84 protein-coding genes, 1 tRNA gene, 1 pseudogene and 1 riboswitch (1 of these 87 running past the window's edge) are annotated in these 115,343 nt (G+C 68.4%); of the genes and pseudogenes, 30 read left to right on the top strand and 56 right to left on the bottom strand.

Translation table 11 applies throughout. The annotated features are described in order from the left end of the window. Nucleotides 1-966, bottom strand: the 5' portion of a protein-coding gene (gene ettA / locus RIV12_RS04110; protein WP_075418693.1) for an energy-dependent translational throttle protein EttA. The gene continues 717 nt to the left of window position 1, outside the view; only the first 966 of its 1,683 coding nucleotides appear in the window; it begins with the start codon at nt 964-966; its stop codon lies off the left edge, out of view. 318 nt (nt 967-1,284) lie between these two features. On the opposite strand from ettA, the gene RIV12_RS04105 reads away from it, so the two are divergent. Beyond that, nucleotides 1,285-2,793, top strand: a complete 1,509-nt coding sequence (locus RIV12_RS04105) for an AlkA N-terminal domain-containing protein (RefSeq protein WP_309322324.1) — start codon at nt 1,285-1,287, stop codon at nt 2,791-2,793. Nucleotides 2,794-2,805: 12 nt separating this feature from the next. After that, nucleotides 2,806-3,357: a methylated-DNA--[protein]-cysteine S-methyltransferase gene (locus tag RIV12_RS04100; protein ID WP_309322322.1), complete on the top strand. Its 552-nt coding sequence runs from the start codon at nt 2,806-2,808 to the stop codon at nt 3,355-3,357. On the opposite strand, the gene RIV12_RS04095 is transcribed toward RIV12_RS04100, so the two are convergent. From RIV12_RS04095 to RIV12_RS04085, 3 genes are all read right to left on the bottom strand, one after another. After that, nucleotides 3,296-4,135 (bottom strand): CPBP family intramembrane glutamic endopeptidase, encoded by an 840-nt coding sequence (locus RIV12_RS04095; RefSeq protein ID WP_075418695.1) that lies wholly within the window; start codon nt 4,133-4,135, stop codon nt 3,296-3,298. The two genes, RIV12_RS04100 and RIV12_RS04095, sit on opposite strands and share 62 nt — an antisense overlap. A 243-nt stretch (nt 4,136-4,378) precedes the next feature. Further along, entirely contained in the window at nt 4,379-5,500 is a 1,122-nt protein-coding gene (gene prfB / locus RIV12_RS04090) for a peptide chain release factor 2 (RefSeq protein ID WP_075418696.1), read from the bottom strand. 88 nt (nt 5,501-5,588) lie between these two features. After that, nucleotides 5,589-6,500: a LysR family transcriptional regulator gene (locus tag RIV12_RS04085; RefSeq protein ID WP_075418697.1), complete on the bottom strand. Its 912-nt coding sequence runs from the start codon at nt 6,498-6,500 to the stop codon at nt 5,589-5,591. A 72-nt stretch (nt 6,501-6,572) separates the two neighbouring features. Here RIV12_RS04085 and RIV12_RS04080 point away from each other — a divergent pair, with 72 nt between their 5' ends. Continuing rightward, entirely contained in the window at nt 6,573-6,926 is a 354-nt protein-coding gene (locus RIV12_RS04080) for a CBU_0592 family membrane protein (RefSeq protein ID WP_428978910.1), read from the top strand. Between the two features lie 66 nt (nt 6,927-6,992). Here RIV12_RS04080 and RIV12_RS04075 read toward each other — a convergent pair whose 3' ends face one another. The 7 genes from RIV12_RS04075 to RIV12_RS04045 all read right to left on the bottom strand — a co-directional run bounded on the left by RIV12_RS04075 (nt 6,993) and on the right by RIV12_RS04045 (nt 11,894). After that, complete coding sequence (locus tag RIV12_RS04075) at nt 6,993-7,499, bottom strand: glycosyltransferase (RefSeq protein ID WP_309322318.1); 507 nt, start codon at nt 7,497-7,499, stop codon at nt 6,993-6,995. Then, a complete protein-coding gene (locus RIV12_RS04070; protein ID WP_309322316.1) occupies nt 7,496-7,909 on the bottom strand; it encodes a hypothetical protein in 414 nt (137 codons plus the stop codon). The genes RIV12_RS04075 and RIV12_RS04070 overlap by 4 nt, the downstream gene beginning before the upstream one ends. Before the next feature lie 153 nt (nt 7,910-8,062). Continuing rightward, nucleotides 8,063-8,536 (bottom strand): TadE/TadG family type IV pilus assembly protein, encoded by a 474-nt coding sequence (locus tag RIV12_RS04065; protein WP_075418701.1) that lies wholly within the window; start codon nt 8,534-8,536, stop codon nt 8,063-8,065. Continuing rightward, entirely contained in the window at nt 8,526-8,756 is a 231-nt protein-coding gene (locus RIV12_RS04060) for a hypothetical protein (protein WP_075418702.1), read from the bottom strand. The genes RIV12_RS04065 and RIV12_RS04060 overlap by 11 nt, the downstream gene beginning before the upstream one ends. 86 nt (nt 8,757-8,842) lie before the next feature. Beyond that, on the bottom strand, nt 8,843-9,796 hold the full coding sequence (locus tag RIV12_RS04055) for a type II secretion system F family protein (protein WP_309322314.1): 954 nt from the start codon (nt 9,794-9,796) through the stop codon (nt 8,843-8,845). Then, nucleotides 9,793-10,644 (bottom strand): type II secretion system F family protein, encoded by an 852-nt coding sequence (locus tag RIV12_RS04050; RefSeq protein WP_309322312.1) that lies wholly within the window; start codon nt 10,642-10,644, stop codon nt 9,793-9,795. Before RIV12_RS04050 ends, RIV12_RS04055 begins: the two co-directional genes overlap by 4 nt. Then, complete coding sequence (locus RIV12_RS04045) at nt 10,644-11,894, bottom strand: TadA family conjugal transfer-associated ATPase (RefSeq protein WP_309322310.1); 1,251 nt, start codon at nt 11,892-11,894, stop codon at nt 10,644-10,646. Before RIV12_RS04045 ends, RIV12_RS04050 begins: the two co-directional genes overlap by 1 nt. A 286-nt stretch (nt 11,895-12,180) precedes the next feature. Between RIV12_RS04045 and RIV12_RS04040 the strand changes: the two genes are divergently transcribed. Continuing rightward, a complete protein-coding gene (locus RIV12_RS04040; protein WP_309322308.1) occupies nt 12,181-13,491 on the top strand; it encodes a phosphotransferase in 1,311 nt (436 codons plus the stop codon). Between the two features lie 25 nt (nt 13,492-13,516). On the opposite strand, the gene RIV12_RS04035 is transcribed toward RIV12_RS04040, so the two are convergent. The 3 genes from RIV12_RS04035 to RIV12_RS04025 all read right to left on the bottom strand — a co-directional run bounded on the left by RIV12_RS04035 (nt 13,517) and on the right by RIV12_RS04025 (nt 21,419). Then, nucleotides 13,517-14,248, bottom strand: coding sequence for a hypothetical protein (locus RIV12_RS04035; RefSeq protein WP_309322306.1), 732 nt, complete (start codon nt 14,246-14,248; stop codon nt 13,517-13,519). Between the two features lie 104 nt (nt 14,249-14,352). After that, nucleotides 14,353-17,823 carry an ATP-dependent helicase gene (locus RIV12_RS04030; RefSeq protein ID WP_309322304.1) on the bottom strand — a complete coding sequence of 1,157 codons (3,471 nt, stop codon included), beginning with the start codon at nt 17,821-17,823 and terminating at the stop codon, nt 14,353-14,355. Continuing rightward, nucleotides 17,820-21,419 carry a PD-(D/E)XK nuclease family protein gene (locus RIV12_RS04025; RefSeq protein ID WP_309322302.1) on the bottom strand — a complete coding sequence of 1,200 codons (3,600 nt, stop codon included), beginning with the start codon at nt 21,417-21,419 and terminating at the stop codon, nt 17,820-17,822. The genes RIV12_RS04030 and RIV12_RS04025 overlap by 4 nt, the downstream gene beginning before the upstream one ends. A 245-nt stretch (nt 21,420-21,664) precedes the next feature. On the opposite strand from RIV12_RS04025, the gene RIV12_RS04020 reads away from it, so the two are divergent. Then, the gene (locus RIV12_RS04020; protein WP_075248588.1) at nt 21,665-21,880 is read left to right on the top strand and encodes a DUF3107 domain-containing protein; all 216 of its coding nucleotides are present in this window, start codon (nt 21,665-21,667) and stop codon (nt 21,878-21,880) included. Between the two features lie 143 nt (nt 21,881-22,023). Beyond that, complete coding sequence (locus RIV12_RS04015) at nt 22,024-22,779, top strand: NAD-dependent protein deacylase (RefSeq protein WP_309322300.1); 756 nt, start codon at nt 22,024-22,026, stop codon at nt 22,777-22,779. On the opposite strand, the gene ppk2 is transcribed toward RIV12_RS04015, so the two are convergent. Beyond that, nucleotides 22,776-23,615: a polyphosphate kinase 2 gene (gene ppk2 / locus RIV12_RS04010; protein WP_309322298.1), complete on the bottom strand. Its 840-nt coding sequence runs from the start codon at nt 23,613-23,615 to the stop codon at nt 22,776-22,778. The two genes, RIV12_RS04015 and ppk2, sit on opposite strands and share 4 nt — an antisense overlap. Before the next feature lie 1,099 nt (nt 23,616-24,714). On the opposite strand from ppk2, the gene RIV12_RS04005 reads away from it, so the two are divergent. Then, nucleotides 24,715-25,509 carry a TrmH family RNA methyltransferase gene (locus RIV12_RS04005; RefSeq protein WP_309322296.1) on the top strand — a complete coding sequence of 265 codons (795 nt, stop codon included), beginning with the start codon at nt 24,715-24,717 and terminating at the stop codon, nt 25,507-25,509. A 234-nt stretch (nt 25,510-25,743) separates the two neighbouring features. Here the strand turns inward: RIV12_RS04005 and RIV12_RS04000 are convergent, their stop codons facing one another. The 14 genes from RIV12_RS04000 to RIV12_RS03935 all read right to left on the bottom strand — a co-directional run bounded on the left by RIV12_RS04000 (nt 25,744) and on the right by RIV12_RS03935 (nt 44,758). Next, the gene (locus RIV12_RS04000; protein ID WP_309322294.1) at nt 25,744-26,664 is read right to left on the bottom strand and encodes a lantibiotic dehydratase C-terminal domain-containing protein; all 921 of its coding nucleotides are present in this window, start codon (nt 26,662-26,664) and stop codon (nt 25,744-25,746) included. Next, complete coding sequence (locus RIV12_RS03995; protein WP_309322292.1) at nt 26,657-29,284, bottom strand: lantibiotic dehydratase; 2,628 nt, start codon at nt 29,282-29,284, stop codon at nt 26,657-26,659. Before RIV12_RS03995 ends, RIV12_RS04000 begins: the two co-directional genes overlap by 8 nt. A 49-nt stretch (nt 29,285-29,333) precedes the next feature. Next, nucleotides 29,334-31,133: a YcaO-like family protein gene (locus RIV12_RS03990; RefSeq protein ID WP_309322290.1), complete on the bottom strand. Its 1,800-nt coding sequence runs from the start codon at nt 31,131-31,133 to the stop codon at nt 29,334-29,336. Beyond that, entirely contained in the window at nt 31,130-32,818 is a 1,689-nt protein-coding gene (locus RIV12_RS03985; protein WP_252862716.1) for a hypothetical protein, read from the bottom strand. Before RIV12_RS03985 ends, RIV12_RS03990 begins: the two co-directional genes overlap by 4 nt. Next, nucleotides 32,815-34,935, bottom strand: coding sequence for a nitroreductase family protein (locus RIV12_RS03980; protein ID WP_309322288.1), 2,121 nt, complete (start codon nt 34,933-34,935; stop codon nt 32,815-32,817). The genes RIV12_RS03985 and RIV12_RS03980 overlap by 4 nt, the downstream gene beginning before the upstream one ends. Continuing rightward, complete coding sequence (locus RIV12_RS03975; protein WP_151306504.1) at nt 34,935-35,525, bottom strand: hypothetical protein; 591 nt, start codon at nt 35,523-35,525, stop codon at nt 34,935-34,937. The genes RIV12_RS03980 and RIV12_RS03975 overlap by 1 nt, the downstream gene beginning before the upstream one ends. Nucleotides 35,526-35,542: 17 nt before the next feature. Continuing rightward, nucleotides 35,543-36,856 (bottom strand): YcaO-like family protein, encoded by a 1,314-nt coding sequence (locus tag RIV12_RS03970; RefSeq protein ID WP_252862715.1) that lies wholly within the window; start codon nt 36,854-36,856, stop codon nt 35,543-35,545. Beyond that, on the bottom strand, nt 36,856-37,554 hold the full coding sequence (locus RIV12_RS03965) for a nitroreductase family protein (protein ID WP_252862713.1): 699 nt from the start codon (nt 37,552-37,554) through the stop codon (nt 36,856-36,858). Before RIV12_RS03965 ends, RIV12_RS03970 begins: the two co-directional genes overlap by 1 nt. After that, on the bottom strand, nt 37,551-39,182 hold the full coding sequence (locus RIV12_RS03960) for a nitroreductase family protein (RefSeq protein ID WP_309322285.1): 1,632 nt from the start codon (nt 39,180-39,182) through the stop codon (nt 37,551-37,553). Before RIV12_RS03960 ends, RIV12_RS03965 begins: the two co-directional genes overlap by 4 nt. Then, nucleotides 39,182-39,694 carry a hypothetical protein gene (locus RIV12_RS03955; protein WP_151306501.1) on the bottom strand — a complete coding sequence of 171 codons (513 nt, stop codon included), beginning with the start codon at nt 39,692-39,694 and terminating at the stop codon, nt 39,182-39,184. The genes RIV12_RS03960 and RIV12_RS03955 overlap by 1 nt, the downstream gene beginning before the upstream one ends. A 116-nt stretch (nt 39,695-39,810) precedes the next feature. Continuing rightward, nucleotides 39,811-40,890 carry a hypothetical protein gene (locus RIV12_RS03950; protein WP_309322283.1) on the bottom strand — a complete coding sequence of 360 codons (1,080 nt, stop codon included), beginning with the start codon at nt 40,888-40,890 and terminating at the stop codon, nt 39,811-39,813. Between the two features lie 74 nt (nt 40,891-40,964). Beyond that, the gene (locus RIV12_RS03945; RefSeq protein WP_309322281.1) at nt 40,965-41,114 is read right to left on the bottom strand and encodes a thiocillin/thiostrepton family thiazolyl peptide; all 150 of its coding nucleotides are present in this window, start codon (nt 41,112-41,114) and stop codon (nt 40,965-40,967) included. 266 nt (nt 41,115-41,380) lie between these two features. Beyond that, nucleotides 41,381-41,457: transfer RNA gene (locus RIV12_RS03940), tRNA-Met, on the bottom strand. A 118-nt stretch (nt 41,458-41,575) separates the two neighbouring features. After that, a complete protein-coding gene (locus tag RIV12_RS03935; protein WP_309322279.1) occupies nt 41,576-44,758 on the bottom strand; it encodes a UPF0182 family membrane protein in 3,183 nt (1,060 codons plus the stop codon). Between the two features lie 235 nt (nt 44,759-44,993). Here RIV12_RS03935 and RIV12_RS03930 point away from each other — a divergent pair, with 235 nt between their 5' ends. Next, nucleotides 44,994-45,575: a PPA1309 family protein gene (locus RIV12_RS03930; RefSeq protein ID WP_309322471.1), complete on the top strand. Its 582-nt coding sequence runs from the start codon at nt 44,994-44,996 to the stop codon at nt 45,573-45,575. 59 nt (nt 45,576-45,634) lie between these two features. On the opposite strand, the gene RIV12_RS03925 is transcribed toward RIV12_RS03930, so the two are convergent. After that, nucleotides 45,635-47,200 (bottom strand): zinc-dependent metalloprotease, encoded by a 1,566-nt coding sequence (locus RIV12_RS03925; RefSeq protein ID WP_309322277.1) that lies wholly within the window; start codon nt 47,198-47,200, stop codon nt 45,635-45,637. A gap of 219 nt (nt 47,201-47,419) precedes the next feature. Here RIV12_RS03925 and RIV12_RS03920 point away from each other — a divergent pair, with 219 nt between their 5' ends. Continuing rightward, on the top strand, nt 47,420-48,667 hold the full coding sequence (locus RIV12_RS03920) for a YlbL family protein (protein WP_309322275.1): 1,248 nt from the start codon (nt 47,420-47,422) through the stop codon (nt 48,665-48,667). A 168-nt stretch (nt 48,668-48,835) separates the two neighbouring features. Then, nucleotides 48,836-49,816: a hypothetical protein gene (locus RIV12_RS03915; RefSeq protein ID WP_309322273.1), complete on the top strand. Its 981-nt coding sequence runs from the start codon at nt 48,836-48,838 to the stop codon at nt 49,814-49,816. A gap of 30 nt (nt 49,817-49,846) precedes the next feature. On the opposite strand, the gene RIV12_RS03910 is transcribed toward RIV12_RS03915, so the two are convergent. Then, on the bottom strand, nt 49,847-51,976 hold the full coding sequence (locus RIV12_RS03910) for an ATP-dependent helicase (protein WP_309322271.1): 2,130 nt from the start codon (nt 51,974-51,976) through the stop codon (nt 49,847-49,849). Nucleotides 51,977-52,039: 63 nt separating this feature from the next. Next, complete coding sequence (gene nudC, locus RIV12_RS03905; protein WP_309322268.1) at nt 52,040-53,155, bottom strand: NAD(+) diphosphatase; 1,116 nt, start codon at nt 53,153-53,155, stop codon at nt 52,040-52,042. 309 nt (nt 53,156-53,464) lie between these two features. Between nudC and RIV12_RS03900 the strand changes: the two genes are divergently transcribed. Together RIV12_RS03900 and RIV12_RS03895 are read left to right on the top strand one after the other, a co-directional pair. Next, nucleotides 53,465-54,697, top strand: coding sequence for a cysteine desulfurase family protein (locus RIV12_RS03900; protein ID WP_309322266.1), 1,233 nt, complete (start codon nt 53,465-53,467; stop codon nt 54,695-54,697). 35 nt (nt 54,698-54,732) lie between these two features. Continuing rightward, a complete protein-coding gene (locus tag RIV12_RS03895) occupies nt 54,733-55,098 on the top strand; it encodes a DUF5655 domain-containing protein (protein WP_309322264.1) in 366 nt (121 codons plus the stop codon). 62 nt (nt 55,099-55,160) lie between these two features. Here the strand turns inward: RIV12_RS03895 and RIV12_RS03890 are convergent, their stop codons facing one another. Next, complete coding sequence (locus RIV12_RS03890; RefSeq protein ID WP_309322262.1) at nt 55,161-55,457, bottom strand: hypothetical protein; 297 nt, start codon at nt 55,455-55,457, stop codon at nt 55,161-55,163. Between the two features lie 402 nt (nt 55,458-55,859). Between RIV12_RS03890 and mnmA the strand changes: the two genes are divergently transcribed. Beyond that, nucleotides 55,860-56,981 (top strand): tRNA 2-thiouridine(34) synthase MnmA, encoded by a 1,122-nt coding sequence (gene mnmA, locus RIV12_RS03885; RefSeq protein WP_309322260.1) that lies wholly within the window; start codon nt 55,860-55,862, stop codon nt 56,979-56,981. A 140-nt stretch (nt 56,982-57,121) separates the two neighbouring features. Here mnmA and RIV12_RS03880 read toward each other — a convergent pair whose 3' ends face one another. The 4 genes from RIV12_RS03880 to RIV12_RS03865 form a co-directional block, all read right to left on the bottom strand. Then, nucleotides 57,122-57,943, bottom strand: coding sequence for a hypothetical protein (locus RIV12_RS03880; RefSeq protein WP_309322258.1), 822 nt, complete (start codon nt 57,941-57,943; stop codon nt 57,122-57,124). Further along, a complete protein-coding gene (locus tag RIV12_RS03875) occupies nt 57,943-58,719 on the bottom strand; it encodes an ABC transporter ATP-binding protein (protein WP_009397884.1) in 777 nt (258 codons plus the stop codon). Before RIV12_RS03875 ends, RIV12_RS03880 begins: the two co-directional genes overlap by 1 nt. Continuing rightward, nucleotides 58,716-59,102 (bottom strand): GntR family transcriptional regulator, encoded by a 387-nt coding sequence (locus RIV12_RS03870; protein WP_009397883.1) that lies wholly within the window; start codon nt 59,100-59,102, stop codon nt 58,716-58,718. Before RIV12_RS03870 ends, RIV12_RS03875 begins: the two co-directional genes overlap by 4 nt. A 196-nt stretch (nt 59,103-59,298) precedes the next feature. Then, a complete protein-coding gene (locus tag RIV12_RS03865; RefSeq protein WP_309322255.1) occupies nt 59,299-61,440 on the bottom strand; it encodes a DUF4132 domain-containing protein in 2,142 nt (713 codons plus the stop codon). 268 nt (nt 61,441-61,708) lie between these two features. Between RIV12_RS03865 and RIV12_RS03860 the strand changes: the two genes are divergently transcribed. After that, complete coding sequence (locus RIV12_RS03860) at nt 61,709-64,015, top strand: PQQ-binding-like beta-propeller repeat protein (RefSeq protein ID WP_309322252.1); 2,307 nt, start codon at nt 61,709-61,711, stop codon at nt 64,013-64,015. A 72-nt stretch (nt 64,016-64,087) separates the two neighbouring features. Here RIV12_RS03860 and RIV12_RS03855 read toward each other — a convergent pair whose 3' ends face one another. Then, a complete protein-coding gene (locus tag RIV12_RS03855; RefSeq protein ID WP_309322250.1) occupies nt 64,088-65,068 on the bottom strand; it encodes an electron transfer flavoprotein subunit alpha/FixB family protein in 981 nt (326 codons plus the stop codon). 97 nt (nt 65,069-65,165) lie between these two features. Next, nucleotides 65,166-65,924 (bottom strand): electron transfer flavoprotein subunit beta/FixA family protein, encoded by a 759-nt coding sequence (locus RIV12_RS03850; protein WP_309322248.1) that lies wholly within the window; start codon nt 65,922-65,924, stop codon nt 65,166-65,168. 202 nt (nt 65,925-66,126) lie between these two features. Between RIV12_RS03850 and glgX the strand changes: the two genes are divergently transcribed. Continuing rightward, nucleotides 66,127-68,520: a glycogen debranching protein GlgX gene (gene glgX / locus RIV12_RS03845; protein WP_309322246.1), complete on the top strand. Its 2,394-nt coding sequence runs from the start codon at nt 66,127-66,129 to the stop codon at nt 68,518-68,520. Between the two features lie 190 nt (nt 68,521-68,710). On the opposite strand, the gene RIV12_RS03840 is transcribed toward glgX, so the two are convergent. The 3 genes from RIV12_RS03840 to RIV12_RS03830 all read right to left on the bottom strand — a co-directional run bounded on the left by RIV12_RS03840 (nt 68,711) and on the right by RIV12_RS03830 (nt 72,334). Further along, the gene (locus RIV12_RS03840) at nt 68,711-69,235 is read right to left on the bottom strand and encodes a DUF6301 family protein (RefSeq protein ID WP_309322244.1); all 525 of its coding nucleotides are present in this window, start codon (nt 69,233-69,235) and stop codon (nt 68,711-68,713) included. Between the two features lie 65 nt (nt 69,236-69,300). Further along, entirely contained in the window at nt 69,301-69,909 is a 609-nt protein-coding gene (locus RIV12_RS03835; protein ID WP_309322242.1) for an Imm5 family immunity protein, read from the bottom strand. 34 nt (nt 69,910-69,943) lie between these two features. Beyond that, a complete protein-coding gene (locus RIV12_RS03830) occupies nt 69,944-72,334 on the bottom strand; it encodes a hypothetical protein (protein ID WP_309322240.1) in 2,391 nt (796 codons plus the stop codon). A 252-nt stretch (nt 72,335-72,586) separates the two neighbouring features. Between RIV12_RS03830 and trpS the strand changes: the two genes are divergently transcribed. The 6 genes from trpS (at nt 72,587) to RIV12_RS03800 (ending at nt 84,472) form a co-directional block, all read left to right on the top strand. Continuing rightward, entirely contained in the window at nt 72,587-73,699 is a 1,113-nt protein-coding gene (trpS, locus tag RIV12_RS03825) for a tryptophan--tRNA ligase (RefSeq protein ID WP_075418525.1), read from the top strand. A gap of 130 nt (nt 73,700-73,829) precedes the next feature. After that, nucleotides 73,830-75,989, top strand: coding sequence for an alpha-1,4-glucan--maltose-1-phosphate maltosyltransferase (locus RIV12_RS03820; protein WP_309322238.1), 2,160 nt, complete (start codon nt 73,830-73,832; stop codon nt 75,987-75,989). A gap of 11 nt (nt 75,990-76,000) precedes the next feature. Then, nucleotides 76,001-77,923 (top strand): maltose alpha-D-glucosyltransferase, encoded by a 1,923-nt coding sequence (treS, locus tag RIV12_RS03815; RefSeq protein ID WP_428978911.1) that lies wholly within the window; start codon nt 76,001-76,003, stop codon nt 77,921-77,923. Further along, nucleotides 77,923-79,530: a phosphotransferase gene (locus RIV12_RS03810; RefSeq protein ID WP_309322236.1), complete on the top strand. Its 1,608-nt coding sequence runs from the start codon at nt 77,923-77,925 to the stop codon at nt 79,528-79,530. The genes treS and RIV12_RS03810 overlap by 1 nt, the downstream gene beginning before the upstream one ends. A gap of 88 nt (nt 79,531-79,618) precedes the next feature. Further along, nucleotides 79,619-81,829 (top strand): 1,4-alpha-glucan branching protein GlgB, encoded by a 2,211-nt coding sequence (gene glgB, locus RIV12_RS03805; protein WP_309322234.1) that lies wholly within the window; start codon nt 79,619-79,621, stop codon nt 81,827-81,829. Between the two features lie 276 nt (nt 81,830-82,105). Continuing rightward, complete coding sequence (locus RIV12_RS03800; protein ID WP_309322232.1) at nt 82,106-84,472, top strand: glycogen/starch/alpha-glucan phosphorylase; 2,367 nt, start codon at nt 82,106-82,108, stop codon at nt 84,470-84,472. A gap of 96 nt (nt 84,473-84,568) precedes the next feature. Here the strand turns inward: RIV12_RS03800 and RIV12_RS03795 are convergent, their stop codons facing one another. From RIV12_RS03795 to RIV12_RS03785, 3 genes are all read right to left on the bottom strand, one after another. Next, nucleotides 84,569-85,510: a tetratricopeptide repeat protein gene (locus tag RIV12_RS03795; RefSeq protein WP_309322230.1), complete on the bottom strand. Its 942-nt coding sequence runs from the start codon at nt 85,508-85,510 to the stop codon at nt 84,569-84,571. Between the two features lie 167 nt (nt 85,511-85,677). Then, complete coding sequence (locus tag RIV12_RS03790) at nt 85,678-86,721, bottom strand: DUF8094 domain-containing protein (protein WP_309322228.1); 1,044 nt, start codon at nt 86,719-86,721, stop codon at nt 85,678-85,680. Beyond that, nucleotides 86,718-88,514: a hypothetical protein gene (locus RIV12_RS03785; RefSeq protein WP_309322226.1), complete on the bottom strand. Its 1,797-nt coding sequence runs from the start codon at nt 88,512-88,514 to the stop codon at nt 86,718-86,720. The genes RIV12_RS03790 and RIV12_RS03785 overlap by 4 nt, the downstream gene beginning before the upstream one ends. Nucleotides 88,515-88,980: 466 nt before the next feature. On the opposite strand from RIV12_RS03785, the gene RIV12_RS03780 reads away from it, so the two are divergent. Together RIV12_RS03780 and RIV12_RS03775 are read left to right on the top strand one after the other, a co-directional pair. Beyond that, a complete protein-coding gene (locus RIV12_RS03780) occupies nt 88,981-90,597 on the top strand; it encodes a DivIVA domain-containing protein (RefSeq protein ID WP_309322224.1) in 1,617 nt (538 codons plus the stop codon). A gap of 9 nt (nt 90,598-90,606) precedes the next feature. Continuing rightward, nucleotides 90,607-91,107 carry a hypothetical protein gene (locus RIV12_RS03775; protein WP_309322222.1) on the top strand — a complete coding sequence of 167 codons (501 nt, stop codon included), beginning with the start codon at nt 90,607-90,609 and terminating at the stop codon, nt 91,105-91,107. Nucleotides 91,108-91,134: 27 nt separating this feature from the next. Here the strand turns inward: RIV12_RS03775 and RIV12_RS03770 are convergent, their stop codons facing one another. The 5 genes from RIV12_RS03770 to RIV12_RS03750 all read right to left on the bottom strand — a co-directional run bounded on the left by RIV12_RS03770 (nt 91,135) and on the right by RIV12_RS03750 (nt 96,152). After that, nucleotides 91,135-91,425 carry a hypothetical protein gene (locus tag RIV12_RS03770; protein ID WP_070659509.1) on the bottom strand — a complete coding sequence of 97 codons (291 nt, stop codon included), beginning with the start codon at nt 91,423-91,425 and terminating at the stop codon, nt 91,135-91,137. Nucleotides 91,426-91,537: 112 nt separating this feature from the next. Next, on the bottom strand, nt 91,538-92,392 hold the full coding sequence (locus tag RIV12_RS03765) for a carbohydrate ABC transporter permease (RefSeq protein ID WP_309322218.1): 855 nt from the start codon (nt 92,390-92,392) through the stop codon (nt 91,538-91,540). A gap of 6 nt (nt 92,393-92,398) precedes the next feature. Next, nucleotides 92,399-93,328 (bottom strand): carbohydrate ABC transporter permease, encoded by a 930-nt coding sequence (locus RIV12_RS03760; RefSeq protein WP_309322216.1) that lies wholly within the window; start codon nt 93,326-93,328, stop codon nt 92,399-92,401. Between the two features lie 137 nt (nt 93,329-93,465). After that, nucleotides 93,466-94,785 carry an ABC transporter substrate-binding protein gene (locus RIV12_RS03755; protein ID WP_309322214.1) on the bottom strand — a complete coding sequence of 440 codons (1,320 nt, stop codon included), beginning with the start codon at nt 94,783-94,785 and terminating at the stop codon, nt 93,466-93,468. 380 nt (nt 94,786-95,165) lie between these two features. Continuing rightward, nucleotides 95,166-96,152, bottom strand: coding sequence for a malate dehydrogenase (locus tag RIV12_RS03750; protein ID WP_075418539.1), 987 nt, complete (start codon nt 96,150-96,152; stop codon nt 95,166-95,168). 253 nt (nt 96,153-96,405) lie between these two features. Between RIV12_RS03750 and RIV12_RS03745 the strand changes: the two genes are divergently transcribed. Together RIV12_RS03745 and RIV12_RS03740 are read left to right on the top strand one after the other, a co-directional pair. Further along, on the top strand, nt 96,406-98,232 hold the full coding sequence (locus RIV12_RS03745) for an ABC transporter ATP-binding protein/permease (RefSeq protein WP_309322212.1): 1,827 nt from the start codon (nt 96,406-96,408) through the stop codon (nt 98,230-98,232). Further along, nucleotides 98,229-100,082 (top strand): amino acid ABC transporter ATP-binding/permease protein, encoded by a 1,854-nt coding sequence (locus RIV12_RS03740; protein ID WP_309322210.1) that lies wholly within the window; start codon nt 98,229-98,231, stop codon nt 100,080-100,082. Before RIV12_RS03745 ends, RIV12_RS03740 begins: the two co-directional genes overlap by 4 nt. Before the next feature lie 115 nt (nt 100,083-100,197). On the opposite strand, the gene RIV12_RS03735 is transcribed toward RIV12_RS03740, so the two are convergent. The 3 genes from RIV12_RS03735 to purH form a co-directional block, all read right to left on the bottom strand. Then, complete coding sequence (locus tag RIV12_RS03735) at nt 100,198-101,550, bottom strand: dicarboxylate/amino acid:cation symporter (protein WP_075418542.1); 1,353 nt, start codon at nt 101,548-101,550, stop codon at nt 100,198-100,200. Nucleotides 101,551-101,729: 179 nt separating this feature from the next. After that, nucleotides 101,730-102,029 carry a DUF3017 domain-containing protein gene (locus tag RIV12_RS03730; protein ID WP_309322467.1) on the bottom strand — a complete coding sequence of 100 codons (300 nt, stop codon included), beginning with the start codon at nt 102,027-102,029 and terminating at the stop codon, nt 101,730-101,732. A 108-nt stretch (nt 102,030-102,137) separates the two neighbouring features. Beyond that, a complete protein-coding gene (purH, locus tag RIV12_RS03725) occupies nt 102,138-103,937 on the bottom strand; it encodes a bifunctional phosphoribosylaminoimidazolecarboxamide formyltransferase/IMP cyclohydrolase (RefSeq protein WP_309322208.1) in 1,800 nt (599 codons plus the stop codon). 25 nt (nt 103,938-103,962) lie between these two features. After that, nucleotides 103,963-104,052, bottom strand: a riboswitch (ZMP/ZTP riboswitch). Nucleotides 104,053-104,199: 147 nt separating this feature from the next. Between purH and RIV12_RS03720 the strand changes: the two genes are divergently transcribed. Then, the gene (locus RIV12_RS03720; protein WP_309322206.1) at nt 104,200-106,695 is read left to right on the top strand and encodes a hypothetical protein; all 2,496 of its coding nucleotides are present in this window, start codon (nt 104,200-104,202) and stop codon (nt 106,693-106,695) included. Nucleotides 106,696-106,710: 15 nt separating this feature from the next. On the opposite strand, the gene RIV12_RS03715 is transcribed toward RIV12_RS03720, so the two are convergent. The 3 genes from RIV12_RS03715 to sucC are packed head-to-tail and all read right to left on the bottom strand — an operon-like array spanning nt 106,711 to nt 110,111. Beyond that, nucleotides 106,711-107,964: a cell division protein PerM gene (locus tag RIV12_RS03715; protein WP_309322204.1), complete on the bottom strand. Its 1,254-nt coding sequence runs from the start codon at nt 107,962-107,964 to the stop codon at nt 106,711-106,713. Then, complete coding sequence (gene sucD / locus RIV12_RS03710; protein ID WP_075418547.1) at nt 107,961-108,902, bottom strand: succinate--CoA ligase subunit alpha; 942 nt, start codon at nt 108,900-108,902, stop codon at nt 107,961-107,963. Before sucD ends, RIV12_RS03715 begins: the two co-directional genes overlap by 4 nt. Before the next feature lie 3 nt (nt 108,903-108,905). After that, nucleotides 108,906-110,111, bottom strand: coding sequence for an ADP-forming succinate--CoA ligase subunit beta (sucC, locus tag RIV12_RS03705; protein WP_075418548.1), 1,206 nt, complete (start codon nt 110,109-110,111; stop codon nt 108,906-108,908). Between the two features lie 305 nt (nt 110,112-110,416). On the opposite strand from sucC, the gene RIV12_RS03700 reads away from it, so the two are divergent. From RIV12_RS03700 to RIV12_RS03685, 4 genes and pseudogenes are all read left to right on the top strand, one after another. Then, nucleotides 110,417-111,187: a phosphotransferase gene (locus RIV12_RS03700; RefSeq protein WP_309322202.1), complete on the top strand. Its 771-nt coding sequence runs from the start codon at nt 110,417-110,419 to the stop codon at nt 111,185-111,187. A 596-nt stretch (nt 111,188-111,783) separates the two neighbouring features. Beyond that, nucleotides 111,784-114,159, top strand: a complete 2,376-nt coding sequence (locus RIV12_RS03695) for a 6-phosphofructokinase (protein ID WP_309322200.1) — start codon at nt 111,784-111,786, stop codon at nt 114,157-114,159. Between the two features lie 6 nt (nt 114,160-114,165). Further along, nucleotides 114,166-114,969: a CPBP family intramembrane glutamic endopeptidase gene (locus RIV12_RS03690; RefSeq protein ID WP_309322198.1), complete on the top strand. Its 804-nt coding sequence runs from the start codon at nt 114,166-114,168 to the stop codon at nt 114,967-114,969. 168 nt (nt 114,970-115,137) lie between these two features. Beyond that, nucleotides 115,138-115,343: pseudogene (locus RIV12_RS03685) on the top strand (chloride channel protein); the annotation flags it as partial.

The raw sequence follows: 115,343 nt of genomic DNA, 5'->3' as shown, positions 1-115,343 counted from the left end.
CTGGTTGCCCAGGCGGGGCCCCGGCGGGATCTGGATCTCCTCGAAGTCGAGCTTGCGGGTGCGCTCGGCCTCGGCAGCCATCTCCTCGTAGCGGGCCAGACGGGCCTTGGACTTGGCCTGGCGTCCCTTGGCCGAGGAGCGCACCCACTCGAGCTCCTCCTTGAGGCGCTTGGCGAGCTTGGCGTCCTTCTTGCCCTGGACCTCGAGGCGCTTCTCCTTGGTCTCCAGGTAGGTGGAGTAGTTGCCCTCGTAGGGGTAGAGGTGGCCGCGGTCGACCTCGGCGATCCACTGGGCGACGTGGTCGAGGAAGTAGCGGTCGTGGGTGACGGCGATGACGGCACCCTGGTAGCTGGCCAGGTGCTGCTCGAGCCAGAGGACGGACTCGGCGTCGAGGTGGTTGGTGGGCTCGTCCAGGAGGAGGAGGTCCGGGGCCTCGAGGAGCAGCTTGCACAGGGCGACGCGGCGGCGCTCACCACCGGAGAGGTTCTTGACCTCGGCGTCCGGCGGGGGGCAGCGCAGGGCGTCCATGGCCTGCTCCAGCTGGGAGTCGAGGTCCCAGGCGTTGGCGGCGTCCAGGGCGTCCTGGAGAGTGCCCATCTCCGCCATGAGGGCGTCGAAGTCGGCGTCCGGGTCCGCCATGGCGGCGCTGATCTCGTTGTAGCGGTCCAGCTTGGACTTGATCTCGGCAACGCCCTCCTCGACGTTGCCCAGAACGGTCTTGTCCTCGTTGAGCGGGGGCTCCTGAAGGAGGATGCCGACGCTGTAGCCGGGAGTCAGGCGGGCCTCGCCGTTGGAGGGCTGGTCGATGCCGGCCATGATCTTGAGGATGGAGGACTTGCCGGCACCGTTGGGGCCGACCATGCCGATCTTGGCTCCGGGGAGGAAGGCCATGGTGACGTCGTCGAGGATGACCTTGTCCCCGTGGGCCTTGCGCGCCTTGATCATCTGGTAGATGTACTCAGCCACTGCTCGTATGCGCCTTTCGTCAGGGTGTGAGCGGAGGTTCTGCGCGACGACGGCGACCGACCGGTCCCCTCCGTGCGCACCGTGGCCAAGCCTAAGGGAGCCCTGGAGCAATGGCGACGACGGCGGAGGTGAGACGGTGCACGCGGATCCACGGCTCCCCGCTGAGGACGCTCATGTTCTCGGACCACTCGCCGGCGAACCGGGAGGAGACAGTGCCGCCTAAACCAGAAGCGCGTCAACGGCTGGACATCAATGTCCGAAAACGGCCGGACTCCTTCAGACCCCGATGCCATGCTTGGAACGTTTCTGAGGAGGATCATGCCGGATTTGGACAACGAATCGCTGTATAAGGCCCTGTTGGCCAAGGACACCCGATTCGACGGACGGTTCTTCGTTGGGGTCGCAACGACCGGTGTCTATTGCCGCCCAGTGTGCCGGGCGCGGAAACCGCTTGCGGTCAACTGCTCCTTCTACGCCACGGCAGCCGAGGCCGAACAGGCGGGTTTCCGCCCCTGCCTGCTGTGCCGGCCCGAGCTGGCACCCGGGTACGCCCCCGTGGACTCCTCAGCGTCACTAGCTCGCGCCGCAGCACGGTACATCGAGAGGAACTGTGGTGTTCAGGGAAGCCTGACGGACATCGCCCGTCATCTGGGCTGCTCCAACCGCCACCTGCGCCGTGTCTTCGAGGACGCTTATCACGTGCGTCCCGTGGAGTACCGCCAGACCTGCAGACTTCTGCTGGCCAAGAGTCTTCTGACCGACACGGACCTATCTGTGGTGGACGTGGCCTACTCCGCGGGGTTCGGCAGCCTGCGCCGCTTCAACGAGGTGTTCCGACGTCGCTACCGGCTGACGCCCACCGCTTTGCGCAGCCAAGCACGGCTCAACAGGGCCGACGGTGACACCGTCCAGCTCAGTCTGGGGTACCGTCCCCCATACCGTTGGGACCTCATGCTGAAGTTCCTGGCACGCAGAGCCATCCCCGGCGTCGAGAAGGTCGAAGACGATCGTTACGCCAGGACGATCCGCCTGCGCTCCTCAGGACGTGATCTCACCGGCTGGGTGGCCGTGGGCAACGACTCTGAGCACAATCGGCTGGCGGTAACCGTCTCCGCCTCACTGCTGTCCGCATTACCGGTGGTGCTGGACGGGATCAAGAATCTGTTCGATCTCCACTGCGAGCCCGATACCGTGGCTCGCGCACTCACAAGCATGGACGACTCCACGCTCGGACCATTCATCCCGGGCACACGTGTGCCGGGCTGCTTCGACGCCTTCGAAACCGCTGTCCTCGCGGTCCTGGGTCAGCAGGTCACGGTCCAGGCGGCCAGGACACTGGCCGGTCGGCTCGTCCAGGCCCTTGGCTCGCCCGTGGACACCGGAATCGACGGACTGACCACGACCTTCCCCATGGTTCAGGAGCTCCTCAACCTCGACGGTGCGATCGAGCAGCATCTAGGACCGCTCGGCATCATTGCTGCCCGGGCACGGGCTATTCACGGCCTGGCCGCGATGATGAGTTCTGGCATCATCGACGCCTCCTGCTGCCCCGACCCTGAAGCCGCAGTTACTCGGTTCATGGAGATCCCGGGCATTGGAGCCTGGACCGCCAATTATATCGCCATGCGCTGCCTGGCCTGGCCCGATGCATTCCTCGCCACCGACCTGGAGGTCAGAAAGGCGCTGGGAACCCCGCCCCCGGGGAAGATCCTCACCCTGGCTGAATGTTGGAAACCGTGGCGGGCCTACGCCGTCATGCACCTGTGGAACCGGGCAGAGGCAGAATCAGCGTCCGAACACGCCACCAAGAGCAAGAAGCGGAACTAGAAGAAGGAAGAGATGCACTACCTCAGCCATTACGAGTCACCCCTTGGCGCCATGACCATGGCCAGCGATGGCGAGCACCTCACGGGCCTGTGGTTCGACGGTCAGAAGTACGACCGCTCGACGATCGACGACGACGCGGTACTCCAGCCCCGTCTACCTGTTTTCACACAGACGGCCCAGTGGCTCGACGCATACTTCGGGGGTGCTGACCCGGGTTTCACTCCGCCGATCAGCATCGAGGGCTCCGACTTCAAAAAGACGGTCACCTCCATCATGCTGTCCATCCCCTTCGGCGCCACCAGCACCTATGCCGGCATCGCCGCCGACGTTGCGCGCCGCACCGGCCGGAAGCAGATGTCCGCCCAGGCCGTGGGTGGCGCGGTCGGGCGCAATCCGATCGTTCTCATCGTGCCGTGCCACCGTGTGCTCGCCTCCGACGGGAGCCTGCGCGGTTACGCGGGAGGGGTTGACCGCAAGGAACGGCTCCTGGAGATGGAGGGGGTCAACGTGTCCGGTCTGTTAACGCCGCCAGCCGCTGACGACGGCGGTGGAACACGAGAATGAGGAGACCGACCGCGACCCAGATCAAACCTTGGAGCACCCAGGTGATCGACCCAACGGGGAGATGCAACCGATCCGACAACAAGTCGTTCGCCACATGAAATCCCCCGTGCACGCCGATGGCCGCCCAGGTCGACCCGGAGATCGTTCGAACAATCAATGCTGTCACCGCAAATCCGCACGGTGGAGCGAGATACGTGAGGTGCTCGAGAAGATTCTGCTGACCTCCTTGGGACAAGAGATGAAGAACGGTGAATCCGAGAACGCTGGACACTGCTGCGAAACGCGCCTCACCCAATGAGGAGAAGAGCCAGCCTCTCCAAATCACCTCCTCAGGAATTCCCTGAAGAAGGAAGGCTATGGAGAAGGACTCGACGATCGCGAGCCACAGTGGACTCTGGGGTACCGACTGGTCGCCACCGGCAAACCCGAACACTTGAAGCATGCTGGCCACCACAAGGTCTACGACGAGCGCAGCCAGAATCATCCCTGCCAGCCAAAGCATCGCACGTCTGTCGATGCGCAGGCCCATACTGACATGCCGGCCTCGGTCAAGCGTGCGACCCAAGACATAACACAGGGTAAGAGCGACCACCACCGCCGCCCCATAGATCAGCAACACACACGCCCCCACCGCGAATGACTCCACGAGATCATCGGGATTCTCATGTGCGAGAGCAAAAGAGTGGATGACAGGAATCTGCTTCAGTAAAGGCGGAGCGAGCGCGCAGGCGAACATCATCACAAAGGCAATCACGATGCGCAGAACCTTGCCGCCCACAGTGAGGTGATGACCTTGATCCGATCGATCCCCACTGAGATCCGAGGACTCGAGAGACGAGAATGTTGATGATACTTCCACCGACCGAGGTTTTTCATGTGATGCGCTCATAAAATTCACGGTACGCCTCATATTTTGTGCCCTCAATCGAACCTTGAAGGAATCAGGGGCGCGTGGAAAAGAAATCAGGGATCCCTCCGGGGGATCCCTGACTCCGGTGACGCTTCTAATGAAGCGAGCCGCTCAGTCCTCTGCGGTCTCCTGCTGCTTGCGCCAGCGGATGCCGGCGTCGATGAAGCCGTCGATGTCGCCGTCGAACACCGAGTCGGGGTTACCGACCTCGAAGTTGGTCCGCAGGTCCTTGACCATCTGGTAGGGGTTGAGGACGTAGGAGCGCATCTGGTCCCCCCAGGAGGCCTTGACGTCCCCGGCGAGCTCCTTCTTCTTGGCGTCCTCCTCCTGCTGCTTGAGCAGAAGCAGGCGCGACTGGAGAACGCGCATGGCGGCGGCGCGGTTCTGGATCTGGGACTTCTCATCCTGCATGGAAACCACCAGCCCCGTGGGCAGGTGGGTGATGCGCACGGCGGAGTCGGTGGTGTTGACGCTCTGCCCGCCGGGTCCCGAGGAGCGGAAGACGTCGATGCGGATGTCGGTCTCGGGGATGTCGATGTGGTCGGTGGACTCGATGAGAGGGATGACCTCGACGGCGGCGAAGGAGGTCTGGCGGCGGCCCTGGTTGTCGAAGGGGCTGATGCGCACCAGGCGGTGCGTCCCGCCCTCGACACTCAGGGTCCCGTAGGCGTACGGGGCGTGAACCTCGAAGGTGACCGACTTCAGGCCCGCCTCCTCGGCGTAGGAGGTGTTGAGGACCTTGACGGAGTACTCGTGCCGCTCGGCCCAGCGGGTGTACATGCGCAGGAGCATCTCTGCGAAATCAGCTGCATCCACACCGCCGGCGCCCGAGCGGATGGTGACGACGGCGTCGCGCGGGTCGTACTCGCCGCTCAGCAGCGTGCGGATCTCCAGGTCGGAAAGGTCCTTGCTGATAGCTGACAGGTCGGCTTCGGCCTCGGCGAGGATCTCGGCGGCGTCCTCCCCCTCCTCTTCACCGGCGAGCTCGACCATCGCCTCGAGGTCCTCGATGCGCTCCCCCAGGCTCTCGACCCGCTTGAGGTCGGCCTGGGCGTGGGACAGCGCGGATGTGACCACCTGGGCGGAGTCGGGGTCGTCCCACAGGTCCGGGGCGGACGCCTGCTCGGAGAGCTCGGCAATGCGGGAGCGCAGGGCCTCGGGGTCGGTCACCGCGGCAATGGAGGCGTAGGTGTGTCGGAGTCGTTCGATCTCGGAGGAGAAGTCAGTGGCCACGGAGGGAAGTCTACGGCAGAACGTGCGAGGGGCGCCGTCAGGGCGGGCTCGGCCCGCTCAGACGGATCGACGACACCACCGTTGACCGTCACCCCAGCTCAATGCCCTGGGCCTGGGCGAGCAGAGCCTCGAGCACAGCGCGTGTCGCGGGACCCGGCTCGGTGCGGGTCGAACGGTGGCGCACCACCAGCTGACGCACGCCCAGCCCGGGGAGGCGCACCACGCTGACCTCATCGGGGACGAGTCCGGAGTAGACGGCCAGCTCGGGCAGGAGCGCGCACCCCAGGCCCTGACCGACCATGGCCAGGACGACGTCGTAGTCGTAGGCGACATGCCGCATGGTCAACGGCACCCCCAGCTGACGCTCCAGACGGTCCAGGGCGAAGGCGCCGGCGGTCTCCGGAGCCAGATCGATCCAGGTTGCGCGCGCCAGGTCCGCCAAGGTCGAGGGGGCCGCCTGCTCAGCCGGCACGACGACGAGCCAGGACTCGTCCAGTAATGGAATGTCAGTCATGCCCCGAGGCGCCGCGGGAAGCGTGTGCTCGTCGCGCTCGATGAGGACCATGTCGAGCTCGCCCCGACGCAGCCGGGACAAGGCGTTGCGCTCCTCGACCTCCTCGACGATCACCTCCAGCTCCGGGCTGGTGGTCGCCAGGGAGCTCAGGAGCGGCAGGAGCAGCGCGCGGACGGCGGAGGCGAAGCCCCCGACACGCACCACGCCGGAGGGGATGGAGTCGTCCAGGTCCGCCAGCTCACGGCGCACGGTGGTCAGCTCGTCCTCGATGCGCTCGGCAGCGTCCGCCAGAACCTTCCCGGCCGCCGTGAGCACGGCTCCGGCGGGTGTGCGGTCCAGGACCCGGGCGCCGCACTCGCGTTCCAGAAGGCGAATCTGCTGGGAGACGGCCGACGGCGTTATATGAAGGAAATCTGCCGCTGCGACGACCCCTCCGGCTCGGTGGACGGCCAATAGAACCGAGAGTCTCTGAGGCAATACCTGCATGAAGTAAATCTACATCCCTTATGCAGATAGATGCGATTGACCTTCATCCGGGGGTGTCTAAGAATCGTCCTCGTGAACGACGTGCTCTCCTCCCTCATCTCTATCGGCGGCTGGATCGGTGCCGCTGAGCTCCTCGTGGCCTACTTCTTGGTCTCCAAGGGCACGATCGCAGGCGATTCACTCAAGTACCAGGCCCTCAACATCACCGGCTCCGTGCTGCTGACGATCAACTGTGCAAGCTCCGGGGCCTGGCCCAGCGTCATCGCCAACGCCTTCTACCTCCTGGTGGGTCTCAACATCCTGTTCACGGTGAAGCGGGCCTACATCGCCCAGTTCTCGCGCCGGCAGAAGGAGGAGCTGTGGTCCCGGATGCACCCGCGCCGACGCTCCTCCGTGGTCTCAGCAGGCTTCGTCGAGCAGGCCTGAGGGCACAGGCCTCCTTCCCCACTTCACCTTCCACCTACCCTTTTCGACGCAGTCAGCCCTGTGGGCTCACTGCGTCGTCGTCATCCGGGCCGAGCCAGTGGCGGTGATGGTGAAACCCTCTGCCGGAAGGATCCCCCAGGGCAGGAAGGGCGGCCGGGAACGAGCCTGCAGCGTCACCACAGCGGTCCGGCTGTCGGCGGCTCCGGCACTGATCATCGTGATCCCCTCCAACCTGGCGGCTGCCGGCTGGGCGGACAGGTCCTCGGCCGCCTTGCCTCTCACCCCCATGTCGGTAAGGGCTCCCGGTACGGTATCCGTGGCGCCGCCCCCGTAGTAGGGGTGTGCATCCATGCTGTCTGCTCCCGCGGCCGCGGCCGAGTCCGCCAGCGATGTGAGGGTTTTGAGGTCGAGGTAGACGGCGGTCGCCGAGGCAGCGACGAACAGCAGCGCGAGGACGACGCAGATGAGTCCGACTCCCAGAAGAAGCGTCTGCCCGTCCTCCTCGCGGCGTAACCGATGCACCAAGGCGCGGGCCCGCCGCTGAGCGGTTCTGGGGCCGGTCGCCCTGTTCACTGCTCCTCCTTGCCCGGCAGGGTGATGGAGCGCTCAGTGTCCACGACGACGACGTCGCGACCGATCCCCAGCGAGGCGAAGCCCGGAAGGTCCACACCGGCTGAGACCTTGACCGTCGCCGGCTGCCCCCGGGCGCAGCCGTGAGCACAGTTCACCGACAGGGAGCCGGAGGGATCGGCGTCGACGCCCTGATCGGACAGGGACAACTGCATCGCCACCTGCGCGTTATCCATCGCGGAGGGCGAGTCATCGACCTCCAGGACCCGACTGGCGGCGTCAGCCGCCGAGGCGACGGCGAAGGTCGTGGCCTGGATCTGAGCAAGCGTGACCACCAGGTAGAGCACAGGCACCACCAGGACGGCACTCCACCCGATGAACTCGACGATCGCGTTGCCCTCCTCCCGGATCACGAGCCGCCGGAAGCTCCGGCCACCTGCCCTCAGGGCCTCTCGGCGCCGGCTGACAGGCTGCCCGGCTGTCACGAGGTCCGGGATCACCCTGGGTAATCGCGACACGGCACCGCGCCCGCGACGCCGTGAACCGGTCATGGACATCACCCGCACTCACTTCTCCCGAATCAAGGAGGACTCATCGACAGCGTGCCCGGTGGCCCTTAGCGTCCCTCCGGGTCCGAAAAGCCCCAGGACCGGAAAGGGAGCGGTCACCGTCACCTCGACGATCATCAGCTCACCCGAGGGGACCCGCGAGACGGTGACGGTGTCCACGTAGCCGCGCCTCAGGGCGGCGTCGGACAGAACCTGTACCCGCTGGCGCGCCTCGGCCTCCGTGCCCCCGACCAGAGCGGCTCGACGGGCGCCGTCGCCTGCGGCATCGGTGAGGACGTTGCGGGCGTAGACCCCCAGGACGACCTGGATGAGCGCCACGAAAACGGTGATGACGAGCGCACCGACCATGACGAAATCAACGACGGCCGAGCCCGAGTCGTTCTGCGCGCTGAGGCGGTTGGGGACCAGCCGACGCGGTGCGCAACCGCCCCGCGGGAACGCGCCTCGGCGAGGGGCTCGTTCAGATCGCACCGGTCACCTTCGCAATGGCGTTGAGGAAGACCTCGGTCAACGCGCTGCCGGCCACCGTCCACAGTGCCACCACGAGACCGGCGGTCATGAGGGTCACCAGGACCCAGCCGGGGACGTCACCACGCTCATCGCGCAGATCGATCCGGGCCGCGCCGGCGGCACGCCATGACCGGGAACCGTGTTGAGAAGGGCGAAACGAGGGAGGGATGAGGCGCTTCATGACTGCTCCTTGCTGTCGGGGGGGGATCTGAGCGAGAGGATGATGGATGGTCAGGTTCTGGAGGCGCAGGAGGGCGACAGTGACACTCACACCCCCAGCCTGAGGACGAACAGCCCCGGGAAGAGGGCGAAGACAACGGTGATGGGCAGGACGAGGAAGACCACGGGGACCATCTGGGCGATCTCACGTCTGCCGCCCTCCTCCATGAGGTCCTGGCGCGCCGCCTCACGCACATCGGTGGCCTGGGAACGCAGGACGTCCGCCAGTGGTGTACCGCGTTCAAGGGCCACGACGATCGCCTCGCACAGCCGGGTGACGTGGACAGAGCCGACTCGCCGCTCCATACGGTCCAGGGCGGTGGACAGGACCGTGCCGGACCGAATGTCGGTCAGAGTGGTGCCCAGCTCGTCGACGAGGTCTCCGTGGCCAAGAGCGACGATGCGCTCGATGGCCGGGACCGGGCCCTGGCCGGCCCCCACCGCCAGGGCGAGGAGCTCGACGACGTCGGGCAGCTGCGCCTCGATCCGTGACAGCCGCTTCGCCACTGCCCGGCCGAGCCACCAGTCACGCGCAGCGGCCCCGGCCACCGTCGCCATGAGGCACAGGAGGACGAGCCCGGGCACGTTGACGGCCCGGACCAGGGCCACCAGGCCTCCGGAGGCCAGGACGAGCAGGAGCGCCGTCGTCGACCACAGGACCTGCTGAAGCCGGAACTGGTCGACCCCCAGTGGTGAGCCCGACCGCGTCAGGCGCCGCCGGACCGAGTCGGCCGACGACCCCAGGGAGTCCATCAGCCTGCCGAGACTGAGAGCACCTGCCGTGGAGGCCATGAGCAGACCAACGACGGTGCTGCCATCCGAGGCCGGCCCCGCCGGAGCGGTCAGGAGGCCGGAGGTCGTGGGCCGGCGATGGACGTAGGGCTCCAGGCGGGCCATGAGTGTGGGCCGGCGCCGGCGGAGGGCTGAGATGACACTCAGGACGCCCACGGCCCCCACCAGCCCGGCGAGTCCTCCGGTGAGCATTGCGTTCATGGGGCTCATCGCAGTGTCCTCTCCTCCTCGGGGAGCCGTCCCAGGCGCAGCATGAGCCGGTAGGCGATGACCGATACGACGGCGCCGACCAGGAGAATGATGGCTCCAGCGGTAGTGGCATAGGCGTCCGCCGCTTGGGGCCGGGTGGACAGCAGCGCCAGGACCAGCCACGGGGCGGCGACCGCGACCTTGGCACCGTTGACGGTCCAGGACTGGCGCGCCTCGAGCTCCCCTCGGGTGCGCATGTCCTCACGCAGCATCTGCGACAGGGAGCGCAGCAGCGTCCCCAGGTCGGTGCCACCGACCTCATGAGCCAGGCGCAGAGCCTCAACGATCCGGTCGGCGACAGGGTCGGCGAAACGGGCCTTGAGCCGGTCCAGGGAGCTGTCGAAGCGAGCGGAGGCGGCGTAGTCGGCGGCGAAGGCCCGGAACTGGGGGCGGACGGCCTCCGGTCCGCGCTCGCCGAGGTTGGTCAGCGCCTCCGGCAGGCTCATGCCCGCGCGAACGCCGGAGACGAGGGTGTCGACGGCCTCGGGCCACACCTCGCGCAGTCGGGTACGGCGGTTGCGCGCTCGGGAGGAGATGATGAGGAAGGGGATGGACGTGAAGATGGCGGCGAAGGCGAGGGCCACCGGCCAGGCCCGAGACATTCCCAGAAAGACCAGGCCGATGAGCAGCCCAAGACCGATCGAGCCCAGGACGAACATCGTGGGGCTGGTGCGGCCGGCGCCGGCCTGGACCAGGATGTCGGCCAGGAGACGGGAGCGCCTCGACCGCCACTGGGGCGGGTCGGAGGTGCAGGCCATCCAGATGAGGAGCATCCCGACTCCGGCCAGGAGCCCGGCGACGGCGCCCATCAGTAGGCCTCCTGGGCATTGGCGGGGCGGGCGTTGAGCAGGGCGGTCAGGTCGTGACCGGCCCGGTTGAAGCGTTCGGCGGCGTCGGGCGCTCCGGCTCCCCGTACGAGGTTGCCGGCGGGGTCGCGGTGGAAGACGTTGGAGAGCTCAATGATGCCGTTCTCGACCCGACCGGACAGGGCCGCGACCTCTCGGACGGTGCGGCGCCCGCTGCGATCCAGGTCGAGGTGGACGACCAGGTCGATGGCGCTGGCGACGGTGGGGACCACGAAGTCGCTCGAGACGTTCTCCCCCGCTAGCAGCGGGAGCGTACAGATCTTGATGACGGCCTCCCGAGCAGAGTTGGCGTGGATGGTGCACATCGAAGGAAGACCGGAGTTCATGGCGATGAGCAGATCAAGAGCCTCGGCCTCACGGACCTCTCCGATGAGGAGTCGGTCGGGACGCATGCGCAGGGCCTCCTTGACCAGGCGCCGCAGACTGATCTCTCCGACGCCCTCGAGGTTGGGCGGCCGGGTCTGCATCGCCACGCAGTCCCGGTTGCGCAGAGCGAGCTCGAAGACCTCCTCGCAGGAGATGACCCGCTGCGCGCCCGGGATCGCTCCGGCCAGCGCCCTCACCATCGTGGTCTTGCCGGCCTGGGTGGCACCCGAGACCAGGATGTTGAGGCCGGCCTGTACGGAGGCGTCCAGGAAGGCGGCGACCTGGCTGGTCAGAGACCCCATGCGTACGAGGTCGCTGGTGCGTGAGGCACGGGAGGTGTGCTTGCGAATGTTGACCGCCCAGTGCTGGGAGGTGATGGGCGGGATGACGACGTGCAGCCGCTGTCCCCCGGCGAGCTGGGCGTCGACGAAGGGGCTGGACAGGTCCAGGCGGCGCCCGGAGGCCCGCAGCATCCGCTCGACCAGAACGGTGAGGTCCTCGCTCTCCAGGATTGTGGTGGTCAGCTCGGGGCGTCCGGAGCGGGCGACGAAGACGCGGCCGGGGGCATTGACCCAGATCTCCTCAATGGACTCGTCATCGAGGTAGCTCTGGAGCGGTCCCAGCCCCGCCATGGAGTCCAGCACGTGGGAGCGCGCCCCCGGAGGATCGATGAGCGGCGGGACGAGTCCGGCGTCGGAACGGCGCAGATAGTCCTCCTCGGCCTCGGTGATGAGCTGCTCGAGGCCGGAGGCGTCCTTGAGGGGGTCGATGCCGCGAGCGCGCACCAGCTCGCGAATCTCCGTCAGGAGAAGATCGGCAGCGTCCATGATGCCTCTCAGCGTGGATGTTGGGTGAAGGGATGAGTCAGGATGAGCGAGGACCGACCAGGGGTTCTGCGTTGAACCGTGACACACCGGCCGGTCGGTGACCAGTGTCACGGATAAACTTTAGGGCACCTGGTCGCTCCATAGCCACCACCTCCGCAGAACCTGTGGATAACTTCGACCTCATGGCGTATTCCTCAAGCCGCCTCCCACGGCTGCGGACGTTTGCCGCCAGCGGACGGGCGCGGCTGTCCTGCGAGATATAGGACCTGTCGCCTACGGTTGGACCATGTCACAGCCTCCGCAGTCCCCGGACGCCCCCGGCACCACTGATGTCGACGGCGGTGTCGACAGCCTCACCGACGAGGCGACCTCCGACGTCGAGCGTGCTGCGGCTCAAGCTGCCGACGACCGCAGTGAGCACAGCGGTCCCCCCGATGACCAGGACGCCGGCTATGACGACGACTATCGCGCCCCCGTCGTCGTCGCTCCGCTGCCCGGGGCGTCATCCGGCCCTGCGCGGGGCGGCCAGCGGGCCTCGGCGCCCCAGGTCGCCGAGGCTCCCCGCCCCCATCACTCCGCGCTGTCCCTGGCCGCGATGGCGAGCGTCGCCGTCGGCGGCCTCAACCCGACTCGGCTGGCGCTTCCGCAGTCCGAGACTCCCGAGCGGCACATCATCGGCGTCATCGACACCCAGGGCCGGCACTGGGAGGTCCATGAGGCCCGTACCGATGCCGTAGGCGCCTCCTTGGAGGCCGAGGCCGAGGTGCTGCGCCGCATCGGCCGGGTCGTCGACGACGGACGGCTCTCCTTCGATGTTCCTCGCGTCGCCGGGTCCCTGCGGCAGAAGGACGCCCATATCCAGGTCCGCTCCCATGTGGAGGGCAAGCCGATCCCGGTGGAGACGCTTCGACCGGGGCCGGGGATGTCGGCGGGCCTGGGCAAGGCGCTCGGTGAGATCCACGAGCTGGCCATGACGGTGATCTCCGAGGCGGGCATGCCGGTCTACGACGCCGAGGAGGTGCGTCGGCGCTGGCTGAGCCTGCTGGACGACACCGCCGCAACGGGCAGGACCCCGCCGGCGCTGCTGGGGCGCTGGGAGCAGGCGCTGGAGGACACCGCCCTGTGGCGCTTCCGCCCCACCGTGGTCCACGGCGACCTCGCCGAGGAGAACGTCCTGGTGGCCGGCGGCACGGTGGTCGCCGTGCGGGGCTGGTCCCAGGCGCATGTGGGTGACCCGGCCGAGGACCTGGCCTGGGTGTACTCCTCGGCACCGGTGGACTGCCTGGACTCCATTGAGGACGCCTACGACATCGCCCGCTCCGAGGGCGTCGACCGGCACCTGCGTGAGCGGGCCGAGCTGGTCAGCGAGCTCAGTCTGGCGCGCTGGCTGCTGCACGGGGTGAGGACCGGGGACAAGCCGGTCATCAATGACGCGGTCGCGATGTTGGAGGACCTGGCCGCCCAGGTGGGTGACGCCCCGCTGGTGGAGCCGGCCACACCCCGACTGGCGCCGGTCCCCGGGGTTCGTGAACCGGCTGAGCCCGACGCCGTCACCAACCCGGTGGCCATGGTGCGCGTCGACGACGAGGACGACTGACGCCGCGTCGGCGCCTCGCCCGGGATCAGGTCAGCGGGTTGTGGCTCATGAGTGCCAGGAAGGCGATGGCCCACACCAGGTTGACGATGTTGAACAGGGCCCCGTCCAGCAGTGGCTTGCCGGGATAGGGCAGGCGGGTGAGGGCATACCACGGGAGGGCCTGCACCGGTGGGGTCAGGAGCAGCGACCATCGAGGGAAGGCGGTGGCTCCTGAGCCCAGAGCAATGCAGACGAGGAGCCAGCCCAGCGCCGTCAGCCCGATGGCGGGGCACCAGGCTTGCATGAGGAAGCGGTAGAGCCTGCGCGCGTGCTCCAGGGCGGCGGGGTCGGGCCCTTCGCTGTCCTCCTTCCCGCTGCTCGCCGCCCTGGCGGCTACGTACGCCTGATGGGCGGTGTGGGCGCGCTCCGAGGCCAGAGCGAGCGGGTAGAAGGAGGCGTGGGCCAGGGGCGAGAGGCTGAACCCGACGCCGAGCAGCACCGCGCCCGCCACCCCCACCGGCGATCCGCGCAACAGCGCCCAGTGCGCATAGAGACCGGCGAGCATGAGCGGGATGGAGTAGTTGGCGACCAGCGCGCCCCATCGCAGGCGAGGCTCGTTGACGCGCGTGTAGAAGGCGTAGGCGTCGTCTCCCATGAGGTCGATGAACTCGCCGTGCTCGTGCCGGTCAGGCCGACGGAATCCGACGATGAGCGCGTCGCCGAGGATCCAGCACAGGGCGCTGATGAGGAAGGCGACAATCGACCAGGTCACCAGCATGTGGGTTCTCCTTGCGGCGTCGGGTGCGAAGAGTCGGTGCGCCGGGCCAGGACCGGCCGTGCCTCTGGTCGAGCGGCCGAGCCCGGGCGGCCCTGAGGCTGACGTTAGCCTTGCTGCTCGGGTGCGGGAAGAGGTGTCATCTCGTCGGGTGGGGAGCCCGGTGTCAGAGCTGACTCGATCTGGTCGAGGTCGAGCAGGCCCGCGGCGGTGAGCTCATCGACGCGCCCTCCGGGATAGTCGACGTACACGTAGGCGGCGCGTACCGAGCCGGTGGGCACGCCCTGGGAGGCCGCCCAGGCATGGACGTAGACGCTGAGCTGGTCCACTGGCACCTGGCGTCGCCCGGTCTTCCAGTCGACGATGAGCCACCCGGCCCCGTCCGAGCGGCGGAAGACGGCGTCCATGCGGCAGCGCAGGGTGGTGGCGCCGATGGTGATCTCCCGGTCGGTCTCGGTCTCGGCCAGAATGTAGTCCTCCAGGAGCGGCAGGTTCTCAGCGGTGTCCAGCCAGCGCTCGATGCGGTCCCGGTCCTTGGGCCCGAGGCTGTCGGGGACACCAGCCTGCCCCAGGCCGAATAGAGTGCCGCGTGCGCTCAGGCGCTGGGCGACGGCGTCGTGGAAGACGGTTCCGAGCCGTCCGGCGGCGCGGGGCTCAGGTGGAAGCGGACGACGTAGGTCGAGCGCGAACTGCCGGCGGTCGGCGCGCAGGTCGTCCAGGCGGGTGGCGGCCAGGTGCTCGGGCAGGCGGACAGCAGGTCCGCTGCTCAGGGCCCGTGAGTGCTCAGCCAGGAGGAGTCCCGCCTCGAGTCGCCACCGCCGCACGGTCTCGTCGTCGGGCTCCGCCTGCACAGGGACCTCCTCGGCGGGGCCGGTTCCGCTCATGGCCGCGGCGACCTGGGCGGCGGCCGCGTGCCGGGCCCGGCGCGCAGCGGCGACCCGGTCGGCGATCGGTGCGTCCTCCCCCGTGGTCTCCGGGGTCTGGCTGCTCTGTGTCTCCATCCCGCCCGCGTCGAGGGGCCAGGTGCCCACCTGGGTCAGTGCGGTCAGTGGGTTGGGGCGGGACTCATCGAAGTCGACCCAGCCGTCCGCGTAGGGAAGGAGGAGGTCGCGTCGCTGGAGCTCGGTGAGGAAGCGTGAGGGCCGGCGGGGCTTGGAGGCGGTCTTGGACAGGTGGGAGCCGGTCAGGAGGAGCTCGTGGCGGGCCCGGGTGAAGGCGACATAGGCAAGGCGGCGCTCCTCGCGCAGGCTCTGGCGCCCGAGGGCCTCCTTGTAGGCGGTCATCGTCTCGGTCAGGAGGGGCTTGTCCGTGACAGCCGGGTCGAGGTCCCCGACGGTGAAAGGGGGCAGGTCGCCGGCGTCGGCCCGCAGTGGGAAGGGGAAGGTTGAGGTGCTGCCCATCCAGCCGGTCTCCGCGACACGAAGATCGTCCTTGACGGCGCTGGTGTAGGAGGGGAAGACCTGCTCGTCCATGCCGGGGACGGCGATGACGTCCCACTCCAGGCCCTTGGCGGCGTGGACGGTGAGGATCTGGACCGCCCCGGGCGAGGGCTCGACCTCGGGGGCGCTCATGGCGTCCTCGTGCTCCTCGGCGGCGTCGAGCCAGTCCAGGAAGCCGGTGAGTGTGGGGGCGTCGGTGTCCGTGGCGAAGGCGCGGGCCGTCTCGTGGAAGGAGTCGAGGGCTCGGTGGCCCATCGGGTGGCCGACCCGGGCGGCGATCTCGATGTCGAGGTCGAGTGCCTGCTCGGCCAGGGCCACGAGGTCTGGCAGAGGCAGGGAGACGGCCTCCCGGATGCGTCGGATCGCCCGGGCGGTGCGCAACGCGACGGCCCGCCCGGCCTCGGTCAGGTCCCGGGTCGCCGCAGCCTCTTCCTGCGCACCTTCCTCATCCCATCGCAGCAGGGTGTCCAGGGCCTCGCTGAGCAGCGGGGAGTCGGCCTCGACCTGGTCGCCGTGAGCCCCCGGTCCCTCCTGGCCGCCTTCGGGCGCGGGACGGGTGAGCTCACGGGCCAGCGTTGCCAGGGCGCGCAGGTCGCTGGCGCCGATACCGAAACCGGTCAGCAGCCTGACCGCCCGGTCCCCGCGCTCCGGGTCCGAGGCCACGGTCAGCAGGGCGCGGACGTCGGCGACCTCGGGGACGTAGAGCATCCCCCCCAGGCCGACGATCGTGTAGGGCAGGCCTGCCTCCTCCAGCTCGGCGGCGATGGGATCCATCTGCGCCCGGGTGCGGCACAGGACGGCCATCTCGGCACTGGGAGACCAGCGCTCGGAGAGGAAGGCGACGACCGTGCGGGCCTCCTCGGCGGGGTCCTGGAGGAATGCCCCGTGCACCGCCCCGGGCTCCAGGCCGAAGGCTGCGGGGCGGGCCCGCAAGGGGGCCACGGTGATGTGCTCGCCCACCGGGTCCCCGTCCTCGACGACGCCGGAGCGCAGGGGCCCGGAGACGACGTTGGCGACGTCCAGGATGGTGGAGTCGTTGCGCCAGGAGGTCGACAGCTCCAGGACGGGGGTGGCGTCGGCCGGTGACGCCCCAGAGTCGAGGCGCGCGGTGCCGGTGGGGTTGAAGCGCTGGTGGAAGGTGTCCAGCGCTCCGGCACTCGCTCCTCGCCACCCGTAGATGGCCTGGTGGGGGTCGCCGACGGCGGTCACCCCGGAGTCGGCGAAGAGGGCGGACAGGAGCCGGACCTGGGCCACCGAGGTGTCCTGGAACTCGTCGAGCAGGACCGCGGGGTACTGGGCCCGCACCTGGGCGGCGGCTTCGGGGACGGACTCGGCGATGGTGCAGGCCAGGGCGATCTGGTCACCGAAGTCGAGCAGGCCGTGGCGACGTTTGTGCTCATGCAGCTCGGCGACGACGTCGAGCAGGGCCTCCCACTCGGCCATGACGGCGGGAGCCTTGCCGATCAGGGTCTTGCAGCCCTTGATGGCGGCCAGGGCGGTGAACTGCTCGGTCAGGTCGGCCAGGTCCTTGGCGGCGTCCTCAATGGTCAGCAGGTTCTGGCTCAGGGCGTCGCCCAGGACCAGGGTGGCGCTCGCGTTGTGGCTGAGGCTCTCGTTGGGCAGCGGGAGTGTGCGCGCCTCGAGCAGGGAGGCGACGATCTGCCAGGAGCGGGCCTGGGTGATGAGGGTCGAGTCGGGGTCCACGCCGATGCGCAGACCGTGGTCGCGCACCAGGGTGCCGGCGAAGGAGTTGTAGGTGGCGATCATCGGCTCGCCGACGTCGGTGGCGTCAGCGGCGCCGCCCGCTCCGCTGTCATCATCCGGCGCGGTGGACGGGAGCAGGCCGGCCGCGCTGAGCCCGGCCAGGCGGGAGGCGACGCGCTGGTCGAGCTCGGCAGTGGCCTTGCGGGTGAAGGTCAGTCCGAGGATCTGGTCGGGGCGGACCTGCCCGGTGGCGACCAGGTGGACGACCCGCTGGGCCATGGTGGCGGTCTTGCCCGAGCCGGCTCCGGCGACCACCAGGAGGGGGCTGAGCCGGTGGGCGATGACGCGCGCCTGCTCCTGGGTGGGCGTGTGGATGCCGAGCGCTGCCGCCAAGGCCTGCGGGGTGAGCTCGCGCGAGCCGGTGGTGGGGGTCATGAGACGACTCTCCTTCCCTCGACCTGGACGGGGCAGGAGTCCTTGACCCTGCAGGTACGGCAGTGCTCGCCGGTGCGGGCCTCGATCACGGGGCCCACTCCGGCCACGGCTGCTGAGGCCACGAGGTCCTCGGCCCAGTACTCCTCACGGCTCCGGGCAGCACCGTTCGCTTCACTATCCCCCACCTTCTCCGTGGGCTCGTCCGTGGCTTCGGTGGTTGCGGGGCTGGGGTCGAGGGCGGCGCCCGGCGGAGCCAGGACGTAGCCGTCTCCTGAACGTTTGGAGGGCTCCTTGCCCAGGAGCACGAGGGCTCCGCCGACGACGTCGAGGCCTTGCGCGCTCAGGGCCAACCGGTAGGTGGCCAGCTGGGGGTGGCGCTGGACGTCCTTGGGGACGCGCTGCCCGGTCTTGAGGTCGATGACGCGCACTGTGCCGTTCCGGCCGATACCGGCGGGGTCGTCCGGGTCGTCTCCCGTGCGGCCGCCGGGGCGCTCGAGACGGTCGATACGCCCGGAGATCCTGACCGGGACGGCGTCAGCCCCTTCCACCGGCATGCGGAGGCCGGCCCGCTCGCGGACCTCCGGGCTGAGGACGCGCAGGGGGATGTCCACGTCGGCACGGACGGGCTGCTCGACGTCGGCACGCACGCCCAGGGCGTCGCAGTCACTCAGGTAGGCGTCGAGGCGCTCGATCATGGCACGAGCACGGTCTGTGGCCAGACCCCCCTGCCACGTGGCGGGGTAGCCCAGGTCGGTCAGGCGTTCCTCGAAGGCCTCTCGCAGAGCGGGACCGCGCAGGTGCTCGCTCTCCGCCCGTTCGGCGATCTCGTGGACGAGGCTGCCCAGGGCCTGGGCGTCGCTGGCGGGCGCCGATCCGCCGTTGCGGGTCAGGAACCACTTGAGCGGGCAGGCGGCCAGACCCTCGACGTCGGAGGGGCTGACCCGTATCCGTTCCCCCTGGGCGACGAGGGGGGTGTGGGAGGTGGGGCCGGCCGCGCCGATCCAGGTGGCGGGATCGGCACCGGATACGCCTTGGCGGGCGAGGTCGGCCAGCAGGTCGACAGCGACCCGGCCGCGCCGGCGTTCGGTGTCGGTGGCCCCCTCGAGGTTCCCGCAGATGGCGGCGTGGCGCAGCTCCCCCACCAGGCCGCGCAGGGTGAGGTCCCCGGTGTCGGGGCTCAGGAGGGGGGCTCCGTCGGCGTCGGTCAGGGAGATCCCGGCACTGTGGGCGATCTCGGTCAGGAAGGGCGAGGGGGCGTGCTCGGCGTCGGCGGTGGCCGTCAGTAGGAGGCGCCTTGTGGCGCGGGACAGGGCCATGATGAGCATGCGGCGCTCGTCGGCGCGCACCTGTGCCCGGGCGGCGGCGATGGCGCCGCTGCCGCCGGTCCCGTCCCCCGGGGCTGTGGTGCCTGCTGTCAGGCGTCCGGTGACGGCGTCGACGAGGAGGCCGGTGCGGGTCAGGGAGTCCCTCAGGCGCAGGTCGGGCCAGCGGTCCCGTTCCAGCCCGGCGACCACGACGAGCTCCCACTCCTGGCCCGCGCAACGCGCCGGGGTCAGGACGGCGACGCCCTCCGGGCGCCGGCCCTGGGGGGCGACGGAGTCCGAGGGCAGGACCTCGGCGTCGAGCTCGGCCAGGAAGCTGGAGGCGTCCTGGCCCGGATGGCGCTCGGCCCAGACCTCGGCCCGTTTGAACAGGGCCGTCACGACGTCGAGGTCGTGCTCGGCGGCCTCGGACAGGAGTGATCGCACGGAGCTTGCGGAGGGCAGCAGGGCGGTGGCCCGCCAGGCCTCGGCCCGGTCAGAGGCGTTCCAGGCGGCCCAGAGCAGGGCCTCGACATCGCGAGGGGCGTCTGCAGGCGTTTCCCCGGTGGCAGTGCGCAGAGCCGCAATGATCCGGGCCGCGGTGAGGAGCCGGTCCGCCTGGGTGCTCAGCGGCTCCCCGTCGAGGGACCGGGCGAAGGCGGATGCCTGCTCGGTGTCGGCCAGCAGGGTCAGGAGGGCGGCGTCGGCACCGGTTCGAGTCCCGGTCCCGGCGGTGGGCTCGGCACGGGCGCTGAGCTCGCCGGTCTCGGTCCCACTGACGCGGGTGGCTGTGGCCTCCGGGTCCTGGCGCAGTCTGCGGCGCAGTCGGCGCAGGTCCATGGTGGTCAGCCCCACCAGGGGGCTGGCGAGGAGGTTGTGGGCGGCGTCACGCTGAGGCGGTTCACCGTGCCCACCCAGCTGGTCGCGGATGGCGGCACGCACGATGTCCAGAAGCGCAGCCGCGGCCGGTTCCGCGCGCAGCAGTACCGCGGGCGTACGGGAGGCCAGGGGCACGCCTCGTCTGCGCAGGTCCCTGGCGAATGTCTCGGCGTCGGCGGCGCTGCGAACGATGACCGCCATCTGAGACCAGGCGATGCCGTGGTGGACGTGCTCGAGCCTGAGTGCCCGGGCGACGTGGGCATGTTCCTGCCAGGTGGAGGAGGCCAGGATCACCTCGACGCCGGCTGCTGCCGCCGGGCGCTCGTCACCGGTCGCATCGGAGGAAGGCCTCGCCGCGGATCGGGAGGCCGGAGTCGTCTGCCGGTGGGCCGTCGTGCCGGTCACCGGGACCCGGGCGCTCTGGTCGGCGACCACCGCCGTGATGGCCGGGTTGCCTCGGTAGCAGGTGGTCAGCCGCAGGCGGGTGGCTCCGAGCCCTGAGCGGTCCTCGGCCTCAATGAGCAGGCTGGGGGTGCCGCCGCGGAAGGTCTCCACCGCGACGTCGGGGTCTCCCAGCACCACGATCTGCGCCCGATGCCCATCGGGATCCGGGGTGGCCAGGGCCGTCAGGAGCCTGGCGGTGGCGGCCGTGCAGTCCTGATAGTCGTCCACGAGGACGAGGTCCGGGACGGGGCGAGGGGCCGTGACGGCGTCGGAGTCCCAGGAGCTCAGGGCTTCCACGACTCGGTCCTGGAGACGAGCCGTGTCCATCTTGCGGGTCTGGGCCCTGCGCTCAGCGCTGGCCCGACCCTGCGCGTCCCAGGTGCGCAGGAGCTGGGACGCGGGCCCCCAGATGGGGACATCGAGCCGGCGTCCCAGGTCGGCCAGCTCGTCGGCATTGACGCCGAGCTCTCCGGCGCGCGCCAGGAGGTTGCGCAGCTCGGAGCGGAATGCACGCGACCCGGTTGCCTCGGTGGGCAGCCCCGGCCAGGTGACGGTACTGATCATCGAGGCCAGGGCGGAGTCCTCCTCCGCCCCGGCCAGAAGAACCGGGGGCGGCAGCGGGTCTGGCCGCATGGTCAAGGAGGTGGTCAGGATCGTCAGGGCGAGGGCCGCGGGAGTGCGCACTCGTACGACGCCGTCGCCATGACCCTCACGCAGCAGGTGGGCTGCTCGGCCACGCAGCCAGTCGGCCCGCGCACGGGTGGGGGCGAGCAGGACGGCGTCCCGGCCGCCGGCGACCGCCTCAGCCAACAGCCGGAGGGCCAGAGAGGTCTTACCCGTCCCAGGAGCCCCCAGGACGACGACGTTGGAGCCCTCGGCCACGCGATCCAGGACCCGTTGCCCATCGGCGTCGGCGGCGGGCAGCTCGGCCACCTCGGTGGGCGGAAGGAGACGGACGGGATCCTGGGGCATGGGACCATCTCACCACGGGCCGCTGACAGGAACGCGCACCGTTAACGGATCGTCACCGGTTGCGGACCCAGAACTCAGGAGAACCGACGACTCATGTTCCGCGTGGCGCGAAACGGCGCGGCTCCTGGGGCGCTCAAAGGGCTGGTGCGGCCGGGGCCCCTCTAGGATCATGGCAGGTTCACGCCCCTCTCCCCCGATGGGCGCTATGCCGCTCAAACGGCACACAGACGATGCGAAGGAGCCCCATGCAGGTCACGATCGGAATCAAGCACGCCAGCCGCGAGCTCTCCCTGGAGACCTCCGACTCTCAGGAGAAGGTGCTGGCCGCCGTGGCCGATGCCGAGACCAAGGCCGTCACCCTCACTGATGACAAGGGTCGTAAGGTCTTCGTCCCGGCCGGGTCCCTGGCGTACGTGGAGCTCGGCGAGACCGAGCCCCGCCGGGTCGGCTTCGGCATTTGAGCCTCGAGCTCTCCACATCGGCGCCGCCTCCCAGAACGGGAGGCGGCGCCGTTTGACGTGAGTCGGGAGCAAGCAAACCGATGCCCCTCGAGGCCGCCCGGTGCCCGGCAGGCCCGGTCGCCACCATTAGTAGGCTGGGGTGCATGGACCACCAGGACGGCCAGTGGGGCCTGCTCAGTCAGTGGATCACGCAGTCGCAGCGCATCGTCTTCTTCGGCGGCGCCGGGGTCTCGACCGAGTCGGGAATCCCAGACTTCCGAGGCGCCAAGGGCTTCTACCACCAGGACCGGGAGATTCCCCTGGAGCAGGTCCTCTCCATCGACTTCTTCACCGTGCACCCGCAGGCCTACTGGGAATGGTTCGCCCAGGAGAACGCCCGCGAGGGCGTGGCCCCCAACGCGGCGCACAGGTTCGTGGCCGGCCTCGAGAGGGCCGGGAAACTGTCTGCCGTGGTCACGCAGAACATCGACGGCCTCCACCAGCGGGCCGGCTCCGAGCGGGTCCTCGAGCTGCACGGCAACTGGTCGCGTCTGACCTGCACCGGCTGCGGTGAGCACTTCACCCTGGACGACGTCGACGAAGCCCGCTCCGGCGAGGTTCCCCGCTGCCCCGGGTGCTCCTCGGTGCTGCGCCCGGACATCGTGTTCTACGGGGAGATGCTGGACAGCGATGTCATGGAGGGCGCCGTCCGGGCCATCTCGGAGGCGGACCTGCTGATCGTGGCCGGCACGAGCCTGGTCGTCTACCCGGCGGCGGGCCTCATCGACTACTACGCCGGTGAGCGCCTGGTCCTCATGAACGCGACTCCCACACCGTATGACTCCCGCGCCGACCTCATCATCCGTGAGCCGGTCGGGCAGGTCTTCCAGGAGCTGGAGCGCAGGAGCCGGCAGCCCTAACCGATCCCCTGATCCTCAAGGTCCACGTAGCGCTCGGGCGCCGCGGCCGCACTGAGGGTGGCCGCGTAGTCGGGCACCTCGCTCTGGAGGGAGCGGTCCGTACGACGGTAGCCCGACGACGGCAACGAGGACTTCTTCGGAAAGGTCATCTCAGGACGCTCCACGTGCTCGTAGGGAATGGACTCCAGCAGGTGGTGGATCATATTGAGGCGGGCCTTGCGCTTATCGGCTGACTCCACGACGTGCCAGCGCGCGGAGTCGATGTCCGTGTGGACGAACATCTCGTCCTTGGCGCGCGAGTAGTCCTCCCAACGGGGCAGGGCCTCCAGGTCGGTGGGTGAGAGCTTCCAACGTCGCATGGGATCGGTCATGCGCGACTTGAAGCGCTTGTACTGCTCCTTCTGGGGGACGGAGAACCAGTACTTGCGCAACAGGATGCCGTCGTCGACGAGCATCCTCTCGAAGACCGGGCACTGCTGGAGGAAGCGCCGGTGCTCCTCCGGGGTGCAGTAGCCCATGACGTGCTCGACACCGCCGCGGTTGTACCAGGAGCGGTCGAACAGGCAGATCTCGCCGGCGGCGGGCAGGTGCGCGATGTAGCGCTGGAAGTACCACTGGGTGCGCTCACGCTCGGTGGGTACGGGAAGTGCGACGACGCGCGCGATACGCGGGTTGAGGTACTCGGTGATCCGTTTGATCGCCCCACCCTTGCCGGCCGCGTCGCGGCCCTCGAAGATGACGACGACGCGGGCTCCGGTGGCCCTGACCCACTCCTGCATCTCGACCAGCTCCGCCTGCAGTCTCAGCAGCTCGGCCTCGTACAGGGAACGATCCATGGTGGGGTGCTTCTTTGCCATGCTTGAGTTTCGCACAGCACACCCCCGGACACGCGGGTAACCCTCAACGGAAACAGAATCAGAGGAGCCCAGTCCTGGAAGGGACTGGGCTCCTCTGGAGTGGTAGCGGGGACAGGATTCGAACCTGCGACTTCCAGGTGCTGGTTAACCGGCTCACAGCGTGGACGCTTCGTCTCGCTCACAACCTGCCATCTCACTTGAGTACACACGTATTCAACGATTCTACACCTGGCAGTCCAAAGAGTCGCCTTTGAGGAATCCGACGGCGCTTACGGGCATCGAAGAGTCCAGGCCTACCTGGAGAAGCGTGCGTGAGAGCCGGCACCGGGATGGTCATATCGATGATGCGTGCCGAACAGCTCAATGCCGACTCCCTGACTAAGACAATGCCTGAATGAAATCATTGAACCCCACGTTAAAGAATGAGAAAAAGCAAATAGAATCATATACTCCACAGGAAACAAAAGATGATCAACGATATTGCCTCTTGAATGGAGGCGAACGACAGTCATACACGGTTACGCTCAGCAACTGGTGCCACACTCTCGCGAGATAGGACGTGAGATTCTTAAGCTGAACGAAACGGCCTGATCAGCAAAAATAAAATAAGCAGCGCCCAGAAAAATATCCAGCAGCCCAGAGTCTCCCTCGGGTGATGGAAGCGATTGCATCTCACGGGGCGATCCACGTACGAGGTCTACGCCATGGCGCGGGTGAGGCTTGGCAAACAGGGGACATGCCGTGCTTTAAGCGCACCCGGCGGCGTCCTCACCAATCCCTGAGCCAGCACAAGGCCCCGATCATCGTCATACCAGCATCGATGAGCGCCTCGAAGAGACCACCAACCGGCGGGCGGCGGGCCATTGTGAGGCGATCGTCGGGACCCACGGGTGCAGTGCTGCGATCGCCCCGGAGAGGGCGAACCACCTGGCTGTCCTCAGCACCAGCCACCTGACCGCCATCACCCAAGAGCACAGACGAACACCCTGCGCCGCCCTGACTACCTCACCCCACGAGAAGCCCCCGAACACCTCCTCATTGCTTCCATCCTTTGACTCCAAGAGCTAGGATCAATCGCATGAACAGTAATCCGACTTTGATCAGCGAGCGTTCCGACCCGGCTATTCAGAGGATAGTAGACATTTCAAAGCCGCAGTTCAAACCTGGCGCGGTCATGTTCCTCGAAGACGAGATCCCCATCCGCGAGGCCATCTTCGGCGGCGTAAAAATCATGGAAGTTTACGCCAACGAAGCCCATGTTCCCGCTGCACTTGCCGAGTTGTGTGCGGAAAGGAAGATCCCTTTCCGCACCATCACCTCCTCCTTGGTTTCGCAAATTTTCAAGGCAGGCCGTCGCCCAGACGTGATGGCCGTCGCACACACGCCGCGGCGCTATCAATTAGATGAAATAGATCTCCGAAACGGTGACGTCGTCGTCCTCGACGGCGTCCGCATCGTCGGCAATATCGGCGCGATCGTGCGATCGGCATTCGCGCTCGGAGCGTCAGGTGTCGTGTTGTGTGGCTCTGAATTGGAGTCCGTGATGGACCGTCGCCTGGTGCGCGCTAGCCGGGGCTACGTCTTCTCGCTGCCGGTCGTGTTGGCTACCGAAAGCGAGCTCATTTCCTGGGCGAGGCAGCACCGCTGCCGCCTGATCGGCTTGGCTGCCAATGGCCAGGTACGAATCGACGAGCTGATGGGCCGCGACGAGCCTTTGGGCCTCGTCTTCGGTAGCGAGCTGTACGGCCTCTCCCCCGAAATGGAGCACGCGATCAACCTGACCGCGTCGATCCCCATGATGCCCGGCGCTGAATCACTCAACGTGTCCGTCGCAGCCGGCATCGTCATGTTCCTCCGCGAACTCGGGCGGTAGCGCACAGGCCGAGGGCCGGCTCGCCTGACGGATGGCGGTTAGTTCTTCCTCAACGATGCAGACAGGCCCACCGGTGGTCGCCGCATCGGCGCACTCGCGCAACCGTTTCTGCGTCTTCCAGAGCGCTCTGGAAGGCGAGACCGGCAGCGTGAGTGGGAGTCAGGATGGCGATCAGCACCGCCGTAGCAGCCCCGGTGCGACCCCATTTCACGGAACTGATCATCCTACTCTCTTTCAGATCAGGATTGTGGACCCCGCAGGGTGTGCCGGTCGAGCCTCGAACGCTCGGGCCAGCAGGAGCGCAACCAGAATCTCTTGATCAGGTCGCAGCCCCAGACGGTTGTTATTGGTGTGGATGTAGTTGGACAGGACAGAGCCGAACGCGGCCCCATCAAGCATGGTGTCGAGCCGCGTCTCGTCGGTTCCAGCCGCCTGCCCAAAAGCCTTCGTCGCAATGGCGAATGTCTCCCCCACATCGGGTGATAGTTCCGCTGAACGCGCTAGGAGCGCCATCACGGGTTCTTCGACTGACTTCCAGACCGGTTTCAGCTGCACTTCAGCGAACCATGGCGCGTATCTCATCCAAAGTTCCGCATAGCGTCGCAAGAAGGGAACCAGCTCGCCACGATCCAGCCCTGCGCCAGCAAGTTCTTCCACAGTGAGGCCCATTCCGGCACCGAGCGGATCGAAAGGCCTGCCCTCAGTTGCAGCAAGGAGCTTCAGGACCGCACACGTCCCGCTGCAGAACAGGTCTTCGGCGATGGCGACGCCGACGGTCCCGCCGTACTTGGCATACTCAGGCACGTAGGACTGGGCTTCTATCGTGCCCGGTGGACGGGGCGCGGCGACAGTCTCCTTCTCCAGCCGGGCCAGGCGCTCCTGAGCCTCGACCTGATCGGTGTACTCGCTCTTATCCTGCTGAGAGAGGGCGGGCATCAGGTCGGCCAGCTGCGAGGACACCTCGGCGGCCTCGGCAGTCTCCAGCCTGAAGCGGACTCGGACGTGGGGACCGCCCTGCCAGTAACGCAGGAAGAAGACGTCGTGGGCCTCGATCCGGGATCGCTGCTGTGCCAGGAGCGCTATCAGAAAGTCGTTGACCCGCGAATGAGGCAGGTAGGCGTGCCAGCAGTGCCAGGTCCTCTGCGGATCAGTCACGCGAGTTCACCTCCACAAAGAACTCCTCGGCGGTGGCGCCCAGCAGCGGGCTGTCGTAGTCGGCGATGTCGGGGAGGCATTCGCGGACAAACAGGACCGTGTCTGGCCGAGACGTTGCCGTCCGGGCGAGGCTGCGCAACAACATCGGGTTGCGGAAGTCCACAAACATCGGCTTGTGCACAGCAGCCTTGCGCATATGGGTGACCCGATCGAGCGACCTGGCCAGTAGCGGGTTACGACCGCCGAGCAGGTCATATTCGGCAACCGTCTGACACAGCACGAAGGCGTGCAACGGCCAGCCTTGAGCCTGACGCCACTCGTCGAAAGCGAGGATCGCCGCCAGGTCGCCCTTGGCGAGTTCCTCCAGGTAGGGGCACTCGGAGGCGGGCAAAGTCCAGGACCGGCGGTCGATGACTACACCGTCGACGGTCAGCCGCCGGGTCTCGACCGAGACGGTGCCGGGCGGCCCGCCCACCAGATCCGCAGCCACCCGCCACGGGTAGAGGATCGTGGGGCTGAGAGCCTCGATCATCTTATACAGCGGCGGTGACCACAGCGGGATGAGGAAGTTCATCGGCATGAGATCGACTGGCGCTCCGGTCTCCCGGTGGACGACGCGGACCGTCTGGTGTTCATCGTCGGGAACTGCAATGAGGTCCTTGAGCAGCAGCCGGTTGGCGGTCGCAGGAACCACGCCGCCCGGGTAGTCGATGACCGCTCCGGCGAGCCGGGGATGAATGTTGAAGTTCAGGCCGAACACAGCGTTGACGTCGGCCTGATGCGGGAACTGTGCAGCGAGGTGCTCGCGCACCGCTGCCTCGAGGCTCCAGCTGTTGTTCTTGGCGGCACCCAGTTCACCGCAGAAGCGGCTGAAGAAGGCGCCGAACCCGGTGTTGACCCCATTCACGATCAGCCCCGTTCCAGAGGGAGCAGAGGCGTCGAGGGCCATCTGGAGGCGAAACGTGATGGATTCCGGCCGGGCCGCGTGCGGGACCAGGCCCACCGCGTCCTTCAGGTCAGCCGCACTGAAGGTCCATCCGTCGTCGCCAACCTGCATGGCATCGACAAGCGCCGACTTGAAGGAACGACGCTCCGCTAGGAACACTTCGGCCTCCTCGCAGGAGCGGCCAGCCAGCACGTCGTCTTGCCCGGCGGTGGGCAGCGCGACGAACTTCTCGAACAAGTCGGTGAGGCTCATCACGCCCCCGACCGAGCGCGAAAACGCGTAGAGGCCGATTCGCTTCAGCTGGCCGTAGTCCATGATGGCCGCCAGGTCACCGAGCGCGTCCAGGGTAGACAGGTGGGATTCGACGACGGCGCGGTCCCACGAAGAAGGCGTCGTCGACGCCACCACGTCCTCGTAGACCGGGGCCTTGAGACTCTCAGCCGGCGGACCGTCGATCGCGAGCCGTTCGGTCAGTCTGTCCACCTGATCACGGATCTGGGCCAGCATGTCGGCACGACGCTCCAGCGAGGACTCGGCGTAGTGCGCTTCCATGTCGACCAGGCTCGTGAGCGGGGCGGCGACGAGGGCAGCACGGTCGCTCGGGTCCTTCGCCACGCCCGCCACCAGGGCCTTCAAGTAGCAGGGGTCCTGCTCGGGCGTCGCCGCCCGCATGAATAGCAGTCCGGATGCCACCAACGCGTTGAGGACGGTCGTCGCCTTCTTGCGGTCCTCGATCTTGGCCGCGAGGAGAGCTACGCACTCGGCCGCCGAGGCCGGTCCCGTCTGGAGACGATCGACGAGGTCACGCAGCACGCCCTCGTTTTTAAGTCGGACGACGGCATACCCACAGTAGCCCCTGGCGCCCAGCTCGCGACTGTTGGCAACATAACGCAGCAGCTCGTCAGTCACTTCCAGCGTCGAGTTGAGGCTGACGTGGCCGATCTCAGACTCGAGATCGGCGAAGGTGCTCAGGCCGAACAGCCAGTTCACCAGCACCCGGTTGGCCCGCACAACGCTTTGTTCGTCGCGCTCGCCAGCCGCGTCGCTCCGGACAGAATCGGCAGGGAAGGCGGAGACGGTAACGAAGCGACCAAACGGGCTCGGCTTGAGCGCTGCACGGTAAAAGAAGTTCGTCAACGACGCCTCCACCGAGCGGGCCTTCGCGGGTTTCCAGGTGGCGCCGCAGTCGGCCTTCATATAACGCTCGATAGAGGCGTAGAGACCCTCGCCCGACAGCTGGACGGCACCGGCGATCGAGTCGTGGTAGAAGAGATCGGCCGCAGCGTGACGCCACTGGGCAATCCAGTCATCGTAGCGGCCGGGAAGACTCTCCTTGAGAACCGCGGCCTGTTCCGCCGCGTCGAGCCAGGGCGCGATCCTGGTGCGGGCCTCATCGGGGATGTCGTCGCGCTTCAGCGCATGACGCACCCGCGTCAGCCGGCCGTTGTGGATGTCCCGGCGCAGGGCGACGAGCCGCCCCCGTTGTTCTCCCGCTGCCTGGACCAGTGGGAGGAGAGCGTCACTGGTCTCCTCCCCCACCTGGGCCGCGTGCGCGCCGGCGGCCTGGGCGCGTTGAACGTCTGCCCAGAACGAGTCAGCCGACAGCGTCCTGAGCCGATCAACGTCCAACCGGCAGATGCGGCCGGTGACGTAGGGACTGATGCTCAGATGCATGGTGAATCTTTTCTCGAGGTGGTGTGGTGCAAGGGGATGGCGAGGCCGGTCATGGGAACGGGTGCGGCGGAGCGGAGGTGAACTCGCTCGGCGCAACCTGGGCCGGGAACGGGAGCGTCGCCTCGGTGAGCCGCGGCAGGCTGTGGACACGCCCCAACTCGTAGCCGAATGTGATGGGAAGCGTGCCCGGCACAACGACGCGGGCAGCGGCGAGTCCCTTCCAGGCGAGTTCGTCAGTCGTCACGTTGGCAGCAAAGGCCTCAAGACCAGCGCTCGCCAACTGTTCGGTGATCCCTGCGACGGTGTCGACGAGGCTGGGTTGCCAGATATCGCGTTCAGCCACCTGATCGTAGGGAGCGACGCCGCCGCTTCCGTCGGTGAGGAAGGCGAACCAGGGGGTCGACGAGCGTCGGCTGCCGAGCATGCAGTGGTCCATCATGGTGTCGACGAGCGAGAGGTCATCAACCATGCGATCGACCCGCTCGGCTTCCTGCGGATAAGTGACCTTGACGGCAGAGAAGATCGCGGCAGCCTCGCGCACGCTCGACGACACAGCCGATGCCAGCGTCAGCCCGCTCCCGGCCGACAGCACCTGCTGAGGACCGTCCTCATCAATCGAGCGGGCGAGGGCGATCACCGTCGGTACGCCCGTGTCCAGCGTGCACCAGTAGATCTGGAATACGGCGCGTAGGAAGAGCTCGGCTCGGGCGACGAGCTGTTGCAACGACCGGGGCGCACCGTGACCCAGATCGAGCCTAGGCAGCGCGAGCCGTCGGTGCCAAGCGAGCAGGAACGAGTCCCGCTCGATCACCTCTAGGAGGCCGTTCAGCACGGCGTCACCGATCGAGGCTCCCAACGCAAAACCGCTCGAGGTGTCAGCGAACAGCGCGCGGTCGCGAGAGACCCGCCAAGCCCAGTAGAGCGCCCGTTCCGGTAGGAACCGACGGCTGCCGTCGACGAGCGAGCGGACCGGCACCCACTGGATCGCCTCGTCCGGCTGAAGCATCTGGAAGCGATCGCCATGATGCTCGTATACCTCCGGACGCAGGTAGCCCAGGGTCGCCGGGTCGATCGCGGCGTCGCCGAGAGAGGCCAGGGTCGCCGTGACCTGACTCTGCGGATGACTGTGGTAGAGGCCCGCGTAACGTTCCAGCGCCTCCAAAACGGCGACGTCGTTGGCAGAGGCGACGGACTCGGTGCGCCCCACGCCGGGCTCCAGGCTCCCGTCAAGCAACGGCACTCCCACTTGGGCTGCCGTAACGGGACCGTCCAGTTCAAGCAGGGGGTGCTTGAACACGGTGTGAGCGCCTACGAACGCACGCTGCAGACCCTGCGGTAGCGCCCCCGTGAGATGCGAGGAGCCGGGAGCCAGCGTCTCGTCGCATGCGAGCTCCACGTCGTCTGTCGGCGCACCGTGGGGGCCGCAGACCTGGCAGCGCGTCCGAACCGGCAAGGAACGCTGGATGAGCGTGCCGTCAGTCAGGTCGACGACGGCAAGGTTCTCGACGTCAGGCTCCGTGAGGAGCGCAATCGCCTCCAACAGGACGGCCCAGCCCCCTGGGGGCACCGCCGCCTCGATCATCGCGGCAGCCTCATCTGCCGCCACCGTCGCCGGTCCCACGTAGCCGGGGGCCTCCTGAGACAGAAGAAAACCGCCTAGACATGCGACGCAGGGACCGGCCTGGGGTGTGATCCGCAATACGTAGATCTTCTGTCCCGCGCGGATCACGGCGAGGGTGTCACCGTCCGGCCGCGTCGGCGAGATCTCGGCGATCCGCGCGGGATCGCCCGCCACCAACCCACAGTTACCCGCCGCAGCGCGCAGCGGCTCGATCGTCGTGACCGTCATCGTTCCTCCTGCTGGCGTGCGACGAAGTAGAGGCGGCTGAGGGGGCCTTGGCCCGAGAACTGGAGTTGCACCAGGCCCGGAGGCAGTGAGAGCGACGCGAGCACGTCGCCCCATGTGGCCGCATCGGGCAAGACGGCAAAGCTGAGGGACGCGGCGGCGACGAGGTCTCCCGCCACCAGCGCCTCGGCCTCGACAGCGGTGGCGCCGGCACGTCGGACGCGGGTGCCGTCGGGCGCTGTCCACGTGGCCACGTGCATACCGGACGGGGCGACGGCCAGGCTCAGGTGAGTCCTTTCGTCGGGACGACCACTCGCGGTGAGCTCCTGCCACAGAAAGCGCGCGGCGCGCGAGCAACTGGTGGCCTCCGTCAGATCGTCGGCCGGTACGGGCGCGAGGAGTTGTGCAGGAATGTCGAGAGCGGCGCGCTGCACAGCGCGATAGCACGCCTCGGGCAGCGACCATCCGGCCGACACGTCACTCAGAGCGGTGGCCGCCGAGACTGCCGCCTCGACGCCAGCGAGGGCTGTCTGGTAGTACGCCTCGCGAGTAGAGATGGCAGCGCGACGCACCTCGACGAACTCTGAATCAAGTGCCGGGAGGCGGTTTATCCGGGCCACCGCCTGGCCTAGCGGAAACTGCGGGAGATCCGAGCCGCCTGCTTCCAAGAAGAGACCGCCCCAGCCTCCGATAAGGTCCTCAAAGACCGACAGAATCGTGTTGTTTGTCTCGAGCAATGCCGCACCGTCGGATTGGTCGGCGACCATGGACCGCACGCGCTCCTCGGCATCTGCAACGTCAGCCGGGTCCAAGGGGTGGCTTTCGAAGCCAGCCAACCGAGGCAGGCACGGCACCCGGTTAGTCACGAGTTCGGTGTCGCTCTGCCACAAGGCGGCTGGCGACCAGTCGTCCTCGGGAGCGGTCACCGCGGCCGACTTCACGATCCATGTCGCGACGGCCCTCGCAAACAGCCGCAAGGAGCGTTGCCGGCGAGGGCTCGTGTCCGTGGTGACTTCGTCTCGCTCCTGCCACCAGCGCAGCAGCGTGGCCGTTTCGGAGTCTGGCACATGGGCGGCCCAGGGCCGGCGGCCTTGGACGCTCACGGCGACCACGCGCCGGTGGTCGTCCACCGTTGGCCAACCGGCGTCGGCGTCGAACAGCACGACGTCCATCGGGCGGAGACCAAGCTCCGCTACGTCTCGAGAGTCGGACAGCTCGATGACAGTCACGGCCCCTCCAAGTTCGGTGACGAAGGCGTCGGCCAAGGCCTGGCATATGGGGCGCTCGCCGAGGACCACGAAACGCGTCGCCGCCAGGCATGCCAGCCAGTCGGTCGTGCCCGACCTGTCGGCAGTCTCGGCCAGCACCGAGAGGGCGGCCGCGGGTAGTTGCTGCTGCGGGGCCTCTTCTCCCGCCGGGAGCAGGCAGCCAGCGCCGACGAGTCGTGAGACGATACTGGTGATGATGGCCTCGGGAGCCCCTCGGACCAGCCCCACCAGCTCGCGCTCGGTGCGCTGACCATCGGCGGCGTCGACCAGCAGCTGGATGAGGCCGCGCAGCCCGGCCTGCCCCTTGAGGTCGAAAGCGCCGTGCATGCCCCGGACCCGGATACCGCCCGCGACGTCAATGATCTGAACATGCAGCGAGCGGATCAGACGCTGATCCGCTCCTGCGAACTCCTCCGTCACATCGGTTCCTTTCCGAAGACACAGGCGACCAGCGGCGCCGACGAAACACCGTCCAGGCCGAGGGCGCGGCGCAGCGCGGGCGCGATCACGCCACCGAGGATGCCCGTCTCGATCCTTGCGGCGGCGCACCGCAGCCCGAAGCGATAGAAAAGCCCGCCAGCAGCCTGGAGCGTCGCGAAGTAGCCGCTCTCGCCATATTGCCGGAAGATCTCGGGCAGGTCGGCCACCAGCACGATGATGCCGCTCCCCGTCACCGTGGCCGGCTGGACCGTCAGCAGGCGGGGGTCGGTCGGCTTCCGCAGCGGGCACGGTTCACCGTCGGGCAGCCAACGCGCCGCGACAATCCGCTCTCCCGATAGATCGAAGTGAAGCGCCACGGCCCGCAGCAGTGGCGAGCCTGGCCCCGTATTCGCGACGTCAGTGAAACTCTCCACAAGCAGGGGCTCGACAAGATCCTGCGGCACTCGCTCGGGCGCGAAGGAGCCGACGGAGTGTCGTCCGGGCAACTGGTCGACTAGCCGCTGCGACGTCGGATCTGGCCGGTTGTGTCCTGTGGTGGTGTCGACTGCGAGGACGGCCGCGATCCGTTCACCGGAACCGTTCAGGGCGAGTTTCTCCCGCAGCATCCGAAGAAGGGATGGCGTCACTGATGCGTTGGAGAGGCCCATCCCGAGCGCCGACCCGACGGTGGTGGCCGCCGCTCGCGCACAGCCGATGTCGAGGAACGACAGTTTCAGCGCGCGATCGCCGTACTTCGGCTCGAGCACCCCACTGTTGGACGTCAGGACCAGCAGGTCGGGACCATCATGCTCGACGTCGGAGAGCTTGGCCAGCCGATGCTTTTCCGGCACGTAGGCGTAGGCACCCGACAGTCGTGCGCCAGCAGCTCCCGCGATCACGTAGCCACGAGGCGAACCAATGTTGGCCGCCGACGGAGCCCACCGTTTGGGCAGGCCGTACTCATTGGCGGCGTCGTGGAGACCGACGGCGGCACGCAGCACCACAGCCAGCGGTGCGTCGGGATGCTCAGCCACCCTGGGCCCCAGGTCTGGTCCTGGCGAGATGTCGGGCAGCGGGAACGAGTCGCAGTGGTCCCAGCGGGGCATCTGCGACTGCAGACTCAGAAACTCGGGTCGGTAGTGGTCATCGATCGTGGCGCTCGACACGAAGCGCGCGGGGGCAATGGTGATGCTCGCCTCGTAGCGCACCGAGAACGGAACCTGTTCCAACGGTTCGGACGCCGCGGAACAGTGGGGGCAGCCCGGCTGTGACCACGCGCTCGTGGTACGCGTCGCGAGCGAGTCAGTCGCGATGCACAGGCCCTGCTGCGGCCACACCGTGGCATCGCTCGCGCTGAGCAGGGCGATCATCTGCCGCACGACGATCCCGAGCGCGAGTTCCTGCGACCACAGCGTGGCACTCGACCCGCCCGTGTCGGCCGCAGTCGCGGCTGCGCACACGGGGCACGGACTTTCGTCCACGTGCAAGAGCGGGCTCAGGGCGATGCCCTGATCGCCGATCGCGAGCAGCGCGACCGATCGGCCGTCCCGCCACAGTTCCAGTGCGAGTGAGACGGCATCCTCGCTCCACAGAATCAAGGCCAACGCCTCCGGATCGATGTCGTCGGCGACAACACCCGCATCGGCCAATGTTGTCCGCAGCTCGACGGCGATCGGTCCGTCACCGTACACGTTCGCTTTGCGCGAGCCCAGGCGCTCCAGGGCCTCCTGCGTACTGCCGACGGATTGAACCGCTCCCCCGCTCCAGGACAACGACGCGCGCAGCGGCTCATCACTCTGCTGATCCGCGGGGCGCCGGCCGGGCAGCAGTTCGACGGCGCCGGCGGTCCACAGGCGGTCGTAGAACTGGGTGACGACTGTCGGACGCAGGCCCGTCGCTTCGGCCACCTGCGTCGCGGTGGTGCTGCCGTCGGCCGCTTCAAGCAGCATCCTGACGACGGGAACCATCGCCTCCGTGCCGAGCGAGTGCTGGCCTCTCGAGGTGCGTACCTGCATCCGGCCGTGTGCCAGCTCCCAAGTGACGCCGCTGCGGACCTGTGGCACTTGCGCCTCAGGATCGCGCCGGCGCGACCTCAACACGTTCATGTTCTGCCTCATCATCGGCTCCCACACAGGTCACGAAGGTCTTCAAGCGCGCCCTCACGCGCGTCGCGATGCGCGGTCCCGCAGCGTTCACAGCCATCGACTGGGACCACCTGCACCGCGCACGGAGTTACCGCGTCGTGCCGCTTGCGCAGGACCATGGCGTCAGGTCCGTCAGCCGCGAACCCCGCCAACGTGCGCAGCAGCAGCGCCGACGCGACCGCGAGATCGGCCACGGTGAATCCAGCCGACGATCCGACGCCTGCGGGGACGGCGAAACTCGGGTCTAGACTGTGCTGGCGTTCGCGACGGACTGTGCACTCGACGCACACCTGGCTCCCCGCCCCGACCGTCGGACCGCACAGAATGCCGTCGCGGCCCAGATGGGCGGCCAGAAGTGGCTTTCCGTGTGCGAGGGCCACGTCCTCCCATTCGCGCCAGTGTCCGAGGTCGACGCCGGTGCCCGCCAGCACGATGGCGTCGACACCAGACGCATCGTCTTGGTCTGATGTCACGGGCAGGCCGGAGCGACAAGCGATCCGGGCCAGTAAGGCGTCGGCGAACGGGCTCTGGTCAGAGACCACGAGCAACCTGGGGTCAGTCACGAACTGGTTTCCTTTCCTCACGCGAACGGCTGCGGCAACGGATTGAGCTCACTCGGCCGGCGCGCCGCAAAGCCCATCCGTGCGGGCACCTCATAAAGCCGGGGGCAGTTCGTCGACCGCTCCCCCGGCACGAACGACACGGGGATCGCTTGGGGAACGACGACCTTGACGACTCGGAATCCGATCCCCCAGCCCTCGTCGGGTGTGACGTCCACGGCAACCGCATCCATGCCCTTGTTCTTCAGCATGGCCAGCAGGTGCGGTAGGGGGTTGACGGATAAGCCGGTCGGGATCGACGTCGGCGACTGGGGCGGCGTCTGAGAGCGCAGCAGGAAATCGAACTCACAGCGCATAGAGCGTCGTCCCAGCCACCGAGCCCCGCCGGTCACGCTGACCTGACCGAGCGTCGGTGCCTCGTTGAGCGGTCCAGCCGATCGGAGTGCGATTCGGAGCGACAGCAGTTCACGCCCCACCTTGTGCAGGGCGCTTTCCCACGTGAGTGCGCTCGAGGCGGCGACGATCTGGGCGAGCGACTCGTCGGTCTCACTCACCTGGACTGCGTAGACGGTGGGGATGCCGAGGTCGGTCGTCGCGTCGAAGCAGCGGGTGACCCGACCGCCTGGAGCGATCGCAGGAACAAGTTCCGAATGGATTTCGGCCAGGGGGAGCTGGTGAAGCCACGTGAGAGCAATCGACTCCCGCTCCGACACCTCGAGGATCGCCCCGATCACCGCCTGACGCAGGTCACTGTGCGCGGAGGTCCCAGTCGTCGCTGCGAACGTGAACCGCTCCGAGTCCGAGATGGGCCGCATATGCATGTAGACCGCCGCCGCGGGAACCAATTGTTCACGCCCATCGGTCAATGAGAAGCCGCGCACCCACCGGATCGGGAGGGAGGGGTCATACGGCCGCAGCCCCGAACCGGAACGAGTCATCTCCTCCGGCGACGACACGCTCCACCGCGACGGGGACAGGACGTCTTCCGACGGGAGTTCGCTCTCAGGCGCGACCACGAGCCGTTCCGAATTCCACGTGCACAGCGCGTAACGTTCCAGCGCCTCAGTGACGGCCAGGAGCCGGGCGATGCGGACATCCTCGTGGACGCCGACGCCGTTGATGTTGCCCCGTTCCTCCTGGTGCTGCCATTCCCCATCGCCGGTCACCGCGCGCGACACCGAGCCCAAGTTCGCAACACACACGTGGTACGGGTTTCCACGGGTGTCTTCTCCCGTCAGCTCCACGACGTCGGACACCAGCCCCAGCTCAGACACCAGTCGCGCCGCCGGCGCCAAGCTGGCGAGCTTACTAGCGAAGCCGTCCATGATGGCCATCACCATGACAGTGGGACCGGGCGAGCGAACGTGGCCGCGAAGAGATGGTGCCGGGCGATGCAGTCCGCGTCGAGGATGCCTCGTGCGGAGGCAGTGTTGAAGCCTGCGAACACGGTCCCACCCAGTCCGATGGCGACACAGTGCAAGTAGAAGTCGTAGACCAGCGCACTGGCCCGCGTCATCAGCAGCCGATAACCGTGATCGCCCCATGCGTGCTGTACCCGGACGAGGTCGCCGCACACGCTCAGGACGCCAGTGCCGGTTGCAAACTCGCGCTGGATGCCCAGATACGTGTCGGGCGGGGCGTCGGGTAGGTCCCCGATTCGCCCGATCGAATCGGCGGTGACGGAGTACAGCCCCGGTTCGACGTCCCGACTCTTGAGCAGCACGAAGACGGACTCGGTGGGAGCAGAGGCCTCGTCATGCCATGTCTCTCGCTCGGCCTGCATCGCAGCGCGGCAGAAATCGAGCAACGGGAGCACGTCAAGGGGCTCCTGCTCATAGACCAGCGACGAGCGGCGCTGGCGCAGACACTGTCCCAGCGGCACCCCTTCGGCGAGCGGATCGGCGTTCCCGGTGGGCGCGAACGGGGTCGGCGCCGCTGCCCGCAGCGGGGTGACGGTCGTTGTGATGGGTTGATCGGGCACCTTGCGGAGCGAGGTGATCAGCTCATCCATGTAGGTGAAGTCGGACCTCATGCGCGTTCCCTTCTAAGTGCGAGTGCCGAGCAGACCATCTCTCGTGTACCAGTCAGTCCGATCTCGTTGCGGATCGCCTCTTCGGGCCAGCTCAGGAGCGGTGTCCAGCCCAGGCCGAGGGCCGACAGCACGTGCCCGGCCGTCACTAGAGCGCAGGCCGCGTCCTGCAGGACGACGCGGAGGGCAAACGCACCGTACTTGCGCGCCACCTTGTCGACATCGCCGATCAGGTACAGCGCGACGGAGGGCTGTTCGTGTCCGGCTGGGCCAAGATCACCGGTGCGGATCAGCGCGTGGGTCAAACTGTCGTAAACGTACCAACCGTCGTCGAGGTTCGCGACGGCGTGAACGCTCGTATACGCGGTGACGGCGCCGATGTTGCCGCCCATGGCTGTCCAGCGCCTGGTCTTGCCTTGACCGGTCAGCGGCTCCTGAAGGCCCACGGCTCCTTGAAGCAGGCAGGCGAGGGCATCGACATCGATCGCACAATCCCCAGTCGCCGCCCCGCGACGCGCCTCGGCCTGGAGATCGCCGGGTGAGATCTCTGGGAGCGGGATCCGTTCCGCGTCGGGCCAGATCTTGAACTGCGTCTGAAGATCGATGTTCTTCTGCTGGTAGTGGGCCTGGTGCCCTTTGACGGCCAGGAACTCCCGCGGCGGTGCTGCGACCGCGGCCTCATACTGCGCCGCGCGATAGCGGGATCCGTCGACCTCCTGATCGGCCACCGAGCACCAGTGGCAGCCCGGGCGGGTGACGGCCGGCAGGAAGCGCGTCTGAAAGGTGGCCAAATCGATCCGCGTACGATCGAGAGGAAGGGCAGAGCTGCCGATTCCCGCGCTGATCGCCATCACCTCACGCGCGATCACGCCCGCCGCGATGACGCTAGGCTCAACGCTGCTGGCGGCAGGGTTGACGGCGTCATGGTTGATGGCGCAGCGCAGACAGGCACTGAAGTTCCGGTCGACGAGCGGTCCGACGCTCAGGACGGCCCCCTGCAGCAGCACCGGGAGAAGGCGAGTAGAACTCTCCCACGCCGCATCGGCAGCCATCAGGAGCTGAGGGTCTTCGGAGTCGGTGCAGACGTGGACGACGAGGTCGGAAGACTGAGCGCGCACCTGATCGGGCGGGCAGACCTCGACGCCATCGGCCGCGAGGATACGGGCGACGTCGTCAGCGGCCGCCCCGCCCTGCAACGCGATCCGCACCGACTGCAACCGGTCCAACGACCTGGTCCAGTGGGCTTCGTTAGCCGTGGCGTCGGCCATGCGGGAGAGGTAATTGGAGAGGGTGTCGGGGGCGGTCGCCCCCGTGTCATATTCGGCGTCCTCGATCACGCCAGACGTCCACAGCAGGGCGAGCGCACTGTAGGTCTGCTTCTGCGTGAGCCCGAGCGCGGTCGCGATCTCCTCGTGGGAATGGGCGCCATCAAGCAGGTCCATCATCAGCGGAAGCTGGTTCTTGGCAAAATCGCCGCGGAACTTCCGGGTGACCAGGGCGCCGTCCACAACGGCTCCCTCGCTGACGGGCCTCACCCGGATGCCGCGTCGAACCAAGGGACGCGCCGGGACAACGATCTGCAGGTCGTTGCGATTCGCCGAGCCGAATGCGGCGGCAAGCATCTCTGCCATTAGTTCTCCTCCGGGTGGTCCGAGACGGGCCGCAGACTGCAGATCGGGCAGTTGTCCTCGCGCAGGAGACCGACAGGACGGAAGACTCCAAACTGGAAGTCGTAATCGACTAGCCTGCCGACGAAGGCATCGGGGTCGGCAAACAACTGCCGGGTGAACCCAGCGGCCATGGCAACGTGCGCCTGGGCGTAGCCCTCGGGGGTCGCGCCGGCGTCCCATGAGACAGCATCGGGCTCGCCGTGCCGCATGGTCTTGGTGGCCAGGCAGCCGTAGCACGCTTGCCCGGGAGTGTCCGTCGGTCCGATTCTGAGGTGCGACGCGAACAGTTCGATGTGGCCGAACGGTCTCGACGCGTCACGAAGCCATCGGCACAGTTCCATCCGCTGCCGGTGATAGGTCTGCGGAGCTACCAGTACGACGACGCTCGCCGAAGCGATGGCTTCCGGGGGCGTCGCGTCGGACGTGAGTTCGAGAATCCGCGCGGTAGGAAGGTCGGTCATGGTGTTGGCCACGGCCGCACCGAAGGCCCCGGCGTGGAGCAGCATCGCGTAGGGATCTGGGCGTCTCCCGAGATCTGTTGCGTTCATCGGTTCATGTCCCCCGTCTGATCATGTGAATGGCGTGAGTCTCAGCACTCACGCCGGAGCGGCAGCGACTCCGGTAGGCGGACGAGGCAGTCAGCCTCTCGACTGGCGATTGCTACTTCTCGTACCCGGTCCAATGCCTCCACGAGTGTCACCCCCGTGACATCTTGGGCGGCACGAGAGACCGCGTAGCACAGGAAGTACCGCTCTTGGATGGAGAGCCCGATATCGAAACTCACCTGATAAGCCGCGCTCGACAGCAGCCGGAAGGCCTGGAAATCTGCGGTCTGGTGCAGGAAGTACCGCAGCGCGTCGCGATACTCGTCGGCGGAGGCAAAGCGCTGCGAAGGCAGGACCGGCTCCGATCCAGGCATGTCGAGGCCCTCGAATCCCGCAGTCGCAACCTTGATATCCCCGGCGGCGAATTCCCGTCGAACCGCTGGGAGATGAGCCGTCTCCAGCGCGAACCAGCCCTGGCGCGACACCAGCCCGGATAACGCATCCATCACCAAACCCTTGATAGCGTCGCTGATCAGCTCGTAGGCCGTCTTGAACGAAACGAGCACCCGCTTGTGATCAGCGACCGCTGCCAGGAGACCTTGAAGGTGCGATTGCAAGCTGAAGAGTCGCAACTCGACGGCGCGTTTCCGAGAGAGTAAAGAGTGCTCCAGCAGCTCGCTGTTCTCCGCCGCAGCCGACGCGTGGGCCACCAAGAGCCCGGCGTGTATGACGTAGCGTTCCTCAGGGCTGGCGCCGGCTATGTCACGGGCAAGGCCCAGGAGCACCGGTCGGGCGTCGCTGAACAGCCGATCGACGCGCGTCCCAAACGCGGAGCCGGTGAAGCCAGCGCTCTGCAGAATTCCCTGTGGTTGCTGATTCACTGCGCCTGATTGGAGCCCTCTGGCTCCAAGTTCCTCAAGCAACTGGGTCGTGATCGAGTCGCTCGGGGGCTCCACGCAGCAGATCCGGCTCACGCGGCCAGCCGCGTCTGCATCCGGTTGGCGGCTGACGAACCAGGCAGACCGGTCCCCCAGTGCGGCATCCGCAGATTCCCAGACCTCCAGGAGAGCGGCACGTTGCTGCGGAGCCGAACCCGGCAGCCGCACCTCAAGCGCCCACTTCATGAACATCAACACCTTCAGACAAAGATGGGGTCGTGCCCAGATCGATCTCAGGCACGACCCCATCTGATGTGCTACTAGGAGCAGGTCGAGCTGCAGGAGCTGCAGGCGCAACCGCAGGCCGTGGTGGAAGCGGCCATCACCTGGGAAGGCAGTTCACCGTCCTCAACCGCATCCTCGACGAGATCGGAGATCTCGATCGCCGCGAAGTCGATGACATTGTTCACGTATTTCACCTCCTCAAAGGAACCGAAGCATCACAAAATGACCTTGGATAGCTGCGGAATCCCACCTAGAAGAGGCGCCGCACCCTCTCCATACCAACCGGCCATTAATCCGTAACAATAGCACTCCGCTGTCCACCCGTCCAGCAGCATGTCCTCTCCATTCACGCCGCCCCCCACTAACCCCACGACACGCCATCTAAAGCACCACGTTCACGCCGATAACTCCAGAAGGCCTCGGTCCCTGATGGGACCGAGGCCTTCTGGAGTGGTAGCGGGGACAGGATTCGAACCTGCGACCTCCGGGTTATGAGCCCGGCGAGCTACCGAACTGCTCCACCCCGCGTCGGTGTCACCAACCTTAGGGGTCACCCCACCCTCGAGGCAAATGGCGAGGGCGTGCCCTTGCTCACCGCCTGGTGAGGCGGGTCGCAGGGCACGCCCTCCGTGACGGCCGAGAGGGCTCAGCCCAGCTTCTGCTGGGCCGCAACGGCCCGTTGGACGGCATCGTTGAGGCGCTTCTGCGCATCACCGTATGCCGACCAGTCGCCCTTGCTCCTGGCTGTGTCCGCGTCGGTCATCGCGGTCTGAGCGTCGGACAGCGCCTGGTTGAGCTCCGTCTTCGGATCCGAGGATCCGGAGGCCGACGGGTTGGCGGAGGCAGACGGCGGTGCGCTCGCCGAGGCCGTGGGCGCGGCGCTCGGTGTCGGCGAGGCCTTGGCCCCGCCATCAGCCGTCGGATCCTTGCCGTCGGTCGTCTCATTGGTGTCATTGGCCGCAGCGGCATCGCCGTCGATGGTCTCCTGGCCCGTGGTCGCCCCGGAGTTACCGCCGAAGACCTGGTCGAGCGCCCCTGAGAGGGTGTCGGCGAATCCGACGTTGTCACCGAAGGAGACCAGTACCTTGCGCAGCAGCGGATACTGCGTGTTCGCAGAGGACTGGACGTAGACCGGCTGAACATAGAGCAGGCCGCCTCCCACGGGCAGCGTCAGCAGGTTGCCCTTGATGACCTGGGAGCCCTCCTGGGAGAGGAGGTTCAGCTCCTTGGAGATCTCCGGGTTGGAGTCGAAGATGTTCTGCACCTGCCCGGGCCCGGCCACGTTCGAGGACCGTGGAAGCTCCAGAAGTCTCAGCTTGCCGTAGTTCGGACTGCGTTGTCCCTTCTTCCCGGTGCCAGGAGAGGTCTCGGAGTCCACGGCGAGGAAGCCGGTGAGCACGTTGCGGTTGGTGTTTCCTCCGATGATGTAGGCGCTGGACAGGGAGAAGCTCGCCTGTTCCTGCCCAGGCATCTTGAGGGTCAGGTAGTAGGGGGCCTGCTGGTCCTGGCCGGGCGTGGTCGGGTCGTCCGGGATCTTCCAGAAGTCTCCACCGGAGTAGAACTCCGCAGCGTCGTTGACGTGATAGGTCGCCATCATGGTGCGCTGGACGTTGAACAGGTCCTCGGGGTAACGCATGTGGGCGATGAGATCGGCGCTCATCTCGTTCATGGGCGTGACCGTCCCGGGGAAGACCTTCTGCCAGGCCTTGAGGATCGGGTCCTTGTCATCCCACTGGTAGAGCTTGACCGACCCGTCGTAGGCGTCGACGACTGCCTTGACGGAGTTGCGCACGTAGTTGGACTCCTCCGGAGCCCTGAGAAGCCCGCCCTTGTTGTCTGCGGTCGCCGTCGCCCTGGCCAAGGACTCGTGCTGGGAGTACGGGTAGTTGTTCGTCGTGGTGTAACCATCGAGGATCCACATCACCCGCTTGGGAGTGGCCGGGTTGTCATCATGATCGACGACGGCCGGGTAGGGGCTGTTGTCCAGGGTCAGCCAGGGGGCCACCTTGGAGACGCGCTTGGCCGGGTCCCGGTCGTAGAGGATCTGGGAGCCCTCGCGCACCTCCTGGGAGAAGAGGATGTTGGCCTCCCGGAACTTGGCGGCGTAGAGCAGACGGTTGAACGGGTTGGACACGCTCGGCCCGCCGTTGCCGGCGAAGGTGGTGTTGACCTGCCCGGTCTTGGACTCGTCGTCGGGGTAGTCCAGCTCGCGCGGTGAGCCGTTGTCCTTGCCGCCCACGATGGAGTAGGACGGTGAGGACTGACCGAAGTAGATCCGGGGCTCGTACTCGCCCAGGTCCCCCTTGGACGGGATGCCCCCCTCCCAGAAGGAGGGGTAGCCGCGGGTGGCCACCGTGTTGCCGTAGGCGTTCACGACGCCGTAGCCGTGGGTGTAGACGGTGTGCTCGTTGACCCAGGTCTGCTGCTTCTCACCGAGACCGGACAGGTTCAGCTCGCGCACTGCGATGACCGTGTCCCGGCTGGTGGAGCCCACCTTGTAGCGGTCCACGTTGAGCCGGTTAGCGAAGGAGTAGTACTGCTTGTTCTGCTGGACCTGCTGGAAGGTCGGGGAGATGAGTCCGGGGTCCAGGAGCCGGATCGAGGTGGTGGACTCGGCGTCCTTCTCCAGCTGGCCGGCCGCCGTCTTGGTCGTGGCGTCGTAGTTGGTGGTCTCCACGTTCTCCAGGCCGTAGGCGGCCTTGGTGGCATTGATGTTGCGCTGGATGTACTCGGCCTCCTGGCGCTGGGCGTTGGGGTCGACGACGAACTTCTGGATGACCAGCGGGTAGGCGGTCCCCACCACCAGGGAGGAGACGATCATGACGGCCACACCGATGATCGGCAGGCGCCAGGAGCTGGAGCGCACCGAGGCGACGAAGAGGACGGCCACGGCCAGTCCGATCGCCGCGAGGATCGCGTTGGCGGGGATGACCGCGTTGACGTCGGTGTAGTTGGCGCCGTCGAACTTGGAGTTAGAGGCGTACAGCGCGCTGTAACGACCCAACCAGTAGCCCACGGCCCGGATGACGGCGTACAGCGCCAGGAAGACCGCCAGGTGAATGCGGGCGGCCTTGGTGAAGTGGGGCTTGCGCGCCACGGAGATACCGCCGTACAGGTAGTGAACGACGATGGAGGCCACCCCGGAGAACAGGACGACGCCGGCCAGGAAGGACACGAGCGTCAGAACCGCGGGCAGGATGAAGACGTAGAAGGAGATGTCGATCCCGAACTGGGGGTCCTTGACACCGAAGGACTGGGAGTTGAAGGCCAGAAGAATCTCTCGCCAGCTGGGGGCCAGCTCCCAGGCCGACCCGAACAGGGCCAGCACCGCGGGCACCGCCCAGGTCAGGCGGCGTCGCACGGGTTCGATGACGGTGCGGTAGGCCTCGAGGTTGCGCGTGGCCTCGTCGTCGGGCATCCCGATCTCCCGGGCCCGGTAGGCCGTGGTCATCGAGACGAAGACGGCCCCGAACATGATGGCGAATCCCACGAGGAAGAGGACGATGAGGGCGATCCACTGCGTCCACAGCACGCGGGCGTACCCGATCTGACTGAACCAGAGGACCTCGGTCCACACCTGCGACATGATGCCGATGACGACGGCAATGGCCACGATGATCGAGATGGTCAGGGCCAATGGGCCGGGACGGCCACCGCCTGTCCTGCTGCGCGGCGCGCGGGGAGGACGGGGCCCGCCCCCGCCCATGCGTCCAAGACTGAACAGTCCGGTCCTGTTGTCAGGCTTCCCCTGCTGGGACGAGCCGGCGGATTTGCTCGAGGACTCCTCGGAGGCTGAGTCCCGGGACTCGTCGTCGGGCCTGGTGCTCACGATCCTGCTCCCTGTCTGACGTGCGTGGTGGCGCCGCCTCGCACACGGTGAAACGCGGCGTCGTCGGCCGGAGGGGCCGCTCGGGCCATCGTCCCACACACCCCTGACACGGCCATAACCTTCTCCAGGATGAAAGAACGCCTCGGGCGGGGTCGCCGCGATGGCCTCGCCGACGAAGCCGCCTCATTGGAGGAGCCGGCACCACCAGTGAGACGATGACGGCGTGACTGACAAGATGCATGACGATGCGACCACCCCGGGGGCGGCCCGATCCGTCTCCTCCGCGGTGCGGGCCCTCGCCCGTGCGGTGACCGAGACGGAGACCCATGTGGCGGTCCACGGCTGGGATCAGCCGGTGCGCGTCTTCGCGCTGGTGCGTACCGCCGAGGCCCTTGAGACCGACCCGGACGTGGCCGGCCTCCTGGACACCGCCACCGTGGAGGAGGCCCGCACGAACCCCGAGCTGCTCATGGTGGTGGAGCAGGAGGGACTGCCACCCGCCGCGGACCTGGAGCACCTGCTGGCCCAGCTCGCCTGGCCCGACTCCGTCCACGGCGCCGCGATCAGCGTCGAACGGCTGGTTCTGCCGCCGGCGGCCCAGGAGGAGGCCGAGGCCATCACCGATGCCGCCGAGCGACTCACCTTCCTCCAGGAGCACCCGGACCGCGAGGACATCCGCATGGTGGTAGGAGTCCTGCGCGGCGGGGAGTCCTGGTGCGCGTTGCGCTCACGCAGTCACGACGACGACGCCTCGGTCTACCAGGGCGAGCGCCTGGTTCCCGGCCTGGTCGAGGCCCTGGCCGCAACCCTCCTGTAGCGGGTCAGCGTCGGGCGAGCGCCCGACGCCGGTCGCGTCGCCGCGTGGCCCTGTCTGTCTCAGGCCTGGTCCGTGCCGGTCGGGTCCTGCTCATCGGGCTCATCAGGCCAGTCGCTGTCACCGGCGCCGTCAGAGGCGGGATCGGCTGACTGGCCGGGCTCCCGGGAGGCGGCATCATCTGCGGAGGTGGAGATGCGGTCCCCGAGTCCCTCGGGGCTGTTCTCATCCGCCTCCTTGGCGCCCTCGGCATACCCGAGGGTCCCGTCCAGCAGGGAGGCCAGGTCGGCGTCGATCTCGGCGTCGATGTCCTGGGCCATGCGCCGCATGGTGAGGAAGTCCTTGGGGTTGGCGAGCTCGGAGGCCGTGGGCATGACGTCGGGGTGGTTCCAGAAGGCGTCGCGCTCGGCATCACCGGCCTGGGCGCCCAAATGGGACCACAGCTCGGCGGCCTCCCGGGCCCGGCGGGGCCGGAAGGTCAGCCCGATGAGGCGGGCGAAGACCTGCTCGGCGGCGCCGCCCTGGGCACGGCGCCGGCGCATCATCTCGGCCAGCGCCATGAGGTGGGGCAGGTGCGGTGCGGCTGCGCGGGCGGTGACCACCTCGACCCAGCCCTCGACGAGTGCCAGGAGTGTCTCCAGGTCCTCGAGGGCCTCACGCTGGGCCTCCGTCTCCTGGGGCGCGAACAGCCCGCTCTCGAGGGCCTCGCGCAGGGCGTCAGGATCGTTGGGATCCACCTGGGCAACGGCGGACTCCAGGGTGTCGGTGTCGATGCGGATCTCGCGGGCGTAGGCGACCACTGCCTGAAGCACCTGCCCACGCAGCCACGGCACATGGGCGTAGAGGCGGGCGGAGGCTGCCTCTCTGACCGCCAGGAACATGCGGGCCTCGTCCTCATCGACCTCCAGTCCCTCGGCGAAGGCGGCCACGTTGGCGGGAACCAGTGCCGTGCCGGGTTCACGGGTCAAGGGCAGGCCGGTGTCCGTGGCTCCCAGCGCCTCCTTGGCGAGCTCACCGATGGCCTGGCCGATCTGGAGGCCGAAGGCTGTGCCGGCCATGGTGCGCATGATGGATCCGAGCGCGCCCATCTGCTGGGCGGCCTGCTCCATCTCGGCCGGCATGTCCTGAATCTGCTTCTCCAGGGTGCGGGCCAGGGCGGCGGTGACGGCCTCAGCCACGGGGGCGCACACGTCCTTCCACACCGGCAGTGTGCGCTCGACCCAGGTGCTGCGGCTCCAGGCCTCCCGCTGCCCGGGGGCGGGCATGAACTCGGTGGCAGTGTCGAGCCACAGGTCGGCCACTTGAAGGGCCTGGCGCGTGGAGTCGGCGATCGCGGCGGTCACCGTGGGATCACCGGTGCCGCGCGCCTGCTGAAGGGCCAGCTCCTGCCCCATCTGCCAGTTGACCGGCTCGGCGGTGGAGGCGGAGAACATCTGCTGGAACTGGGCGCGCATGGCCAGCAGCTGGGCGGGACTGAGCTGGGAGACGTCCCCCACCCCCGGCATCTGGGCGATGGAGCTGGGATCCACCCCGGATGAGCGCAGGGCGCTGACGGCGTCGGAGGCCATCTGCTCGCCGAACAGTGATGCGAGCATCTTCTCGAGCTCGTCGAAGGCGTCCTCGCTCACGGGGTTTCCTCTCGCCGGGTCGTCCTGGGACATCGTCTGGACCGTCAGGACACTGTCTCTAACGGCCTTATGGTCGCACCCATTCCTGTGCAGGGGCCATGTCCCGTTCGCCGACGGCGTGCCCGCACCGCCTCGGTGGGGCTCAGGTCTTCTCCGTGCCAACATTGTGTCGACTTCGTGCCAAGTTCGTGTCGATAACTGTCCGTCTTCCCCAGGAAGATGACGCATGATGAGCGCGTGACGCACCCAGACAAGTACGACACCAGCGACGCTGCGAACTCAGACGCACCGGACGATGCCCAGCCGGTGCGGGAGCATGAGGGCGACCGGCGCAACCAGGCCGGGCACGCTGACACCCCGCACGCGCAGCTCTCCCCGCAGGACCGGCGTCAGCGCAGGCTGCGGCGCTCCGTGGCCGCCGGAGCGGTCATCCTGGCCGCGGCCCTCATCGGCGCCGTCTTCACGGTGCCGATCAACGTGGTCATCGAGGCCCCCGGCCCGACCTGGAACGTGCTGGACAACGGCTCGTCGTCGAGCCAGGACGTCCTGAAGGTCTCAGGAACCGAGACCTACCCGACCGAGGGCGCCCTGCGGATGACGACGGTCTCGGTGTCGGGCTGCCCCGGCTACCCGGTGACCACCGCCGACCTCATCGCCGCCTGGTTCTCGGCGGACAAGCGGATCGTGGAGCGCAACGAGGTGTGTCCTCAGGATCAGAGCGCCGAGCAGGTCGAGGAGACCGGTAAGGCCCAGATGACCGCCTCACAGGATGCCGCCGTCATCGCCGCGCTCGTTGAGACCGGCAAGGCCGGCGCCATGCACCTGACCGTCACTGAGGTGACCGAGCAGCAGACCTCGACCGAGGTCAAGGCCGGGGACGTCCTGGAGACCATGACCCCTGAGGGCGGTCAGACGACGACCCTCGCCTCCTTCTCCCAGCTGCGTGAGCTGATGACCACGATCCCCGAGGGGACACGGGTGACGCTCGGTGTGCGCCGTGGCGATCAGAAGGCGAGCGCAGCACTCACAACGATCGCCCCGCAGGAGGGGACGACAGGTTCCCTCCTGGGGCTGAGCCTGAAGATCTCGATCGACAGTAAGGTGGAGGCCACTTTCGGCCTGTCCGACGTCGGCGGCCCCAGTGCCGGCATGATGTTCGCCCTGGGAGTCGTTGACGAGATCACTCCAGGGGCCCTGACCGGGGGCAAGGACATCTCCGGAACCGGGACGATCGACATCAGTGGTCAGGTCGGCCCCATCGGCGGTATCCGGCAGAAGATGGCGGGTGCCCGCAAGGCGGGCTCCACGTTCTTCCTCGCCCCGACGAGCAACTGCGACGAGGTCAAGGGCCATGAGCCCGAGGGCATGAAGGTCTTCGCCGTCGGTACGCTGCACGAGGCCGTCACCGCCACCAAGGCGATCGCCTCGGGCGACACCTCCGGCCTGGCCACCTGCTCGACCCAGTGACTCCCGCAGGACCGGCGCTCAGCCGGGAGTAGTTATCCACAGCCCGACAACTGCCTCTGGCGGCTCGGCTCCGCCCCGTGCCACTGTCACCACAGACCCTGACGCACTCGTCAGGACATCGAGCTCCCAGCGCCCCCTCGGGTGCCAGGAGACCTGTGAGGAGGCACGATGCGTGTACGTGGAGGGTGCGCCATCCTGTGGCGTCAGCAGGGCGTCAGCCAGATCGGAACGAGTCCCGGGCGACGCACCATCGTCAGTGACCTGAGTCTGGCCGAGCAGCGCCTGCTCGATGAGTTCGCGCGCAACCTGGAGAGCGCAGGTGTCTACCGCGCCGCCCGGCGCAGTCGCGTACCGGTGGCGCGGGCACGTCAGATCGTCGAGGACCTGAGACGTCAGGGGGCGCTGGTGGCCTCGGCGACCAGCGAGCTCGGCGGGGTCGACGGCGTCTACTGGGACCGGCTGGGCGTTGACGCCAAGGGCCGCGGCGCGGTTCTGTCGCAGGCCGTCCTGGCGTTTCACGGCGTGAGCACTCTGGCTCAGGAGGCTGCTCTGTGGTTGGCAGAGGCCGGGGTGGGCACGATCCTGTCCACCTGCTCCCCGCAGGACGGGGGCCTGGCTCCACTCCTGTCGGCACGTTTCCCGGCTCTGAGGACGCGTGCACCGTTGCGCACCCGTCCCGATGTCATGGTGACGGTGGATCCGCATGTGGTCGAGCCGCTGCTTGCGCGCAGGCTCGCTCAGGAGGACGTGGTTCACCTCCCGGTCGTCGTCGGAGAGGCGGGGGTGCGCGTCGGCCCGGTCCTGGGCGGTGGCGGCCCGTGCTCGACCTGCTTGGATCTGTGGGAGAGGGACGCCGACCCGTGCTGGCCGGCGCTGGCCACGCAGATGCGCACCCTGCCCATGCCGGAGGTCGAGCACCTGGTCCTGCACGAGGCCGCGGCGTCAACGGCTCGGGCCGTCATCGACACGCTGGTGGGACAGGCCGCCGACGTCAACGACGCCAAGGACGGCGCCGAACCGGACGGGGAGAAGAACGGGGACTCGGCCGCGTGGTGGTCCACGCACTCGGTGGAGGTCACCGGTCAGGAGCCCCTGGGACGGCAGAGGACCTGGGAGCGTCACCCCGAGTGCCTGTGCTCACAGCTGTGAACGCCGTCGGACAGGAGTGTCCTCCGCCGCTCAGTTCTCGGCCTCGAAGTCGCGCAGGAGGGCGAGGACCGGCCCGCCGTACTCCTGCAGCTTGGTGGCACCCACACCACGGATGAGGGAGAGCTGGGGCAGGGTGGTGGGCTTGACGACGGCGATGTCCCGCAGGGTGGCGTCGGCGAAGACCGTGTAGGCGGGCTTGGAGCGCTCCTTGGCCACGCCTGAGCGCCAGGCCCGCAGCTCCTCGAACAGGGCGATGGTGCGGGGGTCGTTACTGGCCTCGAAGTCGGCGGCGGACTGCCGGGAGCGTTCTTTGGCGCTCTGGCGGCCCTGGCGCCGGGAGGCGTCTCGGGTGCCGTGGCCGGTGGGCCACAGGCCGTCCAGGAAGCGGGAGGGCTTGCGTGCGGCCCGCCCTCCGGCGTTGCGTGCGCGCGCGTAGGAGATGATGAGGTGCTCGCGTGCGCGGGTGACGCCGACGTAGAGCAGACGCCGCTCCTCCTCGATGGCGGCCTGTCCCTCGGCCAGGGAGATCGGCAGCAGCCCCTCGCAGGCGCCGGCGAGGATGACGGCGTCCCACTCCAGGCCCTTGGCGGCGTGCAGGGAGGAGAGGGTGACTCCCTCGACGGTGGGGGCGTTCTGGGCGTCTGCGCGCTCACGCAGCTCGGTGTGGAAGGCGTCGAGGTCGGCGCCGCGGGTCTGGGCCATCTCATCGGCCAGGGCCACCAGGGCGTTGAGGGCGTCCCACCGCTCGCGCACGGCTCCGCGGGGTGCGGGAGGCTCCTCGCTCCAGCCCTCACGGGACAGGACGGTGCGCGCGTCCAGGCTGAGGTCGCCGGTCAGGGAGGCCTTCTCGGTACGGGCCGCCCCGAGGACGACGGCCATGGCGCGTTTGACCTCCTCACGCTCGAAGAAGCGCTCACCGCCGCGCACGAGGTAGCCGATCTGGGCACCTGCCAGGGCCTGTTCGAAGACCTCGGACTGGGAGTTGGTGCGGTACAGGATCGCGATCTCGCTCAGGGGGACCCCGGCGGCCTGCAGACGGCGCACCTGGGCGACGGCGCCCTCGGCCTCGGCGATGTCGTCGTCGTAGGTCTCGAAGCGCACGGCGGGGCCGCTGGGACGCTGGGCGACCAGCTCGACGGCGCCGGCGGGCAGGTGCAGACCGCCACCTCCGCGCCGCGAGCGGGAGAGGACCTGGTTGGCCAAGGAGACGACCTGCGGGGTGGAGCGGTAGTCGCGACTCAGGCGCACGGTGCGCGCGCCCTCGTAGCGGGTGGTGAAGCCGGTGAGGAACGCGGGTGTGGCGCCGGTGAAGGAGTAGATGGTCTGGGAGACGTCCCCGACGACGCACAGCTGGCGGCGCCGCCCCAGCCACAGGTCCAGCAGGCGCTGCTGGAGCGGGGAGACGTCCTGGTACTCGTCGACGACGAAGTGCTTGTACTGGCCGCGCACCTGGGCGGCGACGTCCTCGCGGTCCAGGAGGATCCCGATGGTCAGCAGGAGCACGTCCTCGAAGTCGATGACGCCGCGCTCGCTCTTGGCCTCCTCGTAAAGTGACAGGACCTGGGCGACCGTGGCCGCCTCCTGACCGGCCACGCCGGTGCGGCCGGCGGCGACGGCGGCCTGGGTGTAGTCCTCGGGCAGGGTCATGGTGACCTTGGCCCACTCGACCTCGGCGGCCAGGTCCCGCACGGTGGCCCGATCGGTGGGCAGGCCCAGGCGGCGGGCGGCGGCGCCGACCAGGGGGGCTTTGTGGGCCTGGATGTCGGGGCGGCGTCCACCGATGGCGGTGGGCCAGAAGTAGGTGAGCTGGCGCAGGGCGGCGGCGTGGAAGGTGCGGGCCTGGACGCCGGGGACGCCGAGGTCGGCCAGGCGCGAGCGCATCTCGCCGGCGGCGCGGGCGGTGAAGGTGACGGCCAGGACCTGGGTGGCCTGGTAGGCGCCGGTGGCCACGCCGTGGGCGATGCGATAGGTGATGGCCCGGGTCTTGCCGGTGCCGGCGCCGGCAAGGACGCACAGGGGTCCTTCGAGGTGCTCGGCGACCTCGCGCTGGTCGGGGTCGAGGGCCTCCAGGAGGCCGGCGGCATCCAGGGGGGCGCTGCGACGGCCGGGACCGGACGTGGGCGTGCCGGTCGGGGCGGGGCGTGCGGTGGTCGGGCTCATCGGGACCAGCCTGCCACGGGGCGGTGACAGGAATCGACGGCTGGTGGCCCGCGCCGGGCGGGGTCAGCTGACGATGGGGCCGCCGTACCAGTCCTCGATGAGGAGTCGGGCGATGGAGGTGGGGCCGGGCAGGAGGATGCTGCCGTCGTCGGCGGCCGCGGTGAGCTCGTCACGGGAGACGAGGCGGGCCTCGACGACCTCCTGGCCGTCGGGTCGGGGCCAGTCCTCACCGGGGGCCAGGCGGGCGCGACAGCCGAGCATGAGGGAGCGCGGGAAGGGCCAGGGCTGAGAGACGACGTACTCGACCTCGGCCACGCGCAGCCCGGTCTCCTCCCGCACCTCTCGGGCCACGGCGGCCTCGACGGACTCGCCGGCCTCGACGAAGCCGGCCACGACCGAGTAGCGCCGGGGAGCCCAGGTGGCACCGCGCACAAGAAGGAGGCGGTCGGAGGTGTCGGTGACCGTCATGATGACGGCCGGGTCGGTGCGTGGGAAGTGGACGGTGGCGCAGTCGCTGCACCGACGGGCCCAACCGGCCTCGATGATCTCGGTGCGTCCGCCGCAGCTCGGGCAGTAGGCGGAGCGGGCGTGCCAAGCGGCCAGGGCGGTGGCCGTGGTGGCCAGGCCGGCGTCGCGGGCCGTCATCTGGGCGCCCATGGCTCGCAGGGCGGAGAGCGGGTAGCGCTCCAGCAGGCGGCGCAGGTCGGGGTGGTCGACGGCGGTGCCCTCGGCGTCGGAGCCGGTGGCGGGCGGCTCGGGGGCGTCGGGCACCTCGAGGGCCTGGGGCACGACGACGGCGATCCAGCTCGGGCCGGCGGGGGCTGCGTCGTCGACGAGCTCGCGGCCCATATAGAGGACGGTCAGGTCGGGGCAGCAGGTGGGGGCTGAGGCTCCGAGGTAGCCGACGCGCAGGTCGGGCAGACCCCAGCCGCTACGGGTGCCGGGGCCCTCCCAGGCGGTGGCGCCGGGGCTGCCGATGAGGCTGGGTGGGGTGAGGCCGTCGTCGGGCAGGTCGGGGTGGATGGCCGGACCGGTCAAGGCGACACGGCCGCGGGCGTCGACCAGCAACAGGCGGGTCTCGGGGTCGGCGGCGAGGCGCTCCAGCAGCCCGGGCTCACTGCGTCGCTCGGCGTCGCGGTCAGTGGCGGAGCGGGACAGGGCGAGCTGGTCGGTGCGCATGGGGTCACTCTCCCACCCCCCGCTTCGAAGCGCACATGGGCGCGCCCATACCGATAGGAGATGAATATGGAACTCGGCATCCTCTGCGACGTCCACGACGCGGCCTGGGGCTCGGAGGCACGCGGGTGCGAGGCGAGGCCGGCGGGAACGTGTCCTTATGGGACGGCTTTGGCGACGAGCCGGTCGAGCGCCATTGGCATCTGTACAGGTCAGAGCGTTACGGGCCGGCTCCACATGCGAAAAGCGGTTTCAAAGTCGTCCCATGTGGACAAAGTCCGGCTCTTCTGAGCTGCCGTCTAGGCTGGGGGTGTGCGCACCTATCTCGATCACGCAGCCACCTCCCCGGTCCGCCCAGAGGTCGCCCGGCAGGTCGGCGAGGACCTGGCCAGTGGGCTCGGCGGCTGGGCGAATCCGAGTGCGCAGCACACCGCGGGCCGGCGAGTGGGGGCGCTGCTGGCACAGGCGCGTGCCCGCCTGGCGGGCGCTCTGGGCGTGGATGCGCACGAGGTGCTGCTGACCTCCGGCGGCACGGAGGCCGACGCCCTGATGGTCTCGGGCCGGGCGCGAGCGGTGCCGGGCGGGCGACTGGTGGTCTCTCCGATCGAGCACCCGGCGGTTCTGGACTCGGCGCGCACCGCCGTGGACCAGCTGGGGGCGGGGCTGAGCCTGCTGGAGGTCGACAGCGCCGGGCGGGTCGAGCTCGACTCTCTGGCCCGGGCGGTGGCGCCGGCAGCCGATACAGGCCACTCCCCCGCGTCCCTGGTCTCGGTCATGACGGCGAACAATGAGACCGGAGTGGTTCAGGACATGGCGGCGCTGGTGGCGCGCGTGCGCGAGGCGAGTGGCGCCGGGCGCCCCGGCGAGACCGGGTACGTGCCCGTCCACTCCGACGCGGTCGCGGCGCTGGGGAAGGTTCCCGTGGACTTCCATGGCTGGGGTCTGGATGCGATGAGCCTGACGGGGCACAAGCTGGGGGCGCCGGTGGGCGTGGGGGCCCTGGTGGTTCGCCGCGACCTGGCGTTGACGCCGGCCACGGGCGGGGGCCGTCAGGAGCGGGGGATCCGCTCGGGCACTCAGGACGTGGTGGCGGCCCGGGCGCTGGCGCTGGCGGTGGAGCTGGCGGTCGCCGAGCGGGAGGAGCAGGAGGCCCGGCTGGCGGTGCTGCGGCGTCGGATTCTGGAGGGTGCCGGGGCGCTTCCGGGCGTTCACGCCACGTTGCCGGAGGGTGCCGCTCATGTGGCCTCCACGGCACACCTGTGGTTCGAGGAGGCCGACTCCGAGGCGCTGCTCATGGCCCTGGACCTGGCGGGGATTGATGCGTCGGCGGGGTCGGCCTGCCACGCCGGGGTCACCCAGCCCAGTCACGTGCTCCTGGCGATGGGCTTTCAGGAGGGGCCGGCCCGCTCCACGCTGCGCTGCTCCCTTGGCCGGGAGACGAGCCCCGAGGACGTCGAGCGCCTGCTCGCCGCCCTGCCCGCCGCCCTGGAGGGAGCCAGACGAGCCTGGAAGGTGACGCACAAGGCGGCAGGGACACACTTGTAGCAGCCTCCAGTCCGACGAAAGGTGAGGAGAGCCGCATGCCAACCGCCTCGAACAAGATGATCGGCGACTTCAGCGGCAAGCCGGCATCGGCCGCCATGTACGCGGTGATCGAGTCCTACGTCGTGTCTCTTGGCGCCGTCACAAAGCACCTGACGGCCCAGGTGAGCTTCTCCGTCAACCGGAAGTTCCTGTGGGTCTGGGCCTATGAGAAGACGGGCGACGGCACCCTGTTCCTGAACGTGAGGCTCGACCGACCCGTGGAGGATCCGCACTTCCACCGCGTCGACCAGGTCAGTGCGAACAGGTGGAACCACCACGTCGTCGTCAAGACGATGGAGACCGCGCAGAGCGACTGGCTCCGGGACCTCATTCGCGCCGGCCACGAGTTCGCCGCCCGTTGATCAGTCCTCAACAGCAGCGCAATGGCGCCATACAGCCGACTAACTGTTCGCGGATCCGGGTCTCACACACGATCGACGAACTGGGCGGCGATCTCCCGAGGAACGGGGTCCCATTCTCGTACGTACCTGATGGCTCGCACACGCCCGTCTCTTCTCCCGGAGTCACGCAGACTCCGTACCTCGGCACGATCCAGCGGGCTCTCCGAGAGCATGCGATCGATCGACAGGCTGTAGGTCTGCCGGAAGAACATTCGTTCCTGCTCGCTCTTCGTCATCGGACGCTCTCGACCATCTGCTATCCGCCAGATCGCCAGCAGCATGGCGAAAATAACCAAGAAGGCCAACCACGTATCAGACATCGCAGCTCCTTTCGTGAACGATGAGGCATGAGCACACTGACACGGACTGCCACCCCTTTGTCGAGTCGAGCACGACGACCGGCATGATGCCGTTGTCCAGACGCCGCTGGAACATGCTCAGGCGCTGCCGTCGGCATGCTCGCCCACCACGCTGAGAACGCGCTTGTACTCCCCCGACGGAAAACGAAGAACGCCGAGCATCGGTGCTGATCGCGCACGGTCCGGGAGAGGCCATGGGCGCCGATGGAGTACTCATCAGGCATGACAGCTCCTTCCTCAGCGCTATCTATGCCGGGCACCACGAGGTCCCCTGGATTGTTCCGGTTGCCCCGTCGCGGTCAACCTGCGGTAGCCTGCCACGGCCTGTAGCAACGGCTACCCGCCTGCCTGAAGGAGACCCTCGTGCGCGTCCTTGCCGCCCTGTCCGGCGGAGTCGACTCCGCCGTGGCCGCGGCGCGCGCCGTCGACGCCGGTCACGAGGTCGTGGGCGTCCACATGGCCCTGACCCGCAACCGTGCCCAGACCCGTTCGGGCTCGCGCGGCTGCTGCTCCATCGAGGACTCCGCCGACGCCCGCTGGGCCGCCCAGATCCTGGGGATCCCCTTCTACGTGTGGGACCTGTCCGAGGAGTTCGAGGAGCGCGTCGTGGCCGACTTCCTCGACGAGTACCGCGCCGGTCGCACCCCCAACCCCTGCGTGCGCTGCAACGAGCGCGTCAAGTTCGACGCCCTGCTCGAGCGCGCCCTGGCCCTGGGATTCGATGCCGTCGCCACCGGCCACTACGCCCGCCTCACCGGCGGTGCCGCCTCCAGTCGCCCAGGCGAGACCACCGGCCTAACACTGCGCCGCGCCGCCGACGCAGCTAAAGACCAGTCCTACGTCCTGGCGGTCTCCGGCCGCGACGGCTTGTCCCGCGCCCTCTTCCCACTCGGTGACGCCCCCTCCAAGGCAGATGTACGCGCCGAAGCAGAGCGACGCGGCCTCCCGGTGGCCTCCAAGCCCGACTCCTACGACATCTGCTTCGTCGCCGACGGCGACACCCGCGGCTTCCTCACCCGCAGCCTCGGCGTTCACGAAGGCACCCTGGTCTCCCCCGACGGCGACGTCCTCGGCACCCACCAGGGCTACTTCGGTTTCACCGTCGGCCAGCGCAAAGGCCTGGGCCTGACCCGCCCGGCCCCCGACGGACGGCCCCGCTACGTCATCGAGACCCGGCCCTCCACCAACGAAGTCGTCGTCGGCCCCGAAGAACTGCTCAGCCGCAAGAGCGTCGACGGCAACAACCTCATCCTCCTGGCCGCCCCCCTCCCTCTCAACGACGGCGACCTCGGCTGGCAGGACGTGACCATCCAGGTGCGCGCCCACGGACGCCCCCTCCCCGCTGACGTTGCCGTCGATGTCGAGACCGGAACGCTGCGGGCCAAGTTGCACCACCCTTTGCGAGGCCTGGCGGCCGGCCAATCCGTCGTCGTCTACGGCGGCGACTCCGGTGACCAGGTACTGGCTCAGGCAACCGTGGCCTGAGCTGCGCGTCGCAGGACGGGGGCGCTCAGCCGACGATCCCCTGCCTGCCAGCACGAAGGAAAGGCGCGGCCGCACGACTGGTGCGCCGCCCCGGCATCAACAGAAGAACCGATGCCAGGCCGGCGCACCACGCCCCCGCCTCAGCGCAGGGAGGTGTGCTGCTCGATCGCGCGCACCGCCCACCAGGCCAGGACCACAGCCAGCACCGGCCCGACGACCACGGACCCGACACCGATCACCGACGGCTGGACGCCGGTTCGGAGCGCCTCAAGGAACTGCGGCCACATCATCTGGCTCGTGAAATCGCCGGTGGTGACATCCATGCTGAGCGGCACGAAGAGAACGGCAATCAGGGCGAGTACCTGATTGACCGCGTAGAGCAGGACGAGCCCGATCATGGGTGCCCCGAACCCGAGGTGGTTGAAACGGCCCTGCCCACCGATACTCATCACAGCACCGACCTCGATGACAAGCGAGAAGAGCCCGATGAGCACGATCAGGACGAACAAGGCCGTTTTGCCCGGTCCGGCCGTATCAATGGCCCAGAGCACCGGCTGGAGCACATCTTCGGTGGTGGACCCGATACTGTGGGCGAGAACGGCGCACCAGGCGATGAGACCACCCAGGCAGATCGCACCCTCGACCAGCACCACTACGCAGGCGTAAAGAGCCTTGGCCGCGAAGTGCACCCGTCCGCGAACCGGAACGGCCATGGTGAGGTAACCGCGCTGCCCGTACATGGACTGCCAGTAGTCGACGGCGACCTGAACCATGACGGCGACCGGTATCGCGATGATCACCGCCATGGACGCCAGCTGCATGAGGCCGGCCAGCGCCGGCACGTCGGCCAGCAGCCACCACAGGCCGAGGAACCCGAGCAGAACGAGGCAGCAGGTCCCTGTCACAGAGGCATTGCGCCCCACCTGGGTACGAGCCTCCTCGATGAAGAGCGTGCGAAGCATCAGCGGTACTCCTTCCGGAACAGGGCGTCCAGGCTCGTGGAATGGGTCTGACGCAGATCGTCGGCATCGCCGGCCAGGAGCAGGCGACCGTCCTTGAGGAAGACGACGGAGTCGACGATCGGCTCGACGTCGGCGATGAGGTGAGTGGAGATGAGCATGAGGGAATCCGATTCGAAGTCGCGCAGGACGCCGTCGAGGATGATCTCGCGGGCGGCCGGATCAACACCGGAGATGGGCTCGTCGAGCAGGTAGACCCGGGCGCGGCGACTCATCATCAGTGCAATGCGCAGCTTCTCCCCCATGCCCTTGCTCATCTCCTTGATGGAGCGCTCAGCGGGCAGAGCGAAGAAGTCGACCAGCCGGCGGGCCTTGGCGGCGTCGAAATCGGCGAAGAGCCGGGAGAACTGGGCGATCGCCCGAGGCGGGGTGAGGCTGGTGGCCAGGAAGTCGGCGTCGGGCAGGAAGGACACCAGCGCCTTGGACAGCGGCCCGGGGGCATGCCCGGCGATGCGCACCTGACCCTCGTAGTCGGCCAGGACGCCGGCGAGAATCTTCAGCAGAGTGGTTTTGCCGCAACCGTTGGCGCCCATGAGGCCGACGATGCGTCCGGCGGGCAGCGACAGGCTCAGATCGCGCAGGGCAGGACGCCCGCGATAGGTCTTGGTCAGGTGGCGCACGGTCACCAGGGGCGGGGCGCCATCCAGGGACGGAATGGTATTGAAGCGTGCATCGGAGCCTTGCACATCCGACGGCGCCGCCGTCAGCGAACTGCTCATGAGGGCTCTCCTGATTCGTCAGTGGTGGAAGCCGGCCACCGTTCGGCAAGGGTCTCGCCCGCTTGAGCGAGATCCATACCGATGGCGGTGACAGCGGCGATGAAGGTGTCCGTGGCGCCGACGGCGAGCTCACGTCGGACGGCGTCGAGCACCGCGGCATCAGCGGTGACGAAGCGCCCGGCAGTGCGCTCGGTAACGGTCAGGCCGCTGCGATCGAGCTCGGCGAGGGCGCGTTGGACGGTGTTGGGGTTGACCCCGGCCTGCGTGGCGAGATCGCGCACGCTGGGGATCCGGGTTCCGGCGGGCCAGATGCCGGTGACGATCCGCATGCGGAAATCATCGACCAGCTGGATCCAGATCGGACGGGAGTCGTCGAGATCCATGGCTCTCCTAGTGCTCGGGGACGGGAAGTGCTCATGAGCGCAGTACAGGCGGTCTCAGCAGACCGTCTGTATTACTGCACTAATACAGTGACACAAGGAGGGGTTGCCGTCAACCCGAACGGCCTCGAGCCCACACTCGGACTCGAGGCCGCAGCTCCTCGTCGGTCAGGGTCGACCACCCCTTCCCACCGAAGGCTCAGTCAGGAGGATCGACGATGGCGCGGTAGTCGGCGTAGCACTCGACAAGAAGCGCAGGCGGCACCTGCTCCAAGGGCACGACCCGACGACCATCGACCAGGCACAGGGGACCAGTGGTCACTACCTGGTCCTCGCTCCACACGTCCACCCCACTGAAATCGATGACGCTGCACAGACCGGCTACCGGGAAGTCCTTGAGGAACGTGCTGTACCAGTGGATGTTGGAGTCGGGCTCGTAGCCACGGGACTTGGCCCGTTTGCGCAGGTCACGGGCAATGACACGCCTTCCCGCCCCATCGTCGATGCCCCGCTGCCCCTTGTCTACCTTCGGGACCCGAGCAGAGAACTGGTAGAAGAGCGGAGCGACCTCGTAGTCGGCCAGGTGCTCCCGCCAGTCGGCCACTTCCGCCTCTGACAGCAGCGTCCCATGAGCCAGTCCGACCACGGCCTCCGAAGGCAGCTCCAGGACGGCGTCGTCAGCGCCCAGAAGCTGACCGTCCTCGGTGGGGCGGAAGGTCCAGGCCTGGGGCGCCTCGCCGCCGCCTTCCGGCTCATTGGCACTCCCACCCTCGTCCTGACGGCGGGCCACCCAGACCAGACGAGCCGCCAGGTGCCGGGCCAGCGGATGGTCGGCGAACAGCTCCCGCCACAGCGGAAACGGCCAGGAGCGCCCGACACACATGGCCTCATACAGACGCTGCCTCTGGACCTTGAGAACAGCGGCCACCTCCTTGCGCGCAAAGGTCAGGCGGCGCCTGGCCTGCGCCACGATCTCACTGTCCTCGCCCTTGCGGGCGGCGGGCAGACTCTTGCGCGCCCGTCCGTCGGAGTCCGTCAGGGCGATGGTCAGCTCAGGGGTCAGGCGCCCCAGGAACTCACGCTCGCCGTAGGACAGGTGCAGCAGGCCGTCATGTCCGAAACCGGCCGTGGGGACGCTGCGGTCACCGAGCTCAGCCTCGCTCCAGCCTCGCTCGGCGGCCACAGCCCGAGTGAGCAGGTTGGCGAAACCACGCACCTGCGGCAAGCGGTGCTGGGCTGCAGCCGAGACCATGACCTGCAGGGCCTCGGCGGACGGGTTCGCGGCGACGGCGGTCAGGACGGTCTCGGACTCGGCGCGCCATGTGGCGTGGCGGCTCAGGGCGCTCCTGGCGGCGGCGGCAAGACGCTCGCCCTCCATCCCGACGGCGAAGGCGAGCAGCCCCTTGTTCTTCAGGCTCTCCCCCTTGACGGCCTCACGGTTATGGGCGACCCAGGACTCGACGACGAAGGCACTCAGCTCACGGGCGTCCGCCGCATCGAGCAGGCTCAGGTAGAGCTCGATGGTGCCGGCCCCGTCGGGGGTCTTGAGCCTGTAGGCCTCGAGCACCCAGTGGCGCACGATGTCCGGGTCGAGCGGCGTCCCGTCGGCGAGCCTCACCTGGGGCAGAGCCTCGAAGGGGAACCAGTCCAGGGCCACCGGAGGGCGCTTCAGTCGCCGTTTGGGAGGTGTGAGGGCCTCCGCTGTGACGATGTCGGTGACGTCATCCCCGTAGACCTGCAACGTGCGCAGCAGGTTGGCCCGCGCGAGACGGTCCTTCTCCTGGGCGCGGGCGGCACGCAGTCGGGCGACGCCGTCGGGAATCATCAGACCGGCCAGCCAGGCCGCACCCACCCGGCGCACGTGCGCAATCGGACTCATCACCGCCTCAAGGGCCAGATCCCCGACCTCGGGGAGGCCTGAGAGAAGCTCCTGGGCCAGCATCCGGTTGAACTCGGAGCGCCCCACCGCGACCTGCGCCAGGGCCGGCACCATGTTCTGGGGAACGGCGGGGAAGTGGGCGAGCGCGCACAGCACTCGCGTCGCCGACGTGGAATCCTCCAGCAGGTCACGGGCCCTGGCCAGGTCCTGGGCCATCCACGGCCAACTGTCCTCGGACTCACAGGTCCACAGGGCCCAGCCCCAGGTGATCGTGCGCACCACCTCGGGCGGATGCCCCGCCCGGGCCAACGCGTCGGCGACGAGGCGCGGATCGGTGTCCCACGGCAGGCCCTCCTCCAGGCTGTGGCGGTGAGTACTTGTGCCGATGTCCCCGTCAGATATGTTCAGGGAGCGGCACAGGTCATCGAGCGCCGCAGCGCGAGCCTCAGGAAGAGGAATCATCGGGGGAACCACGACCGGTGAAGTGTCACCCGACTCCGCTCCTGCCTGTTCCACCTGCTTCACGACTTCCTGACTTGTGTCGTCGGACGGGTTCTGAGACCTGGGCGTGACCGGCATAGCCGTATTGTGCCGGCCCTCACGAGCACCGGATGCGGAAATGACGGAGCATTACTCCGGACATACGTCCTTCTAGACGAAGGTATATTCACCAGTTGATCGGTCATCTATTTCGCCTCTCGGCCGGACCGCTTCCTTCTACGCTACGGCCATGTCTCCGTCTCCTGACTCCTCCTCCCCCGAATTCTCTTCTCCCGAGATCCCCTCATCCACGACCCCGCCACCCACGGCACCACCCCAGGGCGCCCCGGTCTCCGCCTCAACACCATCACCTCAACGACGGCATCGGGCACGGCTCGGAATTCTCAGCGTCGTCGTCGTTCTGGTCCTGACACTCGGTGGTGGAGGGCTGTGGGCACTGACGCGCGGCTCCGACCCGCTCTCAATGGTCAAGGCCCCGATCCTCAAGGCTCAGCAGGACCTGTCCAACCTCGGCAAGGAGCCTGCAGCAGCACCCTTCGACGCGAGTGGCACGACGGCAATCACCAACAAGCAGCTGACGATCCTGCGGGTGATCGCCGATCACCGTGAGACGCTGGTGGCCCTGAGCGCGAGCTCATCGTCGTCCTACGCCGCCTGGCAGGTTCCTGTTCCTGACAACCTGGCGGGGCAGCACCTCAACTGTCGAATCAACGCCAAGACCTTCGACTGCGGTGACCAGATCAGCGTCAACCTGGCCTCGGGGATCAACGCCCCCGCCAAGCCGTCGACCGTCTCCGCCGCCTCCCCCACGACGCCCGCCTCAGCGGTTCCGGCCCAGCCGAGCGACAACAGCTCCGACGCGCCCGCCCAGACCGGGACTCCGAGTGCTCCCAGCGGCACGACCTCTGCGAACCCCGCGGCTCCCTCCGCCGCCTCGTCCTCCACTCCTGCCGCAACAGCGTCACCAGGTACGGCGACGTCGGCGCCGGCGCCCGCCTCGGTGCGGCTCGGCGATACCCCCAGCAGCGGAAAGCCCCTGTCGGTCAGCTCCGACGGCACCGTGAGTGTCAACCGGGACAAGGTCTCCGGCCTGAAGCTTGACGGCACCAAGCCGGTGTGGGCGACCCGAGTCGAGGCGTCCCGCAAGCTCGCCGGTGTCAGCCTGCCGATGAGCCGCGATATCTGGGTGGTCAGCGACGGCGTCACCGTGGCAGGTCTCGACGGCAGCAGCGTGCTGTGGTCGAGCAAGCTCCCCGAGGGCGTGGGCGCCCTCAACACGTTGGGTACCGAGGTGGTACCCCGCTGGCAGACGAGCAAGGGCGCCATCGTCATGGCCTACCCGGACTCGCTGCGCGCCCTCGACCCAGTCGATGGAAGCACGATCTGGCGGGTCTCCACCCCAGTGACCTCGTGGGCGGCCGGTGATGGTTACGTCGTGGTCTTCAACGGCTCGACGACCTCAGTCCTGGCCTTCGACTCCGGTTCGAGCTCGACCCGCTCCACGGCTCTGCCGACCTCGGCCCCAGTCTCCGCAGATGCTCCCGACCTGAAGGAGCTCAAGAACGCGGACCTCGACGTCCCGGGTATCTGCGCGGAGGCCTTCAGCCGAGGGGGTCGGGGGATGACGAGGGCCGACATAGTCGAGCAGGCCCCGGAAAAGACGAAAGTCACCTTCTCCGACGGCAAGGCCGCCGGCACCGCCAGAGGTAACGGCCTGGGGGGCGGCTCGTCGAACACGATCGCCATGAAGTCGACACAGCTGGGTCTGTTCGGCACCTCACCGGTGATGGTCGCCGTCCTGGACTGCAACGCCGACCTTCCCGACTACGGCTTCGATGTTCTTGTCGCCTACAACGCTGACAAGGAGATGGTCGGCTCCCTCATGATGGAGGGCAGCAACGAGATCGGCTACGTTCCCGCCCCGCACATGGAGAACCTGCGCGTTGTCGGCGGCACCGTCATCTTCGACGAGCCGCAGCTGCGGCTCTACGGTGACGAGTCCTGCCGGACCTGCGGCGGCAGCGCCTCAGCGACGGTCACCGCGCAATGGGACGGTCAGGCCCTGACGCTCGCCGACGTCGTCTACCACATTCCGGGCAGCCTGCCCATGAGCGGGGACCACCGGCGCCCGTCCCTGGCCGAGGTGCAGAAGGTCTATGACGCCCTCGCCTCGGGGCAGGACGACAAGGCGGCCGAGCACATCGATCCCACGATCCTGCCTTTCATGGATCAGCCCGCGGAGCGGGTACCGACAGGTGACACGATGCGCACCGCCTTCCTGCCCGAGGGAGGCAAGGTGGTCGCCTGCCTGCTGGCCGGCCCCAAGGACTCCTCAGGCGCCTCGGTCGCCAACTCCATGGACCTGGATCAGGGAACGATCATCTGCCCGATCGCCCTGGACGATCCGTCGAAGCCGTGGATGACGCCCAGGCCGAGTACGAACAACAGTGAGCAGAAGCAGTACGGGTCCTGGCTGCTGCTGAGCTCTGACATGGAACGCTTCCGAATCACCCACCTGCAGCACAAGGTCAACTGACGCCCCGGGCGCGTTGTGGGGGTGCACCGTCGACGAGATGGTGCACCCCCACAATGACGTCGGAGGAACTGTTCAGCCGCGCAGCCTGGCGAGCTCCTCGACGAGCTGGGGCACGACCTCGGTGACGTCGCCGACGACGCCGAAGTCGGCCATCTCGAAGATCGGGGCCTCGGAGTCGTCGCAGATGGCGACGACGGTGCCGGCTCCCTGGATACCGCTGGTGTGGTGGACGGCGCCGGAGACGCCCAGGCCGATGTACAGGCGCGGGGAGATGGTCTCACCGGTCTGACCGATCTGGGCGCTGCGCTCGATCCAGCCCTCGTCGCAGGCCACGCGGGTGGCTCCGACGGCGGCGTCGAGCGGCTGGGCCAGGGAGCGGACCAGGTCGAAGTCGCCGTCCACGCCGCGGCCGCCCACGACGACGGTGCGCGCCTCACTCAGAGCCGGGCCGGAGGCGACGGAGATGGCCTCACGCGAGACGAGGCGCACAGCGGCGGCCTCGGCACTGATGGGGACCTCGAGGGGCTCGGCCGCCAGGGGCGCGCCCTTGGCGGCGGCGACCTCTGCGATCCCGGGGCGCACTGCGATGATCGGTGCACCGCCGCCCGGGCCGACGCCGGCGGTGGTGGACCAGGAGCCGGACAGGACCAGCTTGGAGGCGCGCAGGTCGGAACCGGAGGCCTCCAGGCCGGTGACGTCGGAGACGCAGGCCGAGCCGAGTACGACGGCGACCCGCCCGGCGAGCTCCTTACCGCGATAGTCGGAGACGACCAGGACCGCCGCGGGCTGGACGGTGCCGACGGCCGCCACGACGGCGTCGGCCGCGGTGGCGGGCAGGTGGGCGGACTCGCCCAGGTCGGCGGTCAGCAGACGGGTGGCTCCGGCGCCGGCCAGGACCTCAGAGGCGGTCTCACCCAGCGGCTGGAGGGCCAGGGCGACAACGTCGCCGCCGGTCAGCGCCCGGGCGGCGGTGAGCAGCTCCAGGCTGGGACCGGTGGGGACGGCCTCGGTGGTCTCGAGGTCGACGAGGACGAGCAGGGGGGCATCGAGCATGGGAATCAGCTTCTTTCGCGAGTGGTATGAGACGGACGGGCGGCGCTACGGCGTCCAGCTCCCCTGCTGGGGAGCGGGCGGGCGCTGCGGCAGGCCGTCAGACGAGCTTGTTCTCCACGAGCCAGGCGGCGAGCTCGCGGCCCGCCTCTCCGGCGTCGGTGCGGATGATGCCGGCCTCACGGGCGGGTCGGGCCTCGTCGTCGACGACTGCGACGGCCGGTTCGGCGATCTGAAGACCGAGCTCGGAGGCGTCCCAGAAGTCGATGGGCTTCTTCTTCGCGGCGCGCATGGCGGCGAAATTGGGGTAGCGGGGCTCGTTGGCCTGGTCGGTGACGCTGACGAGCGCGGGCAGCGGAGCGCTGAGGACCTCGCGGACGGTGCCCACGGCGCGGGTGACGGTCACGGCGCCGCCGTCGACCTCGAGGTGGTTGGCCAGCGTCAGGGCCGGGAGGTGCAGGGCGGCGGCCAGGGCACCGGGCAGCATGGAGGTCATGGAGTCCAGGGAGGCCATCCCGGTGACGACCAGGTCGACCTCCCCGATTCGCTCGATGGCGGCGGCCAGAACCCGGGCGGTGGTGACGACGTCGGCTCCGGCCAGGTCGTCGTCGGCGACGACGACCCCGGAGTCGGCCCCCATCTGCAGAGCGCGGCGCACCCCGTCCTCAGCGTCCTCGGGTCCCATGGTCAGGGCGATGACCTCGCCGTCGGCCTCCTCGGCCAGACAGACAGCGGCCTCGACGGCGTTCTCGTCGAGCTCGTTGAGGACGTCCTCCTCGCCGCGCACGAGCCGACCGTCCTCGATGCGACGCTCGGACTGCACGTCGGGAACGTGCTTGATGCAGACCACGATTCTCATGGGTTCAAGATTGCCATAACAGCGGCATCTCACCACTGAGCGCTCAGTCACCCTGACACGGCGTCAGGACGAGGATCGGGACGACGCGATGATGACGACGCCGTCACGCCCGGGCCCTAAACGCGACGCGGCGCACTCCCACGAGGGAGACCTCACTGCCCCTCAAGTGGTAGCAACCAGCGGCCGCCAGGACAATGGGCCCATGTCTTCGACGCCAGAGCCCGCTCCAGCACCGCGCGCCGAGCTGCCAGCAGCTCCTGATCACGGGCTGGGTGTCGCTCTGAACGGAGACGGCGCGGACTTCGCGGTCCACGCCCCGCACGCCACGGCCGTGGACCTGTGCCTGCTGACCATGGATGCCGACGGCGCCGTGGTGGAGGAGACCCGGATCGGGATGCACGGGCCCTCGCGGGGCCTGTGGAGCGCCCACGTCCCCGGCATCGGAGCCGGCCAGCGCTACGGCTACCGCGCCCACGGCCCCTGGAACCCGCACGAGGGCCTGCTCTACAACCCCCGCAAGCTGCTGCTGGACCCCTACGCCCGCGCCCTGGACGGCCGAGTGGACCTGGGACCGGCCGTCTACGCCCACGAGGTCACTGACGACCTGGTTCCGGCAGCCGAGCCGTGGCTGCCCTCGCACCTGGACTCGGCGGGCAGCACCGCCGTCGGAGTGGTCACCGGTGACACCTTCCCGGTGGTTCCGGGGCCGCGCGTGCCCCGCGAGCGCACCGTCATCTACGAGGCCCACGTCAAGGGCCTGACCTACCAGCTGCCGGGCGTGCCCGAGGAGCTGCGCGGCACCTACGCGGGGCTGGCCCACTCGGTGACAGTCGAGCACCTCAAGGGGCTGGGGATCACCACTATCGAGCTGCTGCCGATCCACGCCTCGGTGAGCGAGCCCTTCCTGACCAAGCGGGGCCTGACGAACTACTGGGGCTACTCCACGCTCAGCTACTTCGCGCCCGAGCCCTCCTACGCCACGGCCGCGGCGCGTGCGGCCGGCCCGCAGGCGGTCCTGGACGAGGTGCGCGGCATGGTCTCCATGCTCCACGAGGCCGGCCTGGAGGTCGTGCTCGACGTCGTCTACAACCACACCTGCGAGGGCGGCGTCGACGGCCCCTCCTTGAGCCTGCGCGGCCTGGACAACCTGGACTACTACCTTCACGCCCCCTACCTGCCGGCGCAGTACATGGACGTCACCGGCACCGGCAACACGGTGGACTTCCGGGCCACTGGGGCGATCCGGCTGGCCCTGGACTCGCTGCGCTACTGGGTCACCGAGGTCGGCGTCGACGGCTTCCGCTTCGACCTGGCCACCACCCTGGGCCGCCATGCCGCGGAGTTCTCGCCGCGCCACCCGCTGCTCACGGCGATCGCCACGGACCCGGTGCTCAGCACCGTCAAGCTCATCAGCGAGCCCTGGGACGTGGGGCCCGGCGGCTGGCGCACCGGCCAGTTCCCCGAGCCCTTCCAGGACTGGAACGACCACTTCCGCGACACCACGCGCTCCTTCTGGCTGCATGACGCCTCGGAGATCTCTAAGGGCCGTCTGGGCTCGGACCTGCGAGACCTGGCCACGCGTCTGTCGGGCAGCGCGGACCTGTTCAGCCACGGGGAGTTCCCCGGTGGTCGTGGCCCGCTTGGCTCGGTCAACTTCGTGGCCGCACACGACGGCTTCACCCTGCGCGACCTGGTGGTCTACGACCACAAGCACAATCTGGCCAACAAGGAGGATAACCGGGACGGCAACTCCAACAACCGCTCCTGGAACCACGGTTTCGAGGGGGACGTCGTCGAGGGCATCAACGGCGGCCCGATCGAGGTGCTGCGCCGCCGGTCGATGCGCAACCTGCTGGCCACCGTACTGCTGAGCGCCGGGACCCCCATGCTGGTGGCCGGCGACGAGATGGGACGCACCCAGCAGGGCAACAACAACTGCTACTGCCAGGACTCCGTGCTCTCCTGGGTGGACTGGAACCTGGAGGTCTGGCAGCGCGACCTGGTCGCCACAACGCGTTTCCTCGTCCACCTGCGCCAGACCCACCCGGTGGTGCGCCCATCGCGCTTCGCGACCGGGCAGGTCCTTCAGGGGGACACGATCCCGGACCTGGCCTGGTACCGGGCGGACGCCGCACCGATGGACGGGGACTCCTGGCACGACCCGCACACTCGTGTGGTCCAGATGCTGCGCTCGGGCCGCCCCTGGGACGACGACGACATGCTCGTGGTCATCAACGGCGCCCTGGACCAGGTCGATGTCGTCCTGCCCGAGGGACGCGGGACCGACTGGCACCTGGCCTGGGACTCGACCTGGGCGGTCCCCCAGCCTCACACAGCACCCTTCTCCCAGGCACGGCGCGTGAGCCGAAGCCCCCAGGACACCCAGGCCGACGTCATCATCGAGACGAACGGCTCCGGCGAGGTGAAGGATGTCAAGACCGTGGCCGGCAGCTCCGAGGGCCACGCCGCTGAGAGTCTCACGGACTGCCACCAGGACCGTCCGGGTGACACGACGATGCTGGAGGCCCTGTCCCTGCGGGTCTACTTCTCCGGCGAACCGCTCGAGACCCTGACCCCGGGCACCAAGGCGGACTGAGCCGGCACCGAGGTCACCCAGCACCTGGTGCGATCAGGGGCGGTGACGTCATTTCCAGAATACCCTGGCTCACGCTCGACCCTACGGACGATAGTCACGCTCCACAGCGTCCACAGCCACGCATATCGATGAGCACAACTCTGCGCTCACGCATTTCTTAGAGGTCGCGCCAGTAAACTGTGGAGGCCCTCTAGAAGTCTCCGCCCTCATCGAAGTAGCGCTGCTCAGCCTCAGTCAGATCCATCATTGCAGGAGACTCGATAACAACATCAATGAACCTGCGGGTGCCTCCGAGTGTGATGCCGACGCGGGAAGGCAGATTCCACGTGTTCAACACGCCGACAGTGCTCGACTCCGTACTGCTTTGACCGTACAGACTGTTGAGCGCGTCAACATAGGCCTTATACTGTGAGCGAATAATGTGATCGATTTGAGGTTCGGCGTCACTGTAAAGCCGCGTAGTCAGATTGAAGTTAATTCTGGAAACAAGACTTGTGTCGGTGACGTCGTTGCCAATGTATCCGTCTTCTTCGCCGTTGCTGACGGGAGTGGTGAAGATAGTTCCGTCGTCCGGAGCGGGTCGCCAGCCGAACTGGTCTCGGAGGGTGAATGCCTCGTTAATGGTCATGGGCCATCTGTGCTCAGCGATGGTGCGGATGACCGCCACCCCCTCTTCAGGAGGATAGGCGCGGAACTGCTTGCCTTTAATTGTCAAGATAGAATGATTCACCTCCAAACGTCGTCCGTCTATTGTTTGGAAACCTGCCTTGCAGCGCTTGCTTAATTATTGAGGACTGATGGGATGGCCTCGTTAAGGTACCACATCCAGAAAGCCCGACGCGCTTCAACGTCTACTTCAGTAGCAGGCCTCCAATTCATGCCACCCGCGACCGCGCACGCACACGCATAACTGCAGTCCAAGGAATCCGGCAGGAGCTCGTCGTCATCCTCTATAGTTTCATCAATGTCGGCGTACGGGTCTCGATAGCAGGTTGATGCAATGAGTTGTCTAGCCGCGTCGGCGACCATGATGGCACGATGGTTTGCAGGATTTGTGGCGGCTCTGTCTAAACTTTGGAAGAAGCGGTGTGCTTCTATTTCCGCTCGATCGGCACTAACTTGTCGTTCGACGACCTGGTGAGCCAATGTTAGCATATCCTCTAATGAGGGATTGTTGGGGAATGATGTGGTCCATAGATGCTGGACGTGGCGCACACACTTCTCCTGTAAAGAAATGCGAAGTCGGTAAGAGCGTTCTGCGTCTTGAGTGTCGATCATTGCAGCATAAATCCTCATGCGTTGCCTTATGGTCAGAATTCCCTTACTGTCGGTACCTACTTCTGTCGCGGCAATTTCTATCTCGGCTGCAAGTGCTCTTGTGTTGATCATTGTTTCTCCAAGTGTTAGTTTGGTGTTGATCTAGTTAAAAGTATGTGGAAGGAACTGCCTCATTTGGGTTGAAAATTCGTCCGTCTGGGGCAGTGATAGTTCCATCTGATCTAAATCTCCACACTCCATTCGGGTCTGTGACGTACCAATCTCTTCCTTGGTGTTGCGCAAGGCTGCGAAACCATCCATTACAGTCTTCGCAAATTGGTTTAGATACCCCCAGGTGGGGCCATTTTGCGATAAGTGCTTTTTGTCTTTCTGCGTGTGATGCGTGATAAAGTCCAGGGGTTCCCTGATCGTAGGGGTGTGGGGTGCGAGGGTATCCCATTTCATCTGTGACTCTCAATACTTCACTGACATTTGGCTTTTGGAAGCCTGATGGTCTCCGTTCCTCACTCCATCCACTTAGTGCATGTTCAGATTCAGCGGGGTGCTCTGACGATACAGTTTTCGTCCTATATCGTCGCTGCTGATGTACTTTTCTCGCGGCCTCTGTAGCTTTGGTGTGTGCTGCTTGTGATTCTGCGACGCGTTGGGCTTCGGTTCTGGCTGCTGCTTGTTCGGTGGCTTGGGTTGCTTTCTTGCCTCCTTGTCTCAGGGCGGTGCGGCTGGCGGCCATGTCCCTGGCGGTGGTGCGGGCGATGGTGTGGGCGCCGGCCCCGAAAACTGAACCCGGGATGAAGGTCAGAGCGAAGTCGAACAGGTCCCAGGCTAGCTGGCCTGCGGTGACGTTGCTGAGGTAGGAGGAGGTCGCTGCCCCCGGGTTGTGGATGAAGGAGGCCAGGCCGTGGCCATGGGCCGCGGCCCAGGTCAGGACTCCGACAGCCCCCATAGCCAGGGCGAAGGTGGAACCAGCTGACATCAGCAGCATCACACCCAGCGCCGTGACCAGCAGCTGACCTGTCGGCCCCAGCAAGTCCCACCACGTGGCCAGCTTGTCGAGCAGACCCGCGAAGAACGCCGAGTCACTGTCACCGAACAGAAGCGAGGACCCGATCGCCTGGGCAATCACCACCCCGCACCACAGGCACAGCAACGCCGCCACGGCTGAGACCGTCAGCGCCAAGACGGCGAAGGCCCAGCGTGCTGCGGGCTCGACCCCGGGGGTGGTGGCGGCCATGGCGTCCCGGCGGGTCTCCATCACCTGGGCAGCGGTGAGCCGGCCCTCGATCATGCGCTGGGGGCGGGTCATGCGTCGGTCGGTGTAGCCGCGGGCGATGACGGCCAGGTCGCTGTAGGACAGCACCACCAGGGCCACGACCGCCTCGATCGGAGCACGCACGAAGGCCGGTCCCCCGATCACCGTCAGCAAGGACGCCCTGGGCGCCTCGCCGGCAGTGACCCCCAGGACCCCGGTGCGCAGGCGCCTGCGGGCGTCGGCCAGCAGACACAGACCGAACAACACCAACGAGTAGGCGATCTCGTCGCCGCCCCGCCCCGAGAGCTGCCAGGCCGCGCCCAACCAGGACAGGACCGCGTCATCCGAGTCCAGCCAGGACACTGAGCCCAAGGCCGCCACCGAGGCGTTGTAGGCCGCGTGGTCCACCACCACCTGCACAAACGCCGCGACCGGCACCACCCAGGCCGCCACCCGCCCCACCGGATTACGGGTGCGCCACAGGACGATCCCCAGGCCGATCGCCATCGCCACCGTCATCGTGGAGACGTGATGACCCACCGCCAGCGGGCTGGGCCCCAGGTCGTCGTTGAGCCGGCCCACCAGGCTGTCACTGTCCCACATCCGGAAGGACCCGGCCGTCCACGCGTTGAGCGAGTACTCCAGACCCCCATCGTTCGGCAAGGACGCAAGCACCCCCTGAGGCATCAGACGCCGAGCACCGTCCTCAGCCACAGTGAAACCCGCCCCGGCCGCGTACCCCAGCAACGCCCAGTCAACCGCCGCCAGACGCCGCACCCGCCCCGGCGCCACCAGGGCCACCACCACCAGCGGCACCAGCTTGCCCGGCTCCTCAACGAACGCCGCCAGAGCAATACCCGTGCCGTCGTCGCTCGTCGTCATCCCACCGCTGGCAGCAACCAGCACAGTGGCCTCAGCCACCACCAGCGCCCACGGCACACTCACAGAGAACATGACACTCACCGCCCGCCACGAGACGGTGCGGGTGCGCGACAGCAGCACCACCACCCCCAGGCAGGCCAGCATCCAGACCACCGGCTTCAACGCGACAGCCAGGCGCGGCACCACCAGCACAGCCACCACCAGCAACACGATCGTGATGCGCTGGCTGATCCGAGACAACCGAAACAGCCCCCGGGCCAGACCCTCGTGACGACTCAACCACCTCTGCCAGGCCCACAGCACCCGCTGCCAGACCTCCGGCGGAAACCGCAACGACCCCGCCGGCCACCCCCACACCAACGGGTTGACAACACCAAAAGCGCCCGGATCACTACGAAGACCCACCAAACACCCTCCCACACCACCAACAGTGGACAAACACCTCGCCAAAACCACAAGAACGTAACCATCCTGTTATCTGCGGCCCCACGTCACCACCCTGACGAAAATCGAGGTGGCGCAGGCGACAGCTTCGAGCGCTCACCCCTCTTCACGTTCTTCATCGGATAAGTCACCGAAGCGCAGGACGTTGGGGTCCATCACCCGGGCCGGCGAACTCCGCATCAGCGCTAAGAGCGCACCCCCTAGGATGAGGTCATGACTCAGACCCCCACCGCGGCCGAGGAGGCCCTGGCCAACGCCACCAATGACGCCTCCCTGGCCCGATCCATCGCCCGCTCCGCCGAGATCGAGGCCGATATCGCCGTCAACCCCGGCCGTTACCGGATGTTCACCGGGGTCCGCCCGACCGGGAACATGCACCTGGGCCACTACTTCGGCACCATGCACTCCTGGAAGACGATCCAGGACGCGGGCGTGGAGACCTGGATCCTCGTGGCCGACTACCAGGTCATCACCGACCGCGACGGCGTCGGGCCCATTCGCGAGCGCGTCCTGTCCCTGGTCACCGACGCCCTGGCCGTGGGCGTGGACCCGCAGCGCTCGACGATCTTCGCCCACTCGGCGGTCCCCGCCCAGAACCAGCTGATGCTGCCCTTCCTGTCCCTGGTCACCGAGTCCGAGCTGCACCGCAACCCCACGGTGAAGTCCGAGCTGGAGGCCACCGACGGGCGGGCCATGAGCGGTCTGCTACTCACCTACCCGGTCCACCAGGCCACCGACATCCTCTTCTGCCAGGCCAACCTCGTACCCGTCGGGAAGGATCAGCTCCCCCACCTGGAGCAGGCCCGGCTCATCGCCCAGCGCTTCGACAAGCGCTACGGGCGGGCGGTCAAGGACCACCCGGTCTTCCGCCGCCCCGAGGCGCTGCTCAGCCAGGCCCCGATGCTGCTGGGCCTGGACGGGGAGAAGATGAGCAAGTCGCGCCGCAACACCATCGAGCTGCGCATGAGCGCCGATGAGACTGCCAAGGCCCTCAAGAAGGCCAAGACGGACTCCGAGCGCGTCATCACCTACGACCCGGTCAACCGACCGGAGGTCTCCAACCTGTTGATGCTGGCCTCCCTGTGCGGGGCGGGCACTCCCGAGGAGATCGCAGAACGCATCGGTGACGGCGGCGCGGGCACGCTCAAGAAGGTCACCACGGAGGCCGTCAACGAGTTCTTCGCCCCCATCCGGGCCCGTCGCGCCGAGCTGGCGGCCAACGAGGACTACCTCCTGGAGGTACTGAGGCAGGGCAACGCCCGGGCCAACGAGATCGCCACCAGGACGCTCGACGACGTCCGCACCGCCATGCAGATGAACTACTGACGGCTGCCGTCTGCTGAGCCCACAGGCTCAACGCCCGGATCGGCCCGGTTCGCGACGCGCGTACCGGGCCGATCAGCGCCCTGCGAGCGGACATGTGACTCAGGTCGTTTCTCACCGTAGTCTTGCCCCTGTGACTCCGAACACGACGCCGAAGGCCGGCAAGAAGCAGTCCACCCGTCCCTCCAAGTCCTCTGCCGCTCCCACCGATGCGCCCGCCCAGGGCACCGGAACGGAGACCACGCCATCGGTGTCGTCCGCGACCTCCGCGACGCCACAGCCGGCCCCGTTCTCGCTGATCGGCCGGATCCCGGTCACCGAGGTCTTCCCCGTCGTCGAGGACGGGCGCTGGCCGGCCAAGGCCGTCGTCGGCGAGGTCATTCCGATCCGCGCCACCGTCTTCCGCGAGGGGCACGACCGCTACGGCGCCACCGCGGTCCTGGTGCGTCCTGACGGCAGCGACGGCCCGAGCGCCCGCATGCACGACATCGCCCCGGGGCTGGACCGCTATGAGGCCTCCGTGGCGCCCGACGCCCCCGGGGACTGGCGCTTGCGCGTCGAGGGCTGGTCGGACCCGTACGCCACCTGGAGCCACGACGCCGGCATCAAGGTGCCCGCCGGCATCGACGTCGAGCTCATGCTGGAGGAGGGCGCCCGCGTCCTGGACCGGGCGGTGGCCGTTGAGGGGCGCGACGAGGAGGGCGTCAAGGCCCTCAACGACGCCGTGTGGATCATGCGCGACCCCTCCAACCCCGTGGCCGACCGCCTGGCTGCGGGCATGTCGGACTCGGTCCAGGCCGCCCTGGAGCGCCTGCCGCTGCGCGACCACGTCTCGCCCTCCGCCGAGTACCCCCTCCAGGTGGACCGCGAGCGCGCCCTGACCGGCTCCTGGTATGAGATCTTCCCGCGCTCGCTGGGCTCGGGGGCCGATGAGGACGGCACCTGGCACTCGGGGACCCTGCGCAGCGCGACCGAGCGACTGGACCGCATCGCGGCCATGGGCTTCGACGTCCTCTACCTCACGCCCATCTCCCCCATCGGCCTGACCAACCGCAAGGGCCGCAACAACACTCTGACGGCCCGTCCCGGCGACCCCGGCTCCCCCTACGGCATCGGCTCCCCCGACGGCGGCCACGACGCCATCCACCCCGACCTGGGCACCTTCGAGGACTTCGACGCCCTGGTGGCGCGCTCGCGCGAGCTGGGCATGGAGGTGGCCCTGGACCTGGCGCTCCAGTGCTCCCCGGACCACCCGTGGGTGACCGAGCACCCCGAGTGGTTCACGGTCCTGGCCGACGGCTCCATCGCCTACGCCGAGAACCCGCCCAAGAAGTACCAGGACATCTACCCGCTCAACTTCGACAACGACCCCGAGGGCATCTACCAGGCGATCCTGGAGGTCGTGCGCACCTGGATCGCGCACGGCGTGACGATCTTCCGGGTGGACAACCCCCACACCAAGCCCCTGACCTTCTGGCAGCGCCTCATCGCCGAGATCCACGCCGAGTCCCCTGACGTGCTGTTCCTGGCCGAGGCCTTCACCCGCCCGGCCATGATGCGCACCCTGGGCATGATCGGCTTCCACCAGTCCTACACCTACTTCGCCTGGCGCAACACCAAGGAAGAGCTCATCGAGTACATGATGGAGCTCAGCAAGGACACCGCCCACCTGCTGCGTCCGGCCTTCTGGCCCACGACGCACGACATCCTCACCCCCTTCATGACCAACGGGAAGGTGCCGGCCTTCAAGCTGCGCGCCGTCCTAGCGGCCACGCTCAGCCCGACCTGGGGCATCTACTCGGGCTACGAGCTGGCCGAGTCCACACCGCGCCCGGGCTATGAGGAGCAGATCGACAACGAGAAGTACGAGTACAAGCCGCGTGACTTCGCCGCCGCTCGCCGCAACGGCATCGAGGACCTCCTCACACGTCTCAACGCCGCCCGGGCCGCTCACCCGGCGCTGCGCCAGCTGCGGGACATCTACTTCCACCCCACCAGCGACGACCAGATCCTCGCCTACTCCAAGCGGGTGGACGCCTTCCACAGCCCCACGGGCAGGGACGACGTCGTCCTGACGGTGGTCAACCTCGACCCGCACGGGGCGAGGGCCGGCGAGGTCTACCTCAACCTGGAGGCCCTGGGCCTGCCGGGTTGGGTGGACGCCTCTCGCCCGGTGGTGCGGGTGACCGACGCGCTCACCGGCGAGACCTACGACTGGTCGGGGCAGAACTATGTGCGTCTCGACCCCTTCGCCGGGCAGGTCGCCCACGTCTTCTCCGTGGAGCCGCTGTGAGCACCGATCCGATGAGTACTGCCCAGGTGCCCCCCGGCAAAGAGACTCCAACCGCGGCGCCGGGGGGAGCCTTCGGTCCGCCCGCGGCGGGCGTGCCCGTCACGGCGCCCGTGGCGGCCCAGATGTCGGCGATCCCCACCCCCAGCAGCGGGATCCCCATGCCGCTGGCGGTGGCCCCGCCAATCCCCGGGGTGCCGGCCCTACCGGCCCAGGCCCGCCCCGGTATCAGCGCGGACCCCGAGTGGTTCCGCACAGCCGTCTTCTACGAGGCGCTGCTGCGCTCCTTCGCCGACTCCGACGGCGACGGCATCGGGGACCTGCGCGGGCTCATCTCCCGCCTGGACTACCTGGCGTGGCTGGGCGTGGACTGCGTGTGGATCCCGCCCTTCTACCCCTCGCCCATCCGTGACGGCGGCTACGACATCTCCGACTACACGGCCATCGACCCGCGCTACGGAACGATGGAGGACTTCCGCGAGCTGGTCCACCAGGCCCATCAGCGCGGGATCCGCATCGTCATCGACATGGTCGTCAACCACACCTCCGACGCCCACCCCTGGTTCCAGGCCTCCCGCTCGGACCCCGAGGGCCCCTACGGGGACTTCTACGTGTGGGCCGACGACGACTCCGGCTACGACGACGCCCGCATCATCTTCGTGGACACCGAGGAGTCGAACTGGGCCTACGACGTCGAGCGAGGCCAGTTCTACTGGCACCGCTTCTTCTCCCACCAGCCCGACCTCAACTACCGCAACCCGGCGGTCATCGAGGCGATCCACGACGTCATCCGCTTCTGGGCGCGCACCGGGGTGGACGGCTTCCGCCTCGACGCCATCCCCTACCTGACCGAGTCGGAGGGCACCAACTGCGAGAACCTGGCCGGCACCCACGAGATCATCGCCGGCATCCGCGAGATGCTCGATCGGGAGTTCCCCGGGACCATCACGCTGGCCGAGGCCAACCAGTGGCCCGAGGACGTCGTGGAGTACTTCGGCACCGAGGAGGCGCCCGAGTGCACCATGTGCTTCCACTTCCCGGTCATGCCGCGCATCTTCTACGCACTGCGGCAGGGCTCGGCCGAGGCCATCCGCTGGGTGCTGGAGAAGACCCCCGACATCCCCGCCCACGGGCAGTGGGGGACCTTCCTGCGCAATCACGATGAGCTGACCCTGGAGATGGTCACCGACGCCGAGCGCGACCAGATGTACGCCTGGTACGCCCCCGAGGAGCGCATGCGCGCCAACATCGGGATCCGGCGCCGCCTGGCCCCACTCCTGGACGCCTCGCGCGCCGAGGTGGAGCTGGCCTACGCCCTGCTCCTGTCGCTGCCGGGAAGTCCCTGTCTCTACTACGGCGACGAGATCGGCATGGGCGAGAACATCTGGCTGGAGGACCGCGACGCCGTGCGCACCCCCATGCAGTGGGACGACTCCCCCAACATGGGCTTCTCCTCAGTGGTCGACCCGGGCGCCCTGACGCTTCCGCTCATCCAGGCCCCCGGCTACGCGCACCTGACGGTGGCCACTGAGATGGCCCGGCCCGACTCGCTGCTGCAGTTCACCCGGCGGATCCTGCACCTGCGCCGCGCCCATCCCGTGCTGGGTCGCGGGAACTTCCTCCTGCGCCCCACCAGCGATGACGCCGTCCTGGCGCACACGCGCTGCGACGAGGCGCCGGTGGAGGGGGCAGAGACCCTTCTGTGCGTCTCCAACCTCTCGGCCACCCCCCGGTCGGTGACGATCGAGGCTCCTGAGCTGGCGGGCAGGGGCACCACGGATCTGTTCGGGGGCTGCGCCTTCCCGCCCGTTGACGAGCGCGGCCGCCTCACCCTGACGCTGGGAGCGCGCGGATACTACTGGCTGTCCGTTGACCGGACTGAGCCCGACGACGCCCCCCAGGGCGACCACGACAACCACCCGACCGAGGAAGTCTGATGCCAAACGAACCGATCTCCGCCGCACCGCAGCCCGCCACCGTGCCGGCACACTCCCTGCGCAGCGCCCAGGCCCCGTCGACCTGGCCCACCAATGCCGAGATCCTCGCTGCGCTGGAACCGTGGATGCTCCAACGGCGCTGGTTCCCGCTCAAGGGGGACGCCGCACCGCCCCTGGGCTCCCTGCGCGTGATCGCAACCTGGGAGCCGGAGGAGGGGGTGCGAGACCTCGTCATCGCCGCCCTACGGGGCAACCAGGCCGAGACCGGTCACCGCGACGGGATGGTGCTGCTGCACGTACCGGTGGTCCTGGAGGCCGCCGAGGCGCTCGACTCCTTCGCCACCCCCGGTGAGGCACCCGGCAACCACGGCCTGCTGGTGACCACCGGCTCTCAGGGGTCACCCACGCAGGTGGCGCTCGTCGACGGCGCCCACCACCCGGCCTTCTGGCGGGCCTGGGCCCTGAGCACGCTGAAGGCGGGCACCGTCCTGAGCGAGGCCGGAGCCCTGGCCATCGCCCAGCGGGCGCCGAGGCTGCGGGTGACCACCGGGGAGCAGTCCAACACCTCCGTCATCCTGCCGGCCCCTTCCGACCCCGCCGAGGCTCTTGGGGAGCAGGACGCCGCCACCGGTGACCTCATCGTCAAGCTCCTGCGGGTCCTGGAGCACGGGCGCAATCCCGACGTGGAGCTGTCGGTGGCCCTGGCCCGCAGCGGCTGGGACCGGGTGCCCACGCCGGTGGCCTGGTCCACCATGACCTGGACGCGCATGGGCGGCTGCGGCCAGCCCGCCCTGGAGGAGTCCACCGACTCGGCCGTCGCCTGCAGCTTCGTCCCCCGCGCCGACGACGGCTTCGAGCTGTTCTGCTCACTGGCCTCCACCGACGACGTCGACGGACCGGTGCGGGCCCGGGCCCTGGACCTGGCCCAGGATCTGGGACGCACGACCGCGCAGATGCACCACCACCTGGCCGCCTCCCTGGGCACGAGCCGGCCGCCAACGCCGACCGAGCTCGCCGCCTCCCTGCGCAAGCGCGCCCGGTGGGCGCTGGAGGAGGTCCCCGAGCTCTCCGGCCACATCCGGGCCCTGGAGCTCAAGGTGGAGCAGACCCTGGAGCGGCTCGAGGCGCTCCAGGCCCTGGAGCCGGCCACCCGCATCCACGGCGACTACCACCTGGGGCAGGTGCTTCACGAGATCGGCGGCCAGCAGCGCTGGTACGTCCTGGACTTCGAGGGCGAGCCCCTGCGCCCCCTGGCCCAGCGCTCCGACCCTGACCTGCCGGTCCGGGACGTGGCCGGCATGCTGCGCTCCTTCGACTACGCCGCCGCCGTCGGCAAGGCCCCCCACCCCGACTGGCTCCCCGCCGTGCGCTCCGCCTTCGAGGAGGGTTACCGCCTGGGGCGCCAGGAGACCGGCTCGCAGGACCCGTCGCCGGCCACGGCCAGCACTGAGGAGCAGGCCGAGGCCTCGTACCAGACGGTCCTGACCTGTCTGGAGCTGGACAAGGCCCTCTACGAGGCCGTCTACGAGGCCCGCAACCGTCCCGACTGGCTGGGCATTCCCATGGCGGGGATCGAGTCGGTCCTGTCCAAGCACACGGAGGGCTGAGCACGCAACGATCCTCCATTCCCCTCATCCCCATCGGTTCGACGTCCAAAAGCACCCGTTATTCACCAACGCATGGAAGAGTTGCTGTATGAGCGCCAACACACCTGAGAAGGACCTCGCCCCTGCCCCTGTGGACCCCTGGATTCTGGCTGACGTCGCCTACGCGCGCTACCACGACCCGCACGAGGTCCTGGGCGCCCACGTCGGCGAGAACGGAGTCACCATCCGCACCGTCCGTCACCTGGCCGACGACGTCGTCGTCGTCACTAAGGACGGCACCCACCCGGCCACTCATGAGCAGGACGGCGTGTGGGTGGCGGTCCTGCCCGGCCAGGAGATCCCCGACTACCGCATCAAGGTCACCTACGGCGACGAGACCACCACCGTCGACGACCCCTACCGCTACATGCCGACCCTGGGTGAGATGGACACCTACCTCATCTCCGAGGGCCGCCACGAGGAGCTGTGGGAGGTCCTGGGCGCCCACGTCAAGCACTACGACGGCCCCATGGGCGAGGTCGAGGGAACCGCCTTCGCCGTGTGGGCCCCCAACGCCCGCGCCGTGCGCGTCGTCGGCGACTTCAACTACTGGGACGGCACCGCCACCGCCATGCGCTCCCTGGGCTCCTCCGGCGTGTGGGAGCTGTTCGTGCCCGGCGTCGGAGTCGGTGCACGATACAAGTTCGAGCTCTGCTTCGCCGACGGCTCCTGGCACCAGAAGGCCGACCCGATGGCCCGCGCCACCGAGGTCCCCCCGGCCACCGCCTCGGTGGTCACCGACCAGTTCCACGAGTGGGAGGACCAGGAGTGGATGGCCAAGCGCGCCTCCACCGACCCCCACAGCGGACCGATGAGCATCTACGAGGTCCACATCGGCTCGTGGCGTCAGGGACTGGGCTTCCGCGGCCTGGCCGAGGAGCTGGTCCCCTACGTCAAGGAGGCCGGCTTCACCCACGTGGAGTTCCTGCCGGTGGCCGAGCACCCCTTCGGCGGCTCCTGGGGCTACCAGGTCACCAGCTACTACGCACCCACCTCGCGCTTCGGCACCCCGGACGACTTCCGCTACCTGGTGGACCGGCTCCACCAGGCCGGCATCGGCGTCATCCTGGACTGGGTGCCCGCCCACTTCCCCAAGGACGAGTGGGCCCTGGCCCGCTTCGACGGCACCCCGCTGTACGAGGACCCCGACCCGCAGCGCGGCGAGCACCCCGACTGGGGCACCTACGTGTTCAACTTCGGACGCAACGAGGTGCGCAACTTCCTGGTCGCCAACGCCCTGTACTGGCTCCAGGAGTTCCACGCCGACGGCCTGCGCGTCGACGCCGTGGCCTCCATGCTCTACCTGGACTACTCGCGCCAGGACGGCCAGTGGCACCCCAACCAGTTCGGCGGCCGCGAGCACCTGGAGGCCATCAGCTTCCTGCAGGAGGCCACCGCCACCGCCTACCGGAAGAACCCCGGCATCCTCATGGCCGCAGAGGAGTCCACGGCCTGGCCCGGCGTCACCGCCCCCACCGAGTACGGCGGCCTGGGCTTCGGACTGAAGTGGAACATGGGGTGGATGAACGACACCCTGCGCTACCTCGCGGAGGACCCGGTCAACCGCCGCTACCACCACGGAGAGCTGACCTTCTCCCTCGTCTACGCCTTCTCCGAGCAGTTCATCCTGCCGCTGAGCCACGATGAGGTCGTCCACGGCAAGGGCTCCCTTCTGTCCAAGATGCCCGGCGACCCCTGGCAGGAGCTGGCGGGCCTGCGCGCCCTGTACGCCTACCAGTGGTCCCACCCGGGCAAGCAGCTGCTGTTCATGGGGCAGGAGTTCGGCCAGGGAACCGAGTGGAACGCGGACACGTCCCTGGACTGGTGGATCCTGGACGATCCCGGTCACCAGGGCCTGCTCGCCCTGGTCAGCGACCTGAACCACCTCTACCGGAACTCACCGGCCCTGTGGTCCGAGGACTTCTCCCACCGAGGATTCGAGTGGATCGAGGCCGGCGACGGCGACCACAACGTCCTGTCCTACCTGCGCAAGGGGACCGACGCCGACGGGCGGGCCGACCTGATGGTCTGCATCATCAACTTCGCCGGCACCCCGCACGAGGGCTACCGGGTGGGCCTGCCCTTCGCCGGGGACTGGGAGGAGGTCCTCAACACCGACTCCGAGGAGTACGGCGGCTCCGGCGTGGGAAACCTGGGCCATGTCGAGGCCGAGGACCTGCCCTGGAACGGGCGTCCGGCCTCGGTGCGCCTGCGGGTCCCCCCGATGGGAGCGGTCTTCCTGCGTCCGACTCAGGACTGACCCGGGCTGAAACCACGCACCGCGGTGGGGTGAGAGGCATGAGCCTCTCACCCCACCGCGGTCTGCTGCTCATAACGTGATCAGATCCTTGAACTCGGCCCACCACCATCACCTATGAGCCGGTAGTCTGGGCTATGTCTCGCACAGGCGCGCGGCCTCCGGCGCCTTGTGCTCCCTGCGCGCTCCGGTCGGTCCTGCCCCCGTCGATGTACGATATTTCAGTCCGATGCAAGACTCTTGCAGTCGGCGACCACGATGCCTGACAAGGGAAGAAGAATGACACAGAAGCTGGTCACGAGCGCCCCCGCGCAGGTGCGCGCCGTATCCGGTCGACCCGCCACCGCGGCCACCCTCATGGAGGTCTGGCAGGGCCTGTCCGCCGCCGTCGTCGACACCATTGCGGACGACTGGTACGCCACTGAGCAGAAGTACAGCGCCGGACGCCAGGAGCACTACTTCTCCGCCGAGTTCCTCATGGGCCGCGCCCTGCTCAACAACCTCTCCAACCTGGGGATGGTCGACGAGGCGCGCGAGGCCGTCGGCTCCTTCGGCGTCAACCTCACCGACGTCCTGGAGCAGGAGCCCGACGCCGCTCTGGGCAACGGCGGTCTGGGACGCCTGGCCGCCTGCTTCCTCGACTCCTGCGCCACCCTCGACCTGCCGGTCAACGGCTTCGGCATCCTCTACCGCTACGGGCTGTTCAAGCAGCTCTTCGAGGACGGCTTCCAGACCGAGCACCCCGACCCCTGGATGGAGGAGGGCTACCCCTTCGTCATCCGCCACGAGGAGGCCCAGCGCCTGGTGCGATACCAGGACATGACCGTGCGCGCCATCCCCTACGACATGCCGATCACCGGCTACGGCACCAAGAACGTGGGGACCCTGCGCCTGTGGAAGGCCGAGCCGCTCGAGGAGTTCGACTACGACGCCTTCAACTCCCAGCGCTTCACCGAGGCGATCGTCGAGCGCGAGCGCACCTCGGACATCTCCCGCGTCCTCTACCCCAACGACACCACCTACGAGGGCAAGGTCCTGCGGGTGCGCCAGCAGTACTTCTTCTGCTCGGCCTCCCTCCAGCAGATCGTTGACAACTACGTCAGCCACCACGGTGAGGACCTGTCCGGATTCGCCGACTACAACGCCATCCAGCTCAACGACACCCACCCGGTGCTCGCCATCCCCGAGCTCATGCGCATCCTTCTGGACGAGCACCACCTGGGCTGGGAGGAGGCCTGGAAGGTGGTCACCAAGACCTTCGCCTACACCAACCACACGGTGCTGGCCGAGGCCCTGGAGACCTGGGAGATCTCCATCTTCGACCGCCTCTTCCCGCGCATCACGGAGATCGTTCGCGAGATCGACCGCCGCTTCCGTATCGAGATGGCCGAGCGCGGCCTGGAGCAGGGCACCATCGACTACATGGCCCCCATCTCCGGGAACAAGGTGCACATGGCGTGGATCGCCTGCTACGCCTCCTACTCCATCAACGGCGTCGCCGCGCTGCACACCGAGATCATCAAGCGCGAGACCCTGGGCGAGTGGCACGCCATCTGGCCCGAGCGCTTCAACAACAAGACCAATGGCGTCACCCCGCGCCGCTGGCTGCGCCAGTGCAACCCGCGCCTGTCAGCACTCCTGGACGAGGTCACCGGCTCGGACACCTGGGTCAAGGACCTCACCGTCCTGGCCGAGCACACCGACTCCGTGGACGAGTCCATCTACGACCGTCTGGCGGAGATCAAGCACGCCAACAAGGTGGACTTCGCCGCCTGGATCGCCCAGCGCGAGGGGATCGAGATCGACCCGGAGGCGATCTTCGACGTCCAGATCAAGCGCCTCCACGAGTACAAGCGCCAGCTGCTCAACGCCATCTACATCCTGGACCTCTACTTCCGCATGAAGCAGGACCCGAGCCTGCAGGTCCCCAAGCGCGTCTTCATCTTCGGGGCGAAGGCGGCTCCCGGGTACATCCGGGCCAAGGGCATCATCAAGCTCATCAACGCCATCGCCGACCTGGTCAACAACGACCCCGTGGTCTCCCAGACCATCAAGGTCGTCTTCGTCCACAACTACAACGTCTCCCCGGCCGAGCACATCATCCCGGCCGCCGACGTCTCCGAGCAGATCTCGATGGCCGGCAAGGAGGCCTCGGGCACCTCCAACATGAAGTTCATGATGAACGGAGCCCTGACCCTGGGCACGCTCGACGGCGCCAACGTGGAGATCCTGGAGGCCGTCGGTGACGACAACGCCTACATCTTCGGCGCCACCGAGGACGAGCTGCCCTCCCTGCGTGAGAGCTACGACCCCGTGTGGCACTACGAGAACGTCCCCGGTCTCAAGCGCGTCCTGGACGCCTTCACCGACGGCACCCTCGACGACAACGGCTCGGGCTGGTTCGCCGACCTGCGCCGCAGCCTCCTGGAGCCCTCCTACGAGCCGGCCGACGTCTACTACGTCCTGGGCGACTTCGCCTCCTACCGCGAGACCAAGGACGCCATGGCGGCCGACTACGCCGACACCCGCGCCTGGCAGCGCAAGGCCTGGGTGAACATCACCCGCTCGGGCCGCTTCTCCTCCGACCGCACCATCAGCGACTACGCCCGTGAGGTCTGGAAGATCGACCCCGAGCCGATCGCCTGATCGTCAAGGCATGAGCGAGCGCCCCTCACCGCACTGGTGAGGGGCGCTACTCCGTATGCGCTGGGTGCTGCCAGATCCTCAGCAGGGCTCAGCGGCTCAGTAGAGCATGGCGGCCAGGCGGCGACGGGCCTGGGCGACCTCCGGTGAGGTGGAGCCGATGACCTCGAAGAGCTCGAGCAGTCGCAGCCGGGCCGTCTCCCGCTCCTCCCCCGCGTGGGTGCGCACGGCCTCCAGCGCGCGCCCCAGAGCGGCGCTGACGTCACCCAGGGCCAGAGCGGCGTCGGCACCGGCCAGGGCCGCAGCAAGATCCGTGGGCGCGGCATCTGCCGCCGCCAGGAGTTCGTGGGGGTCCTGGCCGTCCAGCCGGGCCATGAGGCGTACCTGGTTGCGGGCCACCTTGAGGTCGTCGTCGCCCGGGTTCTGGGCAATGGCGTGGGTGTACACCTCCTCGGCAGCGGCGAAGTCCCCGGCCTCGATGGCATCGCGGGCGGCCCGCTCGACCTCTGTCTCCTCAGGCTCTGCCTGAGTGTCGGCGCCGGCCGCGCCGTCGACGGCGATGGTGCCGTTGACACCGTTGGCGGCCGCCACTTCCAGCAGCTGGTCGATGACCGAGCCCAGCTGCTCCTGGGGCACCGCCCCCTGGAACATCGGCACCGGCTGGCCCGCGATGAGGGCCACAACCGTGGGAACGGCCTGAGCCTGGAGGGCCTGAGCGACCTCCGGGGCGGTATCCACGTTCACGCGCGCCAGCTGGAAGCGGCCGGCGTACTGACCGGCGAGCTGCTCCAGGACGGTGGCGAGATCGGCACTGGCCTGGCTGCGCGGACTGTGCAGGACGACGATGACGGGGACCTGGGTCGAGACCTCCGCGACGTCGCGCAGACTGGAGGCGTCGACGTCGACGACGAGCGGCACCTGCAGGCCGGCCCCTGCCGCTCCTGCGGGGCCCTTCGTGGCAGGGCTCGGGGTCCCACCGGTTGGGCCGGCAGGTTTGGCGGGGGCGAAACTGGACAGGTCGACGGCGCCGAACATGCTCATGGAGGCTCTGCCTTCCTCGGGCCGCAGCCCGGTTGCTTCAATGGTCTGGGTCTTTCGGTGTCCTTGCGCGCCGGCGCGGTTGCCGGGCCTCATGCTGATCAGAGGCCTGGGCGCACCAGCGGCCCGACTCCGAGCGGTCACGGAGCCGGGCCGGGGATCAGCGGCGATCAGGACGGTTTGGCCGACGCCGTGGGGGCGGGCGTCTTGGAATCATCCCGATCCACCTTCATGAGCGCTGTCTCGGCGCCCAGAACGGTCACCTTCTCGCCACTTCCCTCCTTGGGGATGGAGAAGGCGACCATGGAGTCGTAGGTGGCGGTGACGGTACCGACGATCTTCTGGTTGCCACCCATGTGGGCGGCGACGTCGCCCTGCAAGGTGAGGTCGGAGCCATCAACAGTGCGCTTGTAGACCACTGTGAAGGACAAGGTGGTGAAGACCAGCGCCCCGCCGTCCCCCTCCTCCAGCTGGAGGCCTTGGAACCCGTCCTGACCGGGGACCGCCGTCACGGTCACTTCCCCGTAGTTGCTCAGGTCGGTCTTTCGGGCGTCTTGAACCTTTCGACGCAGGTTGTCCTCGGGGAAGGCCTTGCCGTTCTCGCCGTCGGGGTGGTTGAGCGCGTCGACATAGGAGTCGAGGACCGCCTTGGGGGTGGCGACCAGCCCGGTGGACTCGGCCGTCACCTGCTTGGCACGCTGGGCCGACTGCTTGGTCAGCACGGGAATGCTCGCCTGCGCGGCGAATCCCTGCACCCAGGCCCACACCTTGAACTGGTCCCGGGCCGAGCCCTGCTCCAGGGAGATGATCGAGACGCTCTTGTCACCCTCCGAGGCGACGGCGGCGTTACGGGGGAAACCGACGGTCTGTCCCACTCCCCCGCCCTGGATCTTCGTGGTCATGGCGTGGATGAACGAGTCGTTCCCACTGGCGGAGGCGGTGGCGTACTCCGCGGCACGGATCCGAGCAGCCGGCCCGGACATGACCTCCTTGACCTTGTCCGCATTCTTCTCCTTGTCCGCCGTCGCCAGGCCGGTCTGGACGCGCTGGAGGATCTCGGCGAGCTGCTTGTCGTTGAGGACGGGCTCGGCGATCGGTGTACCGGAGGCCTGGGTCTCGGCGGTCTTGGGCTGGGACCGCGAACAGGCGGCCAGGCTCAGGGCGAGGGCGGAGGCACCGCCTGCACTCAGAAAGGCTCGACGGGTGGACATCATGCGCGCTCCTGGTTGTCGGGGTCCGCGGTTGGGTCTGGTTCGGCAAGTGGCTCGGCGTCGACGGCCTGGATGACGGCGGGGTCAGCCTCGGGAGGCAGCTCGACGCCGTCGGAGTAGGAGGGCCAGGACACGGTGGTCGACGTCGCTGAGGAGTCACCGAAGCTGCTCGGCGAGAAGGGGGTCCCCTTCGACGGCTCGACCTCCTGCTCACTCCAGCTCAGCGACACGTCGGTCACCTCCGGCTGGGCGAATCCGGTCGGCACCTGGACACTGGGGTCCTTCGACGGGGCCGAGGCCTCTACGTCCTGGGGCTCAGCGGTGTCAGTCTCGAAGGACGGCGCACCGGTATCGCCTGCCACGTGGCTGGTGCGGTACTCCGGCGGCGCGAAACGGGAGTGGTCCTGGACCTCGGAGGGCTGGTCGGCGAGCTGGTCGACGCCCACGGCCATGTGACCGGCGCCGGCGGCAGCATCACTGAGAGCCGGGGGGTTGGGGCGAGCCGACGAGTCGGGCACGTTGACGGCATCCGTGGTGATCGCCAGCGCCTCACCGTCCTGGAGGCCCTCCGGCTCCCGGGCGGCTCGGTGCTCCTGGGTGGCGGCCTCATCAAGACCGGGAACGACCGAGGCGCCTCGGGCGACCCCAGCAACCGCATGGTCGCCCTGACCGCCGTGGCCCTCACCGTAGGCGCCGTCAGGTCCGTCACCGAGCCCGCCACTCGTCCCACCACTGAGCCCGGCAGCGGGGCCAAAGTCGTATCCGTCGGCGGGAAGCGCCTCAGACGCCTGGGAGACGGAGGAGGTCTCGATGCCGTCGAGGTAGACACGGCCCGTGCGCGGGTCGGTCCAGGGTTCGCCCGATGCCTCGGCACGCTCCTTGTCCCGCAGCTCTCGGCGGGTCAGGCGTCGGTCGGGATCGTCCACCTGAGGGATGCCCTCGGTGGAGACGGAGTCGGCGTTGGCGATGCGGGCCGCCCGCTCGGCGGAACGGGTCCGCCGATCGACGTTGGCGCGGCGCAGCTGGAGGTCGATGAAGAACAGGAAGGCCCCCACGAGCACGAAGAGGCCACCCAGACCCAGCCCCCCATAGAAGTACCAGGGGGTCTCCACCTGCCGCGTCCAGGAGACGGTCAGGCTGGGAGCCGGGGCCTTGCCATCGGTCATGGCCATGAGGACGACCTGCTCGTCGACGTTCTTACGCGGCAGCATGGCGCGGTCAGCGTCCTCCGCGGTATTGAAGGTGACCGACGAGCCGCCGGTCTTCTCCCCCAGCCAGATGTCGGAGCCCGAGGCGGTCACGGCCTTGGCCTTGCGCTCCGAGCACTTCGAGGCACCGGCCTGCGCGGAAGGGGATGGCTGCGAGGAGGCGGATGGCTGCGAGGACGCCGCCGCAGAAGGGGCGGCCGTGGAAGGAGCGGGAGTGGCGTTGGCAGGGGGGCAGTACTGGGTCTCGTCCCTGGAGGACAGGGTTCCGGCGTCGGTGTCGATACCGGTGACCACCGTGTGGGGCAGCGCATTATCGGCGTCAGGGCTCATCCAGGCGTCAAGGTCGGCCGCCCTGGCCACGAAGAGGTGGACCTCCTTGCCATCGGAGGAGCTCGCGGTCACGACGACGTCGGACTCCGCGCCACTGAGGACCCCGGGGGCTGTGATGACGTAGGGCTGAGAAGGACCGGAGGCGAGCTTCGCCTCGACCTTGGAGCTGGGTTTCCAGATGGTGGCCGAGCAAACGGCCAGGGCGACGAGGACCAGCCCGAGGACGGTCACCGCCACGCTCAAGATACGTCGACTCACGACGCGGGTCTCCTATGCTCGCGGACACGGTTGACGACGACCGGCTACGGAGCCGGGTATCGCTGCGAGCGCTCACCGTGCGCCCGCCTAGGAACCAGAATCGCATGGAGGACCCCGCGACCGCACCGACCTCAGCGCAAGATCACAAGAAGACACGCGCTGAGCGAAGCGATATCTCCCGAGACTCCACCAGCAGAAAGTGCCCCACCGGCCCACCGAGCAACGCCCTTGTCTCGAAGCGCAGCCGGAGGAACGCGCGGAGAAACGCTCGCGCGAGATCGGATGCTTCCCGGCAGACCATCGGCGTCACCATCCGCCACCCCTCTCACGGGGCCAGGAGAACTGAATCACCACCATCCCTCTGTGCGCATGGTCACACTTTCGTGGTTACCTTCCCGATCACACCCAATCGTTAGGCTTGGCCTGGTGGTGAGCGTCCCCGGCTCGCCAGGAGGAGGAACCCGACGTGGCTGAGGAATACAGCGAGTTTGCCATCACGATGCGCGGCTACGACCGCGCCCAGGTCGACCGGAAGCTGGAGCAGCTCTCACGCCAGCTGGCCGACGCGCGTCGCGAGGTGGCCAGCCTTGACCAGCGCGCCATGACCCTGGCCGGCGAGCTGGCTGACGCCCAGCGCCGGCTGCGGGAGTCCGACAAACCGACCTACGCCGGCCTGGGCTCACGGATCGAGCAGCTGCTTCGCAGCGCCGAGGAGCAGAGCGCCTCCGTCCTGTCCAAGGCCAATGCCGAGGCCGACGCCCTGTTGACCCGGACCCGCACCAACGCCAAGAACCTCTCCGAACGCAGCGCCTCAGAGGCGGCGACCCTGCTCGCCGACGCCCGCCGCGAGGCCAGCGAGCTGCGCACCCGCTCCCAGGGTGAGGCCTCGACAGCCCTGGCCAACGCCGAGGCCCGCGCCCAGGAGCTGGTCTCCTCCGCCTCACGCAAGGCCGCCCAGATCTCCGCCGACGCCGAAGCAGCCGTCACCGAGATGCGAGCCACCGCGGAGCGCGAGGCCGCGCTGGTCCTGTCCCAGGCCCGCAAGCAGGCCGCCGAGATCGCCATCACCTCCGAGCGCGATGCCACCGCCAACCGCGAGGCGGCCGCGGCCGAGGCCGACGAGCTGCACAAGACCTCCACGGCGAAGGCCGAGGAGATCCTCTCGGCCGCCAAGCAGGAGGCCGAGCTGACCGTCGGCAAGGCCAAGCGCGAGGCCGAGGAGATCCTCACCTCGGCGCGCAACGAGTCGGAGACGCTGCGTCGTTCGGCCACCGACGAGGCGGCCGCAGCCCGCTCCGAGGCCACCGAGCTGCGCCAGCAGGCCACCCTGGAGATCGCCGCGGCCCACGAGCAGGCCGCTCAGGAGGACTCTGACGCCCACGAGGCCACGCGCGAGCGCATCCGCGAGATGCAGGAGCAGGCCCAGATCCAGGCCCAGGAGGCCGAGGAGCGTCTTCAGGAGGCGCTGTCCCGGGCCGAGGAGGTCCGCGCGCGCACCGACGCCGAGGCCCGCAAGCGCCAGGAGGAGGCGGTCTCCCAGGCCGAGGAGACTCTGGCACAGGCCCGGATCGAGGCCGAGCAGATCGTCAGCGACGCCCGCGCGGACGCCGACGTCACCGCCCAGGTGGCCGCCCGTCAGCTCCAGGAGCTGGAGCGCCAGCGCGACTCGGTCGCCGCCTACCTCACCGAGATGCGCGGCGTCCTGGGAGGGGCACTGCCTCAGGCCCCCACCTTCAGCGACCACGTCGCTGCTCTGCCTCAGGAGCCGACTCCGGCTTCGGACCAGTCCTCCGCCGAGTCGGCAGAACCGGCCGCATCCAGCAGCGCAGGCAGCGCGCGCTCCGCCGGCTCGAGCAGCGCCGCCTCCGCGCCGTCGGCCACCTCGGCGGCCCCCGCGCCGACCGAGAACAAGACCACTGCGGCCTCGGGCGGCGGCCAGCAGGCGGGTGCGCAGTCGGCCCCGAAGAACGCCCAGAAGGGCGGCACCGGCCGCATCGAGAACGTGCCACCTCCCGGCAAGAGCTCGGGCGGATCCGGTAACGCCGGCAACCGCCACCCCCGGCAGGGCAAGGGACGCCGCTGAGGCGCACTCGTGACAGCCGACGACGCCGCCCGGCTCGGGGAGGAGTCATCAAGCAGCTCCGGCTCTGGTGACTCAGCGAACTCCGACTGGGCGGCGTCGCGTCGTCGTGCGGCCGCCCAGCGGGCCCGCATGCTCCAGGAGCGTCAGAATGCCGAGCACACCCGGGCCTCCCACATCGTGGGGCTCTTCCTCAGGGTCGCACGCAAGGAGGGCCTTGAGGACGTTCCTCTGCGGGTGCGCGGCTACGCGGGCGGCAGTGCCCGCACCCCGCTGCGCGGCTGGTATCTGAGAGCCGATGAGACGGTCGGTATCGACACGGAGGGGCGCTACTACGTCCTGTCGATGCCACTGAGCCTGGGGCAGCGCCTACGCGGGGTCAGGCCCGAGAGCCAACCTGTGCCGATGACCATCGGCGAAGGCGGACGTGACGGGGATATCGTGCCGCTGCGCTTCGCGCTGGACCGCCTGCTGCCGGGCTGGGAGGAGCGCTCTCCCGAACCGCTGGTGTGACCGCCGGCGTTCCTCCTGCCCTCCCGGCTACCAGAGACGGCGCTCCCAGCAGGAGGTGTGCCAGTGGCGCCGCTCCTCCAGGCCCCGGTCCGCTCCGAAGAGCGACTCGTTGCTCCAGGCCACCACGTGCGCGGTCCCAGCAGGAATGACGCGGTGGCAGCCGGGGCAGGTGTAGGACTTGTCCCCACCGCGCAGGTGGCGCACGGTGAAGTCCGCCCCGCCGGGACCGGTCTGGGTGCGCGGCACGGAGGCGAGACGGTCCATGCTCAGGGGGATGTGCCCCTGCCCGTAGGGGCGCTTGGATCTGCGGCGTGCCATACCCCGATCTCATCACATCCGGCTCCCGCCCCCAAGCCGGGGACGGGAGCCGGATGCGATGGCGGAGGTCTGCGGGCCCTCACGAGAGCTGGAGCGGCAGACCGGACCGGACTCAGCCCTTGACCGAACCGGCCATGAGTCCGCCGACGAAGTACTTGCCCAGCAGGATGTAGACCGCCAGGGTGGGGACCGAGGCGATGAGGGCGCCGGACATGGAGGCCCCGTAGTCGGCCAGGATCGATCCGTGGGCCAGGTTGTTGAGTGCCAGCGTCACCGGCCCGGACTGCGCCCCTCCACCGAAGAACAATGCGAACAGGAAGTCGTTCCAGGCGGAGGTGAACTGCCAGATGAGGACGACGACGAAGCTGGGCACCGAGATCGGCAGGACCACCGACGCGTAGGTGCGCAGCATGCCGGCACCGTCGACCCGGGCGGCCTCGATGAGCTCGTTCGGGATGGTCTCGTAGTAGTTGCGGAAGATGAGTGTCGTGATCGGGATGCCGTAGACCACGTGCATGAGGATCAGCGTAGGGATCCCGAAGCCCAGGTCGGCGCTGGTCACCAGTCGCATGAGCGGGATCATGACGGCCTGGTAGGGGATGAACATGCCGAACAGGATGAGGGTGAAGACCACGTTGGCCCCGGGGAACCGCCACTTAGACAGCACGAAGCCATTGGCACTTCCCAGCATCGCCGAGATGATCGAGGAGGGGATGACCAGGGCCAGCGAGCGCAGCAGCCCGCCGCTGAGCTGGTTCCAGGCGTTGGACCAGTTCTTGGTGACCCAGACCTCGGGCAGGAACCAGGTGCGGGAGGGGTCGGCGTCGGCGGAGCCCTTGAAGGAGGTCACCAGCAGGACGTAGACCGGGATGAGAACGAGGACCACCGAGGCCAGCAGCAGGATGAACCGGACGGTCTGCCCCCAGCCGGGGCGGCGCGGGCTGCGCGTCGTGAGTGCCTGTGCCATCGCCGCTCACCTCCTGCCCTTGGCGTCGTGAATGAGGTAGGGGATGACGGCGATCGCGACCAGAACCAGAAGTATCGTGCCGACGGCGGCGGCGTTGGAGTAGTCGTTGTCGGTCATGAAGTTGAACATGTCGATGGCCGGGACCTTGGTGGAGTATGTCCGCTGGTCCGTGATCGACATGATGAGGTCGAAGGACTTCAGGGACATGTGCCCGATGATGATCACGGCACTCAGGGCGATCGGGGTCAGCTGGGGGAAGATGATCGACTTGTAGAGCTGCCACTCGCTGGCACCGTCGACCCGGGCGGCCTCGCGCAGGTCGTCGGGGATGCCACGGAAGCCCGCCAGGAAGAGCGCCATGACGTAGCCGGCCAGCTGCCACACGGCCGGCAGCGCGATGGCCAGGATGCCCCAGGTGGTGTTCTGGGTCCATGAGTTCTCCAGGAACCTCAGACCGGTCATCTCGAACAGACGGTTGAGCCCGGAGGCACTCTCGCCCTGCGCAGAGTTCAGCAGCCACCGCCACACCACGCCCGAGGCCACGAAGGACACGGCCATGGGGAACAGGAAGATGGAGCGGAAGACCCCCTCCCCCTTGATGGGGCGGTCCAGGAGCCAGGCCCACAGGAAGCCGACCACGAGGGTTCCGGCCAGGAACGTGACGGTGAACAGGACGAGGTTGATGAAGGAGTGCCGGAAGTCCGGGTTGCCGAACAGGGTCGCGAAGTTGCTCAGCCCGACGACGGTGGTTCCTCTGCGTCCGGAGACCTGACCGGCGGTGTGCATGTCCAGCAGGGAGGTGTTGATGTTGATCCCGATCATCCCGTAGACGAAGACGCCGACGAGGATGATCGAGGGCGAGATGAGGAGGAGGCCGGGCCCCCACTGCCTCCAGCTCGCCCGACGGCGCCGCACGGGGGCGCTCTTGGTGCTCACAAGGTTCTCCTGATGCGTGTATGGCGGAAGGATCCGTCTGTCGTAGTGATGACCGCCGGCCGGATGATCGGCGAGAGGTCGGTCCCGGGCGGGGCGGACCGTGCGTCCGCTCCGGTCCGCCCCGCCCGGGGAACCGGTCAGGAGGCGGCAGCGGCCTTGAGGTCGGCCTGCAGGGCGGTGACGTCGGAGGCGCCCTGGGCGAACTTGGTCAGGGCGTCGTTCATCGCGTTGGTGGCCTTGGAGGGCAGGGCCGCGCCGTGAGCGATGGAGGAGACGATCTTGTCCTTGGCGAAGGACTCCATGGCTGAGCGCTGGTACTCGGAGAACTTGCCCTTCTCCTCGTCGGTGAGGTCGGTGCGGGCGGGGATGGATCCCTTCACCGTGTTGAAGGCGATCTGACCGTCCTTGGAGGAGATGGCGTTGAGCCAGTTCTTGGCTCCACCGGGGTGCTTGGCACCGTCGGGCAGGGTGAAGGAGTCGGCCAGGAAGTCGAAGACGCCGTCGGTGCCCGGGACCGGGAAGTAGACGTAGTCCTGACCGGCCTTCTTGCCGGCGGCGTCGAAGCCGGCCACCGCCCAGTCGCCCATGACGTTGAAGGCGGCCTTGCCGTCCATGATGGGCTTCATGGCGGGCTCCCAGTCCTCGGTGTAGAGGGAGGAGTCGGTGTACCCCACGATGGTCTTGTAGTGTCCCAGCGCCTTGGTGACCTCGGCACCGCTCCAGTCGGTCTTGCCTGCGAAGAGCCCGTTGTAGGCGTCCACGCCCAGGTCGGCGATGAGGATGGTCTCGAGCAGCTCGAGCTGGGTCCAGGCCATGCCCATGGTGATGGGCGTCAGGCCGGCGGCCTTGACCTTCTCCATGTCGGCGATCCAGGCGTCGATGGTGGTAGCGGGCTTGGTCGGGTCGAGCCCGGCGGCCTTGAGCGCGGGCACCGAGGCCCACACGACGTTGGCCCGGTGGATGTTGGAGGGCACCGAGTAGATCTTGCCGTCGGAGTCCTTGAGGCGGTCCATGAGGGTGGCCGGGAATGCCTCGTTGAGCTTGAACTCCTCGTAGAGGCTGGAGACGTCCAGCAGGTAGCCGGCCTCGATGTGGTCCTTGATCTCGGCGCCGGCGTGGGCCTGGTAGGTGTCCGGCGGGTTCTTGGCGGCCAGGTCCGCGGCGAGCTTCTGCTTGGCCTGGCTGCCGGCGCCGCCGGAGACGGCCTTGTTCTCGAACTTCGTCTTGGGGAACTGCTGGTTGAAGACCTTGACCAGGGCGTCCAGGCCGAGCTTCTCCGAGCCCGCCGACCACCAGGTGACGACGTCGACCTCGCTGGCGTCCCCCTCACCGGCGGCTCCAGCGGACTTCGAGCCGGAGCTGCCGGAGGTCGCGCAGGCGGCCAGGGTGGCGGCGACTGCAGTGGTTCCCAGACCCGCCAGCACGGCACGGCGGGAGAGGTAGTGGGTGGGACGCATGGGACTGCTCCTTAGAAACGACGGTGTCTCATGACCACGGCACCGTTGCCGCGGGCGGGGAGATCAGATGTTGTCTAGTCATCTGAACTCGCCAGGAGAGTAGACCTAAACTGAGCGAAACTCAAACATACATTGCGCAAACAATCATTATACTGGTCATCAACCACAGGTCTATACCAGCAATGCCAACAATCCGTCCGCCGCCCCATCCACCACAGGCATGAAAAAGGTCCTCGCCGCTCGAATGAGCGGCGAGGACCCGGGCAGGAACGGGAGGGACCGCACGGCTCCACACCCAAGGTGGTCCGTACCACGAGCGGGTCGGACCCGAGTGGCAGCTCAGGCCGAGCCCGGACGCCGAGCCGGACGGTTCGAGGGACTCAGATGAGCCCCATGGAGGCCACCGTGTTCTTCTCCTCGACGAGCTCGGCTGCCGAGGCGTCGATCTTGCCGCGGGAGAAGTCGTCGATCTCGAGACCCTGGACGATCTTCCACTCACCGTTCTCCGAGGTGCAGGGGAAGGAGGAGATGATGCCCTCGGGCACGCCGTAGGATCCGTCGGACATGATCGAGGAGGAGGTCCAGGACCCGGAGGTGCCCAGCACCCAGTCGTGCACGTGGTCGATGGCGGCCGAGGCGGCCGAGGCCGCCGAGGAGGCGCCGCGCGCGTCGATGATGGCGGCGCCGCGCTTGGCGACGGTCGGGATGAAGTCGTTCTCGACCCAGGCCCGGTCGGCCAGGATGTCGGTGATGGGGGCGCCCTTGACGGTGGCCTGGGTGAGGTCGGGGTACTGGGTGGAGGAGTGGTTGCCCCAGACGGTGACCTTGTCGATGTCGGTGACGTGGCAGCCGGCCTTGGTGGCCAGCTGAGCCAGGGCGCGGTTGTGATCCAGGCGGGTCATGGCCGTGAAGCGCGAGGAGGGGATATCGGGAGCGTGCGAGGCCGCGATGAGGGCGTTGGTGTTGGCGGGGTTGCCCACGACGAGCACCTTGATGTCCTCGGCGGCGCCGGCGTTGAGGGCCTCGCCCTGGGGACCGAAGATGCCGCCGTTGGCGGAGAGCAGGTCGGCGCGCTCCATGCCGGCCTTGCGGGGCATGGAGCCGACGAGGAAGGCGATGTTGGCGCCCTCGAAGGCAGCCTTGGCGTCATCGAAGATGTCGACGCTGCCCAGGGTCGAGAAGGCGGAGTCGAACAGCTCCATAGCGGTCCCCTCAGCGGCCTTGACGGCCGGCGGGATCTCCAGCAGGCGGAGGTTGACACGCTGGTCCGGGCCGAGAAGGGCGCCGGAGGCGATGCGGAACAGCAGGGCGTAGCCGATGTTGCCGGCAGCACCGGTGACGGTGATGTTGACGGGAGCGTTTGCCATCGAGGACTCCTTCGAGACGTGTGTCGTCGCGGGCCGCAGGCGGCAGCCCGGCAGGACAACGCTATGACGTTCGCGCAGGTGAACACACCAGTCCGCTACATTTCGTGACTCTCACCACTCCCTTGAGCAGCGGAGGTGGGATTCCTCCTGGTAGCCCGTGATCTCAGCGAGATACTCACCGCCCCTGACAACAGCCCGTCTTGATCGATACGCTGGGGGCCTCCCCAGCCCGTTTCTCGCCTCCAGGACCGTGATGAGCTCACGCCGATCCCCCGCGCCCATTCTTGCGCCACTGCGCCGCGGTTCCCCGCCCCGCCCTGTCGTCTCCTCGCCCGCCGGGCGCCGCGCAGGCGCCCTCTCATTCGGTCTGACGCTCCTGGGTGCCCTGGGGTCCGGGTGGTGCCTCATCTCCACCGGACGTGCGCTGGGCGCCCTGTTGAGCTCCTCATCGACAGTGGGCCTGCTCGCCCAGGCTCTGGCCGCGGCCACCGTGAGCGCCGCCTGCCAGCTGGCGGCTCAGCGGGTCGCCCGCTTCAGTGCGTTCACTGAGGAGGCGCACCTGCGCCGGCTCACCCTGGCTCACCTGCTGGGGCTGGGTCCGGCGCGCGCCGCTGACGTCCGCAGCGGTGCGACCGCCTCCCTGTTGACCGACGGTGCCGAGCGCGTGGCTCTCTACCGGCAGACCTTCCTGGCCCCGACGCTGGCGGCCGCAGCGGCTCCTCTGCTGGTGCTCATCGAGCTGGCCGCCTTCGTCGACGTCGTTCCCGCCCTGGTCCTGGCGGCGGCCGTCATCGTGGTACCGGCCTTCATCGCCTGGTGCCACTCACGGCTGCGGGCCTCGTCGTCGGACTCCCGACGGGCTCGTATGCGCCTGGCCGCCGAGTACCTCGACGCGATCCAGGGACTGCGGACCCTCACCCTGGCCCGGGCCGCGGAACGCACCAGCGCGCGCCTGCGCCTGGAGGGGGAGACGAACCGGCGCGCCGTCATGGGGCTGCTGGCGGGCAACCAGCTCGTCATCCTGCTCACCGACGGCCTGTTCTCGCTCTTCCTCATCACCGTGGCCGCAGGTCTGGCCCTGATGCGTCTGTCGACCGGTGTCATCGACGTCGGTGACGCCTTGGCGATCGTCCTGACCTCCTACGTGCTCCTTGAGCCGCTGGACCACGTGGGCGCCTTCTTCTACGTGGGCATGGGCGGGATGGCCAATCAGCGCGCCATCCGCGGGATTCTGTCGCGCCCTCAGCCCCGCTCCACCGCGACTCCCGGAGCCAGGACCTCGCCCGCTGCGACCGCGCAGACATCCATCGTGCTCGACGACGTCGAAGCCACCTGGGAGGCGGATCCCGTGCTGGAGGGCGTGAACCTGAGCGTGCGGCGTGGCGAGAGCCTGGCAGTAGTCGGCCCCTCGGGAGCGGGAAAGTCGACGCTCATGGCGCTGCTCGCCGGGAACCTGCTGCCCAGCGGCGGGTCCGTGCGGGTCGAGGGCACCGAGCTGAGTGCCGCCACGCAGGACGAGGTACGCTCCGCCTCCGCACTGGTGGCGCAGACGACCTGGCTGTTCACCGGGACGATCGCCGACAACCTGCGCCTGGCCCAGCCCTACGCGACGCCGTCACAGATGTGGCACGCCCTGGAGGTGGCCCGCCTCGACAAGGAGGTGGCACTCATGCCCGAGGGGCTGGAGACACAGGTGGGTGAGGCCGGGCTGGGACTGTCGGGCGGTCAGGCCCAGCGCCTGTCCCTGGCACGCGCCTTCCTGGCCGACCGCCCCGTGCTGCTCCTGGATGAGCCCACCAGTCAGGTGGACCTGGCCAGCGAAGCGGCCATCGTCGAGTCCATTGAACAGCTGGCCCAGGGCCGCACCGTCGTCACCATCTCGCACCGCGTCGGGGCGCTGACAGCAGCGGACCGGACCGTGAAGGTCGAGGCCGGGGCGGTCCATGAGGCGGGCGGAGCCGGGGCACCCGGTTGTGCCGGCGCGGCACCCCGCGAGGAAGCCGCTGAACCCAACGCCCACGAGGCCGACGCCCCCTCCTCCAAGGCCACCGACGGTGATCACCAGGAGGAGCGGACATGATCCGATCGAAGCAGACGGGGCGCTCATCAGCGCCCCGCTCGCGGGCAGCCGGCAGCTCGGGGCAGCGCAGCGGGGCCGGTCGGGCCGCCTCCACGCAGGCGCCTCCTTCGCGTGCGCAGCTGGTGCGGTGGCTGCTTCAGGTCACCCGCCCAGTGCTCTCACCGCTGCTGGGCTCCACCCTGTGCCGCATCATCGACCTGCTGTGCGGAGTGGCCCTGTTCTCCCTGGGGGCCTACGCCGTGGCCCGGGCGGGTCTGGCGATAACGACTGACGCACCGGTGTCCGCCATCTGGCCGGTACTGGCCGTCATGGCGGGGCTGTCCCTGCTCAAGGCGGCCCTGCGCTACGCCGAGCAGTTCCTCGGCCACCTGGTGGCCTTCAAGGCGCTCGAGCTGCTGCGCGGTCAGATCTTCCGCTCCCTCATCCCCCGCTCCCCCAGGGTCACTGCGACGTCGCGCTCGGGCGACCTCCTGTCACGGGCCACCAAGGACGTGGACCGGATCGAGGTCTTCTTCGCCCACACTTTTGCTCCGGCGGCCTCCGCCGTCATCGTCCCGATCACGGTGCTCACGGTCATCGGTCTGCGGGTGTCCTGGTTGGTGGCCCTGGCGGCGCTCCCCTTCGTGGTGGCCCAGCTGCTCATCGTGCCCCGCCTGGGGTTCGCCGCCTCCGCCGATGCCTCCCGCTCGGTCTCGGCGGCGCGGGCGGATCTCACCCAGCACGTGACCGACACCGTTCAGGGCATGAGCGAGGTCGTCGGGTACGGGCGCAGCCAGGAGCGTCTGGATGAGATGGCCAGGATCGACGCCGAGATCGCAGGTGCCGCCAGACCAAGCGGCCAATGGGCCTCCGTGAGACGAGGCCTCAACCAGCTGGCGGGGCTGACCGCACCGATCACCGTCGTCACCGTGGGCGCGATGGTGCCCGCGACCGGCTCCAGCGCAGGTGTCCCCCTCCTGGCTGCCGCGGCCGCCGCGGTGCTGCGGCTGTCCGACACCGTGCGCGGCGTCGATGAGTTCTCGAGTGCGCTCAATGCCTCCTTCGCCTCAGCAGAGAGAGTGTGGGAGGTCGTCAACGCGCCCGTGGAGGTGCACGACGGCGATCAGGAGCTGACCGCCGGCATCTCCCACGAGGTCCTGTGGCAGGACGTGACCTACTCCTACCCCAACACTGCCGCCCAGGCCGTCCGCGGCGCCAGCGTCAGAGCCAGGGCCGGAAGGTGGACCTGCATTGTGGGGGCCTCAGGGTCGGGCAAGTCCACACTGACCCAGCTGGCGGTGCGCTTCGATGAGCCGGACTCGGGCCGCATTCTCATCGACGGCCAGGACGTGACCGATCTGCGTGCCGTCAGCCTCTATCAGGAGATCGGCATGGTGGATCAGCGGGTCCACCTCATGCGGGCCACTATTGCGGACAATGTGCGCCTGGCGGCGCCGTCGGCCAGCGATGCCCAGGTGCGCCGGGCGTGCCGAGCCGCCTGCATCGACGAGGACATCGAGGCCCTCGAGGACGGCTACCACACTCTCGTGGGCGAGCGCGGCCAGTCCCTGTCAGGTGGCCAGCGACAGCGCCTGGCACTGGCGCGTGCGCTCCTGGCCCGCCCCGGGGTGCTCATCCTCGATGAGTTCACCTCCCACCTGGATCCTGAGTTGGACGAGCGGGTGCGCATCGGGGTGCGCACCTATCTTCCCCAGGCGACGATCATCGAGATCACTCACCGTTTGCAGTGGTCCGAGCAGGCCGACCACGTCGTCGTCATGGACGCGGGGGTGGTCGTGCAGACGGGGCCGCCGGCCAAGCTCCTGGCCGAGCCCGGACCGCTGCGCACGCTGACCGGCCGCAGTCACTGAGAGATGCCAGCTGGTCCAGGCTGATTCAGTCGGGTTCAGTCGGGTTCAGTCCGAAACGCTGATCGGGCGCCGGGAGTCACTGTGACTCCCGGCGCCCGATCAGGTTGCCTGCGATCTACTCGCCGGAGCGGGTGGCTGCGGCCGAGGCCTCGAGCTCCTCGGGGCTGACAACCCCTTCGACACTGACGGCGTGGAGGTAGGCCATGCCGTCGAAGGAGAGCTCGCGAACGTTCTCCGGGTCGCCCTCGTCGTTGACGGAGCCACCGGCCATGCGATCCACGATGATGGCGATGGCGCCGTCACCGGTGACGTTCGTGGCGGTGCCGAAGGAGTCCAGGGCGATGTAGGTGGCGATCATGAGGGCCACCTGCTGGTCGTTGAAGCCGAGCATGGAGGACAGCAGACCGGTGGCCGCCATGATGGCGCCCCCGGGCACGCCCGGTGCGGCCACCATCGTGATGCCGAGCATGAAGATGAAGCCGATCCACTGGGCGGTGCTCACGTGCAGGCCCTGGGTGAGGACGATCGCGAAGGCGAAGGAGAAGATCTTCGAGGTCGACCCCGCCAGGTGGATCGTGGCGCACAGCGGGATGGTGAAGGAGGCCACCGCGTCGGAGACGCCGTTCTTCTTCGTCTGACGCAGGGTGACCGGGATCGTGGCCGCGGACGAGGAGGTGCCCAGAGCCGTCAGGTAGGCCGGGACCATGGTGAGCAGCGCCTTGAGCGGGTTGCGGCGACCGATGATCCCCGCGGTGATGAACTGGATGCCCAGGATGACGACCTCGAGGATGAGGACCACGACGACGACCCGCAGGAGCGCCTTCATCACTGCCCCGGCCGCCCCGGTGTAGGTGAGGTTGAGGAAGATGCCGAAGATGTGAAGAGGCAGCAGAGGGATGATGATCCGCTCGATGAGACGGGTGATGATGGCCCGGAACTCGATGAAGCCCTTGCGCAGCACGCCCCGGGGCACCATGGACAGGCCGATCCCCAGGACGAAGGACAGCAGCAGGGCGGTCATGACCTCGACGGCCGGCGGCATCTCCACCGTGAAGTAGCTGCTCAGAGCCCCCTCTGGCTTGGCGACATCAGCCAGAGAGGTCCCTGCGAGCAGCCGTGGGAAGGTGGCGGCGCACACCAGGAAGGTGAGGAAGCCGGCGAAGAGGGTGGAGGTGTAGGCCAGAGCCGTCGTGACTCCGAGCCACTTGCCGGCCCCGCGTCCCAGATCGGCGATGGCGGGGGTCACCAGACCGATGATGATGAGCGGGATGGAGAAGCTGAGGAACTGACTGAACAGGTCGGAGAAGGTCGCGAAGACATTGCCGACGGGCTTGGGAATGATCGCGTGGCCCCTGAAGCGGACCGAGCCCACGAGCAGGGCCAACAGGATCGCACCAATGACCCAGGTCAGGATGCTATGGCTGAGGCGATGGGCCAGCGAGGGCGAGGCTGAGGGATTGCTTGACATAGAGGGACCTTCAGGGTGTGAAACGAGGTGACAAGACGTCTTGACTGAGGCCAGCGTGCCATACCGCTCGGTCACGACGCCGCACCGGACCGAGGAATGAGCACTCCCAGGGCACAGATCACAGAAGGTAACGCGCAGCCTCGCCGGGAGAACTCAACGATACGCGACCTACTCCCCGCTCACTGGATGCGCGGCAGGTTGACGTAAGGCGATAGGAGGAGCAGGACGGCGGCCAGGCCGATGCCGAGACCGACGTCGAACAGGCGGCTGCGCGCCGCCAGCCAGGTGCCGTCGGGGCGCTGGAGCCGGACGATGGCCAGCGACAGGATCCCGGCGGCCGCCCACAGGACGGCGATACGGCGGTGCCCCAGCAGCGCGATGGCAGGAACAGCTGCCAGGCCGAGGGCCACGAGGACAACACAGATGGTGCGGTAGGGCTCCTTGTGCTCGGCCTGCTGGGGATGCGGGTCATGAGTCACGGACAGGAGCCTATCGGCGCGTGGGGAGCGGGTCCATGCCCTCTCTCCGGCTCGCATGCCGGCCTCCTGCCCGGCGTGAGGAGTCGGGCACGAGGCGGCGAAGCCGGCTCAGTGGGAGAAGTGGCGGGTGCCGGTGAGGTACATGGTGACGCCGGCGGCCTGGGCGGCATCAATGACCTCCTGGTCACGGATGGAGCCTCCGGGCTGGACGACGGCGCGAACCCCGGCGTCGATGAGGACCTGGAGGCCGTCGGCGAAGGGGAAGAAGGCGTCGGAGGCGGCCACGGCCCCGCGAGCGCGCTGCGGCGCGGCGGCCGCGTCCGCCAGGACCTCGGCTGCGTCGGCCCCTCCGACGGCGCCCTTCTCCTGCTGCGGGCCTTCGAGTGCGGCGTCACCAGTGGATCGGGTCCCCAGGGTGTTGGCGCGCTCGACGGCCAGCTTGCAGGAGTCGACGCGGTTGACCTGTCCCATTCCCACGCCGACGGTGGCGCCATCGTGGGCCAGGAGGACCGCGTTGGAGCGCACCGCGCGCACCGAGCGCCAGGCGAAGGCGAGATCGGCCAGGAGCGCGTCGTCGGCGGCCGGCCCCGCGGCCAGGGTCCAGGTTGAGGGGTCGTCGCCGTCGGCGCTGAGCACGTCGCGCTCCTGGATGACGGCGCCTCCCGTGACCTGCTTGATCTCGTAGCCATCGCGCTCGGGGGGCTCGACGACGAGCAGGCGGAGGTTCTTCTTGGTGGACAAGATCTCCACGGCCTCGTCGTCGAAGGCGGGGGCGGCGACGACCTCGGTGAAGATCGGTTTGACCTGATGGGCCATCTCAGCGGTGACGACCGAGTTGGTGGCGATGACGCCGCCGTACGCCGAGACCGGGTCGCAGGCGTGGGCCTTGCGGTGGGCCTCGGCGACGTCACCGGCGGCCGAGACGGCGATGCCGCAGGGGTTGGCATGCTTGACGACGGCGACCGTGACGGCCTGGCCGTGGTCATAGGCGGCGCGCACGGCGGCGTCGGTGTCGGTGTAGTTGTTGTAGCTCATGGCCTTGCCGTGGAGCTGGCGGGCGCCGGCCACTCCCCCGCTCGCCCCGGCGGTGCGGTAGACGGCGGCCCGCTGATGGGGGTTCTCCCCGTAGCGCAGGCTCGCCAGGCGCTCGTAGCCGACGCCGACGTAGGCCGGCGGCGCGGCCGACCTGCTCGCCTCGGACTCGGCGGCATCGGCGGTGTCCGCGATGCCGTCGGTCTCGATCTGGCCGGCCATCCAGGTTGAGACGGCGGCGTCGTAGGCGGCGGTGTGGGCGAAGGCCTCGGCGGCCAGGCGGCGGCGGTCGGTCAGGGTGAAGCCGCCTTCCCGCACGGCGGCCGCGACGTCGTCGTACCGGTTGGGGCTGGTGACCACGGCGACGGCGGGGTGGTTCTTGGCGGCGGCGCGCACCATGGTGGGGCCACCGATGTCGATCTGCTCGACACAGGCGTCGAAGGGGGCGCCGGAGGCGACGGTGTCGGTGAAGGGGTAGAGGTTGACGATGACGAGGTCGATGGGCGTCACGCCCAGGGTGCCCAGCTGGTCGAGGTGGTCGGGCTTGCGGCGGTCGGCGAGGATGCCGGCGTGGACGGCCGGGTGGAGGGTCTTGACCCGACCCTCGAGGCACTCGGGGAAGCCGGTGACCTCTTCCACCGGGGTGACGGCCAGGCCCGCGGCGGCGATGGTGGCGGCGGTGGAGCCGGTGGACACGATCTCGACGCCGGCGTCGGCCAGGGCGCGGGCGAGCGGGACGAGGCCGGTCTTGTCGTAGACGGAGACGAGGGCGCGGCGCACGGGGACGCGGTCGGGGCTGACGAGGCCCTCGGTGGGGACGTGAGCGGTGGGGACTGCCTGATTCGTGGACTGCGAGGACTGGGACGAGGGGGACATGATGCTCCTGGTGCGGCGTGAGGAAGCGGGACGCCCAGGCGGGCGACGCCCCGTTCGTGGACGGCCTCGGCCACTCCCCGGTGGTGCCCCACCCTCGCCAGTCGTAGCCGCTCATATCCTATCGGGTGGCGGCCGCGACGCCACTGGGAGGGCGCACCGCGCCTCCCTGACCTGAGATTTGCCATGTCGCTTCCGGCGAACCGCCCAACCGATTGGCCAGTTTCCTTGCAAGCGGCTTTAGATACGGCATACAGTCCGCAACATGACTGCGCCCATCAATATCGCAGCAACACCGGTATATCGGGGAACTCCCCCTGAGCGGTGGCAGGAGGCCGCCTCCGCCTACCGGCGCTGGTGGAGCCGCCACCCGGCGTTATCCAGCGCTCTGAACCTGGTGGTGCGCGGAGCCTACGCCCTCATGATCCCGTTGCTCATCGCCGCTCTGGTGATGGTGCCGCGGTTGGCCTATGCCGCCGTTCCGGCGGCCTTCATGGCCGTGTGCCTCATGGTGGTGGCTCTCCTGGCGCGCACACGAACCATCAGCTGGCGCTCGGTCCTCCTCATGTACGGCGTCGGTGCCGCGTGGTCACTCGTCGTCGCTATGATCATGAGTTCGGTGCGCACCCGCGCAGGGCTGTCCGTCATGGGCAACGGAATGAGCATCGCGCTGACCATCGCCCTGGAGGTTCTCAGCCCGCTGGTGCCTCTGGTGCTCGTGGTCTTCCTGGCACCGGGTCGGATGCGCCGTCTGGCGGCCTCCGACTGGGCCCTGCTCGGCTTCGCCGCCGGTGCGGGCCTGACGGCTCTCAATGACGGCATCCGGGCCCTGGAGGAGAGCAGCCTGCTCTCCTCGGTCCTGGGCAACGGGCGTCTGCCCTTCTCCTTCAACCCGTGGACCTCGGGGTCGATGACCCAGGAGAACAGCAACGTCCTGGCGGTCAGCAACCAGGTGAGCACCGCGAACATCACGATGGCGGTGGCACTTGCGATCACGTTGTGGCGCCTCAAGGACTCTCCGGCCTTCGAAGGTGCCAAGAACCTCGTGTGGCTGCGGATCGTGGCCTGGATTCTCCCGGCGGTGGTCATTCTGCAGTCGGTGAGTGACCACGCCACCTACATCGCCAGGATCGCCCAGCAGCTCGGCCAGAGCGACTCCGGCGGCGGCTTCCCGGCGCTGCTCATGTTCCTGTGGCGGGTCAACGGCGGAGGCCTGAGTGCCATCCCTCTGTCCGTCATCCTCATGGCAGCCTGCCTGCTCCTGGACGCTCACCGCCGCGCCTACGCGGGCGTGCACGGCTGGACGGTGGCCGGGGCGCCGGCTCCCCGCTACCCCAACCTCACCGAAGCGCCGCCGTTCGTGCGCGCTCTCATCGTCTCGGTGGTGGCCCTGGCGAACTTCACCTGGGGCGACTTGGCCGTCACCTGGGGCGCCTACGGGGACCTGCGCCAGGGACGTCTCTACGCCATGCGAGCGGGGCGGGCCACCGCCGAGCAGGTGCGCGGCGTGCGCGCCGATGCCATGGAGGCCACGACGCCGGGCGCTGAGCCGAATGCCCGCCAGGGCTTCCGCCTGGGAATCCTGGTGGTCAGCGTCGTGCTGTTCCTCCTGTGCTGCATGTACGAGGTGCGCACCGTCTGGCAGCTCGCCCCCGAGCTCAAGGAGACCGATGACGACCTGTTCCTCTCAGCCCTGCCGCGCCTGTTCTCCCAGTGGTGGAGCGGGCTGAGTGGCACCCAGGGGCTCCTCTACGCGATCGGGGCGCTGGCCACGGTGTCCATGAGCCTCTCCCTCGTCCTGACGCTGGGGGCGCCGGGGCGCCGTATCAGCACCGCGCCGTCGTCGAGCAGCCTCGTCAGTCACCTGCTCACGCGCACGCCGGGGCAGACGTGCCTGGCCCTGCTGGACTTCGCGATGACCTACATGCCGCGCTCGGCCCTGAGCGCGAGTCCCGCCGGGGGCGGTACTGACCTGGCTGCCGAGCTCTCCGTCAACCGGCGGATCCGGGGCGCCGAGACCTTCTCCGAGAGCCAGGCGCTGTTCACGGCGCGCACCAAGCGACAGGTGGCGGTTGAAGCCGATATCGCACGTCTTCGTGAGCTCGCCGAGTCTCTGGGTGTCGTCGGTATCGATGCCCTTGAGCCTGGCCGAATCGATGAGACCGTCGCTGATCTGGCCGACTCCGGGGCCGACTCCCAGGTCGTCGGCCAGATGCGAGACCTGGCCGCCTCAGTGGCGGAGCAGCAGGCCGAGATCCTGGGCCTGACGCGCCGACTCAACACCGGGAACGGCGAGCAGTTCGCCATTCTGGAGGGGTTCCGGATCACTGACGAGTTCCGGGGTGAGGCCATCGACCAGCGGCCGGTGGACAGCCCCGTCCACGCCCTGGCGCTCTCCCCCAGCGGGAACCAGCTGGTCGTCATGGAGTACCAGGGGGCCGCCCCCACCATCGATGACGACGACGAGACCGACATTCCTCCCCGCAGGCTGCCGGGGCGCGTGGCGCACAAGTCGGCCGACAACGTCCTGGAGCACCTGGCCTCCGATGAGCGCGTCACGCGGTTCTTCCGGGAGAATCCCGGGCTGTGGCAGGCTCTTAAGGAGGGGCGGGCGCTCCTGGAGGCGAATGTCCTCTACACCCCCATTCCCGGGATGACCTACCGGGCCGGGACGGCACTCCTGGCGGTGACGCCCGAGCTCGTCGAGGGTGTGGATACGGCCGTCAACGCCCTGAGCAGCGCGGGTACGACGGCGCACTGACCCACAACACGGGCTCTACGCCTCGCCGTCCTCCTCGTCAGCGGTGTCCTCGTGCGCATCGGGCCGCCGGTAGGCCGCCGGCAGGATCGACTCGGGCAGGGTGTTCCTGGCCCAGGTGCGCGTGTAGGGGTGGGCCAGGACGGCCATGGCGGCCAGTCCGACACCGACCTCGACGAAGACGAGGATGACGGTGTAGAGGACCAGCGGGCCGACGGCGGTCATCCGGTCCGGCCCCACGGAACCGGAGGCGGCCAGGCACAACAGGCCCACGCCGCCGGCCACGAGGAGGGCGGCCAGACCGGCGGCGCTGAGGGCGTAGCGCACCCGCAGGGCGTTGAGCACCGCACGACGCCGCCAGGCGGCCACCATGGCGCCGGCCGTCACCACCAGCGGCAGCCACAGGCCTACGCTGCTCAGCGGCTCCGACGGCACCAGCCCCAGCAGTGGCAGGCGCGGGACGGGGCCGGCCACCACGCGGTCAGGAGCGAAGACGGTGCCCGTGCCCACACTGAAGCCCGCGCCGATGAGCCAGGAGCAGGCCCAGATGACCATGGTCGGCACCCAGCCGGCCTGAAGCAGGATCAGACCGGCCATCGCGACGAAGCCGTCCCTGGCCAGGGAGTCGTGCAGGACCGAGACCCGGCCGGCACCGTTGAGGACGGCCACGACCACTACCAGCAGGCTCAGCAGACTCAGGGCCCGCGTGGCCCCGTAGGCCAGTGACAGGGACGGCCCCAGCCAATGGGGACGGCGGCCCCACCATCGGGTCAGGGGCGGCCAGTCATGGCCGGCGCGCAGGAGCTGGATGGCCACGATGACGCCGGTGAGCAGGGAAATGCCGATGACGGCGGGCCAGGTGTCCAGTCCAGCGGGACCGGTGAGGCAGGCCAGGACCGCAACGATGGTCGCGGCGGCGACGATGGCCGCCCCGGCCGCCGGCCGGGAGGGGCGGGCTCGCCGTACGCAGAACCAGGTCCAGCCCGCCTGCACCAGGGTGAGCCCCAGCAGTGGCAGACTGAGCAGGCCGTCGTCCTCGGGGGACAGGGCAACCGTCCCCCCAAAGCCGAGGCTCCACAGGGCGGTCCCGGCGTGCAGAGCGTCACCGGCGCTCAGGATGGCCGCGGCGTTGAGGCCGGAGGCCGCCTTGGACACGGCGACCGTCGCCAGCACCACCACCAGCCAGACCAGGCCAACCGACTCGACCCCTACGCGCAAGGACCACAGGGCCCAGGACGTCAGGCTGACGGCTCGCTGCCGCGCCAGGCTCAAGCGCTCACCTCTCCGGCCAGCCGGCGGTAGAGCTCGCGAGCGATCTCAGCGGTCTGGCTGGGGGTGCGCCCCACTCGGACGCCGGCGGCCTCCAGCGCGATCTTCTTGGCCTCGGCGGTGCCCGAGGAGCCGGAGACGATGGCGCCTGCGTGGCCCATGGTGCGACCCTCGGGGGCGGTGAAGCCGGCGACGTAGGCGACGACCGGCTTGGTCATGTGCTCGCGGATGTACGCGGCGGCGCGCTCCTCGGCATCGCCCCCGATCTCACCGATCATGACGACCAGGCGGGTGTCGGGGTCGGCCTCGAAGGCGGCCAGGGCGTCGATGTGGGTGGTGCCGACCACCGGGTCCCCACCGATGCCGATGCAGGTGGTGAAGCCCAGATCGGACAGCTCGTGCATGAGCTGGTAGGTGAGGGTCCCGGACTTGGAGACCAGTCCCAGGGGGCCGGGGCCGGTGATGTCGGGCGGGGTGATGCCCACGTTGGAGCGGGCCGGGGAGATGATGCCGGGGCAGTTGGGACCGATGATCTGCACGCCGCGGTCGGCCGCGTAGGCGCGCATCCAGGTGGCGTCGGCCACCGGGATGCCCTCGGTGATGACGACGAGGAGGCGCACTCCGGCGTCGACGGCCTCGACGACGGCGCCCTTGGCGAAGGCGGGCGGGACGAAGACGACGCTCACCTCGGCGCCGGTGGCCTCCTTGGCCTCGGCGACGGTGCCGTAGACGGGGACCTCGACGGTTCCGGCCTGGACCTCGCCGGCTCCGGGGCCGATGGGGGTGACGTCGAAGGAGACGGTGGTGCCGGCCTTGCGGGGGTTGACGCCCGCGACGACCTTCGTGCCGGCCGAGAGCATGCGGGTGGTGTGCTTGCGGCCCTCGGAGCCGGTCATGCCCTGGACGATGACGCGGTCGTTCTCAGTCAGGAAGATGCTCATGTCTCAGGCCTCCTTGCCAGCGGACTGGCCGCTGATCTGCTCGGCGATGGCGGTGACGACGTCGGCGGCCCCGTCCATGGTGTCGACGACGGTGACGCCCTCGATGGCGGCGTCGGCCAGGATGGAGCGCCCGGTCTCGGCGTTGTTGCCGTCCAGGCGCACGACGACGGGCTTGGGCAGCCCGCCCAGGGCCTTGACGGCGGCCACGATGCCCTGGGCGACGGTGTCGCAGGAGGTGATGCCGCCGAAGACGTTGACGAGGATGGCGCGTACCTGGGGGTCGGAGGCGACGACCTCCAGGCCGGTGGCCATGACCTCGGCCGATGACCCGCCTCCCAGGTCGAGGAAGTTGGCGGGCTTCATGCCGCCGTGGCGCTCGCCGGCGCCGGCGACGACGTCGAGGGTGGACATGACCAGGCCGGCGCCGTTGCCCAGGACCCCGACCTCGCCCTCAAGGCGCACGTAGTTGAGGCCGGCCTCGCGGGCGCGGGCCTCCAGGGGGTCGGTGGCGGCGTTGTCGACGAGCTCGGCGTGGGCGGGGTGGCGGAAGCGGGAGTTGTCGTCGAGGGTGACCTTGCCATCCAGGGCGATGATGCGGCCGTCGGCGGCCTTGACCAGGGGGTTGACCTCCACGAGGGTGGCGTCCTCGGCAGTGAAGACCTCCCAGAGGCGTTCAATGACGGCGGCGACCTCGTCGGCCAGGACCCCGGCCTCGAAGCCTGCGGCCTCAACGATCCGGTGGGCGACGGCGGGGGTGATGCCCTCGAGCGGGTCGATGCCGACGCGGGCCAGGGCCTCGGGGCGCTCGGCCGCGAGGGTCTCAATGTCCATGCCGCCCTCACGCGAGCACATCGCCAGGTACTGGCGCTCGGCGCGGTCCAGGAGGATGGAGAAGTAGTACTCGGCATCGAGGTCGACGCCGTCGGAGATGAGGACGGCGCGCACTGTGTGGCCCTTGATGTCCATGCCCAGGATGTCGCGGGCACGGGCCTCGGCCTCCTCAACGGTGCGGGCGAGCTTGACGCCGCCGGCCTTGCCGCGGCCGCCGGTCTTGACCTGGGCCTTGACGACCACCAGCTCGCTTCCCGCGTCGAGGAGGGACTGCGCGGCGCTGCGCGCCTCCTCGGGGGTTGTGGCCACGGCGCCGTCGAGCACGGGGACGCCGTGCTGGCGGAACAGGTTCCTGGCCTGGTATTCGTACAGATCCATGCAGCTGATCCTCTCGGGGCATGTGGATGGCTTGCGGGGTGCGAGCCGGCCGGGCAGGCACCAGTGATGAGCCTAACGTCCCGCTGGCCGGTCAGGAGGGCGGACACGAGTGCGAAGCAACGGCATCTCACCCAACGTGGTCGCCGCGTCTCACGACGGGACGTGCGCGCCGGGGACCTCCGTCACGGCCGAGCCATCGACCGGTTCGCTGCTTGATCGACCGCCTGCCCCGGCCCGGCTCATGCCGTCGTCGACCACGAGCGCCGTCCACCCACGTAGGATGACGAGGGATGGGGGCAGGTGTTATGAGCGAGGTTCCCGAGGACCTTCAGGGCGGGTCGACCGAGGTCACCAAGGTGGGCGGCAGAGTCCTTCGCACTCGGCGCCAGGGCAGTACCAATGTCGAGTGGCTGCTCACTGTGCTGGAGCGCAGGGGATTCAGGTACTCCCCACGTTTCCTGGGCCTGTCCGACGACGACCGGCAGGTCCTCGAGTTCGTAGAGGGGCGGACCGGCAGTTATCCACTGCCTGCAGCACTACGCAGCGACGAGGCGCTCATCTCGGCGGCCCGGGCGCTGCGCTCACTGCACGAGGTGACCAGCGACCTGGCGACTGAGGTGGTGGACGGCTGGATGCTGGAGGCAGCTGAGCCCTACGAGGTCATCTGCCACGGAGACTTCGCGCCGTACAACTGTGTGTTCGACGAGAGCAGGCTGGTTGGCATCATTGACTTCGATACCGCGCACCCGGGTCCTCGCCTCCGCGACGTCGCCTACGCAATCTATCGTTTCGCCCCACTCACCGCACCAGGAAACGCGGTCGGTTTCGGTTCTCTGGCCGAGCAGGCTCGGCGGGCGCGGCTGTTCTGCGATGAGTACGGGGAGGTGAATCGGACTCAGCTCATCGAGACCGTGTGCCAACGACTGCTCGATCTGGTCAGCTACATGCGGTCGCAGGCGGCGCAGGGTGACGCGGCGTTCCAGTCCCATCTCGACGACGGCCACGACACCGTCTATCTGCGTGACGTCCACTATCTGAGGACCAACGCGGCGGCACTTAGCAGGGCGCTCATGTAAGAGACCCCGATCGAACCGCCACTGGATCGCAGCACGAGGCCTTTACCTATGAGCGCCGTCGAGAACGTACTTTCCCCACGAGGACTGCGCTTTCCTCCAGATGACTGAGGGCAGACCCCAGTCGTCTGCGGAAGATCGCAGTTCCCGACCACGAAGTACGTTCCCAATCCTGCGCTGCACACCACCACGCGAATTATCGTGGGTTGACACGAGGAGAGCTCGAGAAGGGAGACGGTCATGCCCGCACTGACGGCGACGAGCGCACTGGTGGGTGCCATGGTGCTGCTCGGCCTCTGGAGCGGCAGGCGATGGGGCTGACGACGCAAGCGCGTCCTCGACGCCGAGGCCCACAGGTTCCGGGCCCGCCGAGGCGGGTAGATCCCGGGTCGTGAACCTGACGGCCCCTGCTCCCACAGCAAGCGGACACACCACTCCCCTCATCCATGTACTCACCGGGGATCGACGAACGCGTGGAAGCCGATCCTGGGACCACAGGCGGATGACGTGGCGGCGCTCACCAGCAACAATAAGGGCTGATGCCCTCCCGGCCGACGTCGGGAGCCAGGCCCACCGGCGATCCCAGGGAAGGACCCCACATGCCAGCCGCCATGTCCTCAGACACCGTCCCCTCCCCCACCGGCTCGTCGGCCGGCCCGCTGCTCGGCCTGGACGGCGAGCCCCTGCGCATCGGGGTCCTCACCTCCGGCGGTGACGCCCAGGGCATGAACGCGGCCGTGCGGGCCGTGGTGCGCACCGCCATCCGCCTGGGGGCCAGGCCGTACGCGGTCATGGAGGGCTGGGCCGGGGCCGTGGCCGGCGGCGATGGGATCCGCCCTCTGGAGTGGGACTCGGTGGGCTCCGTCCTCCAGCGCGGCGGCACCATCATCGGCACCGCCCGCTCGGCCGAGTTCCGCGAGCGCGCCGGCCAGCTGGCGGCCGCCCGCAATCTCCTGGAGCACGGTATCGACCGGCTCGTGGTCATCGGCGGCGACGGGTCCCTGACCGGCACCAACGAGTTCCGCAAGAACTGGCCCTCCCTGCTCGAGGAGCTCGTCGCAGCCGGTGACATCAGCGCCGAGACGGCCGCCGCCCATCCCGTCCTCATGGTGACCGGGCTGGTGGGCAGCATCGACAACGACCTGGTGGGCGCCGACATGACCATCGGTACCGACTCCGCGCTCCACCGCATCCTGGAGGCCATCGACGACATCTCCTCGACGGCTGCCTCCCACCAGCGCACCTTCGTCGTGGAGGTCATGGGCCGCCACTGCGGCTACCTGGCCCTCATGGCGGCCGTGGCCGGGGGCTGTGACTACGTCCTGGTCCCCGAGCTCCCCCCGGGCAAGGACTGGGAGGAGGACATGTGCTCCAAGCTCAAGGCGGGCCGGGAGGCCGGGCGCCGTGAGTCCATGGTGATCGTCGCCGAGGGCGCCACCGACCGCGAGGGCAACCGCATCACCGCCGACGACGTCCGCCAGGTCATCGCCGACAAGTTGGGCGAGGCCGCCCGCGTCACCATCCTGGGGCACGTCCAGCGCGGTGGCCGCCCCAGCGCCTACGACCGCTGGATGTCGACGCTGCTGGGCTGCGCCGCCGCCCGCGAGGTGGTGTCCATGGAGCCGGGCAGCGAGCCGGTCATCATCGCCGAGCGCCACAACCGCATCCGCCGCCTGCCGATGATGGAGCAGATCGCGGCCACCCGCGCCGTCAAGGACCTCGTGGCCGCCCACGACTACCTCGGGGCGATCCAGGCCCGTGGGGCCAGCTTCGGCAAGATGCTCGAGCTGTTCGAGACCATGTCCACGCCTCCCGTCGAGCCGGCCAACGATGCGGGCTCGACGCCGTCGTCCAGCGACCGCCCCAAGCGGGTCGCCATCATCCACGCCGGCGGCCTAGCCCCGGGTATGAACACGGCGGCGCGCGCGGCCGTGCGCCTGGGCATCGACCACGACTTCACGATGCTGGGTGTCTACGGCGGCTTCCCCGGCCTGCTCGACGGCGACGTGCACGAGCTGACGTGGGCCGACGTCGAAGGCTGGGTCGGTGACGGCGGCGCCCAGCTGGGTACGCGCCGCGAGGTGCCCACCATTGAGCAGCTCTACGCCCTGGGGCGGGCCATTGAGCTCCATGAGATCGACGCCCTGCTGGTCATCGGCGGCTACAACGCCTACCTGAGCGCCTTCCGCCTGGTCACCGAGCGGGACCGCTACCCCGCCTTCCAGATCCCGATCGTGTGCGTGCCGGCCTCCATCGACAACAACCTGCCCGGCTCCGAGCTGAGCATCGGCACCGACACCGCCCTCAACAACGCAGTGGTGGCGCTGGACTCCATCAAGCTCTCCGCGGCGGCCTCCCACCGCTGCTTCGTCGCCGAGGTCATGGGCCGCAAGTGCGGTTACCTGTCACTGATGTCGGGCCTGGCCACCGGCGCGGAGAAGGTCTACCTCAACGAGGAGGGCATCACGCTCAAGGGCCTGGCCGCCGACTCCGAGCGGATGGTGAGCTCCTTCCGCTCGGGCCGCAGCCTCTACCTGGTGATCCGCAACGAGCGGGCCAGCGTCAACTACACCACCGACGTCCTGGCCCACATCTTCGCCGAGGAAGGCAAGGGCCTCTACGACGTGCGCGAGGCGATCCTGGGCCACCAGCAGCAGGGCGGCAGCCCCACGGCCTTCGACCGAATCATGGCGACCAAGCTGGTCGCCTACTCCCTGGAGCTGCTGGCCTGCGCCCTCAAGCGCGGCGAGCCGACGGCCTCCTACGTGGGCCTGGTGGGGGGCAAGGTCTCCAACCAGCCGTTGGACCGCATGAACGACGACCTCGACCGCGACAACCGACGCCCCCGCCACCAGTGGTGGCTGGGTCTGCGCCCCGCCGTGGGCCTGGTCAGCCAGGACATCGGGACCCTGACGCTTCAGGACGTGCCCGACTTCGGTGAGGCGGTCGACGACGCGGCCAGCGATCAGAGGTAGCAGGAGGTGGCCGCCCGAACCCCCGCCGGGGCGGAGGCGGCCCGGACTCGGAGGAGCGCCTGGGCGGCCCTGGTCCTGCTCGTCGGAGGCCTGTCGATCGGCGCCGTCCTGGCTCTGGTGGGCGGCCCCTGGCAGGTCCTCGCCGTCCTGCACCCGGGGGCGCTGGCAATCTGGTTCCTCGTGTGGCGCCGCAGCTGGCGCGACCTGCTGCGCTCCGCAGGGCCTCGCAGTCCCTGGTTGCTCTTCGCCGTCGGCGCGAGCCTGTGCGCTCTGTCCGCCGTGGCACACCACCCGATCGACAACCCGGGAGCCGTCCTCGCCCCTGTGACACCTACCGGGTTGCTGTCCGCCCTGGCCATGGCGCTGGGGGTCGGCGTGCTCATGAACGCCGTCCCCGAGGAGTTCTCGCTGCGCCGCTGCCTGCTCGAGCCCCTGCGGGCGCAGTTCGGGGGCGGGTTCGCCCTGTGGACCACAGCCCTGGCTTTCGTTGTCATGCACCTGCCCACTTGGATCTCCTCTCACGCCACCGTCTCCACCTATGCGGCTGAGGTCCCCGAGAAGCTTCTCTTCGGACTGGTGGCCGCCTGGTCCATCCTGCGCCTGGACTCCCTGGCCTTCGCCCTGGGCATGCATGTGGGCGGCAATTTCACCGGCGTCCTGCTGGACTGCCTGAGCCGGGAGGAGACCCTGACCGGGTGGAGCCGGTTCACCGCTCCGTCTGTCATCGCCATGGTCACCGAGACGCTGGTGACGGCTGCAGCCGTCTGGTTCCTGGGACGCCCGAGCCGCAAGTCGACGCCCCACCGCTAGGCCGGGCCGCGGAAGCCTGTCGGTCTCGAGACCGCCCAGGGTCTCGAGGACGCACCATGGGGCTCACGGACTGTGCCCGAGGCATCCGACGTCGAGGGTGAGGGTGTGTCCGCGACGATCCACGTACTTGACCGCACCTCAACTGCCGGGCCGGGTATGGTGCCTGGCGTGCGCGCGCTCATACGACCCCGGTTCCTTCTGGCTGCCGCCGCGGCGGGCGTGGCCGCGGGTCTCATCGGGATCGCGATGGCGCTGCTCCTGGAGCTCTTCGAGTCGCTGTTCTACGGCGTCACCCACGGCGGGCTCCTGGAACGCCTGGCCGCCGCCCCGCCCTGGCGGCGCACGCTCGCCCCGGCCCTGGGCGGCCTTGTCGC

The organism is Actinomyces stomatis (genome assembly GCF_031292835.1).
In the GTDB taxonomy this organism is placed as follows: domain Bacteria; phylum Actinomycetota; class Actinomycetes; order Actinomycetales; family Actinomycetaceae; genus Actinomyces; species Actinomyces stomatis.
This window is presented reverse-complemented; position numbering and strand designations above follow the sequence as displayed.

Bases quoted from the DNA above. Each gene is read 5' to 3' on its own strand.
- RIV12_RS04055 (WP_309322314.1), bottom strand. From the start codon at position 9,796: ATGAGCCCCATGAACGCAATGCTCACCGGAGGACTCGCCGGGCTGGTG.
- RIV12_RS04085 (WP_075418697.1), bottom strand. From the start codon at position 6,500: ATGCAGGTATTGCCTCAGAGACTCTCGGTTCTATTGGCCGTCCACCGA.
- RIV12_RS03790 (WP_309322228.1), bottom strand. From the start codon at position 86,721: ATGATGTCCACCCGTCGAGCCTTTCTGAGTGCAGGCGGTGCCTCCGCC.
- RIV12_RS03810 (WP_309322236.1), top strand. From the start codon at position 77,923: ATGCCAAACGAACCGATCTCCGCCGCACCGCAGCCCGCCACCGTGCCG.
- RIV12_RS03870 (WP_009397883.1), bottom strand. From the start codon at position 59,102: ATGGATCTCGACGACTCCCGTCCGATCTGGATCCAGCTGGTCGATGAT.
- RIV12_RS03755 (WP_309322214.1), bottom strand. From the start codon at position 94,785: ATGCGTCCCACCCACTACCTCTCCCGCCGTGCCGTGCTGGCGGGTCTG.
- glgX (WP_309322246.1), top strand. From the start codon at position 66,127: ATGTCTTCGACGCCAGAGCCCGCTCCAGCACCGCGCGCCGAGCTGCCA.
- RIV12_RS03880 (WP_309322258.1), bottom strand. From the start codon at position 57,943: ATGCTTCGCACGCTCTTCATCGAGGAGGCTCGTACCCAGGTGGGGCGC.
- RIV12_RS03965 (WP_252862713.1), bottom strand. From the start codon at position 37,554: ATGAGGTCCGACTTCACCTACATGGATGAGCTGATCACCTCGCTCCGC.
- RIV12_RS03745 (WP_309322212.1), top strand. From the start codon at position 96,406: ATGAGCTCACGCCGATCCCCCGCGCCCATTCTTGCGCCACTGCGCCGC.
- sucD (WP_075418547.1), bottom strand. From the start codon at position 108,902: ATGAGCATCTTCCTGACTGAGAACGACCGCGTCATCGTCCAGGGCATG.
- RIV12_RS03750 (WP_075418539.1), bottom strand. From the start codon at position 96,152: ATGGCAAACGCTCCCGTCAACATCACCGTCACCGGTGCTGCCGGCAAC.
- RIV12_RS03895 (WP_309322264.1), top strand. From the start codon at position 54,733: ATGCCAACCGCCTCGAACAAGATGATCGGCGACTTCAGCGGCAAGCCG.
- RIV12_RS03735 (WP_075418542.1), bottom strand. From the start codon at position 101,550: ATGTCAAGCAATCCCTCAGCCTCGCCCTCGCTGGCCCATCGCCTCAGC.
- RIV12_RS03720 (WP_309322206.1), top strand. From the start codon at position 104,200: ATGACTGCGCCCATCAATATCGCAGCAACACCGGTATATCGGGGAACT.
- RIV12_RS03695 (WP_309322200.1), top strand. From the start codon at position 111,784: ATGCCAGCCGCCATGTCCTCAGACACCGTCCCCTCCCCCACCGGCTCG.
- RIV12_RS03700 (WP_309322202.1), top strand. From the start codon at position 110,417: ATGAGCGAGGTTCCCGAGGACCTTCAGGGCGGGTCGACCGAGGTCACC.
- RIV12_RS03915 (WP_309322273.1), top strand. From the start codon at position 48,836: ATGCGTGTACGTGGAGGGTGCGCCATCCTGTGGCGTCAGCAGGGCGTC.
- purH (WP_309322208.1), bottom strand. From the start codon at position 103,937: ATGTCCCCCTCGTCCCAGTCCTCGCAGTCCACGAATCAGGCAGTCCCC.
- sucC (WP_075418548.1), bottom strand. From the start codon at position 110,111: ATGGATCTGTACGAATACCAGGCCAGGAACCTGTTCCGCCAGCACGGC.
- RIV12_RS04030 (WP_309322304.1), bottom strand. From the start codon at position 17,823: ATGACCCCCACCACCGGCTCGCGCGAGCTCACCCCGCAGGCCTTGGCG.
- RIV12_RS03850 (WP_309322248.1), bottom strand. From the start codon at position 65,924: ATGAGAATCGTGGTCTGCATCAAGCACGTTCCCGACGTGCAGTCCGAG.
- RIV12_RS04105 (WP_309322324.1), top strand. From the start codon at position 1,285: ATGCCGGATTTGGACAACGAATCGCTGTATAAGGCCCTGTTGGCCAAG.
- RIV12_RS03910 (WP_309322271.1), bottom strand. From the start codon at position 51,976: ATGAGCCCGACCACCGCACGCCCCGCCCCGACCGGCACGCCCACGTCC.
- RIV12_RS03855 (WP_309322250.1), bottom strand. From the start codon at position 65,068: ATGCTCGATGCCCCCCTGCTCGTCCTCGTCGACCTCGAGACCACCGAG.
- RIV12_RS03770 (WP_070659509.1), bottom strand. From the start codon at position 91,425: ATGGCACGCCGCAGATCCAAGCGCCCCTACGGGCAGGGGCACATCCCC.
- RIV12_RS04050 (WP_309322312.1), bottom strand. From the start codon at position 10,644: ATGGGCGCCGTCGCCGGGCTCCTGGCCGGAGTCGGGATGCTCCTCATC.
- RIV12_RS03990 (WP_309322290.1), bottom strand. From the start codon at position 31,133: ATGACGGTCACGACGATCGAGCCGCTGCGCGCTGCGGCGGGTAACTGT.
- trpS (WP_075418525.1), top strand. From the start codon at position 72,587: ATGACTCAGACCCCCACCGCGGCCGAGGAGGCCCTGGCCAACGCCACC.
- RIV12_RS03980 (WP_309322288.1), bottom strand. From the start codon at position 34,935: ATGAGGCAGAACATGAACGTGTTGAGGTCGCGCCGGCGCGATCCTGAG.
- RIV12_RS04040 (WP_309322308.1), top strand. From the start codon at position 12,181: ATGTCACAGCCTCCGCAGTCCCCGGACGCCCCCGGCACCACTGATGTC.
- nudC (WP_309322268.1), bottom strand. From the start codon at position 53,155: ATGCGCACCGACCAGCTCGCCCTGTCCCGCTCCGCCACTGACCGCGAC.
- RIV12_RS03950 (WP_309322283.1), bottom strand. From the start codon at position 40,890: ATGAAGTGGGCGCTTGAGGTGCGGCTGCCGGGTTCGGCTCCGCAGCAA.
- RIV12_RS04045 (WP_309322310.1), bottom strand. From the start codon at position 11,894: ATGGACGCTGCCGATCTTCTCCTGACGGAGATTCGCGAGCTGGTGCGC.
- RIV12_RS03800 (WP_309322232.1), top strand. From the start codon at position 82,106: ATGACACAGAAGCTGGTCACGAGCGCCCCCGCGCAGGTGCGCGCCGTA.
- RIV12_RS03875 (WP_009397884.1), bottom strand. From the start codon at position 58,719: ATGAGCAGTTCGCTGACGGCGGCGCCGTCGGATGTGCAAGGCTCCGAT.
- RIV12_RS03865 (WP_309322255.1), bottom strand. From the start codon at position 61,440: ATGATTCCTCTTCCTGAGGCTCGCGCTGCGGCGCTCGATGACCTGTGC.
- RIV12_RS03740 (WP_309322210.1), top strand. From the start codon at position 98,229: ATGATCCGATCGAAGCAGACGGGGCGCTCATCAGCGCCCCGCTCGCGG.
- RIV12_RS03970 (WP_252862715.1), bottom strand. From the start codon at position 36,856: ATGGCCATCATGGACGGCTTCGCTAGTAAGCTCGCCAGCTTGGCGCCG.
- RIV12_RS04005 (WP_309322296.1), top strand. From the start codon at position 24,715: ATGAACAGTAATCCGACTTTGATCAGCGAGCGTTCCGACCCGGCTATT.
- RIV12_RS04015 (WP_309322300.1), top strand. From the start codon at position 22,024: ATGGACCACCAGGACGGCCAGTGGGGCCTGCTCAGTCAGTGGATCACG.
- RIV12_RS03920 (WP_309322275.1), top strand. From the start codon at position 47,420: ATGACGCATGATGAGCGCGTGACGCACCCAGACAAGTACGACACCAGC.
- RIV12_RS03890 (WP_309322262.1), bottom strand. From the start codon at position 55,457: ATGTCTGATACGTGGTTGGCCTTCTTGGTTATTTTCGCCATGCTGCTG.
- RIV12_RS04060 (WP_075418702.1), bottom strand. From the start codon at position 8,756: ATGAAGCGCCTCATCCCTCCCTCGTTTCGCCCTTCTCAACACGGTTCC.
- ppk2 (WP_309322298.1), bottom strand. From the start codon at position 23,615: ATGGATCGTTCCCTGTACGAGGCCGAGCTGCTGAGACTGCAGGCGGAG.
- glgB (WP_309322234.1), top strand. From the start codon at position 79,619: ATGAGCGCCAACACACCTGAGAAGGACCTCGCCCCTGCCCCTGTGGAC.
- RIV12_RS03960 (WP_309322285.1), bottom strand. From the start codon at position 39,182: ATGGCAGAGATGCTTGCCGCCGCATTCGGCTCGGCGAATCGCAACGAC.
- RIV12_RS04020 (WP_075248588.1), top strand. From the start codon at position 21,665: ATGCAGGTCACGATCGGAATCAAGCACGCCAGCCGCGAGCTCTCCCTG.
- RIV12_RS03765 (WP_309322218.1), bottom strand. From the start codon at position 92,392: ATGGCACAGGCACTCACGACGCGCAGCCCGCGCCGCCCCGGCTGGGGG.
- RIV12_RS04100 (WP_309322322.1), top strand. From the start codon at position 2,806: ATGCACTACCTCAGCCATTACGAGTCACCCCTTGGCGCCATGACCATG.
- RIV12_RS04035 (WP_309322306.1), bottom strand. From the start codon at position 14,248: ATGCTGGTGACCTGGTCGATTGTCGCCTTCCTCATCAGCGCCCTGTGC.
- RIV12_RS03995 (WP_309322292.1), bottom strand. From the start codon at position 29,284: ATGCATCTGAGCATCAGTCCCTACGTCACCGGCCGCATCTGCCGGTTG.
- treS (WP_428978911.1), top strand. From the start codon at position 76,001: ATGAGTACTGCCCAGGTGCCCCCCGGCAAAGAGACTCCAACCGCGGCG.
- RIV12_RS04025 (WP_309322302.1), bottom strand. From the start codon at position 21,419: ATGCCCCAGGATCCCGTCCGTCTCCTTCCGCCCACCGAGGTGGCCGAG.
- RIV12_RS03835 (WP_309322242.1), bottom strand. From the start codon at position 69,909: ATGATCAACACAAGAGCACTTGCAGCCGAGATAGAAATTGCCGCGACA.
- RIV12_RS03860 (WP_309322252.1), top strand. From the start codon at position 61,709: ATGTCTCCGTCTCCTGACTCCTCCTCCCCCGAATTCTCTTCTCCCGAG.
- RIV12_RS03795 (WP_309322230.1), bottom strand. From the start codon at position 85,510: ATGAGCATGTTCGGCGCCGTCGACCTGTCCAGTTTCGCCCCCGCCAAA.
- RIV12_RS03930 (WP_309322471.1), top strand. From the start codon at position 44,994: ATGCATGACGATGCGACCACCCCGGGGGCGGCCCGATCCGTCTCCTCC.